The organism is Spongiactinospora rosea (assembly GCF_003315795.1).
Lineage (GTDB): Bacteria > Actinomycetota > Actinomycetes > Streptosporangiales > Streptosporangiaceae > Spongiactinospora > Spongiactinospora rosea.
The window spans coordinates 1-115,343 of sequence record NZ_QMEY01000004.1; the positions used below are offsets into that span (position 1 = coordinate 1).

Consider the following 115,343-nt stretch of genomic DNA (forward strand, 5'->3'; position numbering starts at 1 on the left):
TCCGCCACGCCCTGGCGGCTCGCGGCCAGGCCAAGATGGACGGCTTGTACGCCGGACGGCCCGCCGTGCCCACCGGCAAGCTCATCCTCGACGCGCTGGCCGGTATCCGGCTGATCCCGGGCACCGGCCAATCACCCCCGATCATCCCGCACCCCACCGATCTCCAACTCGATCTCCTGGACCTCCTCGACATCGATCCACGAGACCTCCGCTGAAGATCACTCACGTGCGGAAAACGGGGCTAGCCGGTCAGCCGGGCAGCGCGGAGCGGATCTTCTCCGCGTAGGAGGCCGCCTCCGCCTCGTCGGCGTACTTCATCCTGGGCCAGAAGAACCCGCGCAGGCCGTCCTTGCGGTTGCGGGGCACCACGTGGACGTGCAGGTGGGCGACGCTCTGGCTGATCCGGTTGTTCATCGCCACGAACGTGCCCGCGGCCGACAGGCCCTCCTCCACGGCGGCGGCCACGGTCTGTACCCGCTGGAAGAACGGCCCCACGGCCGGGACCGGCAGGTCGGTCAGGGTCTCGGCGTGCTCGCGCGGGACGACCAGCACATGACCCTTGAACACCGGCCTGGTGTCCAGGAAGGCCACCGCGACCTCGTCGTCCAGCACGATCTGCGCGGGCTGCGCGCCCGCGGCGATGGCACAGAAAAGGCACTCCACGCCCCTCAGTCTGTCAGCTCGGTCTGTCGGCCCGGCGGCACTCGCCGGCCCTCAGCGGCGGCGGAGCAGGCGGCGGGCGATCAGGGCGACCGCGGTGCCCGCCGCGATCAGCATGAACTTCGTCGGCCTGCGCCGCCGCCGGAACTCGTCGCGGATGTCGGCCGCGGCCTCGCGGACCCGGTCGGTGTCGCCGGTGGAGCGGGTGCGGTCCAGGCCCGCGGGGGCCGATGTCCCCGCGATCGGTTCGCCGCTCCCCCGGCCCGAGGCGGGGGTGGGCACGCCGGTGTCCTCGCCGGTGCCGCGGTGGGCCTCTCTGGCGGCCTCTGTGCCCTCGTCGCGCTGGGTGGGCGGGACGTTCAGCGAACCGCTCTCATCGGCCCGTACGGCCTCGCCCACGGGGTGCCTGCGGGCCCCCACCTCACCCGCGGTGTGCCGTGAGGGCGGCCCGCCCGGATCGGTCTCGCTCATCTCGAACCTCCACATGACTCGACCCGTCGAATCTCGAAAAGTCGGGGAATGTGGGGATCCGTCTACCCAGGACAGAGCGGGCAAACCAGACGCCCGCTCGGCGGTGCTCCCAGCGGTCCGCTCAGCGGTCGTCGAAGCTCTCGGGGACCATCACCCGCAGGCCGTTCGGCACCGTGCGCAGGGTCAGCGGGGTGCTCAGCCGTACCTCGCCGTCCACGTCGGCGGCCATCGGCGGGTCGGTCTCCAGCAGCATCTCCCCGCCGACGACGAACGGCCCGCCCGCCAGGCTGCGCCAGCGCCCGCTGACCGCCCTGACCATGGTCTCCAGCAGCAGCCGCAGCCGCTTGCCCGAACCGAGCTGGTAGGCCACCAGCGTGCCGTTGTCGATGCTCATGTCCCTGGCCACCTGCCAGCCGCCGTGGAACCGGCCGTTGGCCACGTTGAGCTGATGGGTCAGCAGTTCGTGGCGGCGGCCGTCCACCGTGATGTAGGCGCGGAAGGGCCGGTGGCGCGGGAGTACGGCGAGGGCGGTCAGCGGATAGGCCGCGCGCCCGATCAGCCGCTTGACCCACGGACGTACCGTGCCCGCGACCTCGACCGACACCCCGAAGCTCGCCAGGTTGGCGAAGGGCCGGTCGCCCGCCATGCCGACGTCCACGTCGGCGACCTTGCCGGTGCGGAACACCTCGGCCGCGCCCGCCAGGTCGAGCGGCAGGCCCAGGCTGCGGGCGAAGTTGTTGGTGGTGCCCAGCGGCAGCACGCCGAGCGCGACGTCACGCTGGGCCAGGTGCCTGACCGCGCTGCTCAGGGTGCCGTCGCCACCGCCGACGATCAGCAGGTCGGGGCCGAGGGCCAGGGCGCTCTCCAGCGTCTGGCGCAGCCGCTTGGGGTTGACCACCGCGTGGACCGCCATGGGGTTCAGGCCCTTGGCATCCAGCAGGCGCAGCACCTCGGGAAAGCGGCGGCGACCACGGCGCGAGTGGGTGTTGACCACCACGGCGATCTTGCGGTCGGTTTTGATGGCCGCGGTGTGCTCGTCCTTGCTGCGCTGCTCGCTCACGCTTCCCCTCACCCGGTACGGCCGGGCGACCTGCCCGTTTTCCGAGCACATCGTACGGCTCTCACGCGAACGCGTCGCCGCGGCCGGGGAGACCGGCCACGGCGACGCGTCTTCGATCAGCGAAATCGATCCGCGCGACCCACTACTTCTTGGGCGGGGTCACCTGGATCAGGGCGGCGAGGTTGCCGGGCAGCGGCGTGAGCAGCCGGAGCTGGACGCCGAGCGCCTTCTTCTCGTCGCCGGGGTTGCCGGAGCCGAGCACGTGGTTGCCGGAGATGACCTGGCCGTACAGCTCCTTGGCGGGAGTGCCGTCCACGTTCACGACGCGCGTGGAGTAGGCCTCGTCGTTCTTGGAGGGCACGACCACCGAGGCGTCGCCGTCACGGTAGTACAGGCCGTCCTCGCGCACCTCGATGCCCGGGTACCAGGTCTTGGCGTCGGTGAAGTGCGGCACGGCCGGGAGCGCCGCGAACTTGGTGCAGTACTCGCTGAACGGCTCGTCGGCCGCCTCCAGGCACTCGGTGAACGGGTAGGTCTTCTTGAAGGAGAAGGCCGCGTTGGAGGTCTGGACCCGGCCCTGGAGGTTCTTGCTCAGGTTGGGGTCCTTCTCGGCGGCCACGCCGGTGCGCCGCAGCGGCTCGTAGTGCGAGTCGACCAGCAGCAGGCTGCCCTTGGGGCCGATGCTCGGCGGGGCGCCGATGGTGTCGGCGATGTTGTTGGTGGTGTGCGTGGAGTCGCGGTACCAGACCAGCATGCCGGGGGCGTTGTACTTGACCTTCTCCACCTTCCACGCGCCGTCACGCAGGTAGGAGGTGTCGTAGGCGTACTGCAGGCCCTTGTCGAAGCCGTCCAGGTTGCGCCACTCGGCGAGGTAGAACCGGTCGATGGTGCGAAGGCCGTCGTTCTGGTTCCAGCCGGCGCCGTGGGTGTTGGTGTGCGTGCCGCCCATGGTCAGCCAGCCGTTGGCGCCGTTCTCGACGTCGTCGCTCCAGACGGTCTCGGTGCCGTTGGTGAGCGCGAAGTCGTCCGCGTGCCAGCCGCGCGGGGTGAAGGCCGCGTCGCTGTTGTAGGTCAGCCTGAGCTTGATCGTCTTACCGGCGAACGGGGTCAGGTTGACGTAGTCGTGCCGCCAGCCGTCGGTGTTGCCGGTCAGGCCGTACTTCTTGTTGCCGAAGGTGGCGAGGTTCTTGTTCGGGTCGGGGTAACCGTCGGGGGTGGTCACCTCGGTGCCGGCCTCGTCGTAAACCTTCTGCTGGGTCCAGGTGGCGCCGTCGTCGGTGGACACCTCGATGAAGCCGTAGTCCCAGTCGGCCTCGATCTCGTAGTTGTTCCACAGCCAGAACTTCACGTCGGTGCCGTTCGGCACTTGGACGTCGCGGGCCAGCTTGACGTCGGCCCACTCCTGGTCCAGGTTGGACCACCAGGTCTTGGTCCCGCTGTGCGGCTTGACCATCGCCAGCGGCTCGCTCGCAAGGTTCACCCGCACACCGTCTTCGGTGTACTTCGGCGTGCGCGAGGTCTGGCCGACGGGCACGACCCGCGACTTGTCACCGGGGTCGAACGTCTTCGGGTTCGCCCAGCCGAGCACCCACTTGTCCCACAGGCCCATGTGGGTCGGCATGGACTGGAAGATCGGGCCCGAGTGGGAGCCGCTGGACATCAGGTCCCAGAAGTCGACCGCGCTCTCGGCGTTGCCGGAGGTGTCGTACAGGTCGGGCAGGCCCAGGTCGTGACCGTACTCGTGGGCGAACACGCCGACGCCGGAGTCCTCCGGCTGCACGATGTAGTTGGAGATCTTCTTGCTGGTGCCGGGGATGACGTGGCCGCCCGCCACCGCGCTGGAGTGCGCCCAGATGGCGTACGTGCCCTGGTCGCCGCCGTCACCGGACTTGTCCGCGCCGGCGTGGACCAGCACGAGGTGGTCGATCACGCCGTCGGGCTCGACGTAGTTGCCGTCGCCGTCGGCGTCGGAGATGTCCTCAAGGTCGTAGTCGGCCCAGGGGAAGTTCGGCTGCTGGGCCGCCAGGACGTTCACCGCGTCGATCGCGAGCTGGGCCGCGCCGACCTTGTTGTCCGGGTGGCCGGACATGTCCTGGGAGGCTCCGCCACAGGCGGCGGCGCCGTACCACGCCTCGGAGTGCGGGGCCTTGATCCAGCCGACGGCCTCGCCGGTGACCGAGTAGGCGCCCTTGGACATCTCCTCGTACATGTTCTTCATGGTGTAGCCGGAGATGTCGATGCCCGGCTTGCCGTCGGGGCCCTTGAGGTCCTTGCGGACCCGCTCGGTGATGCCCGACTTGGTGTACAGCATCTTGTTGAAGTGCGCGGGGCTGAAGTCCGGCACCCAGAAGCTGTTGTTGTCCTTCTTGGGCAGCGTGGCGGGGTCGGGCAGATTGTTGTGGAGCGGGCCATTGAGCAGCGTGCCGGGCGGCTCGGTGACGCAGTCGCTGGCGGGGCTGCCGATCACGCGCGGACGCTTGAAGCCGGAGAAGTCGTCATTGGCGTTCTCGTTGAACTCCACGAGCAGCGTGAGCAGCTTGGCCGTCCGCGTCTGCTTGGACTTCTTGAAGATCCACTCCGCGGGGTTCTTCCCGGTCCTGAACGCCTCGCGCTCCCGCTGCGCGAGGATCCGGCCGGTGACCGGGTTACCGCTGGAGAATTTCCGGTCCACCTTCTCGGCCGGAGACAGCGAACGGGCCCGATCGTCGAGCGAGCGCTCGTCGTGCTCCTGCTGCACGCGGGGAGCGGCGTAGTTGATGTAATGGTCGGCGGCGCTCGGCTGGTAGCGGGCGACCGACGCGTCCGAAGGAGCGGCGGCTCCCACCACCGTCAATCCGGCGGCGGTTAAGCCGATCGCTGGAACGAGCGCGAGTAGGCGCCGCCCGGCGCCCCTGCCTCTGCTGGACAACAGACTGTTCCTCCCTCGCCCGGGTTTACCGGGCACAAGTCCTGGCATACCGGGTGTCAGCATGCCGTCGCCGGATCTCTGCGACGCCTGTGACGCGGCACCTAGAAATCCGCAATCGGGACGTTAGAGGAGAAGGTAAACCAGGAGTAAACCGGATTCTGTATGTTGCGGAATTGTGATCAATATGCAGTACAAAAGGGGCAAATATGGATAATTCCGGCGGCTATTCGCCTAGCTGAGGGATTTCCATAGCACAGCCCTGGTGGTGCCCTGTTCGGTCGCTCGGCCGGCCGGTTGCCGGAGCCACCTGCCCGATGGGAAACGGAACGCCGTACCGCCACACGGAAGGCCGGGTGCGGGTCGCGAAAGGGCGCCGCGTAGAGTCGCAGACGTGACCGGCTCCACCATTGATCTCCTTGCCAAGGCCCTCCCCGATGGGCGAGTGCTCACCGACCCCGACGTGACCGACTCCTACTCCCGCGACCGGACCTTCCTCACGCCCGGCGCGGCGCTCGGCGTGGTCCTCGCGCAGAGCCGCGACGACGTGATCGAGACGATGCGGTGGGCGACCGCGCACCGGGTGCCCGTCGTACCGCGCGGCGCGGGCACCGGCCTGGCCGGTGGAGCCACGGCGAGCGAGGGCTGCGTGGTCCTCTCCGTGGCGAAGATGGCGCAGATCAAAGAACTCTCCCCCGCCGACGAGATCGCGGTCGTCGAGCCCGGCGTGATCACCGCCGACCTCGACGCCGCCGCCAGGGAGCACGGGCTGATGTACGCGCCCGACCCCTCCTCCTACGAGATCTCCACGGTCGGCGGCAACCTCGCCACCAACGCGGGGGGCCTGCGCTGCGTCAAGTACGGCGTGACCCGCGACTCGGCCCTCGGCCTGGAAGTGGTGCTCGCCGACGGCCAGGTGCTCAACACCGGCCGCCGCACCGTCAAGGGCGTCACCGGTTACGACCTGACCGGGCTGTTCGTTGGGTCGGAGGGCACGCTGGGCGTGATCACCTCGGCCACGGTACGGCTGCGCCGCGCCCCGCTCGTCCCGCCCGCCACGATCGCCGCGGAGTTCACCTCGCTGCGCGACGCCGCCTCGGCGGTTTCGGCGATCATCGCCGCGGGCTGCCAGCCCTCGCTGCTCGAACTGCTCGACCGGGCCACGCTCAAGGCCATCGACGACTGGCGCAACATCGGCCTGGAGGCGGGCGTGGCGGCCATGCTGATCGCCCAGTCCGACGCCACGGACGGCCAGACCGCGGCCCGGCGGATGCACGACCTCTGCATGGAGAACGGCGCGTCGTTCGTCGCCGTGTCGGACAGCCCGGCCGAGACCGAGGAACTGATCGGCATCCGCCGGATGGCCTACTCGGCCAAGGAGCGCCTGGGCAACTGCCTGGTCGAGGACGTCTGCGTGCCGCGTTCCGCGCTGCCGGACATGATGACCGCCATCGAGGCCGCCGCGGCCAAGCACGACGTGCTGATCTGCACGGTCGCGCACGCGGGCGACGGCAACCTGCACCCGGTGTTCGTCTTCGACCACGGCGTCCCCGAGCCGCCGCAGAACGTCTGGGACGCGGCCGACGAGGTCTTCCGGACCGCTTTGGACCTCGGCGGCACGCTCACCGGGGAGCACGGCGTGGGCCTGCTCAAGCGGCGCTGGCTGGAACTGGAGACCGGCCCGCTGGCGAGCGGCATCAACGCGGGCATCAAGAAGGTGTTCGATCCGCTGGGCATCCTCAACCCCGGCAAGGCCATCTGAACACCGGCCCGGCCCATCCCCCGCGCTGTCGCCGTTCGCACCCGCCCCACGGCGCACACTGGTAGCGTGACATGCCAAACTTAGGCATTTTCAGGTGATTTGTCGGGGGTGGAGCAACCGGTGCAGGCCTGGCCGCTGAGCACAGAAGATCCGCGCCGCCTGGGCTCCTTCGAGCTGGTCGGCAGGCTCGGTGAAGGCGGCCAAGGGGTCGTCTACCTGGGCCGCGGCCCGGCGGGCGAGCAGGTCGCGGTCAAGCTCCTGCACAGCGGCCTGACCGCCGACGAGGAGGCGCGGACGCGGTTCCTGCGCGAGGTGGCGCTGGCCCAGCGGGTGGCCCGCTTCTGCACCGCCCCGGTACTGCACGCCGACCTCGCGGGCAACCGCCCTTACATCGTCAGCGAGTACGTCCCCGGCCCCTCGCTCCGCGAACTCGTGGACCGCGAGGGGCCGCGCCGGGGCGGGGCGCTGGAACGGCTGGCCATCGCCACCGCCACCGCGCTGGCCGCCATCCACCGGGCCGGGATCCTGCACCGCGACCTGAAGCCCGCCAACGTGCTGATGGGCCCGGAAGGGCCGGTGGTCATCGACTTCGGCATCGCCAGGGCCCTGGACGCGCCGGGCACCACCGCGACCGGCATGGCCATCGGCACGCCGTCGTACCTGGCCCCGGAACAGCTCGCGGGCGAGCCGGTCTCCCCCGCCTCCGACGTGTTCGCCTGGGGCGTCACGATGGTGTTCGCCGCGACCGGGCGACCGGCGTTCGGCCAGGACTCCATCCCGGTGGTGATGAACCGGATTCTGCACAGCGATCCGGACATGGGCGACCTCACCGGGCCGATCCGCGACGTCGTGGCGGCCTGCCTGTCCAAGGACCCGTCCCTGCGGCCGATGGCCGAGAATCTGGTCGGGCACCTGACCGGGCAGACGGCGGGGCCGCTGCGCACGATCGTGCCGGGCGCCGAGGTGCCCACCGGGCCGCTGAAGACGCCTCGGCGCGGCGGCCGGGGCAAGCGGCCCGCGGTACTGGTCGCGGCCCTGGCGGCGGGCGTGGTGGTCCTGGGCGGCGGGTCGGTGGTGCTCGCCAAGACCGGGACGCTCACCCTGATGGCCGACAGCCTCACCCCGGGCACGCCGCAGGCCGCCAGTACCGTGCGGGAGCGGGCCGTCCCGCCGAGCAAGGCCGAACCGCCGCCGCCGACCCCCGAGACCGGCGACTGGGAGTCGGCCGCGCCGCCGCGTAAGACCCGCGCGCCGCACGACCCGCCGGGCGACCACCCGGCCAGCCGTGCCGCGGAGCGGGCGAACGAGCCCGCGTCCCGGCGTACCAAGACCCCCAAGCCCGAGCCGACGCGCACGCCCGCCAAGCCCACGCCGAGCGCGACGGCCGGGCCGCCCGAGCCCAGCGCCAAGCCCACGATCAAGCCGACCACCAAACCCACCAGCAGGCCCACCAGCAGGCCGTCCCCGACGAGGACCACCGCGTCGCCCAAGCCACAGCCCAAGCCGAATCCGCACACCCCCGCGGGCGTCTGCGGCTCCGGCTACAAGGTGATCAACTCCCACGGGCTCGGCGGCGGCGCCACCGTGTACCTGCTCTACAGTGCCGCGGCGGGCCGCAACTGCGTGGTGACGATGTCGAAGTACGTCGTGCCGGCCAAGGCCGCGATGAGCGCCACGCTCCAGGTGAAGGGCGGCGGCTCGGCCGGCGACAGCGGCAGGTTCACCGCCTACGCGGGCCCGGTGCGGCTGGCCGCCGCCAAGAGGTGCGTCATGTGGGGCGGCTCCTTCGGGTCGGCCCGCTGGACCAGCGGCTGGAGCCACTGCGGCTGACCCCGGCGATCCGGGAGGCCCATGATCGGGCACGCGCCGCCGCATGCGAGAGTTGAAGCCCCCGAGGCAGCGCACGATCGGATGGTGGGTTGACGTGGAAGAACTGGTGCACGCGCAGGCGGCCGACGGCGTGGCGACGATCACGATGGACTCGCCGCGCAACCGGAACGCCCTGTCCACGCGGTTGCTCGACGAGCTGGACGGCCGGCTGCGCCGGGCACTGGACGACGACGGCGTGCGGGTCGTCGTGCTCACCGCGACCGGAACGGTCTTCTGCTCGGGGGCCGACCTGAAGGAGCAGCGGGCCCCGGAGCCCGGCCTGCCCGCGTCCGCGCCGGTGACCGGGGCGCTCCCGGAGATCATGACCCTGCTGTGGAACAGCCCCAAACCGGCCATCTGCCGGCTCAACGGCACGGCCCGCGCCGGGGGGCTCGGCCTGGTCGCGGCCTGCGACTTCGCCATCGCGCCGCGGTCGGCGTCGTTCGCGTTCAGCGAGGTACGGCTGGGCGTGGTGCCGGCGATGATCTCGGTCACCGTGCTGCGCCGGGTGGAGCCGCGCGCCGCGGCGGAGTACTTCCTGACCGGCGAGGTCTTCGATGCCGACCGGGCCGCGGAGATCGGGCTGCTCACCAGGGCCGTGCCGGACGACGAGCTGGACACCACGGTCGAGCACTACGCCCGGATGCTGCGCCTCGGCGGCCCGGAGGCGCTGGCGATCACCAAGCGCCTGGTCCGCGAGGTGCCCGCGCTGCCGATCGAGGAGGGCCTGCGCCGGATGGCCGCGCTCTCCGCCGAACGCTTCACCTCCGCCGAGGGCCAGGAGGGCATCGGCGCCTTCGCCGAGAAGCGCCCGCCGTCCTGGGTCCGCTGACGCTCGCACGGCTGCGCAGATGTGCATAGGTGGCGTGGCGTGCGCGGCGTTGCAGTTTTGTGACCGTAATTTATACCTTCTGGGTAGCTATAAAGATCCCATCCTCATAGATCGCTACAATTGCGCGCAATTGCAATGCGAGGTCCGCTCGGGGAAGGATCGATCATGCGTCTGCGATTCCTCGGTTCCACGTCCGAGGCGGGAGCCTGCCCGTCGCTCTACGAGACCGATCGGGGCACCATCGTCGTCCAGGGCATGCGGGTCACCGACGGCGAGGCCCTGGGTGACCTGCGTGACGTGCTCGAAGGCGAGACCGTCGTCGAGATCCCCCGGGAACTGCTCACGGAGGTGGCCAAGCGGGTCCTCGGCCGCTGAACGCGCGATGGGGCGCGGGAGTGCCAGGGGCGCGTGAATGCGCGTTGATCACGATTCGGGCGCGCCCTCTGGATAGAACGGCGGGCGCGGTCTACTGTCTTCCGCATTCGTGACTCCTCGGACCGGAGCGACAGGGTCCTGGCGTCGCCGGCCGTCCGGCGCCCCACCCGGAGGTAGGTTTGAGCAGCTTCCAGCAGGCCCGGATCGACTTGGGCATGCACCTCCGGCAACTACGCGAGGCCGCCCACCTGTCGGGCAAGGAGCTCGCCGAACGCCTCGCCTGGCAGCCGTCGAAGGTCTCCCGGCTGGAGAACGCCCGGCAGACGGCCTCCGAGGACGACGTGGTGGTGTGGGCGCAGGCGGTGGACGCCCCGCCCGAGGTCGTGGACAAGCTGATCGCCCAGGTGATCAGCCTGGTCGAGCGGCACGACTCCTGGCGGCAGCGGCATCGCAGCGGGCTGGCCGCCATCCAGGAGGACATGCGCGACCTTGAGGCCCGGACGCAGCTATTCCGGGTGTTCGAGCCGGGCCTGGTCATCGGGCTGCTGCAGACGGCCGAGTACGCGCGCAACGTCTTCGCGAAGGTCAAGCGCCTCTACAGTGCGGCCGAGGAGATCGACGCGGCGATCCGGGTGCGGATGCAGCGGCAGGAGATCCTGTACGACGGCAGGCGGCGGTTCCGGTTTCTGATGCCGGAGGCCGCGCTGCGCTACCGGCTCGCGCCGCTCAACGTGATGCGCGGCCAGTTGGATCGGCTGCTCGCGGTGAGCACGCTGCCGAACGTGGAGTTCGGGGTGGTGCCGTTCGAGGCGCCGCTCCCCTCGGCCGTGCTGAACGGATTCTGGATCTACAACGAGACGCTCGTCGGCGTCGCCACCCGGACCAAGGAGCTGATGCTCCGCGATCCGGAGGACATCGCCTTCTATGGACGTGTGTTCGAAGAGTTCTGCGAGATCGCGGCGTTCGACGACGAAGCCCGCGCGGTGATCGTTCGTGTGCTGGACGACTTCGACCGCCAGACCGAAACTGCCACGGACTAAATGCCGCAATTGCTTGCCTGGCCCCATTGATCGTGCAATCCTGTCGCGAGAAAAAGTTGCGGAGGTGACTCACGATGATGGACACACTGTCCTGTCTTGAGCGCTTCGCCGGTGCCACCCGGCGGCATGCCGATCTTTCGGTGCAGAGCATCGCCCTGAACAGCGACCCGGCTTACGTGTGCGTCCGCAACCGGTTCAGCTCGACGCTGTTCGAGACGGTCACCTGCTCCGACGGCGCGTTCGTGACCTCATGGGGCTACCGCCTGGGCGACATGGACGACGTCGACGCCGCCGCCGACCGGCTGGCCTTCCTGCTGGCCGCGCTCCCCGCCTGAATCACCCCCCGCAGCGATAGACCCGCGTGCCATCGCCCCGCCGCCCCTTGGGGGTCGGCTCCAGCTTGGGCCAGCCGGGTGGACGCCGCTCGCCGTACTCGACGGGATCGACCGGCGCGCAGGTGGCCTCCACCCACTGGGTGAGCCCGCGGTCACCACGGTTCGCGGCCCGCACCCCACCACCGGGGACCACATAGCGCAACCGCCCGGCCGCGACCAGATCGCGCAACCGTTCCACGGTCATCGCCGGATCGGACCCGAGGAACCCGCCCATCGCCAGCGCCGGCCGCCCGGTGTCCAGAATCACCTGCGCGGCGGGCTGCGCGTTCCCGAACGCGGCCAGCCACGTCGCCCCGCCCTGATTGTGCTTCAGATACGCGATCAGCCCTTCGCTCACCCGCCCCTCAAAGCCCCCGGGCCGACCCCCGAACCCGACGGCCTTCGAAACCCGCGACGCCCCCAGCACCCCCGGCGGCAGCCCCGGAATCGGCCCCACCTCAGGCCCTGCCGTGGGATTCCCCCCACTCACCGCCGCCCCGAGCGGCATCACCGCAAACGCCGCAGGCCCCCCAAGCCCCACCACCACCGCCGCGCCCGGGACCAATACCCGGAGCCATGCCGGCCCCACCCGGGCGAGCGTGCGCAGGGTCAGGGCGGCTGTGATGGCTGTTGAGGTGGCTGCCAGGGTCCAGGGGAGCCAGGGGGCGAACTCTGGGGTGCGGCGGAGGACGGTGAACGCCCAGGCGGTGGTCAGGGCGATGCAGGCCGGGGGGAGGCAGGCCCAGGCCCTGGAATGGGTGCGGGCGCGCCAGAGCAGGACCGCGCCGATGCCGCTGAGGGCGGCGATGGCCGGAGCCATCACGGCCGTGTAGTAGGGGTGGAAGACCCCGCTGGTGAAGCTGAAGACCAGCAGGTGGGCCACCAGCCAGCCACCCCACAGGGACAGTGCCGCGCGGACCGGCTCGGTGCGGCGCCCGCCCTCGTGCGGGAAGCCCGCGGTGGGCACCCGCGACAGGATGAGGGGGCCCGCGACGAGCGCGATGAGGGCGAAGGGCAGCAGCCAGGAGATCTGGCCGGCGACCAGGTCGTTGAACATCCGCCCCGGACCGGGGTCTCCGCCGAAGGCGGGCGGGTGGTGGGTGCCCGCCTGTGCGCCGAGGAAGCGGCCCAGGCCGTTGTAGCCGATCACCAGGTCCCACATGCTGTTGTGGGTGCTGCCGCCCACGAAGGGGCGGTCGGCGGCGGGCCACAGGTCGACGATGGTCATCCACCAGGCGCTGGAGACCAGCAGTGCCGCCCCGGCCGCCGCCAGCGCGCGCAGCCTGCGGGCCAGGGAGCCAGGGGCCGCGTAGAGGTAGACCCCGGCGAAGGCGGGCAGCACCAGGTACGCCTGGAGCATCTTGGTGTTGAAGGCCAGGCCGACGAGCACGGCGCAGAGCAGCAGCGGGCGGATCCGCCCGTCGCGCAGCGCGGCCAGGCAGGCGCAGGCGGCCCCGGTGAGCAGCAGCACCAGGATCGGGTCGGGGTTGTTGTCGCGGTTGATCGCCACGGTGATCGGCGTCAGCGCCAGCACCAGCGCGGCCAGGTGGGCCGCGACGCGCCCGGGGCGGCCGGGGACGCTGCGGCGCACCGCCGTGTGCAGCAGCCAGACGGTGGCCACGCCCGCCGCCGCCTGCGGGAGCAGCAGGCTCCAGCTCGACAGGCCGAAGACCCGCACGGACAGGCCCGTCACCCACAGCGCGAGCGGCGGCTTGTCGACCGTGATGAACGACCCGGCGTCCAGCGCGCCGAAGAAGAACGCCTTCCAGCTCTGCGTGCCGGACAGCGCCGCCGCGGAGTAGTAGGTGTTGGCGTGCCCGTTGCGGCCGAGGCCCCAGGTGTAGAGCACGGTGGCCAGCGCCAGAACGGCGGCCGGCGGAAGCCGGGACAGCAGCGCCCGGGCGCGGGACGTGGGGCCCGGGGCGAGGCCGGGCCCGGTGGTCGTGGCGGCGCTCAACGCAACCCCCGGTTGATCGGGCGGCGCAGGTTGAACACCCAGGTGCGCAGCAGCAGGAAGCGGACCAGAGTGGCCAGCCCGTTGGCGGCGACCACCGCGCCGACCTCGGCCAGGGTGGTGGCGTGCGGCGCGACGAAGTCGAGCAGGGCCAGGCCGCCGGTGCTCAGCCCGAGCCCGATGACGAACGCCACACCGCCTTCGAGCTGGTGCCGCACCGCCCCGGCCCGCCCGGTGACACCGAAGGTGAACCGCCGGTTGGCGGCGGTGTTGGCCATGGCGGTGAGGAACAGCGCGAGCGCGTTGGCGGCGACCGCGGGCACCAACTGGCGCAGCGCCACGAACAGCCCGAGGTGCGCCAGGGTGCTGATCCCGCCGATCAACGCGAAGATCGGGAGCTGCCTGGTCGCGCCGGTCATCGCCACGCGGACCACGCCGCGCAGGTCGTCGAGCGCGGTCTTGAGGATGTCGACCCGGCTGTCGGGGTCGTCGACCCAGTCGACGGGGATCTCGTGGATGCGCAGGCCGTGCCGCTCGGCGAGCAGCAGCAGCTCGGTGTCGAAGAACCACTCCTCGTCGCGCACCGAGGGCAGCAGCGCCTGGGCGACCTCGGCGCGCACGGCCTTGAACCCGCACTGGGCGTCGGAGAACCGCGCGCCCAGGACCGACCGCAGCAGCAGGTTGTAGCCCCTGGAGATCACCTCGCGCTTGGGGCCGCGCACGACATTGGCCGAGGCGTCGAGCCTGGTGCCGATCGCCAGGTCGCTGTGCCCGGACAGCAGCGGGGCCACCAGCGGCAGGAAGGCGTCCAGGTCGGTGGACAGATCGACGTCCATGTAGGCGACGACGTCGGCGTCGCTCTGGCTCCACACCCGGCGCAGCGCCCTGCCCCGGCCCTTCTCCGCGATGCGGACCGCCCGCACGTCGCCGAGATCGCGCGCGACGCGGGTGGCCACCTCCCAGGTGGCGTCGGTGCTGGCGTTGTCGGCGATCGTGATCCGGAAGGCGAAGGGGAACGCGGCCGACAGATATCCGTGCAACCGGCGGACGCTGTCCTCCAGCACCCGCTGTTCGTTGTGCACGGGAATGACGATCTCGACCAGCCGCGTCCGCGGTGGCGCACCCGTCAACTCGTTCATGCTCATGGCCCCCACGCTGGGGACCAGATATTTGACAGGGGTGAGTCAATTGTTAACGGGAGATGAGAAAACCACGCCGGGGAGGGACATCCATGCCTCCGCGCCGCCTCCCTGGGCGTTGGCCATGCCCGCCTCGCCGCCCACGTCGCGGGCCGCCTGCGCGACGATGGCCAGGCCGAGCCCGGAACCGGGCAGGCTGCGGGCCGTGGGCGAGCGCCAGAAGCGGTCGAAGACGTGTTCGAGGTCTTCGGCGGGCACGCCGGGCCCGTGGTCGCGCACGGTGAGCCTGCCCTCGCGCAGCCGCACCTCCACCGTGCCGCCCGGCGGACTGAACTTCACGGCGTTGTCCAGAAGGTTCATCACCGCTCTGGACAGGGTGGGGGCGTGCCCGGTGACGTGCCAGGGCGACAGGTCGATCGTCACATGGACGGCGGGCGCGCGCAGCCGAGCCCGGGCCACCGCGACGCCCACCAGGTCGTGGAAGGCGATCGGCTCGCCCGGCTTGTGGTCGCCTTCGGGCCTGGCGAGCTGGAGCAGGTCGCCGACCAGCGTGGACAGCTCCTCGAACTGCGCCTTCAGGCTGCCGAGCAGCCGCCGTTTGGCCGCGGGGTCGATCGCCCGCCCGGTGTGCTCGCTGCGCAGCAGCAGGTCGATGTTGGCGCGCAGGCTGGTGAGCGGGGTGCGCAGCTCGTGCCCGGCGTCGGTGATCAGCCGCCGCTGCCGGTCGCGGGAACGGGCCAGGGCGCTGGTCATCGAGTTGAACGCGGCCCCGAGGCGGGCGATCTCGTCGGTGCCCTCGACGGGGATGCGGGTGGCGAGGTCGCCGGTCCGGCCGACGTGCTCGACCGCGCCGGTCAGCTTGCCGACCGGGCGCAGGGCGGTGCGGGAGATCAGCAGCCCGACGGAGGCCGCGCCCAAAGCCCCGAGCGCCGCCACGGTCGCCAGGAGCCCGGCCAGGCGGGCCAGGGTGGAGTGCAGCTCGGCGAGCGAGCGCGACTCCATGACGGCCACCCCGGGGGCGATCTGCTGGGTCTTGACGCGCACGGCCATGCCGGAGTCGGTCGTGGCGTCCTTGATCACCTTACCGCCGTGCGCGGCGATGGCGCGGTCGGCGGCGGTGACCGGCAGGCCGCCGGGGCTGAGGACGCAGCGCCGGCCGTCGGCCGCGTAGATGAACTGCAGCGGCGGGACATAGGCGCGCAGCGGGTCGCCCCTGGCCGCCCTGGGGTCGGCGCAGTGCTTGAGGATCATGGCGATGTCCTGGGCGCGCTTGCGGGCGCCCTCCGGGCCGGGCGGGCCCTGGAGGCCGCGGTCCAGGTGCTTGACCATCTCGCCGCGCACGATGATCCAGCACGCCACCGCGCAGACCGCGATCGCCACCGCGACCGCCGCGGCCACCAGCACGGTGAGCCGGGAGCGCAGGGTGCGACCGATCACTGCGCGGCCCGCAGGACGTAGCCCACGCCGCGCACGGTGTGGATCAGCCGCGGCAGCCCGCCCGCCTCGGTCTTGCGCCGGAGGTACATCACGTAGACGTCGAGGGAGTTGGAGGCGGGCTCGAAGTCGAACCCCCACACCTCGCTGAGGATCTGCTCGCGGGTGAGCACCTGCCTGGGGTGCAGCAGGAAGAACTCCAGCAGCAGGTATTCGGTGCGGGTCAGCTCCAGCGGACGCCCCGCACGGCTGACCTCGCGGCCCGCGGTGTCCATCGTGAGGTCGCCGAAGGCCAGCAGGACCTCGTCCGCGTCGTCGTCGCGCGCCCCGGGCGGCTCGCCGCGGCGCAGCAGGGCGCGCACCCGGGCCAGCAGCTCGTCCAGCTCGAACGGCTTGACCAGGTAGTCGTCGGCCCCGGCGTCCAGCCCGCTGACACGGTCGCCGACCGTCTCCCTGGCGGTGAGCATCAGCACCGGCACCCGGTTGCCCGCGGCGCGCAGCCTGCGGCACGCGGTCAGCCCGTCGATCCGCGGCATCATCACATCCAGCAGCACCGCGTCGTAGCGCTCGCGGGCGAGCGCGTCGAGGGCGGCCATGCCGTCGGCGGCCACCCCGACGGTGTAGCCCTCGAACTCCAGCGTCGCCGAAAGCGCCTCACGCAGCGCGGGCTCATCGTCTACGACCAGTAGTCGCGCGGTCACGAAGCAAAACCTAACCGCGCCTGATGAGAAACGCGTTAAAGCCGGCGGCCCATATGGACGGGCAGGTCAGGAGGCCGGAGTGACCACCAGCGTGCCGTGGGGGTGGCGTGGCGGGAAGGCGGGATGTACCGCGTGGGGCCGGGCGGGGGGCATGCGGCGCACCTTAACATCCATTGGGACAGGGAGCGGCAGATTGCAATAGAAGCCGCTAGATACGCGATTCCACCGATTCCACCGCCAACGAGCTTTACCCTATTGACACCAATTGATAGCTTGCGGCGTAGGCTGCACCATTAGCCACACGCGTCACTCTGGGGAGGTTGCGGTCTGCCGATGGACGCCGAGTCATCGATCTGCCTGAGCGATCTGGTTCCGGCTCTGCGCTGGAGCCGGCCCAAGCAGGTCGCCGAAGTTCTGGCCGACCCCCGACTGCCTTCCGGCTGGTGGGCCTCCGTGACACTGCCTCGCGCGATCGCCGTGATGGGGCTGGACTGGCTCTGCGACCGGCTCGCGCGCCTGTCCGCGTCCCGGTGGGATCATCTCCCGCTGACCGACGTGCTGCCCGCCCTGCAGACGCTCACCATGCCCGAGCCGGTCCACTGGCCGGCCCAGGCGCGCGCGGTGGTGGACCGGCTCGGCGGGTGGGCGACCGTGTGCAGGCTCACGCCGGGCGACCTCGTGACACCGGCCGCGGCGGCCTCCACCGCACTGGAGGTCATCATCGGCGCGGTCTTCCGTGAGGTGCTGACGCGGATACCGGCGCACCCCTCGGCGGACCGCCCGGCCGCACAGGCCCCAGCGCATCCCGTACCGGCGCAGCCTGTACCGGCACAAGCGGCCACGACCGGCGAGCCAGCCGCCGCGCTGCCGCGCCGCCCGGCCGCGCAGGCCCCCGCGCCTCAGCAACAGGCCCCCGCCCCGGCGCCACAGCCGCAGCAGGCCCGTCAGGCCCCGCCCGGGCAGCCCGCACCGCCCGTGCAGCAGCCTGCACCGCCCGCACAGCCCTACCCCGCGCCCGCGTCCGAGGGCGCGGCGGCGACCGCGGAGTTCCCGCTCATCGGCCTGCTGGACGGCATGTTCAGAAGCTGGGAGCCGCTGGAACAGGCCGTCGCGGTGGAACGGCTGTTCGCCGCCGACCCGATCAGCCTGCGCGCGCTGGCGCACCGGCTGGGCGTGGACCGCGAAGTGCTCTCCCAGGCCCAGCGCCGGGCCGAGGAGCAGGTGCTGCACTGGCTGCGCTCGCCGGAGTCCTCGCCGCTGACCGGGCACCTGTTCCGGCTCACCGAGTGGCTGGGCGCGGCGGCCACCGAGGAGCAACTGATCGGGGCCGACCCCGCGCACCCCATCGAGGTGCCCGTGCTGCGCACCCAGCTCTGGCGGGTGCTGGTCACGCTGATGCCCGACCGGCGGCTGCAGGACGGCTGGCTGGTCGTCGGCGACCTCGGCGGGCTGCGCGAACGCACCCGGCAGATGCTCGCGGGCAAACCGGCGGACGCCGACGTGGTGGAGATGCTCACCCAGCTCGGCATCCGCGCGCATTCGGCCAGGGCGTGGCTGGAGGCGCTGCAGACCGACGCCCCCGCGCACGACCCCGCCCGGCACGACCAGGAGGCGATGGGCGGCGGCGCGCCGCCGAACCAGCCGCTGCCCCGCCGTACACCGGGGGCCAACGGGCACAACCGGGAGGGCCGCCCGGTCCCCCAGGTCAACCCCGCGTCGATCGATCCGAGCGCGGCACTGGCGACGCTCTCCGCACTGTCCGGCAGCGGACGCCCGCACCTGACCCCCGGCCAGCGGGCGGGCGCGCCGTCCGCTCCCCCGCCCCCGCCGCCGAGCCCCACGTCGGACCCGCGGCGCTGGCAGCGGATCGAGGTCACCAGCGAGCATCTGCGCGGCGAGCCGGTGGCCGTGCCCGAGGGCTACGCGGCCCAGCTCGGCATGCGCCCGGGCACGCTGCTGTCGGTCACCGGGCCGGGCGACAACGCCGTGGTGCTGGTCTGGCGAGATCGCCAGCCGGTCTTCGACTCGCTGCAGCCGGTGCTGATGCGGCTGAACGCGCGGCCGGGCGACCAGGTCTACGTCACGGTGGACGGCTACCGCCTGGACGCCCAGCTCACCTGACGAGGCGCGCGCAGGGCCTGTGCGCTCACAGAGCGGACAGGCCCAGCTCCCTGGCGATCAGCATGCGCTGCACCTCGCTGGTCCCCTCGCCGATCTCCAGGATCTTGGCGTCGCGGTAGAAGCGGCCGACCGGGAACTCGTTCATGAAGCCGTAGCCGCCGAAGATCTGGGTGGCCTCCCTGGCGTTGTCCATCGCGGCGTTGCTGGAGACCAGCTTGGCGATGGCCGCCTCCTTCTTGAACGGCTCGCCGGCCAGCATCTTCTCGGCCGCGTGGTAGTAGGCCAGCCGGGCGGTGTGCGCGCGGGCCTCCATGTCGGCGATCTTGAACTGGATGGCCTGGTAGTGGCCGATGGGGTGGCCGAACGCCCGGCGTTCGCGGACGTAGCGCAGCGACTCGTCCACGCAGCCCTGGGCCAGGCCCACCGACAGGGCGGCGATGGCGATCCGGCCCTCGTCCAGGGTCTGGAGGAACTGCGCGTACCCCCGCCCCCGCTGGCCCAGCAGGTTGCCCGCCGGGACCCGGCAGTCGGCGAAGGACAGCTCCCTGGTGTCGGAGGCCGACCAGCCGACCTTGGAGTACTTCTTCGACACCGTGAAGCCCGGAGTGCCCGACGGCACCAGGATCGTGGAGATCTCCGGACGCCCGCCCTCGGTGGTGCCGGTGATGGCCGCGACCGCCACGACGCCGGTGATGTCGGTGCCGGAGTTGGTGATGAACGCCTTGGTCCCGTTGATCACCCACTCGTCGCCGTCCAGGTGGGCCTTGGTGCGCATGCCGCCCGGTACGTCGGACCCGCCGCCCGGCTCGGTCAGCCCGAACGCGCCCAGCATCTCCCCCGCCGCCAGCCCGGGCAGCCAGCGGGCGCGCTGCTCGTCGTCGCCGAAGCGGTAGATCGGCATCGCGCCCAGCGACACCGCCGCCTCAAGGGTGATCGACACGCTGGAGTCGACCCTGGCCAGTTCCTCCAGGGCCAGGCAGAGCGCGAAGTAGTCGCCGCCCATGCCGCCGTGCTCCTCGGGGATGGGCAGCCCGAACAGGCCCATCGCGCCCATCTGGCGGACGATGTCGTAGGGGAACTCCTCCCGCTCGTAGTAGTCGCCGATCACGGGGGCGACCACGTCACGGGCGAAGCCCTCCACGGTCTTGCGCAGGTCCTCGTATTCGTCGCTGAGCTTCATGAGAGCTGCCTCACTTCCCGGATAGGGCCTGGACGACGCGTGACGGGCTGGGACGGCCGAGCCTGGCGGCCATCCAGGCGCCGGTCTCGACGAGGGCGGCCAGATCGACGCCGGTCTGCACGCCCAGCCCGTGGAGCATCCAGACGAGGTCTTCGGTGGCCAGGTTGCCGGTGGCGGACTCGGCGAACGGGCAGCCGCCGAGGCCGCCCGTGGACGCGTCCACGACGGTGATGCCGCGCTGGAGCGCGGCCAGGGTGTTGGCCAGGGCCTGGCCGTAGGTGTCGTGGAAGTGGACGGCGAGCCTCCCGGGGCCGACGTCGCAGGCGGCGAACGCGTCCAGCAGCGCCGCGACGTGGCCGGGGGTGGCGACGCCGGTGGTGTCGCCCAGGGAGAGTTCGTCGCAGCCGAGGGCGAGCAGGTCGCGGCCCACGGCGACCGTGCGTTCGATCGGCGTCGGCCCCTCCCAGGGGTCGCCATAGCACATCGACAGGTAGCCGCGCACCCGCATGCCCTCCTGGCGGGCTCGCGCGACGACCGGGGCGAACATCTCCATCTGCCCGGCCACGCTGCGGTTCAGGTTGCGCTGGGCGAAGGTCTCCGTGGCGCTGCCGAAGATCGCGATGTCGGTCACCCCGAGCGCGAGGGCCCGGTCGAGCCCGCGTTCGTTGGGCACCAGGACGGGGTAGCGCACGCCGGCCCGGCGGGGCATCGCGCCGAGCAGCTGCTCGGCGTCGGCGAGCTGGGGCACCCACTTGGGGTGGACCAGGCTGGTCGCCTCGATCGTGGTCAGCCCGGCGGCGGCCAGCCTGCCGATCAGCTCGGCCTTGACCTCCACCGGCACGATGGCGGCCTCGTTCTGCAGGCCGTCCCTCGGGCCGACCTCGTAGACGGTCACCCGTTCCGGCAGTCCGGGCGTCGGCACGGTGTACGGCTCGCGCATCATGCCTGCTCCCCCTCCTTGACGACGGCCAGCACCGCGTCCATCTCGACCTGCGCGCCTGCGCGGACCGGCAGCTCGGTGACCACGCCGCCGACCGGGGCGGTGACGGTGTGCTCCATCTTCATGGCCTCCACGATCAGCAGCGGCTGTCCTTCGGCGACCGTGTCGCCGGGTGCGGCCTTGACCACCAGGACCGTGCCGGGCATCGGGCTGCGCACCACGCCGTCGCCCGCGCCGCCCTGGCGCTCGCGGTCGCCGGGGTCGCCGAGCAGGTGGCGGGCCACGTTCCAGGCCGCGCCGCCGGCGCCGAGCCACACCGAGTCGCCGTCCGCGGCCAGGGAGTACCGTCTGGCGACCCCGTCGAGGGTGACCAGCGCCTCGCGGTCGCCCCGCGTGTCGAGCCGGGCGGCGGCCGTCCAGTCGCCGATGCGTACGGCGGCGCCCGAGCGGGGCACCCCGCGGACCTCGACGCGCGTGGTGTCGCCGCCCCTGGGCGCGAGCCGCCAGGTGGTCCAGGCGTGCTCGCCGACCCGCCAGCCGTCCGGGACCTGCCAGGGGTCGGCGGGCCCGGCGGGGGCCAGGCCGTCGTGGAAGGCCAGCGCGGCGGCGGCCAGTACGTCGCGGGGCGGTACGGCGGGCGGCACCAGGTCCGCAAGCCGCCGTTCGACCAGGCCGGTGTCGAGCGTCCCCGCTCGGACCTCGGGATGGGTCAGCAACGCCCGCAGGAACGGGATGTTGGTGGTCAGCCCGAGGATCACCGTCTCGGCGAGCGCGTCGGAAAGCGCCCGCAGCGCGCCCGCGCGGTCCGGCGCCCAGGCGATGACCTTGGACAGCATGGGGTCGAAGCCGCCGCCCACCACGCCGCCCTCGGCGATCCCGGAGTCGACCCGCACGGTGGCGTGGTCGCCGCGCGCCCCGGAGTCCGGCTCGCGCAGGACCAGCAGCGGGCCTCCGGTGGGCAGGAACGAGCGGGCCGGGTCCTCGGCGTAGACGCGGGCCTCGACGGCGTGGCCGGTCAGGCGTACCTCGTCCTGGCCGAACGGCAGCGGCTCCCCGGCGGCCACCCGCAGTTGCAGCTCCACCAGGTCCAGGCCGGTGACCAGCTCGGTCACCGGGTGCTCGACCTGCAGCCGGGTGTTCATCTCCATGAAGTGGTACTCGCCGGTGGTGCCGTCCACGATGAACTCGACCGTGCCCGCACCGGCGTAGCCCACCGCGCGCGCGGCCTCGACGGCAGCGCCGCCCATCCGCTCCCTGACCTGCGGCGTCAGGAACGGCGAAGGGGCCTCCTCGATGATCTTCTGGTGCCGGCGTTGCAGGCTGCACTCGCGTTCGCCGAGATGCACGGCCCCGCCGTGCCCGTCGGCGAGGATCTGGATCTCGATGTGCCGCGGGTTCTCCACGAAGCGCTCGATCAGCAGCGTGCCGTCGCCGAACGCGGCGCGGGCGGTACGGCGGGCCGACTCGACCGCGCCGGGCAGCTCGGCCGCCTCGCGGACCACGACCATGCCCTTGCCGCCGCCGCCCGCCGACGGCTTGACCAGCACCGGGAACCCGACCCGCGCGGCGGCCTCGGCGAGGTCGTCGGCGGGCTCGGCGCCGCCGGGCACCACGGGCACCCCCGCCGCCGCGACCGTGGCCTTGGCCCGGATCTTGTCGCCCATGGCCTCGATCGCCTCCGGCGGCGGACCGGCGAAGGCCAGCCCGGCCTCGGCGCAGCGGCGGGCGAAGGCGGGGTTCTCGGCCAGGAAGCCGTAGCCGGGGTGGACCGCCTGCGCCCCGGTGGCCAGCGCGGCGGCGACGATCGCCTCGATGTCGAGGTAACCGGGCACCTCCACCGACACGTCGGCGTCGGTGGTGTGACGCGCGCCCGCGTCGGCGGCGGTGTGCACCGCGACCGCACGTACGCCGAGCCGGCGCAGGGTGCGGATGACGCGTACCGCGATCTCGCCGCGGTTGGCGATGAGGACCGTCTCGAACATCGAACCTCACATCCGGAAGACGCCGTAGCCGACGTCGTCGAGGGGGGCGTTGGCCGCCGCGCCGAGGGCCAGGCCGAGCACGGTCCGGGTGTCGAGCGGGTCGATCACCCCGTCGTCCCACAGCCGGGCGGTGGAGTAGTAGGGGTTGCCCTGGCGCTCGTACTGTTCCCGGATGGGGAGCTTGAACGCCTCCTCCTCCTGCGGGGTCATCCCGGGGCGTACCGTGGCCAGCACGTTCGCCGCCTGCTCGCCGCCCATCACCGAGATCCGGGCGTTGGGCCACATCCACAGGAAGCGCGGGGAGTAGGCGCGGCCGGCCATCGCGTAGTTGCCCGCGCCGAAGGAGCCGCCGATCACGACGGTGAACTTGGGGACCCGCGCGCAGGCCACGGCGGTGACCATCTTGGCGCCGTGCTTGGCGATGCCGCCCGCCTCGTACGCCTTGCCGACCATGAAGCCGCTGATGTTCTGGAGGAAGACCAGGGGGATGGACCGCCGGTCGCACAGCTCGATGAAGTGCGCGCCCTTCAGGGCCGACTCGCTGAACAGGATGCCGTTGTTGGCGATGATCCCGACCGGGTGGCCGTGCAGCCGGGCGAAGCCGGTGACCAGCGTCGGGCCGTACTCGGCCTTGAACTCCCGCATCCGGCCGCCGTCCACCAGGCGGGCGATCACCTCGCGCACGTCGTAGGGCACGCGCGGGTCGGGCGGGACGATGCCGTACAGGTCGCGCGGGTCGTGGGCGGGCTCCTCCGCGGGGGCGACCTCCCACGGGGACGGCGGTCGCGGACCGAGGGTGCTCACGATGTCGCGGACGATGGCCAGCGCGTGCGCGTCGTCCTCGGCCAGGTGGTCGGTGACGCCGCTGGTACGGGCGTGCAGGTCGCCGCCGCCCAGCTCCTCCGCGCTCACCTCCTCGCCGGTGGCCGCCTTGACCAGCGGCGGGCCGCCCAGGAAGATCGTGCCCTGGGCGCGGACGATGACGGCCTCGTCGCTCATCGCCGGGACGTAGGCCCCGCCCGCGGTGCACGAGCCGAGCACGGCGGCGATCTGCGGGATGCCCCTGGCGGACATGGTGGCCTGGTTGTAGAAGATCCGGCCGAAGTGCTCGCGGTCGGGGAAGACCTCGTCCTGGGCGGGCAGGAACGCGCCGCCGGAGTCGACCAGGTACACGCACGGCAGGCGGTTGTGAAGAGCGACCTCCTGGGCGCGCAGGTGCTTCTTGACGGTCATCGGGTAGTAGGTGCCGCCCTTGACGGTGGCGTCGTTGGCCACCACGACGACCTCGCGGCCGCTCACCCGGCCCACTCCGGTGATGATCCCGGCGGCGGGGGCGGCGTCGTCGTACATGCCGGTCGCGGCGAGCGGCGACAGCTCAAGGAAGCGCGAGCCCGGGTCGAGCAGGGCGTCGACGCGATCTCTGGGGAGCAGCTTGCCGCGCTCGACGTGCCTGGCCCGGGAGCGTTCGGGGCCGCCCGCCGCGGCGACGGCCAGTTTCTCGCGCAGTTCGGCGGCCAGCCGCTCGTTGGCCGCCGCGTTCTGCTTGTACGCCTCGCCGCCGGGATCGACCGCCGACCGGAGTACGGGCCACGCGTCCCCACCGCCTCGTTCGCGCACGGGCACACCACCTCCTGGCTTCTGAATACGGATGTTAGTGACCATTAACGTAACCGTCTACCATGCCAAGGGTGACACCGCCTTCGGAATCGCCCCGTTCGACCCCTACCCCGCACGGCACCGCCACGGCCAGACCGCCTGGGGGCGGCCGGGCGCGGGGGTCGCGGCGCGCGGAGATCCTGCGGGCCGCGGCGGCGCTGTTCGCCGCGCGCGGGTTCCACGGCGTCTCGATCGAGGACATCGGGGCGGCGGTGGGCACGTCGGGGCCCGCCCTCTACCGGCACTTCACCGGCAAGGACGCGCTGCTGGCGGAGATGCTGCTGGACATCAGCGAACGGCTGCGCGCGGCGGGCGCGGCCGTGGTGACCTCGGCGGACGGTCCACAGGAGGCGCTGGACGCGCTGCTCGCCGGGCATGTGGCCTTCGCCCTCGGCGACCCGGCCCTGATCACCGTGCACGACCGGGAGCTGGACAACGTCCCCGAGTCCGCCCGGCGGGCCATCCGGCGGCTGCAGCGCCTGTACGTCGAGGAGTGGGTGACCGTCCTCAGCGAGCTGCACCCGGCCTGCCCGCAGGCGCGGTTGCGGGCGGCCACGCACGCGGTGCTGGGGTTGCTGAACTCCACGCCGCACAGCGCGGGCGAGCTGCCCGCAGAAGCGATGGCGGGCCTGCTGCACACCATGGCCCGCGCGGCGCTCTCGTCGGCCGGAAGTTAGCGGACACTAACACTTGCGCTTTGCCCTGATATGGGCTTGTCGTCTCAACTATCTAGATATATCGTTAATGTATCTCGATAGTTGAGGAGTACTCATGAACAACGGTGGCGATCGGCACTGGGCGGCCGGCGGAGCGGGACATGGTCATCGGGGCTTCCCGGGCCACGGCCCATCGTCCTGGCACGGCCCGGCCGGCGGACCGCCCGCCCACCGGCCCGGCGCGCCTCCGGGCCACGGCGAGCCGTCGTGGCGCGGGGATCCTGGGAGCGGGCCGCCATGGTGGGCGGTGGCCGCGGCACGCGGGGTGGAGGACGACCCCTGGGAGGCAGAGGAGGTCACGGAGGCGCTGACGCGCGGACCCTACGCCCCGGCGATACCGCCGCACCCGCCCGGGGCGGTGATCCCGCCGCACGTTCCGCCCCCCGGCCCGGAGTTCGCGCCGAGGGTACGGCGGGGCGACGTACGCGCGGGCACGCTGGCCCTGCTGCGCGAAGGCCCGCGCAACGGCTACCAGATCATCGAGGAGATCGCCCGCCGCAGTCTCGGCGTGTGGCGGCCGAGCCCCGGTTCGGTCTACCCGGCCCTGCAGCAACTGGAGGACGAGGGCCTGGTCCAGGGCCGCGAATCGGGCGGCAGCCGGGTCTACGACCTCACCGAAGAGGGCAGACGCCATGTTGAGGCGCGCGCCGCCGAGCTGGCCGAGCCATGGGCCGCGGTGATCAGGAGCGTCCCGGAGGACCGGCACGAACTGCGGCTGCTGTGGGGACAGGTCGGCGAGGCGTTCCTGCACCTCACGCGGACCGCCGACGACAAGCAGGTGGCCGCCGCCAAGCGGCTGCTGAAGGAGACCAGGCGGGGATTCTTCAAGATCCTCGCCGACGACTACGACAGCGCGGACGAGATCGATCCACGACCGACGGAGGAAGCCGAATGAGTCAGGCTGCGGTCGCCGTACAGGGCCTGCGCAAGAGTTACGGCAAGGTCGAGGCCGTCAAGGGCGTGGAGTTCACGGTCGCGCCCGGCGAGGTGTTCGGCTTCCTCGGGCCCAACGGCGCGGGCAAGACCACGACCATCAGCATGCTGTGCACGCTGGTCAACCCGACCGGCGGCACCGCCCTGGTCGCCGGGCACGACGTCGTCAGCGAGCGCGACGAGGTACGGCGCAACATCGGCCTGGTCTTCCAGGACCCGACGCTCGACGGCTACCTCAGCGCCGAGCAGAACCTGATGTTCCACGCCGAGCTGTACGGCCTGCCCAAGAGCGCGGCAGGCCCGCGGATCAGGCAGGTCATGGAGATGGTCAGGCTCTGGGACCGCAAGGACGCCAAGGTGAGCACGTTCTCCGGCGGCATGAAGCGCCGCCTGGAGATCGCCCGCGGCCTGCTGCACTCGCCGCGGGTGCTGTTCCTGGACGAGCCGACGGTCGGCCTGGACCCCCAGACCCGCGCCGCCATCTGGGGATACATCAATGACCTGCGCCGCAGTGAGGACATCACGATCTTCATGACGACGCACTACATGGACGAGGCGGAGTACTGCGACAGGATCGCGATCATCGACCACGGCGAGATCGTGGTGATCGACTCCCCCGAGGCGCTCAAGGCCAGCGTCGGCGAGGACCGGGTGCAGATCCAGACCGGCGACGACGAGGCCGCCATCGCCGCGCTGCGGGACCGGTTCGGCCTGGAGGCCGCCGTGCGCGAGGGACAGGTGACCTTCGCCGTGGCCTCCGGCGAGCAGTTCGTCCCGCGCCTGTTCGCCGAGCTGGGCATGCCCATCAAGGCGGTGAGCGTGGCCAGGCCCTCCCTCGACGACGTGTTCATGTCCTACACCGGCTCCACCATCCGCGACGCCGAGTCCGGCTCGGACAACGCGTGGGTGCGCGCGATGGTCCGCCGCTGACCCCCCGAAAGGTGATCGAAGACGATGACGAGCGACGCGATTGCCGTGCGCGTGCCGCGCCGCAGCGCCGCGCACGACCTGCGCGCGGTGAAGGTGGTCCTGCACCGTGAGATGCTGCGCTTCCTCAACGACCGCACGCGCATGATCTCGATGCTCATCCAGCCGGTGCTCTGGCTGTTCGTGATGGGCACGGGCCTCGGCACCCTGGTGTCCGGGGCGATCCCCGGCCTCGACTTCCGGACGTTCATGTACCCGGGCATGATCTCGATGACGGTGATCATGACGGCGATGTTCTCCGCGGGGTCGATCGTGTGGGACCGCGAGTTCGGCTTCCTGCGCGAGATGCTGGTGGCCCCGGTGAGCCGTACCTCGATCGTGGTCGGCAAGTGCCTGGGCGGGGCCGTCGTGGCCACCGCCCAGGGGATCGTGATCCTGGCGCTGGCGGGGGCGGTGGGCGTGCCGTACGACCCGGTGCTGATGCTCACGCTGCTCGGCGAGATGTTCCTGGCGGCGTTCACCATCACCGCGTTCGGGGTGATGATGGCCGCCCGGATGAAGAACATGCAGTCCTTCTTCGGGCTCATGCAGGTGGCCATCATGCCGATGATGTTCCTGTCCGGCGCGATGTTCCCGCTGGCCAACCTGCCGTCCTGGCTGCACGTGCTGACCACGGTCAACCCGCTCACGTACGCGGTCGATCCGATGCGCCAGGCGGTGTTCGGCTCGCTCCACGTCGCGCCGCAGGTCGACGCGATGCTCAACCCGGGGGTGAGCTGGTTCGGCGCCAAGCTGTCGATCGGCCTGGAGCTGGGGCTGGTCACGGCCATCGGCGCGGTGCTGCTGGGCGTGGCCGTCGCGCAGTTCCGCAGGGCCGACTAGCGCGGGCGGCGGGACGGGAAGGGCCCGGGACCATGAGGTCCCGGGCCCGTTGTGCGTGTCACGAGCCGGTACGGCTACCGCCGGACCCGCACGTGGTCGCGCTTGCTGGTGGAGCCGTACGCGTCGGAGTCACCGGCGAAGACGACCTTCCACTGACCCGACTTCCACGCCTTGGCCTTGGTGTAGAACTTGCCGCTCCAGATGGACCACGTCGACTTGACGTACTGCCACCTGTGCGAGCCGTCGGCCTTGAAGTACAGCCGCACCTTGGACCTGTAGCCGTCCCAGCTCCAGCCGTCCCGCACCTGCAGGACGCCCGCGAACCTGAGGTACCTGCCGCGCTTGACGGGCTCGTTGTAGGCGTCGAACTTGACGATCCTGCTGTCCGCCTTCTCCGGGGGCGGAGGAGGCGTGGGGCGGACGACGCGGACGTACTCGGGCCGGCTGACCGACCCTTCCGAGTCGGAGCCGCCCGCGTACTCGGCACGCCACAGACCCGAGGTCCTGGCCGTGACGCGCGCCCAGAAGCGGCCGTGCCGGTCGGTCGTGTCACTGGTCACGTCCACCCAGCGGTGCCACCTGTGGCCCTTGAACTGGATCGTGACCCGCTGGCCGGCGTAGCCGTCCCAGCCCCTCGGGCCGTCGGCCAGCAGCTTGCCGTCCACCGAGACGGTGTCGCCCCTGCGGACCTCGCGCGGATCGGCGTCGAAGCCGACGATCCGCGTGTCCCGCACCTGCCGGACGGCGAACGTCGCGCTCTTGGAGTCGTTGCCGTCCTTGTTGGAGGCGATGGCGAGCAGGGTCCAGGACCCGCCGGCGCTCGCCCGGTCGAAGGTCTTGCTCGCCGTCCAGGCCTTCTTGCCGTCGCCCAGGTCCCGGGACTGCAGCGTGAGCTGCGTGCCCACGCTGATGCCCGGCGGCTTGAGCTGGAGTTCCACGTTCTCGGGACCGTTGGCGGTGATGAAGCCGAACTCGGCGGTGACCGGCGCGCCCTTCACCACCACCGCGGAGGGGGAGACCGTCAGAGCGGAGACGGTGGGGGCCGTCGCCGCCGTCGCGGAGGCCGCGGGGGCCAGAGCCAGTGCCCCGGCGCCCATGACCGCCGCCACGATGGCGGTCTGGATGCGTTTCAACATACGGGTGACCATCCTTCCCCGTCGACTCAAGGTCGGGTCGGAACGCGGCATGAGGGTGCCACGTCTGCTCTCTTCTAGAAGACGGCTTTACCTTCCGATTGGTTGTAAATATTGACAAACTGTCATTTTTAGTGGTCAGCCGGGACCGTTCCACCCAGATGCACCGGATGTCGGCGGGCGGCAAGACGGGACCGGCCCGCCGCGCCATAATCGGAACGTGGCGCGCGACATTGTTGAGACCCATTTCACCGACGCGGTTGCCGCCCTGCGAGCAGGGACGACCCGTGACCCCGACCTTCCGATCACCGGCGGCACGACGCTGACCGGACGCCGATGCCAGGAGTTGTTCGACCACCAGGTCGGCAGCCGCCTGCTCGACATCGCCGCCCGCGTCCTGCGCCAGGAGGACAAGGGCTTCTACACGATCGGCTCGGCGGGGCACGAGGGCAACGCGGCGGTCGCCGCCGCCGTCCGGCTCGACGACCCCGCGCTGCTGCACTACAGGTCGGGCGCGTTCTACCTGACCCGCTCGGCCGCCGCCGGACGGCTGCCCGAGGAGGGCATGCGCGACGTGCTGCTCGGCCTGACCGCCTCGGCGGAGGAGCCCGTGGCCGGCGGCCGGCACAAGGTCTTCGGCCACCCCGAGCTGGCGATCATCCCGCAGACCTCCACGATCGCGAGCCACCTGCCCCGCGCGGTGGGCGTCGCCTTCGCCATCGACCGGGCCCGCGCGCTGCGCCTGGCCTCGGGGCGGCGCGACGACGCCATCGCCGTGTGCAGCTTCGGCGACGCCTCGATCAACCACGCGTCGGCCCTGTCGGGGCTCAACACCGCCGCCTACGGCGCCTTCCAGTCCATGCCCATGCCGATTTTGTTCGTCTGCGAGGACAACGGCATCGGCATCAGCGTCCGCACCCCGGCGGGCTGGGTCGAGCGGTCCGTGCCGCGCGGCATCGAATACTTCACCGCCGACGGAGGCGACCTGGTGGCGGCCTACGAGGCGGCCCGCGCGGCGGCCGATCACGTCCGCGAGCGGCGTACGCCCGCGCTGCTGCACCTGAAGACGGTCCGGCTGATGGGGCACGCCGGGTCCGACGTGGAGTCCTCCTACCGCACCGGCCGCGAGATCACCGCCGACCTGGACCGCGACCCGCTGGTGGCGACCGCCCGGCTGCTGGTCCAGTCGGGCCTGACCACGCCCGAGGCGCTGCTGAACCGCTACGAGGCCGCCCGCGAGCACGTGCTGCGGATGGCGATGGAGAGCGCCAGGCGGCCGAAGCTGACCTCCGCCGCCGAGATCGTCGCCCCGCTCGCGCCCCGCCGCCCCGAGCGGGTCGCCGCCGCGGTGACCGCGGTCGCCGAGCCCGCCGCGCGCGACCGCGCCTTCGGCAGGGCGCTGCCGGAGGATGAGGGGCCGCTGACGCTGTCCCAGGCGATCAACCGCACGCTGGCCGACGCGCTGGCCGCCGGCCAGGGGGTGCTGGTGTTCGGCGAGGACGTCGCGCGCAAGGGCGGCGTCTACGGCGTGACCCGCGGCCTGCAGAAGCGCTTCGGGGCGGGCCAGGTGTTCGACACGCTGCTCGACGAGCAGGCGATCCTGGGCCTCGCGCTCGGCACCGGGCTGTCGGGCATGCTGCCCGTGCCGGAGATCCAGTACCTGGCCTACCTGCACAACGCGCTCGACCAGATCCGCGGCGAGGCGGCCACGCTGTCGTACTTCTCCAGGGGCCACTTCCGCAACCCGATGGTGGTCAGGGTGGCCTCCTACGCCTACCAGAAGGGGTTCGGCGGCCACTTCCACAACGACAACTCGATCGCCGCGCTGCGCGACATCCCGGGCGTGGTGATCGCCTCCCCCGCCCGGCCCGACGACGCGGCGGCCATGCTGCGCACCTGCCTGACGGCGGCCAGGACCGACGGGTCGGTGTGCGTGTTCCTGGAGCCGATCGCCCTGTACACCACGCGCGACCTGTTCGACGAGGGCGACCGGGGCTGGGCGGCTCCGTACACGCCGCCGTCCCGCTGGGCCGAGACGCACGTCCCGATCGGGCGGGCGCGCAGCTACGGCGACGGCCGTGACCTGACCATCGTCACGTTCGGCAACGGCCTGCGGATGAGCCTGCGCGCCGCCGTCCGGCTGACCTCGGAGGGGTACAGCTGCCGGGTGCTCGACCTGCGCTGGCTGTCCCCGCTGCCGACCGCCGACCTGCTGGAGGCCGCCCAGCTCACCGGCAAGGTGCTGATCGCCGACGAGACCCGGCGCACCGGCGGGGTGTCCGAAGGCGTCGTCGCCGAGCTGCTGGACGCCGGGTTCACCGGCCAGATCGCCAGGGTCACCTCGCACGACTCCTTCATCCCGCTCGGCGAGGCGGCGAACCACGTGCTGCTGTCGGAGGCCGAGATCGAGGAGGCCGCGCGCAAGATGCTCGGCTGAGGGGCCCGCGTCCATCGACCGGAACGCGTTACAACCGCCCTCGTGCCAAGCACTGTCCGCGGCCCAGATCAGGCGGTCACGGCGGGCGGGCGAGAACCGGTTGCAGCCGCAACGATTTTTACCGAACCGGTTGCGGGCCGCCTGCCGCCGACATACGTTTTCGCAGGTGACGACACGTCAAGCGGCCACACCGGCCGCCCCGGCAGCCGTTGGCGTGCCCGCGATCGCCTGGCGGCCGGTGCTCGTTCTCACCGCCTTCTACTGGGCGGTCCTGGTGGCCGTGTCCGCCCGGTACGGCTTCCACCGCGACGAGCTGTACTTCATCGAGGCCGGGCGGCATCCCGCCTGGGGCTACCCCGACCAGCCGCCGCTGCTGCCGCTGCTGATGCGGGCGATCACCGAGGTGTCCGGCGAGTCGATGGTGGCCGTCCGGGTGGTCGCGGCGTCGATCGTGGCGGCGGGCGTGGTGGTCGCCGCGCTGACCGCCAGGGAGCTGAACGGCGGGCGCACGGCCCAGCTCATGACCGCCGCCGCCTACGCGGTCTCCCCGTTCATCCTCAACATCGGGCACAGCCTCTACACCGTCACCGTGGACCTGCTGGCGACCACGGCGCTGATCTGGCTGCTGCTGCGCTGGGTCCGGACCGGCCAGGCGGTGTGGGCGCTGACGGCGGGGGCCGCGGCGGCGGTGGCGCTACAGGCGAAGTACCTGGTGGCGTTCGTCCTGGCCGCGATACTCGCGGGCATGCTGATCGCCGGGCCGCGCGACCTGCTGCGCCGGGCCGCGCCGTGGGCGGCGGCGGTGGTGGCGATGATCCCGTCGATCCCCTCGCTGCTGTGGCAGCACGCGCACGGCTGGCCGCAGCTCGGCATGGCCGAGGCCATCGGCGCGAACGACGACTTCCTCGGACGGCCCGGCTTCCTGCCCTACCTGGTGATCCTGACCGGGCTGCTCACCTCGCCGCTGTGGGCGTACGGCTGGGTGCGGCTGTTCCGCTCGCCCCGGCTGCACCGCTACCGGTTCCTCGGCTGGGCCTATCTCATCCTGGTGGTGAGCTTCCTGGCGGCCGGAGGCAAGCCCAACTACCTGGCGGGCCTGTGGGCGGCGCTGTGGGCGGCGGGCGCGGTCGAGCTGGAGTCCCGGCTGGCCGCCGCGCGCTGGCCGCGGCCGGTCCTGCCGGGGGTGTACGCCGTGGCCGGTGCGCTGGCCGCGGTGATGTCACTGCCGATCTACCCACTGGCCTGGCTGGCCCGCAGCCCGCAGGCCACCAACAGCGCGACCACCGAGACCGTCGGCTGGCCCGCGCTGGTCGCCGAGGTGGCCCGGGTTCGTGACACGCTGCCCCCCGCCGAGCGCCCGCTGGTGACGATCATGGCGGACAACTACGGCGAGGCCGGGGCCATCGACCTGTACGGCGGGCGCTACGGCCTGCCTCCCGCGCACAGCGGCCACAACGGCTACTGGCACTTCCGCGTCCCCGCCAGGGACGGCGGCCCCACGATCTTCGTCGGCCCGCGCGGAGCGGCGGGCCGGGCGTACCTCGCCCGCTTCTGGCACGAGGTCACCCCCGCCGGGCGGATCGACAACGGCGTGGGCCTGGCGAGCAAGGAACAGGGCCGGACGATCTGGATCTGCCGCGGCCAGCGCGCCCCGTGGCGCGAGCTGTGGCCGAGCTTCGCCCACCTGGGGATGACCGGCCGCGCCTAGAGCCAGTCGCGGCGCTTGAACACCACGTAGAGCGTCACGCACACGGCCGCCATGAGCATCACCGCGAAGGGATAGCCGAGCGACCAGTGCGTCTCGGGCATGAAGTCGAAGTTCATTCCGTAGATCGTGCCGACGAGCGTCGGGGCGAACAGGATGGCCGCCCAGGCGGAGATCTTTTTGACCTCCTCGCTCTGCGCGTAGCTGGCCTCGGTGAGCTTGGTCATCTCCAGGCTCTGCGCCTGGCTCACCAGGGTGGAGTTGACCACCAGGATGTCCTGGAGCAACTGCCGGAAGCCGGCGATCCGCTCCACGACGGTGATCGCGTGGTCGGCGACGTCGCGCAGGTAGCTCTGCAGCTCCTCGTCCACCCCGTACTTGGCGGACCCGGCGACGAACCCGTCGAGCATGTCGAGCAGCGGCAGGGTGGCCCGCTGGAACTCGATCACCTCGCGGGACAGCTCGTAGATGCGCCGGGACACCGCCGGGTCGCCGCCGAAGACCTGCACCTCGATCTCGTCGATGTCGTTCTGCAGGCCGCCGACCACCGGGGCGTAGCCGTCCACCACCGCGTCCAGGATCGCGTACAGCACGGCCTGGGGGCCCTGGCGGAGCAGGGCGGGCTCCGACTCCATCCGGCGGCGTACGGCCGACAGGTCGGGGGCCTCGCTGTGCCGTACGGTGATCACGTAGTTGGGGCCGACGAAGACGTGCAGCTCGCCGAAGTCGACCTCCTCGACCTCGTCGTGGTAGCGGGCGGCGCGCAGCACCACGAAGAGCGTGTCGCCGTACCGGTCGGCCTTGGGGCGCTGGTGGGCGACGATCGCGTCCTCGACGGCCAGTTCGTGCAGGCCGAACTCCTCGGCGACCTTGACCAGCTCCCAGTCCTTGGGGCGGTACAGGCCGATCCAGGCCATGCTGTCGGGGGTGTTCTTCAGGCTGTCGAAGGCGTCGGCCAGCGACGAGGGCGTGTCCACCCGCCTGCCGCCGACGTAGAGGGCGTTGTCGATCACGCTGGGCCGGGAGTGCGGGGCCCCGTCGCCGCGCGGGTCCATGGACCGCTCGGGGGCGGGCTCGTCGGCCCTGCGGCCGGAAGGTCGCAGAAAGGCACGCATCCCACGCGGTCGCCGATCGCTCAAGATCCGCCTCCCCTCTTCCGCCGCCGTTAGGCGTTCTGCCCGGATTCCGAAGTTTAGTCGGGCTCGCTGAACGAATTCCGGAGCCCGGATCTCCACACGGTTGCCACGGAGGGTCGCGGGAGGGTCGTTCTTGGTGCAGGCTTTACACCGATGGAATCTCTGAACGAGGTGTGGGTCCATCTGACCACGACGCGCGACGCTCCCCCCACCTGGGCGATCCTGGTGGCGGCGCTGGTGGCGCTGGTGGCGGTGGGATCGGCGGTGTCCTGGCGGGTCTCGCGCGGCCTGATCACGATCGCGCACGAGGGCGGTCATGCGCTGGTCGCGGTGCTCACGAGGCGCAAGCTGCAGGGCATCCGGCTGCACTCCGACACCTCGGGGGTGACCCTGACCCGGGGCAGGCCGACCGGGCCGGGCATGATCCTGACGGCTCTGGCGGGCTATGTCGCGCCGTCGCTGCTCGGGCTGGGCGGGGCGTGGCTGATCTCGCAGGGCCGTGTGACGCTGCTGCTGTGGGCGGTGCTGGTGCTGCTCGCGTGCATGTTGCTGCTGATCCGCAACCTGTTCGGCGTGCTGTCGCTGGTGGTCACCGGGGGCGCGGTGTTCGCGCTGTCGTGGTTCGCGGCCGATGAGGTGCAGGGCATCTGCGCCTACCTGGCGGTGTGGTTCCTGCTGTTCGGCGGGGTGCGTCCGATCATGGAGCTGCAGCGCAAGCGGCGCAGGGGGCGCGCGCCCGACAGCGACGCCGACCAGCTGGCCCGGCTGACCGTGCTGCCGGGCGGCTTCTACATCCTGTTCTTCCTGCTCGTGGCGGTCGCCTCGCTGGCCGGCGGGGTGGCGCTGCTGGTCCCGCTGCCGCTGACGTTCGCCTGATCAGCGGTGCGCTTTCGCCCCACTAAGACGTGGTTTGCCGACTAAGATCTGCCCAACGGGGACACAGGGGGAGATACAAGCGGTGCAACCGATGGAGGAGGCTCCGGGTTACCGCGTTCTTGAGCAGGTCGGGCAGGGCGGCTTCGCCGTCGTGTACCGCGCCTACCAGGAGCGCCTGGACCGCCAGGTAGCGCTCAAGCTGCTGTCGGTGGACCGGGTGGACCAGCGCACGCTGCGCAGGTTCCAGCGGGAGTTGCAGCTCACCGGGCGGCTGACCGGGCACCCGAACGTGGTGACCGTCTTCGACACGGGGGCCACCCGGTCGGGGCGGCCGTACATCGCGATGGAGCTGTTCGAGGGCGGCTCGCTGCGCGACCGGCTGACCCGTGAGGGACCGCTGCCGGTGCCCGACGTGCTGCGCACCGGGGTGAAGCTGGCCGCCGCGCTCGCCGCCGTGCACGAGGCGGGCGTGCTGCACGGCGACATCAAGCCCCAGAACATCCTGATCTCCAAGTACGGCGAGCCCGCCATCGCCGACTTCGGCGTGGCCAGGGTCGTGGACATGGCGGAGGTGTCGGCGAGCGCGCACGCGTTCACCCCGCTGCACGCCGCGCCCGAGGTGCTGCGCGGCCAGCCGCACAGCGTGCCCTCCGACATCTACTCCCTGGGGTCCACCCTCTACCACCTGCTCGCCGGGCAGCCCGCCTTCCACAGCCCGACCGACTCCTCGATCGCGCCGCTGATGCTGCGGGTGCTGAGCCGTCCGCCGCCGCCGATCCCGCGCGGCGACGTCCCGCCGCAGGTGATCGAGGCGATCAACCGGGCGATGGCCAAGGAGCCGCAGGAGCGATACCCGTCCGCCCGGGCCATGGCCGGACGGCTCCAGCGGCTGCAGATGGAGCTGGGACTGCCGGTCACCGACATCATCGGCGGCGATCCGGTGACCGCCGAGCCCGGCGACCCGGCTCCGGCCCCTTCTGCCCGTTCGGCCACGCTCGCCATCGCGCCCAAGTCCAGGGTGCGCACGCACCTGGCGGTGGGCATGGTGGCGGCGGCGCTGGCCGGGGCGGGGGTCGGCGTGGCGGTGTTCGTGGCGGGGAAGGACGGCACGCCCGGCAAGGGCCCGTCCACCCCGGCGACCTCGTCGGCCGCCGCGACTCAGGCGCCCGAGCAGGCGATCGATCCGGGGGCGGTCAGGGCGCTCGCGCCCCGGCGGCTGAAGGTCGTCTCCGACGGCGGGGCCACGGTCACGCTGCGCTGGACGCTGCCCGGCGCGGCCAGGGACTATCCGCTGGTGCTCCAGCGCGAGCCCGCCCACGGCCAGCAGACGACCGTGCTCGAACGCGGCGCGACCTCCACGCGGGTGCTGGGGCTGCGGCCCCGCTCGGGATACTGCTTCGTGGTCGGCGTCCCGCTCAGCATCGGCCAGGAGTCGACGACCGCATGGTCGCGGCCCGCCTGCATCCGCGGCGCGCGCCCCCAGTCCTCATCCGGCTGAACGGGGACGCCCTTTTCGGACACAGGGCGGCCGGCAGGACGTGCTTGACGCGCTTCTTTTTGTTTAAGAAAGTTTCCTAAAGGAAAGCTCGACCCCCCTCGCAGCCGAAGGAAGCGCACATGGCAAGAAACCGGCTCGTGGCCGCGTCCGCCACCGCCATGCTCACCGCGTCACTACTGATGGTCTCCACGTCCCCCGCACAGGCCGCCCCCACAAACTGCAGTAGATGGCAGAGCGGATACTGGGCCTACAGCAAGTGCACGAGCGGCACCGGCACGCACTCGGTCACCGCGTACGGTCAGCACGTGAACCCGTGGAACGGACCGTGGGCCGTGGAGGGCCCACGGGTGGGAGTGGGCGAGACGTCGGCGGTCAACTTCCCGGGCACCATCCAGCAGGTCTACGTCAACCTGTACGACTGACCGACGCCACACCCCACTCGTCACCTGCGCCCGCCGAACGCCCAGTCGTGGACCTCCACGCCGGTGTATCGGCCGGCCGTCAGGACGTCGCGCGCCGCGTCCGGGCCCGGCGCCCGGAGCAGCGCCGCTGAGCCGGGCCGGTCGCGGTGGTGACAGAAGAACTCCACGCCGGACGCCTCTCACGGAGTGGGGGCGAAGAGGCCGAGGCGGTGGGCGGTGGCGGCGGCCTCGCCACGGGTGGCGGCCCCGAGCTTGGCCAAGATGTTGGAGACGTGGACGCTGACGGTCTTGACCGAGATGAACAGCTCCTCGCCGATCTCGCGGTTGCTGAGGCCGTCGGCGACCAGGCGGAGCACCCCGGTCTCGCGGGCGGTGAGGCCGAGCGGCGGGCCATCGGCCGCCGGCTCGCCGCCCAGGGCGATCCGCGCCCGGCGGGCCAGCGTGTCGATCCGGGTGGTCAGCGGCGCGGCGGCCAGCCGCAGGGCCGCCTCCGACGCCTTGGTCAGCCGCTCGGCCGCCGCGTCGCGCTCGCCGCAGGCGACGGCGGCCGACGCGGCCTCGAACAGGGCGCGGGCCCGGGGGTAGGGCTGGCCGAGCGCCGCCCAGGCCGCGGCGGCCGTGTCCCAGGCGGCCAGGGCCGCCTGGCCGCGCTCCCCCGCGGTGAGCGCGGCGAAGGCCAGGCCGTGGGCGTGCTGGACGTCTCCGGAGGTGCCGATCGTGCCGGCGTACTCGTGCAGGCCGGGCACCGGCGGCCCGCCGAGACCGGCCACCGCGACCAGCAGCGGCCAGGAGTAGCGGGGGCTGACCGTGAGGTCTTCTTCGCGCAGCGCGCGCGCCGCGATCTCGCGGGCCTCCTCGACCCGGCCCCGCGCGGCCAGCAGGTCGATCTCGCGCCGGAGGTTGGGCAGCACGGTCTGGGCCCGGTAGGTGCCACGCCGCAGCAGGTCACGGATCTCGGCGAGCTGCCGCGCCGCGGTGTCGAGGCGCCCCCGGGCCAGGGACACGTCGGCGGCGTAGCCGATCAGGCTGGCCCGGAACGGCGGCGGCGGAACCAGCTCCAGGGCATGCTCGATCACCTCCAGCGCCTCGTCCCACCGGCCCAGCGACACCAGCGGCTCGGCGAGGTTGATGGACAGGAACGCGCCCTGGGTGCGGGCCAGCCCGACGCTCGCGGCGTGCGCGATGCCGCGGCGCGCGACCTGCGCGGCCTCCTCGTGACGGCCCGCGCCCTCCAGCGCGTCGGACTTGGAGATGTCGTTGCGGTTGACCGCGGACACGGCCGAGGACCGCACGGCCAGCTCCCTCGCGGTGTCGAACAGCGGCATGTGCGGCGCCAGGTCGTAGTCCAGGCAGCGGACCCAGGCGACGGTGGTCATCGCCTCGGCCTCGGTGGCGGCGTCGCCGACCAGGTGGGCCGCCTCGATCGCCTCCAGCGCCTGGGCCTCCTTCTCCGCCCAGTCGCTCGGCTCGTACATCATCCGGCTGAGGTTCTCCATCAACTGGCCGCGCAGCTTGGTCGGCGGGTCGGCGGGCACCAGCAGCATGGCGGAGCGCAGGTCGTCGATGTAGCCGGGCCGCCCCAGGTCGTACTTGACCAGGCCGCGGGACCGCAGCAGGCGGGCGGCGCGCAGCGGCTCGGCCGCAGGGTCGGTCTCGCCGAGCGCCGTGGTGGCCATGGCCAGCGCCCGCTCGAACTCACCGGCCAGGTGCGCCACGGTGGCGCCGTGGCGGAGCACCTCGACGTGGTCGGCGCCGATCCGGCCGGCCGCGCCGGGCACCCGGTCCCACAGCTCCAGCACCCTGGTCAGCATCCGGAACTGCTCGATGTAGGCGGCCGACCGGCGCGCGGCGGCGGCCGCGTGCCAGGCGCTGACCAGCGCCTGGGTGGTGTCGTGCGCCTCGTGCCAGTGGTAGGCCAGCTCGATCTCGCCGCGCGGGGTGGGCAGCAGCCCGGGGTGGGCGGCCAGGGCCTCGGCGAACCGGGTGTGCAGCCGGGCGCGCTCGCCGGGCAGCAGGTCCTCGTGGACGGCCTCGTGGATCAGCGCGTGGCGGAAGGCGTAACCCTCGGCGTCGGCGGTGAGGACGTTGCCCGCCACGGCGGGCCGCAGCGCCTGGGACAGCTCGTGATCGCCCAGCCCGGCGACGGCGGCGAGCAGGGCGTGCTCGATCCTGGCCCCACCGGCGCTGGCCACCCGCAGCAGCTCCTGGGTCTCCTCCGGCAGCCGCTCCACGCTGGCCAGCAGCAGGTCGCGCAGCGAGTCGGGGACGGCGTCGCGCTCGCCGCCGAGCAGGGCCTCGACGAACAGCGGGTTGCCCTCGCTGCGGGCATAGATCAGGTCGATGTCCGCCATCGCGGGCGCGCCGTCGAGGATGCCTGTGGCCTGCTGGATCACCTCGCGGCGGCTGAGCCTGGGCAGCTCCATGCGGGTCACCCGCTCCATCCGGCCCAGCTCGGCGAGCATCGGGCGCAGCGGGTGCTTGCGGTGGATCTCGTCGGCCCGGTAGGTCACCACGATCAGCATGCGGGCGTCGGAGGGCTGGTAGCGAACCAGGAAGGTGAGCAGGTCGCGGGTGGAGCCGTCGGCCCAGTGCGCGTCTTCGATGACCAGCACGGTCGGCTCGCGCTCGGCGAGCCGGTCGAGCAGGCCGAGGACGTGCTCGACAGCCGGGCGCGGGCCTGCGGGCCGTCGTCGTCGGGCTCGCCGAACTCCGGCAGCAGCCGGGCCAGCCCCCTGGCCGAGCCGCCCGGCAGCAGCGCGGCGATCGCCTCGCGGCCGAGGTCGCGGGTCAGCGTGCGCAGCACCGCCGCGAAGGGCGCGAACGGCAGGCCGTCGTGGCCCAGCTCAAGGCAGCCGCCGACCAGCACCCGGACATCGCCGCCCGCGCGGGCCGCGAACTCGCGGATCAGGCGGGTCTTGCCGACCCCCGCCTCACCGCCGACCAGCATGGTGGAGGCGCTGCCCTCGCGCGCGAGGCCGAGGGCACGCGTCAGGCCCGCCAGCTCGCCGGACCTGCCGACGAACCTCGGGCTCACCACTCGCGTGCTCACGCCCAAAAGCATGCCATCCGGCACCGACGTTTCCCGCCCCCGCTCATCGCCGCAGGCTGCGCGGGTGCAGCCGGCGGGCGGCGGGGGTGCGCCTGACGATCAGGCACGCCATCCGGCACCGACGTTCTCCGCCTGCGGCTCATCGCCGCAGGCTGCGTGGGTGCAGCCGGCGGCGCAACCTGCGGGCGGCAGGGGTGCGCCTGACGATCAGGCGATGTACGGCGTCGCTGCGCCGCCACGCCTCCTCCGCGTCTTCGTGGGCGACCTGCTCCGGGGCGAATCGCACATAGTTCGAGATGTGCGCCAATGGCGTGAGATGCGACACCAGATCATCGCCGTGCGCGTCACCGCCGCGCGCGGTCACCTCCTGGGCGGTCAGCGCGCTCTCCGCCGACAGCCCCAGGTCGTCGCACGCCTGCCGCCAGGCGCCCGCGACCCGTGCGCCGGGGTCGCCCGTCGTACGCCTGCGGCGACGCCGCCACCAGGGCAGCGCGGCGGCCAGCAGGACGTAACAGACGGCGAGCGCGCCCGCTGCGAGTACGGCGATCAGCCACCAGGCGGGGCCGCCGCCGGGGGTGGCGCGCCCGTCGCCGTCGCCGGGGCCGGTCTTGGGGCGCGGCTTGTTCTCGGTGGCCTTGCCCAGCTGTTCCTTGAGCCGCTGGCGGTCCTTCTCCACGGCGGACACGACGTCGTGGCGGTCCTTGGAACCGCTGCGCGGAGGAGTCGGGTCGAAGGCCAGCCAGCCCACGCCGTCGAACTTCACCTCCGCCCAGGCGAGGACATCGCCGGTGCGGACGTGGAAGGTCCCGTCCGTGCGCTCGCCGGGGCGGAAGCCGACCACGACCCTGCTGGGCAGGCCGATGGTCCGCGCCAGCAGCGCGTACGTGGACGCGAACTGCTCGGAAGTGCCCCGGCGCGACTGGCGCAGGAAGTAGTCCAGGCCGGGCAGCGAGTGGCCGGGCGGCGCGGTGATGTCGTACTTGGCGGCCGAGCGCATGAACGCCTCCAGGGCCTCGGCCTGCTGGTAGGGCAGTTCGGCGCCGCCGGTCGCCTGCCGGGCCAGCCTGGCGAACGCGGCGCGCTGCGGTCCCTTGGGGAAGTCGAGCAGGGCGGGGTCGGCGGTGGCGGCCGAATTGTCCAGGTCCGCCGCTTCGGGGCGGGCGATGCGCGAGGTCACCTGGTAGGTGAGGCCCTTCCTCGGGTCCGCGGTCGCCACGAGCGTGCCGCTTTCGGGGTCGGCGGCGACCTTGGGGGCACCGGCGACCCACGTCGGGCGCTGCGCGGCGGGCAGCCAGCGGTCCCGCAGCCCGGCCAGGGTGAACGTCTGCTGGACGGTGTAGAACCGGCCCTGCCGCTCCTCGTCGGGCACGCGCCCCCCGGTCGGGCGGAACTTCGCCGATGACGTCCAGCGGACCCCGTCGTAGCGGTCGAGCACGGCGAGCCGCCAGTTCAGCGGCGTCTGGGAGCGGACGGTGAACAGGTCGGTCTCCGGCCGCCGCAGCCAGGCGGAGACCCGGTCCAGCGGGCTGACGCTGTCGAAGCGGACGGGTTGCGGCGGTACGGCGTCGGCGCGCGGGTTGTACGGCTCGGCCGCCACCGGCAGCAGCGGGCCGAGCAGCATCGCCACGGCGGCGAGCGCGGCCAGCGCGGGCACCCCGGCCGCCGCCCACAGCGGCGGGCGGGCGTCGGCGAGCAGGGACAGCGCCGCCACCAGCGCCGCCACGGCGGCGGCGACCGGGAGGTTGGAGCCGGGCCCGTCCACGCCGAGCAGCAGCGCGGCCACGAACACGGCGATGGCGGGCAGGCCGGGCGCGGCGCGGGTCCTGGTGCGCGTCACCAGTTCGGCGCCGATCAGCGCGGCGGCCCACACGAGGGTGTAGACGAGGATGATCAGTGCGGGCTCGCCCGGGGCGGGCAGCAGCGTCGTGAGCAGGGCGTGCCAGGAGTTCGCCAGGTCGGTGACGGCGCGGGCGGCCACGGCGGGCTGCGCCTCGCCGTACACGAACACCGCCGCGCCCACCGGCCACAGGAGCAGGTCGGCCAGCAGGGCGAGCCACAGCGGCCGTCCCGCGCACAGCAACGCGACCAGCACCGGCCCCGCCGCCGCCACGGGCACGGCGGGCAGCAGGTCCCCCGGGTCGAAGACCCGCGCGAACCCCCACCCCGCGACCCCGGCCACCACCCCGGCCACCGCGAGCCTGACGACACCCACCCAGCCCAAGCCGGTCATCGCACCCCCTCCCCCCACAAGGCGGACACCAACTCCCCCGGCCGCGCCACGGGCCTCCCCACCGAACCAAGGACCACCCGGCCCATACCGCCCGCGCCAGACCGATCAAGCCCCCGCCGCACTACGAGCCTCCCCTGCGAGCCGTGGGCCGCCCCGGGCCGGGTGTGGGCCGGGCGGGTCATCGGGTGGCTCCTCGCCAGGTGGCGGGGAGTTCGTCCAGGGTGGTGAGGTCGAGGACGGTGACGCCGGGGGGTGTGGCCGGGCGGGGCGCGGGGCCGGCGGTGCAGCGCAGCAGTACGACGCGGTCGAAGCGGCGTCGGGCGGCCGACGCCTGGGGCACGCCGTCCGCGGCCAGGGCGGTGTCGCCGGACACCAGCACGAGCGCGCCGCCGCCGCGCGCCAGGCGTACCGCCTCGGTCACCCCGGAGTCTCCCGGGGTCACGGTGGCCAGCCGGTCCAAGATGGTCTCCGCGTCCTGCGGCCCGCCCTTGACCTCGGCCAGCAGGCCCCGCCCGGTGACGACCTTGACGGGGAAGCCCGCGCCCGCCGCCGCGACCGCCACCGAGGCCGCCGCGTCCACCGCGGTCTCGAACAGCTCCGCCGACGCGTACGCGCCCTCGCGGGTGTCGAGCACGACCGTAGTGCCGGGCAGGCTGGCGTCCACGAGCCGGCGGACCATCAGCGTGCCGGTGCGGGCGCTGGACCGCCAGTGGACGTGGCGCAGGTCGTCGCCGACGACGTACTCCCGCAAGGTGTGGAAGGTCGCGGTCCCGGCGGGCGCGTTGTCGCTGGTCGGCCCTTCCAGGTTGGGCGCGCGCCCGGAGGGCAGCACGGGGACGACCACCGTGCGCGGCCGGACCAGGAGCGTGGCCGCCTCGCCGTACCGGCGGACCCGGCGGGTGAGCCCCAGCGGATCGGCGCGGACCAGGTGCAGCGGCCCGACCGGGATCTCGCCCCTAGCCTGCGTGGGCAGCGGATAGCTCACCGAACGGGTGGTCGCCCTGGCGATGCCGGGAACGTCCACGCCGCGTTCGGTACCGCCGAAGCGGTCGCGGGCGCGCAGGCCGCGCAGGGTCCATCGGCCCTGGTTGTGGATGTGCAGCACGGCGACGGCCGCCTCGCCCCTCGGCACCTTCAGCGGCGTGATCTCCCTGTGCACGCCGAGCCTGGTACGCGGCGCGGTCCACAGCAGCGCCGCGCCGAGCGCCAGCACCGCCCCGCAGGCCAGCACGGCCAGCTCCGGGTAGCCGAGCGGGAACGCGGCGGCGTACAGGACCACGGCCCCCGCCGCGGCGCCCCGGCCCAGCGGGGTGAGCATGCGCCTACACCCCGGCGAGCGCCTGCGGCACCGGCGTCCCGGCCAGGATCTCCCCCACCAGGGCGCCCGCCGTGCGCTCGCGCAGCTCCGCCTCCGGGGTGAGCACCAGGCGGTGCGCGAGCACCGGCGCGGCCAGCGCCTTGACGTCCTCGGGCACCACGTAGTGCCGCCCGGCCGCGGCGGCCCGCACCCTCGCCGCGCGCAGCAGCGCCAGGCTGGCGCGCGGGCTCGCGCCCAGCCGGATCTCCGGCGAGGTACGCGTCGCGGCGACCACGCCGACCACGTAGTCGTAGATCGGGTCGGCCACGTGGATGCGCGTCGCGAAGTCGATCATTCCGGCCACGTCCGAGGCCCGGGCCACCACCGGCAGCCGCTCCACCTGGGGCCCGGTCGGCATCCCCTTGAGCATCTGGACCTCGGCCGCGGGGTCGGGGTAGCCCACGGAGATCCGCATCAGGAACCGGTCGAGCTGCGCCTCCGGCAGCGGGTAGGTGCCGTCCATGTCCACCGGGTTCTGGGTGGCGACGACCAGGAACGGGCGGGGCACCGGATGGGGTTCGGAGTCGACGGTCACCCGGCGCTCCTCCATGACCTCCAGCAGCGCCGACTGGGTCTTGGGCGAGGCGCGGTTGATCTCGTCGCCGAGCACGATGTTGGCGAACACCGGGCCCTGGTGGAACTCGAACGTCCTGGACGCCTGGTTGAAGATCGACACGCCGGTGATGTCGGAGGGCAGCAGGTCCGGGGTGAACTGGATGCGCCGCCAGGTGGCTTCCACGCTGGCCGCGATGGCGCGGGCGAGGGTGGTCTTGCCGGTGCCCGGTACGTCCTCGATCAGCAGGTGGCCTTCGGAGAAGAGGCAGATCAGGGCCAGTTCGACGGCTTCGCGCTTGCCGCGGATGATGCGCTCGATGTTCTCGGCGAGCAGGTTGAAGCGCTGCGCGAACTGCCCGGCCAGCGCGGCCGCCTCGTTCTGGGGTCCACTCTGTTCGAGTTGTCCTGTTTGCCCGGGGTACCCGGTCCCGTTGTGCGCCGGGGCGGCCCGGTGACCGCCGTGGGAGGCGGTGTGGCCGGGGGCCGGGTCCTGGCCGCCGTACGACCCGTACCCGGCCCCGTAGCCCGCCTGGCCGTTGGCGTGCCGCGGGTAGGACTGCTGCTCGCCGAGGTGGTCCTGGTGGCCCGCCGCTCCCCCGTGGTACGGCGGGCCGGGCGTGTGGCCCGGCAGGTCGTACGTCCCGTAGGACGTCTCCTGCTCCCGGTGACCGCCCTCCCCGTGAACCGGCGGCCGTCCGTACTGCTGATCGCTCACTGAGTCGCCCCCTTCTCAGTCATCGCACTGGAACAGCGGAGCGGCAGGGAACCCGCCCTTGGGCGTGGCCATCAGTGTGTCGCTGATGTAGGCGACGCCGCCGTTCCATTCGATGCGGTCCCAGACGTCACTGGTGCCGCCCTGCTCGTTGTCGGTGATCGTCTTGCCCTTGACCTGGCAGATCACGGTGAGCGACCGGTACTCGCCCTTCGGGATCCTGCCCACCTCGCAGCCGCCCTGGGGGCCGCACTGGATGAGGGAGTCGGTCGTCCCGTTGTTGGCGTTCTTGTAGGACTGCGTCGGATAGGCGAGGTCCACCGAGGTGGACACCGAGCCCTCGCCCTCCCCCGCCGCGTTGCGCGCCTTGAGGGTGAACTCGTGCTTGGCCGCGTTCTTCAGCCCGTCCACGCTGAACGAGGTGCCCTCGATCCCGTTCTTCTCCGCCGCCCCCGACAGCGTGTAGGTGGTGTCGCTTCCGGCGTTCTCCGGGGCGCTCCAGCTCAGGTCGGCGCCCTTGTTCTTGGGCTTCGCGGTGAACCCGCCGGGCTTGCCCGGCGCGACGCAGGGCTTGGCCCCGGCGCTGGGCTGCGAGCGGACCTCGCCGCCCTCCCAGTGGGCGACCACGGTGAAGCTGTAGTCCTTGTCGCAGTCGCCGCCCCTGAACTCGAACTGGTAGGGGCCGTTCCCGTCCACCCGCTGCGGGCTGATCTCGCCGCCGGACGGGGAGACCTCCACCGTGTAATGACGTACCTCGCCACCGTCGGACGGCGAGAACGTCACATCGACCTTGCCGGGACCGGGCCGGGCGCTGACCGTGCCCGGAGCGCCGGGGGCCTTGGGCGACGGGGTGGGCGTCGGTGTCGGCGCCTCGCTCTGTTCGGGGGTGGGGGTGGGGGTCCGCTTCCTGGTGGGCTCGGGGTCCGGCTCTTCCGGCTCCTCCTCGATGGGGGCCTGGGTCGGCGGCGTGGTCGGGTCGGGCTCACCGGTCGGGCGTGGCTTGATCGTGGGCATCGGTTTGGCGGTACGCGTCGGGCCGGGCACGTCCTGGTCGTTCTTGTCGATCTCGTGCCTGCGTCCGTCCACGTCGATCACGACCGCGCGGTCGCCGTGCTCGTCGTTCGCCCAGAGCTGGCCGTCCTTGACGAACACGTCCACGTCGCCGGGGCGACCGGCCACCGCGACCTCGCCCGGCGCGCCGCCGGTCGCGCTGTCCCACACGACCAGGCCGCCGGTCTCCTTGTTCGGGATGTAGATCCGGGTGCCGAGCACCTGGGGGACGCCCAGGGCCTCGGGGGCGGCGACGGTGGACAGCTTGACGCTCTGCGGGGCCCTGGAGTCGGTGTCGATGACGATCAGCAGCCCGTCCGGGCCGGGCACGAGGATGGGCGCGAGCGGGCCGTCGGTGGAGTTGGGGCCGAGTACCGGCTCCTCCTGCGCGGCGACCTCCCTGGGCAGCCCGATCCGGCCGGTGCCGCCGTCCTCGCCGATCACGACGGCGCTCGCGGAGCGGGTGTTGGTGACCACGGGCAGGCCGCCCGCGATGGTCAGGGACAGCGGGTCGCCCGCCTCGCCGACCTTCACCGGGACGCCCTTGACGCCGCCCTGCACGGGCACGACCTCGCCGGTGGCCGGGACGGGGACCCACAGTTTGCCGCCCCCGTCGATCCCCGCCGCGCCGAGCGGGCGGGGCAGCGCGATCGGAGAACCCACCGCGTTGAGCGTGGCCGGGTCGATGCGGCGCACGGTGCCCTCCGGATCGACCGCGTACGCCGACGTGCCGGACACGACGAACTGGAGCCCGGCGGTCTCGAAGTCGCGGGTCTGGGTCACCTTCAGCAGGCTCGGCTCGATCCGGCTGACCACGCCGGTCTCCTGGTCCACCAGCAGCACCGTGGAGCCGTCCTGGACGACGTCGAGCCGCCTGCCCTGCGAACCGGACGGGGTGATCCGGCCGTCCACCTCGCCGGACAGGCCGTTGGCGTGGACGACGGTGCCCCTGGCCTTGCTCCACAGCCACGCGCCCACGTCGGCGAGCCGGGGGTTGGCGCTGGACACCCCCACGCCGAAGACGGCCGCCGCCACGACCAGCGCGCCGACGATAGCCGCTGCGACGACCGCGGTGGCGCGGTCACCACGCGGCCTGGCGATCTTCACCCTGTTCACCCCGTGCGCCAGATAACCCGTGCTTTGCCCCCGATTTACCGAACGTCACCCTAGCGCAGCGTCACCGGCCGACCTCGACGTTCCAACCATTGCTGATGTTTTCCGCCCGGTTCCCCGAGGGCGGCGATTCGCGCGGTCCAGGTTTGTCGGCCGCAAGCCGTACCGTAGTGCGCGTGCCCGAGACCGACCACGAGATCACGCTGGACGCCGCCCTCAGCGAGGAGGCCGTCCTCGCGACCTACCGCCGCATGTTCGCGGCGCTCGCCAGGGACAGCGGCGCGGTCGTGGACGATCCGGCGCTCGTCGACATCGCCGAGACGCTGTTCGCGGCCTTCGCCGAGGCGGGCGAGGACTGGCTGACCCACGAGCAGATGCGTTACGCCTGCCGCGCGCATCCCCCCGACCTGCTGGACAACCGGCTGCGGGTGCTGAAGGGGCTCGGCGCGATCCGCGAGGTCTTCCCCAAGCCCAACCAGCTCCGCTACCGCGCGTCGTTCACCAGCGTGGTGGGGCTGATGTTCATCCGCCGGATGATGGACGACGGCGGCCAGTCCGAGATGCACCGGCTGCTGGCGCTGGAAGACCTCAACGTCGCCGACCCGCGCACGACCATGGAGCAGGCGGCCGAGAGCGCGGGCAACCTGGCGCGGGCGTTCCGGCTGTGGGCGCTTGAGCTGATCACGCTCAGCGCGGGCACCATCGAGGAGCTGCGCGAGCAGGCCCCCAAGCTGTGGGGCACCGAGGAGATCGCGCGGCGCGCGCAGGGGCTGCACGGCACGATCCTCACCCGCTGGCCGCAGCTCGACCGCACCTGCACCGAGCTGCGCGCGGCGATCTACGCCTACAGCGACGCCTCCCGCCGCGCGGCGGGGCGGCTCGCCGACTCGGCGGGCACCACCCGCAACCTCACCCTGCTGCCGTCGGAGACGTGGCGGACCTTCACCCAGACCGCGTCCAAGGAGCGGCTGGCCGCGGTGCTCGACGGGTTCGTCTTCGACGCGCCCGCGCCCTGGCACGATCCCGCCGAGATCGTCCACGCGGTCGACGAGGCCCCGCGCCCGGCGCCGGTCGCGCCCACGCCGCCCCGCTCCGCGCTGCCCGACGACGGGCCCGCCGACTCCCTCGACGGCGGCACCGCCGGGGCGCTGCGCCGGCTGGCCGAGGTCGCCGAGGAGGCGCTGGCCGGGCGCGACTCGGTCCCCGTCCAAGACCTGCTCGCCCACTCCGGCGAGTGGGTCTCGGCCCGCCGCCTGCTCGCCGACCTCGCCGCCGCCGACCTCAACCCCGAGCTCCCCTACCGCCTGCACTGGTCCGGCGCCCTGACCGCGGCTCCAGGCGCGGAGCCCGCCTGGCTCTCCCACGGCCACCTGGAAAGGACCGGCCATGACGACGCCTGACCCGCGATCCCGGGCGGCCGGGGCGCGCATCGGGAGGACCGGCCGTGCCGACCACTGACCCGCGCGACCCCGTGACCAGGCCGTACGCCGCACGGAGCGCCACCCCGCCCACAAGACCGCTCGGGCTGCCCCGGGAAAGGACCGGCCGTGCCGACCACTGACCCGCATCCCCCGGTGGCCGATGGCTTTGCCAGGGATGCCGCGGCGCATGCCAGGGCGCGGGCCACCGGGCCGCTGGTTTTGGCTCCTGGGGAGGGTGCGGCGGCCGGGATGGCGCGGCTGGCGCGGGGGGAGGGCACCGAGGTGGCGGTGCCGGTGTGGCCGGATGGGGCGAGTCCGTCGCTGTTGCTCGAATACCAGGTCGCCCCGATCTCGGCGGAGCGGTCCGGGGAGGCCAGGCGGGTGCTGGCGGCCTGCCTGAAGTGCTGCTGGACCGACCTCGCCGCCGACCCGTGGCCCGGCGAGCCCGCGCCGGTGGAGACCGTCCTTTCCGCCTACCGGGCGCTGATCGGGCGTACCGACGACCTGATGCGCAACTGGGCCATCGGGGCGCTGCGCCGGTTGCACGACTCGGCGTGGATCGTGCTCGCCGACGGCGAGGTACACCTGGGCCCGCGCTGCGCCACCTGGGCCGCCGAGTCGCACGCCCAGCTCCGCGAGCTGATGGGCCGCCTCCCCGATCCCGCCGACACCGTGACGGCCCTGCCGCTGGCCGAGCCGCCGCCGGGCGAGCGATCGGCCGTGGTCGCGGGCGAGCCGCTGGACGATGACCTGCTCGGCGCGTTCGACGAGCGGCGGCGGGCCGAGCTGGTGGCCGCCTTCATGGCGGTCGAGCACGCCGCCGAGCCGGTCCAGGAGGTACGCTTCGCCGCGCTGCGCGACCCCGCGCTGCGGCGCACGCTGGCGGAGATGCTCGCGCGGCGCGGCCGGGTGCTGATCCAGGCCCGCGAACGCTGGACCTCCGGCTACGACGAGGCCGCCGCCGCCACGGCGGGCACCACGCTGGGCGAGGCCGAGCGCGCGGTGCTCGTCCTGGTGCTCGTCCACTCGGTCGCGATCCCCCGCGCCGAGGGCCTGCTCGGCGAGGACACCTGGATGTCTCCGCACCCGGCCCCCGCAGAGGAGCTGCGCCGCCACACCCAGCTGCCGATCGGCGAGCTGGACACGGCCCTGCGCACGCTGCGCCAGGCCGGGCTGCTGACCCAGGTCAAGGCGGGCGAGGAGGCCGGAGGCTACGTACCGGGGCCGCAGTTCCACCGGCTCACACCGGCCGCCAGGAAGCGCCTGCAGGAGGAGCTGATCCTGGCCGCCGGGCCCAACACCCCGCTGGCGGCGGCCGTCCGCGCCAAGCGCAGGCCCGCCGGCGGCCCATCAGCGCCCCAAGACCACGCCGACCATGCGCGGAAGAGAGACGAGCGGTGACACGGGTAGAAAACCTCGTCGGCGACAGGGTGCTGATCGCCGTGCAGGCGGTCAACATCTCGCGGCTTTCCACGCACCCGGTGCCGACCGTGCCCGGCACGCTCATCGTCGTCGCCGGCGCCGGGCCGAAGGACTCCAACGGCGCGGGCAAGTCGTCCTTCATCGCCGCGATCACCGCGCTGCTCGGCGACGAGCAGTGGCGTTTCGCGTCCGGCGCCAAGGCGGTCTCCGAGCTGCTGTTCAACGCCGAGCTGGCCACCGGTGGCGGCGGCAGGCAGTGGGCCAGCGCCGACCACGGCTACATCGTCGGCGTTTTCGACACGCCCTCGGGCGGGCAGGAGGGCCCGGTCACGGTGTGGCTGCGGGTCAACCAGGAGGCCCCGCACCTGGAGATCCGCTGGACCGGCGGGGTCTACCTGGCCGCCGCGGCCTCCGAGGCCGAGCGGGTGGCCAGGGCCGACGAGATGTGGCTGACCCTGCCCCGCTCGGCGGGCCGCCGCGACGTGGTGGCCCGCGACCTCACCAAGGTCCTCTACGGCGACCGGGTGCGCTGCGTGTCGTTCCTGTCCACGTCCGTGCGCAGCAAGGTCGCCACCAACCTGCTGTCCCAGCCGCTCAACGAGATCTCCCCCGAGCGCATCTTCGAGGCCGTGGCCGCGCTGACCGGCCTGGACGCCGAGCTGGACCAGGAGCGCGAGGCCAGGCGCGACGAGCACGCCAGACGCGTGCGCGCCGCCCAGGCCGCCGCGCGGCTGCAGGAGTTCCAGGCCGAGTCGCGCACCCTGATCGACACCTTCGACCGGCGTGACGAGGCGCGCGTCCGCCTGGCCGACGCGCTGCGCTCCTGGAAGGGCAGACTCGCCCGCCGGGTCGCCGACACCGCCGCCCGTGACACCGCGCTCGCCGCCGAGCTGTCCCGGCACGAGGCGGCGGAGCAGGCCGCGGCCTCGGCCATGGCCGAGGTGAAGGCCGAGATCGCCACCCTGAAGGACGACACCCTGGACCGGCGGCTCGCCGAGGCGCGCAGGGAGCTGGCGGAGGCGCAGGCCAGGGCGGCGTCCCTCACCGCCGACCGCGCCGTCGCGGAGAACTCCGCGGACGAGCTGCGCGGGCAGATCCCGGCGCTGGAGGAGTTGCGCAGGCTCGCCGACGGACGCGCGGTGGCCGCCGCCGAGGCGGAGGTCGCGGCGGCCAGGCAGCGGCTCAACCTGGCGCTGAAGGCGCTCGGTGTGGCCGACCAGGAGGTCTCCGGCGCGTCCGCGGCGCTCGACGACGCCGAGGGCGGCCCGGCGGCGGCGCAGTTGCGCGCGCTGGCCGAGCGCGGGGTCGCGGCCAGCGGCCTGCTCGACGCGATCGACGTGGCCGAGCAGGCCCGCGACCACGCCGAGACCCGCGCCCTGCGCGGCTGGCCGCACGAGCACGCCGTGCTGGTCGACGCGGCCGATCTCGACTCCGCCGCCGCGGCGCTGGCCGGGCTGCCCGGTTCGGTGCTGGTGAGCGCGGCGGGCGTGACCGTCGTCGGGGCCTTCGAGGCGGTGGCGACCGGCAGGGAGGCGCGGATCAAGGCCGCCGAGCAGCGCCTGAACCGCGCCCGCGACGCGCAGGAGGAGGCCGCCGCGCTGGTCCGCGCCTGCGAGGACGGCGTGGCCGAGGCGGCGCGCCGGCTGGAGGGCGCGCGGGCGGCCGACCGGCTGGCCGAGATCGAACGCCGGCTCGCCGAGCGCCGCGAGCGCCTGACCGAGCTGACCGCCGCGCTCGCCGAGCTGGCCCCCAAGGTCGCCGCGGCCGACCGCGAGGTCGGCGCGCTCGACTTCCGGGCCCGCACCCGCGACATGGAGATCGAACGCCTGGAGGGCCGCCGCGCCCGGCACGACGGCGAGCTGGCCCAGGCCCGCGCCGAGCAGCAGCGGGTCGGCGCGGAGCGGGCCGCGCTCGGCCTGGCCGAGCTGGTCAGGGCGTTCGGGGGTGAGGCGGAGAGCGCCACCGAATGGCTCGCCGCGCTCGGCGAGGAGGAACGCCCGCTCACCGCGGAGGAGTGGTGGCGGGCCGCGGAGCGGCACCTGGACCGCGCGCTGCGCGACACCTTCCCCGGCGAGGACGAGGAGATGCCGGAGGAGCTGCGGTTCCTCATCCGCGAACGCACCGAGCCGGGCGCCGGGCGAACGACGCGCGAGCAGGCCACCTTCCCCGGCGTGTGCACGGCCCTGTCGTCCTATCTGCGCGGCCAGGAGGAGTACGAACGCCACCAGCGCCGGCAGATCGAGTCCCAACTCGCCACCCGGCAGCGCGACCTGGCCGCCGCCGACACCGGCGCGGAGGAGGCGGCCCGCTCCACCGCCGTGCACCGGGCGGCGCTGACCGCGGCGATCAAGGCGCGGCTGACCCGGGTGGCGGAGGAGTTCGAGCGGCTCGACCTGGCCTACGGCGGCTACGGGGCGACCATCGAGTTCCCGGTGCCGCCCGCGCCCGCCGATCCCGAGCAGCGGTGGGCCTGGAAGGTCGTGCCGAAGTGGCGGCGCGGCGAGGGTCAGGGGTTCGTCCCGTACAACCGCAGGGCCAACACCGCGCTGATGGACGAGAAGGCCGTCAAGCTGGTCTGCGCGGCGGCCATCGCCTCCTCCGGCGGCGGGCACCTGTGCCTGGTCCTCGACGAGCTGGGGCGCAACCTGGGCAAGGAGCACCGCAGGGAGGCCGTGGCGCTGTTCCGGCGGATCGGCGAGACGTACGGCATCACCGTCATCGGCGCACTCCAGGACGACATGGAGCCGTACGCCATCGACGCCTGCGGCCAGTACATCAAGCTGCGCCGCTCCTCCGACGCCATGCCGTACAACGAGCCCCCGGTGATCGTGGGCCACGACCAGCACGCCGAGCGCGTCCGCGAACTCGCCGCCTACGTCACCGAGTCCCGCCACCCCGCCCCTGCCCCCTCCTGATGGCGGATCAGGTGGTGATGGGGGTCAGTCTGGAGCCGGTGCGGGACTTGGTGACCACCAGTTGGGTGGGGATGCGGGTGCGGAGTTCGGCCACGTGGCTGACGAGACCGACCGCCCGGCCGCCGTCGCGCAGGCCGTCGAGGATGTCCAGGACACCGTCCAGGGTGTCGTCGTCGAGGGTGCCGAAGCCCTCGTCCACGAAGAGGGTGCCGATCTCCGCGCCGCCCGCCTCGGCGCTGACCACGTCGGCGAGGCCGAGGGCCAGGGCGAGGGAGGTCACGAAGCTCTCGCCGCCGGACAGGGTGGCGGGGTCGCGGTCCACGCCGGTCCAGCCGTCCAGGATGCGCAGGCCCAGCCCACCGCCGGAGCGCTTGCGGCTGCCCGCGGTCTTGCGCACGTCGTACTGCAGCAGGTAGCGCCCGCCCGACATGTGGTCCAGGCGCTCGTTGGCGGCGTCCACGACCTGACGCAGCCGCTCACCGAGCACGTACGACGACAGGCGCATGTCGAGCGTGTTGTCGGCGGACGTGCCGCCGGTCAGCTCCGCCAGCCGCCGGGCGAGCCGGTGGCGTTCGCGGGCGGGCCGCCAGAGGGCCAGGCTCCCGGTCAGCTCGGCGGCCATGGCGGTGAGCCGGTCGTGCCGGTCGCGGGCCTGGTCGCGGCGTGAGGAGCAGGCGGCGTGGACGCGTTCGGCGGCGTCGTGGCGTTCGGTCAGGGCGGGCAGGTCGGGGTCGGGCGCCTCGGCCGCCGCGCGCAGCTCCGGGTCGGCCAGCAGCGCCGCCACCGCGGCCGATTCGGCGTCCAGCGCGCGCAGCCGCTCGGTGAGTTCTTCCAGCTCGGCGGCCGGGCGTACGGCGGCGCGTACCTCCTCAAGGCCGCCGAACCCCGCCTCCGCCGCCGCCTCCCCCGCCTCGGCGCGCGCGGCGGCGGCCTCGGTCGCGGCGGTGCGGGCGAGCCCGGCCGCCTCGGCGGCGTCGCGCAGCAGCGCGGCCTCGGCGGCCAGCCGGTCCAGCCGGGCGGCCAGGCTGGGGTCCTCGCCCCTGGCCTCGTCGATCAGCGCGCCGAGCCGGTCGGCCTCGGCGGTGGACCGGTCGCGGCGGGCGCGGGCGGCGGCCAGCTCTCCGGCGGTCCGCCTGCCCTCCTCTTCGGCCGCGGTACGCTGCGCGGCCAGTCGCTCCGCGAGCGCGCCCGCCTCGGCGGCGTCGGCGGCCAGCGCCCGCAGCCGGGAGGGTTCGGCCTCGGCGGCGCGTACCGCCTCCTCTGCGGCCTCGGCGGTCAGCTCCGGGTCCGGTACGGCGGCGCGGGCCTCCGCGAGCGTCACGATCAGCTCGGCGACCCGTCCGGCGGCTTCGGCGGCATCGGACAGCAGCGCGGCCTCGGCGGTCAGCCGGTCGCGGCGCTCGGGCAGCGAGACGTCCTCGCCACGGGCGGACTCCAGGCGGGCGGTGAGCCGTTCCAGCTCGGACCGCGCCCCGGCGAGGGCGGCGGCGGCCTCGGCGATGGCGCCGGCCGACTCGGCGGCGCGCTCCCGGGCCTCTTCGAGATCGGCCTGCGCGCGGGCGGCCTCCTCTGCCAGGGCGGACTCGTGCTCGGCGGCCCCGGCCAGCTCGGCGAGCCGTAGTTCGGCATCGGCCAGGGTGGCGGCGGCCTCTGCCGCGGTGGCGTCGGCCGCGCGGTCGGTGGCCTCCCTGAGGCGGTCGGCGAGCACGGCGGCGTGGCTCTCGGCGGCCTGCCTGGCCTCTTGGGCATCCTGGTGGCGGAGTTCGGCCTCGGCCTCCTCCTCGGGGGCGAACGCCTGCTCTTCGGCGGGCCGGGGGTGGTCCGTGGAGCCGCACACCGCGCACGGCTCGCCGGGGACGAGCGTGCGGGCGAGTTCGGCGGCCATGCCGTCGATCCTGGCCTGGCGGGCGGTGAGCAGGTGTTCGCGGAGGTCCTGGGCGGTGTCGGTGGCCGCCAGCCGGGCGTGTTCGGCGGCCTCGGCCTCGGGGACGAGAGAGTCGCGCAGCTCCGCCGCCTCCAGCAGGTGGCGGGCCGCGTCACGGGCGGCCTCGGCGGCGGGGACTGCGGCGGTACGCGCGCGCAGGTCGTCGAGGCGGGCGGTGGCCTCGGCCAGCCGTACGGGGAGGTCGGCGAGCGCGGCGCGGGCCGCGGCCTCGCGCTGCGTCAGCTCCTCGTACCCGGCGGCCAGCGCGCCGATCTCCTCGCCCAGCTCACGGACGCGCGCCTCGTCGCCGCGCAGCGCCTCAAGCCCGGCCAGCTCATCGCGTACGGCCCGCTCCCACCCCAGCAACCGCTCGCGCAACGCCCTGGGCGCCTCCCCATCCTGCGGGGTGCGGGAGGCACCGGCCGGCAGGCCGCCGTACGGCGCGGACAGGGTGGCCTCGGGAGGGAGGGGTGGGCGGGGAAGGGTGGTCAGGGACGAGTGGAGGGTGGTGGTGGCGGTTAGGAGGGCGGTCGTGAGGGTGTCGCGGCGGTGGACGGCGGCGCGGGTGCGGGTGGCGGCCTCGTGGGCCTGTTCGGCGGCGGGCAGGGCGGCCTCGGCCTGGCGGGCGGCGGTGTGCCGCCGCTCGGCCTCGCGGAGCCTGTCCGGCAGTGCGGCCAGCAGCTCCGTCGTCGCCGCCTCGCGGCCGGCGAGCCGGATCAGGTCCGCGTCGATCTCCCCGATCTCGCCCAGCAGCGCGGCCCTGCGCTCCTCCTCGGCGCGCAGGCCGCCGAGCCGGGCGATCTCGTCCCGCCGCTCGCGTTCCAGCGCGGCGAGGTCGTCGTCGCCCGCCGGGCACAGCGGCAGCACCCGCGACATCGACTCGGCGGCCAGCAGCGCGGCCTTGGTCTCGGCCTCGGCGCGCTGCTCGGCGCGCTGGAGCAGCGGCAGCACCCGCCCGGCGCGGGCCGCGTCGGCGAGCAGGACGTCGAGGTCGGCGCGCTCTTCGGCGGCGGCGTCCAGGTGCGCCTGCCGGGCCAGCGCCTCGGCGTGGCGGCGCTTGCGGTCGGCCAGGGCCCGCCCGGCGTCGAGTTCGTCGCGGGCCGCGCGCAGGGCGGACCCGCTCATCGCCGCCGCCGTCTCCTCCTGGGCGGCCCGCCGTCCGGCGGCGTCCAGCAGGGACCGCGCCCACGCCTCCTGATCGTCATCGTCGTCGGGCACCTCTTCGAGCAGCCCGTCACCGGCCGCGCCGCGCATCCGGTCGGCCACCGAGGCCACGCCCTTGGCCAGCTCCTCCTGGTCACGCCAGGTCCGCGTACGGTGGTCGGCCAGCCACTTCTCCACCTGGCCGAAGACCTTGACCGAGAACAGCCGCTCCAGCAGCGCGTGCCGCAGCTCACCGTCGGCGCGCAGGAACTTCGCGAACTCCCCCTGGGGCAGCATCGCCACCTGCTGGAACTGCGCCGCGTTCATCCCCAGCAGGCCGCCGACCAGGTCGCCCGCCTCGTCGATGCGGCCGGACAGGAAAGTCCACTCCCCCTGCGGGGAAAGCTCCTCAAGCAGGACCTTGGCCTTCTCCTCCACCATGCCCTCGCCGCGCTGCTTGGGGCGCTGCCAGGACGGTGAGCGGGTCAGCCGCAGCCGGCGTCCGCGTACGGTGGCCTCCAGCTCGACCTTCGGCCCCCGGCCGGGCGGCGCGTGGTCGCAGCGCAGGCTCCGCGCGTCGTTGCGCTGACCCGGTACCTGTCCGTAAAGGGCGTAGCACACCGCGTCGAGCACGGTGGTCTTGCCCGCGCCGGTCGGCCCGTGGATCAGGAACAGCCCGGCTTCGCCGAGGGCGTCGAAGTCGACGGTCTCGGTGCCGGGGAACGAGCCGAAGGCGGTGATGGTGAGGCGGTGCAGCCGCATCTACGCCGCCGCCTCCTTGATCCGGCACGCCTCGACGGCCTGCCGGAGCAGGTCGCGTTCGGCGTCGTCGGCCGGTTCGCCGCGCACCTCGCGGACGAAGTCGAGGGCCACGTCGATCTCCGGCCGCCCGGCCGCCGTACGCCGCGCGACCGGGCGCTCGCCGCCGCCCTCCGGCTGGAAGGCCAGGGTGAGGGTGTGCGGGAAGCGCTGCCGCAGGCGTTCCATCGCGCCCTTGGGGCGTACCGGGTCGGTGAGCACCACGGCCAGCCAGTGGTCTTCGAGACCGGAGTGGCGCGGGGAGGTCAGCAGGTCGTCCAGGCGGCCGCTCACCCGGGCGATCGGCCGCGGCACCGGGGCGGGCACGAACTCCGCCGTCTCCATCCCGCCCTCCCCCAGGGTGACCAGCCACGAGCCCTTGGTGTGGCGCTCCTCGGAGAAGGAGTAGGCGATCGGGGAGCCGGAGTAGCGGACCGTCTCGCTCATCCGCTGGCGGCCGTGCAGGTGGCCGAGCGCGACGTATCCGACGCCGTCGAAGGCGTCCAGCGGGACGTTGGCGACGCCGCCGACCCTGATGTCCCGTTCGCTCTCGCTGGCCTCGCCGCCGGTCACGAAGGCGTGCGCGAGGACCACCGAGGGCCCGGCGCGGCCCGCGGCGTCGGCCTTGATCAGTGACATGGCGTGCCGGATGGCCGCGTCGTGGCTGCGGGCGGCCAGGTCCCATGGCCCGCGTACCATCTCCGGCTCCAGGTAGGGGATGCCGTAGAAGGCCACGCCGTCCACCAGCACGGGGGTGCCCACCGCGGCCGGGTCGGTGCGCAGGTGGACGCCGCCCGCGTCGATCAGCCCGGCCCCGAAGCCCAGCCGCCGCGGCGAGTCGTGGTTGCCGCTGATCATGATCACCCGCGCGCCCGCGCCCGCCAGCCGGTGCAGCGCCTCGTTGCACAGCGCCACCGCGTCCACGGGCGGCAGCGCGCGGTCGTAGATGTCACCGGCCACCGCCACGACGTCGATCCGCTCGCTGCGAACGGTCTCGACCAGGTGATCCACGAACGCGGCCTGTGCGGCGAGCAGGCTCTCGCGGTGGAAGGAGCGGCCGAGGTGCCAGTCGGAGGTGTGCAGCACGCGCATGTCGCAGGACGCTAACAGTTTCCTGCGACGAATCAGGCCGAACACGCACCGGCGACGGGCGGTTTCTTTGCCGAGTACGCTGAAAGATCGGAGGGAACATTAACGACATTGGGCCGTCTCTGGCCCCGATTCGGGGAGCGGTACAGGTGCGCGTCGGTCGAGGCACGCTGAGCGTGGCCGCCGGTCTGGTACTGGTCGTGCTCGCCACGGTCGGTTACGCGCTGCCGCCGTCCTTCGACCCGCCTCCGCTCAAGGCCGACGCCGCGTTCAGCTCACTGCCCCCGCAGCCTGCGAGCGAGCGGGCCCCGGTGGCGAGCAAGGGCCCGATCACCACCGAGCAGGTCACGATCCCGCTGCAGGGCACGACGGCCCAGGCGATCATCTGGGCGCCGATGACGCCCGGGCCGCATCCGGCCGTCGTCTTCGTGCACGGGTCGGGCTCGGCCGACCGGCGTGAGTTCGCCGCCCAGGCCGAGTGGCTGGCCAAGGCGGGCGTCATCGCGCTCGGCTATGACAAGCGGTCGGTGGGCTACTCCTTCGGCACCCGTGACTTCGGGCTGCTCGCCGACGACATCCTGCGCATGGTGCGCCACCTGCGCCAGCGTCCGGACGTGGACCGCACCCGGATCGGGCTGTGGGGCGTCAGCGAGGGCACCTGGGCCACCCCGATCGCCGCCGCGCGCAGCGCCGACGTCGGCTTCCTGGTCATGGTGTCGGCGCCCAACGTCTCGCCGCTGCGGCAGGTCGCCTGGGCGCTCAACGAGCAGTTGCTGAGGCTGTACGCCCCGGTGGGCGTGCGCGACCTGCTGTCGCGGGCGATGGGCGTGGTCGGCCTGGAGTTCCTGCGCCACGATCCGATGCCCTGGCTGTCCCGGGTCCATCAGCCGGTGCTGGCGCTCTACGGCACGATGGACCCCTCGATCCCGTTCGTGGAGAGCACCCAGGCGCTGACCGAGGGGCTGGCCGCGGCGGGCAACGACCGCTACACGATCAGGTTCCTCGGCGGCGCCGACCACGCGATGCGGATCGGCGCGGGCCCGTTCGCGCCCGGCTACCTGGAGACGCTGGCCAACTGGATCGACCGCCTGCCGGAGAAGAGCCCGCCGGCCGTGCGGATGGCCGGGGCCACCCCGGTCCAGCGGTACCAGGCCAGCGACGTGCCCGCCGCCCCCTGGTACGCGGGCGGCACGGTGCTCGGGCTGGCGCTGTGCCTGGCCGTCGTCGGCTACGTGGCCGGCCCGGTCGCGCAGTTCGTCGTACGACTGCGCGGGCGCGACACCCGCGCGCAGACCAACGCCCTGCTGTGGCCGCCGATCCGGCGGCGGCTGCGGCGGATGGCGCTGACCGGCCTCGGCCTGCTGGTGTCGGTGCTCGGCTTCATCACGCTGCTGGTGCTGTTCTCGATCAACCAGGCGGGCGCGTGGCCCGCCGTGCTGTCCGGCTGGATCGTGGTCCGGGTGCTGGCGGTGCTGATGCTGCTCCAGGAGGTCACGGCGGTGGCCGCGGTGGTGTCGGCGCTGCGCGAGGGGTGGCAGCCGAGCCGGTGGCAGCACGTGGCCATCGCCGGGGTGCTCGGCGGCACCGGCGTGCTGCTGGCGGTGGCCGCCTACTACGGGCTGTTCGCGTTCCCCTGGTAGGCGTCGCCGGCCAGGTAGCCGCGCGTCCAGCGGTCCATCTCACCGAACACCTGCTTGCGCACCGGCTCGGCGGACAGCACGAGGTCGTGGATGCCGCCGGGCACCCGGACACACGTGACGTTCCCGCCGATCCTGGTCGCCCAGCGGGCCATGTGGTCGGGGTCCAGCACCACGTCCGCGCTGTGCGCCTCGGGGGCGAAGTCGCGCAGCCGCAGGCCCTTGTCCGCGCACAGCACCAGGACCGGCACATCGACGTTCAGCCCGCCGTGCAGGCGGCGCTGGGCCCTGCGGACGGCGGAGAGCCACACCGCGTGGACGGGGAACCCGGTGAGCGGCTTCCAGGCCAGGTCGTAGTCCCATTCGCCGTGGAAGGTGTGGTGCAGGCTCCTGCCGTACGCGGTGGCCAGGGCCAGCGGGAGCACCGTGCGGGCGGGCACCCGGGCCAGCGGCCAGACCAGCAGGTCGGCCATGGAACGCAGGTACGCCGAGACGTTGAGGTCGAGGAAGGGGCTGTTGAGGATCAGGCCCTGCACCCGGCCCGTGCCGCGGACCCGGTCGGCCCACAGCGCGGAGATCAGCCCGCCGGTGGAGTGGGCGTTGATCACCACGACCTCGTTGCCGTCGTCCTCGCGGATGATCCGCACGGCCTCGTCGATCTCCGGGAAGTAGTGCGTCATGCTGCGGACCAGCGCGGGGGTCTGGTGCGGCAGCAGCGATCTGCCGTACTTGCGCAGGTCGAGGGCGTAGAAGTGGAAGCCCTGCGCGACGAAGTGGTCGGCCAGGTGGGTCTGGAAGAAGTAGTCGGTGAAGCCGTGGATGTAGAGCACGGCGCGCCGCGAAGGCCCGGCCGCCCGCCGCCGCACCAGGGTGGCGACGACCTCGCCCTCCTCGTCGTGTCCCAGGGGCAGGACGGTGGCCTCGTAGTCGGGTCCGAGCACATCGAGCATGCCTCACGTTAACCCGTGGGCGGGCCGCCCGCACCGGCCGGGCAGGGGCCGGGAAAGTTTGTGGATCGACTCGGCGTACCCCGGCCTGGACACGCGTTCTCGGGATATTCACGCGCCGGTACCCTGTCAGCCACGCTATCCCGTTTAGTATCCCTCCACGACGCCGGGTGGGACACTTGGGACATATCGCGAGGGGAACAGGCGCGAGTGCGGGAACGATCGAGAACGCTCGGCATCGGTGCGGTGATCGGATGGACGCTGCTGTCCGTGATCGCGCCGGGTGCCGCGCACCTCAGGACGGGCCGGCGGCGGACGGGGTTCGCGCTGCTCGGCGTCTACGCCGCGCTGCTGCTCGTGGCGGGCGTACGGGCCCTCACCGCCGACGCCGGCTTCATCGGGCGGCTGACCTCGCCGGAGTGGCTGACCGGGATCACCGTGGGCGCGGTCGTGCTGGGGCTGGGCTGGTTCGCCGTGATCGTGCACTCGTTCATCGTGCTGCGGCCCGGGGTGCTCGCGCCGCGCGCCCAGGTGATCACCGGCGTGGTGGCCGGGCTCACCGCGGTGGCGGTGCTGGTGCCGTTCGCCTGGGCGGTCAACTTCGTCACGGTCAGCCAGCGGACGCTCGACGAGGTGTTCAACGCCCCGCCCGACTCCACCGAGGCGGTCAAGCCGGAGGACCCGTGGAACGGCCGCGACCGACTCAACGTCCTGCTGCTCGGCGGTGACGCCGACGACCACCGCGTCGGGGTGCGCACCGACAGCATCAACGTGGCCAGCGTGGACATCAAGACCGGCAGCACCGTGCTGCTCAGTCTGCCGCGCAACCTGGAGAACGTCCGGTTCCCCCCGGGCAGCCCGATGCACGCCCGCTTCCCCGACGGGTTCCGGCTGCCGACGGGGCCCGGCGGCGGGCGCGAGGACCTGCTGTTCGCGGTGTGGGAGTACGCCGACACGCACCCAGAGGTGTTCGGCGGGCGCAAGAACCAGGGCGCGCGCACGCTGAAGGAGACGATCGGCTACACCCTCGGGCTGAAGGTGGACTGGTACGCCCTGGTCAACATGTGGGGCTTCGCCCGGCTCATCGACGCCATCGGCGGGGTCACCCTGACGGTGGACCGCGACGTGGTGTTCGGCAAGTACAACGAGGGCCTGGTCAAGGCGGGCACCCGCAAGCTCGGCGGCGCGGACGCGATGTGGTTCGCCCGCTCCAGGACCAACAGCGATGACTTCACCCGGATGCGCCGCCAGCGCTGCGTGCTCGGCGCGCTGCTGGAGCAGGCCGACCCCGCCACCGTGCTGGCCCGCTTCAACAGGGTCGCGCTGGCCACCAAGGAACTACTGCGCACCGACATCCCCCGGCCCATGCTGGAACACCTCGTCCCGATCGCGCTGAAGGTGAAGAACGCCAAGGTCAACAGCGTGCAGTTCGTGCCGCCGCTGATCAACACCGGCTACCCGGACTGGACGAAGATCCGCACTGTGACCGCGAAGGCGATCCGCGACTCGGTGCGGCCCAAGCCCGCGCGGGCCGCCAAGGCCTCGCCGGAGACCTCGGCGAACTCCACTCCCAAGGCGGCCAAGAAGCGCACCCCCACGCCGGCCACGACCGGCGGCCTGGAAGGCGTGACCGGCCTGACGGACGGCTGCGGCGCCTGATACCCCGCGCTAGGCGGTTGATCTGGCCTCAGGCGGTGAAGGACATCGTGGCGAGCCTGCGCAGCCGCGCCTCGTCCACGGTGTGACCGAGGCCGGGCTGGGTCAGCGGGACGGCGATGACGCCGCCCGCCGCCCCGACCGGCGGGTTCACGATCTGCGCGCTGCGCGGCGGCTGGGTGACGTCGCAGGGCAGGGTGCAGCCCGGCATCGCGGCCACCGCCACGGCGGCCGCCCTGGCCAGGCCGGTGCCCTGGCCGCCCGCGCAGAGGATCTCCCACCCGGCGGCCATGGCCCGGTCGTGGACCCGGCGTACGTCGCTGAGCGAGGGGAAGCGGGCCGGTCGCAGCAGCAGCGCCCTGGCCGAGCCCGCCGAGACGTGCGCGACCAGCTCGGTGTCGGAGCCCGCGTCGACGGCGACCGCCGCCGAGACCCGGTCCTGGAGGACGGCGTGGGTGACCGGGTCGGTCGTCCCGAACGGCCGCTCGATCACCGCGATGTCGTAGGAGTCGAGCGCGACCAGGGCCTCGATCTCGGTGTAGGCGGCCTGGGCGTCCACGGACATGGGCAGGCCCGGGAACGCCTGGCGTACGGCGCGCACCGGCTCGACGTCCCAGCCGGGCTGGACGTCCAGCGTGACGTGCGCGTATCCGCCGCAGACCTGCTGGTTGACCCGGGCCACCAGGCTCTCCAGCGACCGGTCACCGCCGATCCGGACCGTCGCCATCAGCGAGGTGCGGCTGCCGCCGAGCGCGTGCGCGAGCGGGACCCCGCGCATCCGGGCCCAGAGGTCCCAGCAGGCCATGTCGGCGGCGCTGCCGCCGCGCGAGATCGTGTCGAGCTCGTCTGGATGCTCCCAGTCGACCCCGATCAGCGCGGGCGCCAGGCTCTCCTCAAGCGTGGCCCACGCCTTGTCCAGGCCGGGCTCGACGACCTCGCCCCACCCGGTCATCCCGCCATGGTCGGTCAGCCGGACGAGAATGCTCTCCGGTCGCCTGCCGTACGGCAGGGTGAGCCGGAAGACCTCGATTTCGCGGACGCGCGGCAATGGACCCCCTGGTGTGCTGGCTTGGTGACGAGCGACCCGCCCATGCCCCCTCTCGCGCGCCTCTCCCTTCCATGGTGCCCGCTCCGCGGCCCCGTGCAAAACCGGGCTACAGCCCGCGGATCCGGTCGATGATCGTAAGTGCCGCGAAGAACGCGAAGAACAGGAAGATCAGCCCCATCACCACCAGGCGGTAGCCGCGCAGCCCGATCTCGCGGGGCAGCGCCCTGCGGTTGAGGATCACCAGCAGCCCTGAATAGAGGAACATCATGAAGCCGCCGACCACCGCCGAGACGATCAGCAGCGCCAGCGGCTGGTCGAACCCGGCCAGCAGCACCACGCCGCCGATCGCGATGAGCGCCCAGACCACGGCCACGTACAGCGCGGACTCGCTCCAGCGGGTGCTCGCGGCCAGGTAGGTGACCTTCAGCGAGTCGGAGACCAGGCGGCCCATGTAGTCCAGGATGCCGAGGGCGGCGGCGAACAGGGAGTAGGCGCCGATGATCCAGAAGAAGGTGCCGAACCAGCCGGTGCGCCGGTTCAGCACCTCGCCCTCCACATGCAGGAAGGTCACGTCGTTGGCGACCTCCCGGCCGAAGACGGTGGCGTGGGCGAGCATCGACATGACGGTGATGGTCACCACCGTGATGAGCACGAACGACACGAGCTGTTCGGTGTTGGCCACCCGCCACCAGCCGCGCCACCTGGCGAGGTTGGGCTCGTCGGGCGGGAAGCGGTAGCCGGTTGCGGGGGCGGCCTCCGGGCGGCCGGTCACCGGGGAGACCAGCTTGGGCATCCTGGCGCCCATCCCGAGGCCCTTGTCGCGGATCCAGTTGCTCTGCACGAGATTCTGGGCCCCGCCCGCCCCGGCGAAGGCCAGCGCGCCGAGGATCTGCGCGGCCCCCAGTTCCAGCGGTACGGCGGGCGCGGTGACGGCCTGGGCGGGGCCGCCGCGCGCCCCGGCGGTGAGCGCGACCGCCAGCGCGCCGGCCAGCAGCACCAGCACCGCGCCGATCTTGACGAACTCGATGCGCTCCACCCACTGTTGACGTGCTCTCCGCCATGAATGACGGAGATTCCTGTGCTGCCTAGGCAGCAGCTCGCGGCGCGGGTGCGGGCGAGTCTGTGGGACAGGATGCTTGACGCTTCACAGACCTGCCCACCGGCGGGTCTCCACGTCCTGTGACCGCCCGTCCGGCGGCAGAGGTGTACCGATGGAGCTGGTTTCTGGCGGCGTTGGTATCGGCGTTGCCGATCCATCCGCAGGCCGGGTTCTTACACGCGAACCGGGCTTGAGTTTCCCGCGAGCCAGGGGTGGTGGTGTGGCAGCGGTGGCACTCCTGGCTGGTGCCGTGGGGTGTGACCTTGGCCACCAGGCCGCCACGGTCGAGACTCTTGTAGGTGAGCAAGTCCACGGTGCGGCCCCACGCCTCGATGGCGATGGCCCGGTTCAGGCCCCGCTTTTGAGCGATGCGTGTGCCCGGTTCGGCCACGGTGCCCGACGCGGAGGCCATCATGTTCGTGATCTTCAGGTTTTCCACCACGATCACGCTGAACCGCTGTGCGAGATCGGTGGTGATCTGGTGCTGCCAGTCGAGGGCTCGGCGCTTGGCTGTCGCGCGAAGCCGGGCGATCTGGTCGTAGGTGCGGCGTTCCCGGTTGGAGGCCGGGCTGCGTTTGACACGGCCGGCGCGTTGGCGGGCGGAGGTGCGTTCCAGCCGCAGCAGCCGGATGGCTTCGCCATCGGTGAGCCACGGCCGGTGGGTGATGTGCTCGCCGGTCGATAGCGCGAGCGGGACCGTGATACCCCGGTCCAGGCCGGCCTTGGGCCCTTGGTGTGGGTGGAGGGAGGAAGCCGGCAGTTCGGTACGGAAGATGATGTGCCAGCCGAGGGCGTCCTTGACCAGGCGAGCCCCCATGATCCGTCCCGCGGGGCCGCCGGTGGACAGGCCGGGCAGGTCTTTGGTCCACCGGAACTTCACCCGGCCCACTTTGGGGAGGGTGACCGCGCCCCACCGGCGGTTGATCCTGCTGATCTGCAGGTCGCGAGCCTGCGGGACGTCTACAACCATGCGCGAGCGCAGGCGGCTTTTGAAGGCGGGCCGCCGGGCTGGATGGCCGGGGTTGAAAAAGTTCGCCCACGCTTGGCGGTAGGTCTTCAACACCGCCTGGGCGGCCTGGGCGGGGAGGTGCCCCAGTCAGTCGATCTCACGGCGAGCTGTCCGGATCGCGTCGTCGCAGTCCTTCAGCGAGGCGAATCGGCCCTGACGGAACGTGAAGTACTCGTGCAGGAGATTCCACAGCGCTCGCGCGGCGTGTGCCTGCCCGTCCAGGGTCGCGATCTGCGCCCGGTTCACCTCCAGCCGGGCCACGTGGCCTCGAAGCCGTTTCTCTCCTTCCACTCTCTGATCGTATCATTTGGTTTATGTCACCGAGGTGGGAACCGAACCCGGATGTGCGAACGGGACGACATGTCGTCTATGCCCTCCATGCGCATTTGGTGTTCGTCACCAAGTACCGGCGGGGTGTGTTCACCGACGTGATGCTCGCCCGGTGTGAGGAGATCATGGGTGACGTCTGCGCGGACTTCGAGGTCGAACTCCGCGAGTTCAACGGGGAGCACGACCATGTGCACCTGCTGGTCCACTACCCGCCCAAGGTCGCTCTGTCCAAACTGGTCAACTCACTCAAGGGTGTCTCGGCCCGGTACCTGCGCCAGGAATACGACACACACGTACGAAAGTATCTGTGGGGCGGTCACTTCTGGTCGGGCTCCTATTTCGCCGGGAGTGTCGGCGGTGCCCCGATCTCGGTCCTGCGTCAGTACATCGAGCAGCAGAGCCGGCCCGTCTGAGCAGGGGACGCCGGTTCGCCTGGCGGCGAATCGGCTGTTCCTGCCCCGCTACGCGGGACGGTCGGCTTCACCCCCGGCCTGAAGGCCGGAGCACTGCCGACGAACCAGGTAGACGACCGGCGCGACGGTGAGGATCACGCCGATCAGCACCAGCTCGCCGATCGCGACCAGCGCGGGATCGCCCGCGCCGACCGCGTAGGTGAGCACCGTGGCCGAACTCGTCGCCCAGCCCGGCCACATGTTGGCGAGCACCGCCATCGCGATGAAGACCAGGCCCCAGGGCCGCCACAGCCGGCTGAAGCCGGTCAGCGCGGTCTCGCCGGTGGCCAGCGTGTAGCGCTCGATCTCCATGTTGATGAAGAACTGGACGATGACCCCGGCGAACGCGCCCCACAGGAAGACCAGGCCGACGTTGGCGGAGATGTAGGGCCACAGCACGAACTCGCCGGAGGCCAGCCCGATGGCCGCGGCCACGACTCCGGGGCCGATCACGCGCCGCAGCGGGCGGGGGTCGGGGAGGTCGGCCACGGCGACGTCGGGGATCTTGCCGCGGGCCGTCGGGAACGTCGGCATGCTGCGTCACTGCACCCGTGCGGGCGCGGTCAAACCCGCTGTAACGGCTCCCTCACCACGGCGTCACCGGCCGCCCGGCTCTCCATATCAGGCCGGGCCGCCGGGCAGCAGGTCCTGGCCGGACTCGCGCTGCTCGCGATCCTCGGCGCGGAGGCCGGGGCCGGTCACTGAACCGGCGGGACGCCGTGGCGCGCCCCGCCGGTGGGCGTCACCCCACGGCCCCGGCCGGAAGGTGGCGCTCGGCCCATGCCCGGATGTCGCGCCGCTGCACCGCCGCCGCCATCAGGGACGGGAAGGCGTCGGGGGTGCAGGCGAAGGCGGGCACGCCCATCGCGGCCAGGGCGGCGGCGTTGTCGTGGTCGTAGGACGGCGCTCCCTCGTCCGACAGCGCGAGCAGGACGATCACCTGGATCCCCGCCGCCAGCATCGCCGCCACCCGGCGCAGCATCTCCTGCCGGACCCCGCCCTCGTAAAGGTCGCTGATCAGCACGAACGTGGTGTCGGCCGGACGGGTGACCAGGCCCTGGCAGTAGGCGATGGCCCGGTTGATGTCGGTGCCGCCGCCGAGCTGGGTGCCGAACAGCAGCTCGACCGGGTCGGCGAGGCGGTCGGTGAGATCGACCACGGCGGTGTCGAAGACGACCAGTGAGGTCGAAAGGGAGCGCATCGAGGCGAGCACCGCGCCGAACACGCCCGAGTAGACCACCGAGGCGGCCATCGACCCGCTCTGGTCGACGCACAGCACCACCTCGCGTTTCACCGCCTGCTGCCTGCGGGCGTAGCCGACCAGCCGGGAGGGCACGACGGTCCGCCGCTCGGGCAGGTAGTGCTTGAGGTTGGCCCGGATGGTGCGGTCCCAGTCGATGTCGGCGGGGCGGCGCGGCCGGTGGGTGCGGGCCGAGCGGTCCAGCGCGCCGGTGATCGCGGTGCGGGTGCGCTGGGCCAGCCTGCGTTCGAGGTCTTCCACGACCTTGCGGACCACCGCCCTGGCCGACTCCCTGGCCTCGTCGGGCATCACCCGGTTGAGCGACAGCAGCGTGCCGACCAGGTGGACGTCGGGCTCGACGGCCTCCAGCATCTCCGGCTCCAGCAGCAGGGCGGTGAGGTTCAGCCGCTCGATGGCGTCCTGTTGCATGACCTGGACGACCGTGCTGGGGAAGTAGCCCCTGATGTCGCCGAGCCAGCGGGCCACGGTGGGCGCGGAGGCGCCCAGGCCCGCCGAACGGGAGGAGCCCGTCCGGCCTCCCTCGCCGGGCCTGCCGTACAGGGCGGCCAGGGCGCCGTCCATCTTCGCGTCGGCGCCGCCGAGCGCGCAGCCGGTGCCGTCGGCGTCGCCGCCGAGAACCAGCCGCCAGCGCCGCAGCCGCTCATCGGCCGTGCCGGTCACGTCGTTCATCCGGACCTCCCCAAGATCGTCAGTACCGTCGCGACGGCTCCGGCCGCCCGCTCCTCATCGATCTCCACCGTGGCCTCGCCCCGGCCGCCGCCTGCCCCGGACCGGCCAGAGTTGCGCACCCGCTCGCCGATGGCCCGCCGCTCGGGCGCGTCGAAGCTCGCGAACGTGCGGCGCAGCAGCGGCAGCACATCGACGAACGCCGTGCCGGAAAGGCCGCTCAGCCAGCGGTCCACCAGCCCGAGCAACTGCGCGTCGTGGACCAGCAGCAGCCCGCCACCCGCCAGGAAGCCCTCCACCCAGGAGGCGACCCGCGCGGGCGGGTGGCCCGCCGAGGTGGCGAGCCCCATCCGCCGGGCGGTCTCCGCCCCGTCGAAGGAACCCGCGTCCAGCAGCATCCGGGTCAGCCTGCCGTCGATCCGTCCGTGCAGGTCGGCGCGCCCGGCGACGCCGTGCAGGGCGGCCAGCCAGGCGGCCCGCTCGGACTCCGGCAGCAGGGCCGTGGCCGCGTGCACGGAGTCCAGGTGGCCGATCATCTCCTTGGCGGCGTCGTCGTCCAGGCCGGTCAGCGCCGGGGAGAGCCCGGCGCGGATGCGGGCCAGCATCGAGGCGACCACCTTGCCCAGGCCCTCGGCCGGGGTGCCGCGCACGTCGCCGTAGCGCAGCGCGCGGGCCGTCGCGGGCACCGCCGCCATCAGGTGGGTCACGTCGGGGTCGAGGGCCGCCCGCTGGGTGAGCGCGTCGAGGGCGTACGGCAGGGCCTCGCCGAGATCGGCCAGCAGGCACGCCTCCAGGGTCTCGGTGAGGTCGGCCAGCGTCACCCCGTCCCTGGTCATGAGGTCGCGGGCCTTGGCCGCGGCGGCGGCCCCCACGGTCGTGCCCCACGCGCTCGCCTCGATCAGCTCGACGTCGAACTCCGGCCGCCACACGAGGGTCCACGACTCGCGGAAGGTGCCCTTGCCACGCGACTCGCGGGCGGTGCCCCAGGGGACGCCGAGCAGCCGCAGCCGGTGCAGCAGCACGCTGCGCCCGAGGTCGAGCGGCTTGCGCAGGTCGAGATCGAGGTCGCGGTCCAGCGCCTCGGGCTTGAGCTTGAGCCTGCGCTGCTCCTCGCGCAGGTGCCGTTGCAGCGGGACCATCGGGGTGTCGTCGGGGACCGCGCCGAGGCGTTCGCCGACGACCATGTGCCGCTGGATCAACTCGACCGGCAGGTCGTCGCCCTCGCAGAGCACGGCCCTGGCCGCCTCGGTGACCTCACCGAGGCCCGCCAGCGGACGCCCGCGCAGCGCGGCGAGCCCTTCGGCCAGCCGTACCGACTCGATGACGTGCGCGGAGGAGACGGCCAGGCCCTCCTCGCGCAGCACGCCGGCCGCGCCGGTCAGCCAGCGTTCGACCGGGCGGTCCGGGGCCGCGAACAGGTGGTCGTACCAGCCGGGGGACGTGACGCCCGCGCCGTAGCCGCTGTGGGCGCTGAGCCTGCCGTACGTCCACGGCACCCAGGTGATCTCGACCTTGGCCTTGGGCAGCCCGCGCAGCGTCGCGTCGTCGGCCTTCGCGGTGATGGGCGCGGCCAGCGCGGGAACGTGCCAGGCTCCGCAGACCACCGCGATCCGCTCGAAGCCGTCCTTACGGGCGCGGCGGACGGCCCGCCGCATGTGGGCCTCGCGCAGCGCCTCGCGCGGGCCGGGTACGTGCCCGTCGCGCACGGCCGCCATCGCCTCGGCGATCACCTCGAACGGCGTCGCCCCGGCGCGGTGCTCGACCACGTCCTCCCACCAGCGCTCGGGGTCGTCGTATCCGGCGGCGGAGGCCAGCGAGCCGATCGGATCGGCCAGTGCGGTGTCGTCGTCTTCCGTGACGGTGGTGGCGAACATCGCGGAGGCGGGCAGGTCGCAGAAGCGGACGGGCACACCGGCGCCGAGCGCGTGCCGGATCGCCTGCCACTCAGGGGAGAACCGGGCGAAGGGCCAGAAGGCGGACTTGGCCGGCTCGCCGGGAACGTGCGCGAGCAGCGCCACCGGCGGCTCCATCGCGGGGTCGCCCGCCAGCGCGACCAGCGGATCGGCCTCCGGCGGCCCCTCGATCAGCACGATGTCGGGCCGCAGCCGGGCCAGCTCCGCACGGACCGCGCGGGCCGACCCAGGGCCGTGGTGGCGGACCCCCAGCAGGGCGGGTTCAGCCGGCATCGCGGCACGCACGGTAGAAGTCGCTCCAGCCGTCGCGCTCGCGCACGACGGTCTCCAGGTACTCGCGCCACACCACCTGGTCCGAGACCGGGTCCTGGACCACCGCGCCCCGGATGCCGCCCGCGACGTCGGCGGCCCGCAGCACGCCGTCGCCGAAGTGGGCGGCCAGCGCGACACCGCTGGTCAGCACCGAGATGGCCTCGGCGGTGGACAGCGTGCCGCTGGGCGACTTGACCTTGGTGCGGCCGTCTTCGGTGACGCCCGAGCGCAGTTCGCGGAACACGGTCACCACCCGGCGGATCTCCTCCAGCCCGGCCGGGATCTCCGGCAGCGCGAGCGACCGGCCGAGTTGTTCCACCCGGCGCGAGACGATGTCGATCTCCTCCTCGGCGGTCGCGGGCACCGGCAGCACCACGGTGTTGAAGCGCCTGCGCAGCGCGCTGGACAGCTCGTTCACGCCCCGGTCGCGGTCGTTGGCGGTGGCGATCACGTTGAACCCGCGCCGCGCCTGGACCTCCTCGTTCAGCTCCGGGATCGGCAGGGTCTTCTCCGACAGCACGGTGATCAGCGCGTCCTGGACGTCGGACGGCATGCGGGTCAGCTCCTCCACCCGCACGATGCCGCCGTCGGTCATGGCCCGCATCACCGGGCTCGGCGTCAGCGCCTCCCGGGAGGGGCCTTCGGCGAGCAGGCGGGCGTAGTTCCAGCCGTAGCGGACGGCCTCCTCGGCGGTGCCCGCGGTGCCCTGCACCAGCAGGGTGGAGTCACCGCTGACCGCGGCGGCCAGGTGCTCCGACAGCCAGGTCTTGGCGGTGCCGGGCACGCCGAGCAGCAGCAGCGCCCGGTCGGTGGCGAGCGTGGCCACGGCCACCTCGACCACGCGGCGGGGACCGATGTACTTGGGGGTGATCTGGTCGCCGTCGCCCAGGATGTACGTCGTCACGGCCCACGGGGACAGCCGCCAGCCGGGCGGCCGTGGCCGGTCGTCTGACTTCGCGAGCACGGCCAGCTCCTCGGCATAGAGGTCTTCGGCGTGCGGACGCAGGACGTCGGTCACGACAACTCCTTCAACATGTCGCTTCGGTAGCGGAGGACGGCGGCGACCTCCTGGACTGGTGGCTCGGGTGACAACCCGGCCGCCGCCTGGTGCTGCGCGGGGTCGGCCCGCTCACCGGCGAGCCTGATCAGCTCGCCGAGGTTCCATGGCTGGGTGCCGGCCACGTCGAGGATCTTGTGCAGCACGGCGCGGGTCAGGGCGGGACCCCAGGGGGCCGCCGCGCCGCCCAGCACCATGATCAACTGTCCGTCCACGGGGTGCCGGGCGACGAAGTCGGCGGCCAGCGCCTCCTGCTCGGCGGGACGGAGCACGGCGAGCAGTTCGGCCAGCGGATCGACGGCGAACAGTGCCCGCGCCCAGGCGGGGTCGCGCTGCAGCACGGCGGCGCGCACCCAGCCCGCCCGCACCTCGCGTCCCCAGTCGACGATCTTCATTCCGACGAGGATGTCGGGCGGGACGCCGAACACCTCGGCCCACACCCGAAGCGGGGTCCGCGCCACCACCTGCTGGAGCCACCAGCTCCGCTCGCCGGTGCCGCGCGGCGGAGCCGCCCGTACGCCGTCACGGGCCATGCCCGCGTCGCAGCTCTCCGGCGGCACGACCGCGATCCGGCCGCCCGACGGACGCAGACACCGCCGGCCGCGCTCGGCCATCCGCTCCCCGAGCCGGGAACCGGGCAGCCGGGTCAGCAGATCGGCCGCGGCCTGTCGTACCTCACGACGCCGGTCGTCCAGCGCGGCCTCCAGGAACGGCTCATCACCCGCGGACAGCCCGTCTTCGAGCACCCCGAGCAACACGGCCCGATCATCGGGCCCCTCCCGCTCCCACCCCCGCGCGAGCAGCCTCAACGCACCCTCGGGATCGACCATCCTCAACCCCGCCAGATACGCGACCCGATCCCCCTGAGTCCCCAACCGCCAGACCTCGGCCTCCCCAGCCCCGATGGCTCCATCCGTTCCGGCATCGCCGGAGTCCCCGCCCCCATCGGAATCACCAGGACGCCGACCAGAACCCGCCTCCCCCGGCATACTCGGCCCGACAAGACCGTCCCGCCCAGGACCCCCGGGTTCAGCGGAACCGGGCACCACCACCGCACCGGGCCCGACGTGGTCGGCCCGCCCCGGCGTACCGGAACCCGGCACCTCGCGATCAGCGGGGGCCGGTGGTGGGGTGGTGGGTTCTTTGTCGAGGAAGGGCCAGGGGTGGTCGTGGATGGTGGCCAGCCAGCGGCCGCGGCGGCCGGCGAGGGCGGTCACGTGGGGGCGGATCGAGCGGTCCTTGGCGGCGTGGTCGAGGAGTTCGGGCAGCAGGTGCGGGGGGACGCGCAGGCCCCGCCGGGCCGCCTCGGCCAGCCACTCCGGCAGCAGCCGGGCATGCTCGCCGCCGAGAATGCGCGCCAGCCGGTCGGCGGCGGCCCTGGGAACCGCCGGGCGGTCTTCGGCCGGTGCGGGCGGCAGCGGCTCGCCCGTGCCGGGCCGCTGACCCGCCCGCCTGCGCACGGTCTCCACCGCCGCGCGTTCGAGCAGCTCCACGGCGGGATCCCCGCCGCCCGCCGGGTCGGACGGCGGCCTGCGGTCGGTACCGACCAGGGCCGCCGAGACGATCTCCGGCCACTCCGCTCCCGATTGCTCACGCACCCCGCTCACAGCACGATCACCTGGCCTTCCTCGTCATGGGTCGAAAGCGGGACCAGCCCGCGCGGCGTCCACTCCGCGGCGACCGTGAGCGGGTGACCGCCGGAGGCCGCGATGAGCCGCCACGGCGGTCTCTGGGCGGCCAGTGACCAGCCCTCCGCCTGCCCAGGGTGGCCGAGCAGCCAGCGCTCACCGCCGCGCAGCGGGACCACCCCGGCCAGGACCACCGGCCAGGAGTCCAGCCATGGGTCGGCGGCCAGCGCCCCGGCCACCTCCGACAGCGCCGCCGAGATCGAGACCCCGGGCGGCTCACCCCCGTTGCGCATCGAGTGGCGCTCGGCGACCTGGGCGCGCAGCGGCCCGGACCCGGGGTAGAAGGCCAGGTCGGCATCGACCGCACTGCCGGTGAGCAGCGAGGCGTCCAGCGGCTGCCCGATCGGCGCGAACGACAGCACCAGGGCCGAACGCCCGGTGGCGCGCCCGCGCAGCCAGACCCGGCGGGCGATCAGCCGGTCCTGTTCGGTGTCGCGCCTGCCGAGAACATGCCATTCGTCGCGGACCGCGGGCCCGGCCAGCACCTCCTCGCGCGAGACCGGGAAACCCACCCGGGACCTGACCGTCTGCCCGAGGTCGCCGCCCTGCTCACGCCGGTGCGCCACGGCCAGCAGGTGCAGCAGCGCGTACTCCTCCAGCAGGCGCCCCGGCCAGTCGTCGCCGGAAAGGACCGGCCCCAGTCGTCCGACCGCGCTCGCGACCCCGGGGGCCTGGGCGTCCACAAGGCGCTTGGCCAGGTCGTCCCAGTGGCCGAAGCCGGAGGTGCGGGTGCCCGCCATGCCCTGCCGGATCTGGTCGGTCAGCCATCGCTCCAGCTCCGACAGACCTGCGGTGACCCGCCGCTCGCGCTGCGCCGCCCGCGCGTCGGCCTGCTCGCGCCCGCGCGCATGGTCCTCCGCATCGCTCGCCTCGGCCGTCGGCTTGGCCGCGACGGCGGCGGCCCGCCGGTCGGCGCGGTCTTGGCGCTGGGCCATCCACTCCGCCGCCCACGGCGGCAGGCCCGCCGCCTCCGGCACACCACCGGCCGACCACAGCAGCAGCAGGCCGACCGCGTGCTTGCAGGGGAACTTCCTGCTGGGGCAACTGCACTTGAAGGCGGGCTCGGACAGGTCGACGCAGGCGCGGTACGGGGTCGCGCCGCTCCCCTTGCACTCGCCCCACACCACCTCGGACGCCACCCCGGACGCCGGCCACTTCCCGGGCGCGGCCACGCCTTGTGCGGCCTTGCGCGAGGGGGCGTCGGGGGCGAGCTCCAGCACTTGATCACGGCTCCACCGATCGATCACGCTGCGCAGATTAGCGGTCCTCACCGACAGAATCGCCCCGCCCGAACACCCCCGCCCCCACCTGCCACAACGACCGGCCAAGGTCGCCGATCCACCCCGGCATGCGGCCCGCCTCCGCTGCGGGGGCGGACCGGGCGGGCACGGGCCGCGTGAAGTGCGCGGGCGGATCTCACCCGCGGCCATGGATGCATGTCAGTGGCGACCGCGACAGGGCGGGCGTAGCGCTCCAGAGAGCCTACGGAGGGTTCGGCGGCGCGCCGGCGGGACGGCCGGGCCCGCCCGGTGGGCGGCGGACATCGCCGCTCGGGGTACGGCGGCGGCCGGGGCGTAACACGGGGAGGCGGCTGGGCGGTGCAGGGCTGCCGGTGCCCCCGGTCAGCCCCGCAGGTCAGGGCGCGAAGGCGTGTTCGACGGCCCGGGCGAGCGCCCTGCGGCGCCGGTCGTGGTCGGCCGGGGGGTCGTCCTTGCTCGCGGCGTACATGGCGCTGGCCGGTGACCAGGTCAGCGACATGGCGGTGACGATGGCGAGCACCTCGGCCGGGGCGATGGACGCGTCGACCATGCCCGCGGCCTGCGCGTCGGCGATCGCCTGGAGCTTGCCGGCGTCGTGCCCTGGCATGAACCCGAGCAGGTCGCCGGTCGGGGTGCGTTCCAGACGGGACCAGGCGGCGAGCCGGACGAGTTCAGGATGGACGAGATAGGCGTCATAGAGGCGTACGGCATAGCCGGCCAGGTCGTCGCCGGTGGTGGGGACCGTCTCGACGATCATGTCGAGGTGCTCGGCGAAGACGGCGTCGAAGAGCTCGTCCTTGCTGCGGTGGTACTTGTAGATCTGCGCCTTGTTGACCTGGGCGTTGGCGGAGATGCGGTCGATCCTCGCGCCGGCGATGCCGAAGGCGGCGAACTCGGCCGTGGCCGCATCGAGCAGGCGGCGCCGTGACGCCTGGCCCGCGCGAGTGATCTGTCCCATTTTCGCGACTCTATACGAAAAACAAACCGGTTCGTTTCACGGCGCGCGTGTGATCAGAGCTGGACCATGACGGTCTTGGTCTCGGTGAACGCGTCCAGGACGTCGGTGCCGTGCTCGCGGCCGATGCCGGACTGCTTGAAGCCGCCGAAGGGGACGGTGCCGGCGGTCATCTGCCCGTAGGTGTTGATCCATACGGTGCCGGCCTGGAGGCGCGCGGCGACCCGGTGGGCGCGGGCGAGGTCCGTGGTCCACACGGCGGAGGCGAGGCCATAGTCGGAGTCGTTGGCCAGTCGCAAGACCTCGGCCTCGTCGGTGAAGGACATCAGCGCGGCGACCGGGCCGAAGATCTCCTCCTGAGCGATGCGCATGTCGTTGGTGACGTTGTCGATGACGGTCGGCGGGACGAACAGGCCCGGGTCTCCGGTCAGTTCACCGCCGTGGCGCAGGCGTGCTCCCTCCTCACGGGCGATGCCGAAGTAGGAGGTGACGCGGTTGTAGTGCTCCCGGGAGGCGAGCGGGCCCATGCGGGTGCCAGGGTGGAAGGGATCGCCCATGGTGTAGGAGTCCAGTTCGCCGGCGAGCAGGCGGCCGAACTCCTCGCGTACCGATTCCTCGACGAAGATCCGGGTGCCCGCCACGCAGCCCTGCCCGGTGCCGGCCAGGAAGCCGAGCGCGGCACCCGCGGCGGCCGCCTTGAGGTCGGCGTCGGCGAAGACGATGTTCGGGGACTTGCCGCCGAGTTCCAGGGTGACGCGCTTCAGGGTGCCGGTGGAGGCTTGAAGGACGTGCTTGCCGACCGCGGTGGATCCGGTGAAGGAGACCTTGTCGACACCGGGGTGGGTGATGATCGCCTCGCCTGCGGTGGGGCCGTCGCCCGTGATGACGTTGACGACACCGGGGGGCAGGTCGGTGGCCTGCAGGAGCTCTCCCAGCCGCAGGGCGGTCAGCGGGGACTGCGGGGCGGGCTTGAGAATGAGGGTGTTGCCGGTGGCCAGTGCCGGGCCGAGCTTCCAGACGGCCTGGAGCAGCGGGCCGTTCCAGCCGGTGATACCGGCGACCACCCCCAGTGCCTGACGCACGGTGTAGTGGAACTGCCCCGGCCCCGAAGGGGCGGTCTGACCGTAGATCTTGGTGGGCCAGCCCGCGTAGTGGCGGACGACCTCCACCGAGTGCGAGACGAACCAGCGGCTCAGGGAGAGTGGCGCGCCCATGTCGAGGGACTCCAGAGTGGCGAGTTCCTCGGCGTTGTCCTCGATCACATCGGCGATCTGCAGAAGTATCCGGCTGCGCCGGTAAGGAGTGATGGCCGACCACGACGGGTCCTCGAACGCACGGCGGGCAGCGGCCACGGCCGCCTCGACATCCTCAGGACCGGCCACGGCGACACGGGTCAGCGCCTGCTCGGTCGTCGGGTCGATCGTCTCGATGGTCTCGCCGGAGCGGGCGGAGATCCACTCGCCGCCGATCAGCAGCTTCTTGGGGCCGCCCTTCAGGAAGTCCGGTGAGGGGCGGTCGGCTGGGGCGAGCATGAGCGGTGCGGGCACGGGATGCCTCCGTGGCAGAAATAAACAAACTGGTCTGTTTCACTTGAGACCGTAGCCTCCTCCCTGGACGCAAGTCAAACAAACTAGTTTGTTACCCGCCCCGGCCGGATCTCGGGCCGGGGCGGCCGGTCGGGCAGGGGCGGGCGAGGGGCTTGACGAGGACCTGGAATATCTCGCCCGGCATCCGGACCGGGGGGTGGGCCCATTCCACGTAGTTCAGGCGGGCGTAGAGGCGGCGGGCGTCGGGGTTGGTGAGGGAGACGCCGAGGGCGACGTGGCGGTGGCCGCGTTGGGCGAGGACGCGTTCGGCCTCGGCGAGGAGGGCGGTGCCGACGCCCTGGTTGCGTTGGTCGGCGCGTACCTCCAGGTGGGTGATCACCGGGACGCCGGGGAGCCACTCGCGCAGTTCGGGCTCCTCGGCCGGCTCCCACCACAGGTAGACGTTCCCGACGACATCACCTCCGCGTACGGCGATGAGCAGCACGCCTCGGCCGCGACGCTGGCGGTGGAACCGTTCGAAGAAGAAATCGGCCTGCCCGAAATAGCGAATCAGCGGGGTTAAATCAGTGTAGATGGCGGGCCGTATACGCGGGTGGGGCACGAAGCACTCCGTCCTCGGTCGCCGGCTGCCTCATTTCTTAAGAATGCCCGAGAGATCCACTCGTCGTCCATTCATCCCTTACGCCCAGATAGCTACTAGATTGGTATAATTTGTGGTAACCGTGGCCTCCTGCCCCCATCCGGCGGACCACGATCTCCCGCGACTCCAGCCCCGCCAGCGTGAGGGCCTGCTCCAGGCGTACCGGCGTCGGGAGCCGGCGTGCGAAGCGCCGCCAGCGGGTCCGGTCGGCCAGCCAGGCGTGCAGGTAGTCGGCGCACAGGTCGGGCGTGATGAACTGGAGCCGCCCGTACGCCGCCTTCAGCGACAGGGTCATCCGGTGCCGCTCAGGCGTGTCGGGACACCGCTCCACCCTGCGGGTCACGTCGTCGATGAAACGCCGCCGCCTGCCCAGGAAGCCCACCCAGAAGGCCCGGTCGGCCTGGCGTACCGTGCCACCCACATCGAGCAGCGAGTAGACGCCCTCGGCGAGCACGTCGCCCAGTTCCTCTGCCCGGGCGCGGTCGGGGTGGGCGAACGGGTCGTAGGGCGCCTGGAAGGCCCTGCCGGTGACGGCGACCCGCCGCAGCCGTTTGTCGTCGAGCAGGTAGAACCAGTCGTCGTTGTAGATGTCGGGGAAGAACGACGTCGTGCGCACCGGATCGACCGCCAGCGCCCCTCCCCCGATGAACGTCTCCTGATATCCGCCCGTCCGCCGGTGCGCGTGACAGACCACCGAATTGTCGGGGAATCCGCCGATGGACAGGCCGACACCGTCGTACACGTCCAGAAGCCGCGCCGCGCGCAGCAGGTCACCGCGGTCGGCGACGGTTATGTCGTCATCGAGGAAGACGATCCGCCGCCAGCCCACCATGCGGGCGATGAGCAGGCCGAGATTGCGTTTCGCGCTGACGTCCGTCCTGCGCTCGAACTTTGTGTCGGCGAGCAGGTCCGTGGTCGCCAGCGCGGGCAGTGCCATGCTCCGCGCCTCCGGTACGTCGATGGCGAGCAGCGCGGCCCCCGCCGCGTCCGCGGCCCTGGCCGCCGCCTCCGCGTTCGCCCATCGGCTGCACAGCGCCACCAGCGGCACCGCGAGCGCGCGGGCCAGCCCCGCCACGTGCCGTAGCGCCGCCGACCGCCGCGCGGTGGGCACGACCAGCGCGTCGACGCGTCCGAGCGGCGCCGATGTCCGCCCCGCGGCCAGGAGATGCCGGTGCGAGCCGTGGTGGAAAGGGCTGCCACCCGACCCCGGCCTCCCGGACGGCGGTGGCGGACGGCTCATTCAGCGCAGCTCATTCGGTGCAGCCCGTCCACTCATGCAACAGGTTGTCGGGGATGGTCCAGTCGGGGGTGAGCACGACGCCGCCCTCGATGGTCACGCGGGTCACGATGCTGTACGACTCCGCCCCACCGAACCGCTCGGCGATGTGCTCGGCGTTGCGGTCGCGGAAGCGGGCGTCGGTGAGCGCGCGCACCACGCCGAGCACGCCCCGGCCGTACATGCCGTTGCAGATGCTGATGGTCCGTTTCCTGTTGTAGGGGTTGCGCCCGCGGAAGAAGTGGCCCACGTCCTCCACCAGGCGCTTGGCATCGCCCGAGCGGTCCAGGACCGGGTGGAAGGCACGCCGTTCCGCGCCGTCGGTCACCACGAAGGACGGCCCGGCGGGATCGTTCCAGTCGGCCACCTGCTCGACCGGCAGCCGCAGCCGGTTGAGCGCGTTCTGGGTGGCCAGGTTCCAGTCCACACCGCCCAGGAGTACCAGGTGGGTGGTGTAGTCGTCGGGATGCAGCCGCTGCGCCACGCGGAGGTTCACCTGGCTGCCGGGGTTGAGCGCGCGTACGTGCCCGTGCAGCTCGAACAGCGCGTCGAGGTCGGCGTAGGTGTACAGCTCGATGAAGTCGGGGTCGTCGCGGTCGGCGTACGGCATGCGCGCCAGCATGTCGGGGGGCAGTTGGGCGCACACGAGCGTGACCGCCTCGCCCTCCTCGAACAGCCACGGCCCCTCGCCCGGGGCGCCCGCCGTGTCGCACAGGCCGCCGAGGCCGCTGATGCCGCCAGGGGCGGGCCGGGCGGGCTCGTTGAGCCTGCGCAGGGCGGCGGCCCGCAGGGCAGAAAGCTCGCGGTACAGCTCGCCGCGCCGGGCGCGTTCCTCGGGGGTCAGCGCGGCCGGGTCGGGCATGCGCGGCCGGCCGCCCTCGATCGAGCGGCTGGTCGCGAAGAACGTAGCGTACGCCTCAAGGCGGCTGAGCGGCGGGATCTTCGGCTTGGACAGGGACTCCCAGGAGGAGATGAGCGGCACGCTCAGCGGCCGGTCGCCGCCCAGCGCCCGGGCGAGCTGCAACTGCGTGATCCTGGCCTGCGGCCACTCGTCCTCGCGCAGCGAGCGAAGACGGCGCGCGAGAGCGACCCCCGCGTCTTCTGCCGGCACTCTGCCCGCCTCCTTCAGCCGAAGTTCAACTATCTTGGTGAACTTCACTGTAATTGTGAAGCGCAACCCACATCATGGCATACCCGGGAGGGCCGATAGGCCGCAAAACATTCCGGGGAACAAAATGAATACACGGTCAGAGGCGACTTAACTGAAGTCCACTGAAAGGGCTCGCGACCGCACCCGCCGCTACCGCCGCGCCGGGGCCGCGCGACAAGTACGGCCGGATGGCGGCACAATCGTCCCCGGACCCAAGGGGGAAGGCGGAGGACGTGACCACGTCTATCGATCAGCGGATCGCCGAGGAGCTCGGCGTACGCGAGCGGCAGGTTCAGGCGGCAGTCGAGCTGCTCGACGGCGGGGCGACCGTGCCGTTCATCGCCCGCTACCGCAAGGAGGCGACCGGCGCGCTCGACGACACCCAGCTGCGCACGCTGGAGGAGCGGCTGCGTTACCTGCGCGAGCTGGAGGAGCGGCGCGCGGTGATCCTGGAGTCGATCCGCTCCCAGGGCAAGCTGGACGAGGCGCTGGAAGCCCAGATCATGGCCGCCGACTCCAAGGCCCGCCTGGAGGACATCTACCTGCCCTACAAGCCCAAGCGGCGGACCAAGGCGCAGATCGCCAAGGAGGCCGGTCTGGAGCCGCTGGCCGACAAGCTGCTCGGCGACCCCACCCTCGACCCCGCCGAGACCGCGGCCGGGTTCGTGACCGAGGAGGTCGCGGACGCGGCGGCGGCGCTGGAGGGCGCGCGGGCGATCCTGGTCGAGCGTTTCGGGGAGGACGCCGACCTCATCGGCACCCTGCGCGAGCGTATGTGGTCGCGCGGCAGGCTGGTCTCGGCCGTACGCGAGGGCAAGGAGGAGGACGGCGCCAAGTTCTCCGACTACTTCGGGTTCGACGAGCCGTTCGCCAAGCTGCCCTCGCACCGCATCCTGGCCATGTTCCGCGGGGAGAAGGAAGAGATCCTGACCCTCAACATGGACCCGCAGGAGGACGACGAGGGCGGCTATGAGGAGCGGATCGCCGACCATGTGGGCATCGCCGACCACGGCCGTCCCGCCGACCGCTGGCTGACCGAGACCGTGCGCTGGGCCTGGCGCACCCGCATCTTGGTGCATCTCGGCATCGACCTGCGGATGCGGCTGTGGCAGGCGGCCGAGGAGGAGGCGGTCCGGGTGTTCGCCGCCAACCTGCGCGACCTGCTGCTCGCCGCGCCGGCCGGTTCGCGTACGACGATGGGCCTGGACCCGGGCTTCCGCACCGGCGTCAAGGTCGCCGTGGTGGACGCCACCGGCAAGGTCGTCGAGACCGCCACGATCTACCCGCACCAGCCGCAGCAGCGCTGGGACGAGGCGCTGGCCACGCTCGGGGCGCTGGTGAACAAGCACGGCGTCGAGCTGATCGCGATCGGCAACGGCACCGCCTCCAGGGAGACCGACAAGCTGGCGGGCGAGCTGGTCAAGCTGGTCCAGGGGCTCACGAAGATCGTCGTCTCGGAGGCGGGCGCGTCGGTCTACTCCGCCTCGGCGTACGCGGCCCAGGAGCTGCCCGGGATGGACGTCTCGCTGCGCGGGGCCGTCTCGATCGCGCGCCGCCTGCAGGACCCGCTCGCCGAGCTGGTGAAGATCGACCCCAAGTCCATCGGCGTCGGCCAGTACCAGCACGACGTGTCGGAGTCCAAGCTGTCGCGGTCGCTGGACGCCGTGGTGGAGGACGCCGTGAACGCGGTCGGCGTGGACGTCAACACCGCCTCCGCGCCGCTGCTCACCCGAGTCTCCGGGATCGGCTCCGGGCTGGCCGAGAACATCGTGCAGCACCGCGAGTCGCACGGCCCGTTCGGTTCGCGGGCGGCGCTGAAGGACGTGCCGAGGCTCGGCCCCAAGGCGTTCGAGCAGTGCGCGGGCTTCCTGCGCATCCGCGGCGGCGATGACCCGCTGGACACCTCCAGCGTCCACCCGGAGGCCTACCCCGTGGTCCGGCGCATCCTGACCGCCACCGGGAGCGAGCTGCCGGCGCTGATCGGCAACGGCTCGGTGCTGCGCTCGCTGGACCCGCGTTCCTTCGTGGACGACACCTTCGGCCTGCCGACCGTCACCGACATCCTGAAGGAGCTGGAGAAGCCCGGCCGCGACCCGCGCCCGGCGTTCAAGACGGCCACCTTCGCCGACGGGGTCGAGAAGCTGTCCGACCTCAAGCCCGGCATGCTGCTCGAAGGCGTGGTCACCAACGTCGCCGCCTTCGGCGCGTTCGTGGACGTGGGCGTCCACCAGGACGGCCTGGTGCACGTCTCGGCCATGTCCAAGACCTTCGTCAAGGACCCGCGTGACGTGGTGAAGCCGGGTGACATCGTCCGGGTGAAGGTCTTGGAGGTGGACATCCCGCGCAAGCGGATCTCGCTCACCCTGCGCCTGGACGACGAGGCCGCGCCCGCCGAGGGGCGGCGCGACCGGCAGTCCGCGCCGCGCAACGGGCAGGGCGGCCGGGGCCGGCGCGGCGACCAGCCCCGCGACCGCCGCCGCGAGCAGCCGCCCGCCACGGGCGCGATGGCCGAGGCCCTGCGCCGCGCCGGGCTCGACAAGAAGCTCGGCGGCAGGTGACCCGCACCCGTCCGGCCCGGTCCGTGCGGCCGGGCCGGGCGGGTAGACTTCGGCGTTTCCGCAGGGTCACCGACGACGACAGGAGGGCCGGACGTGCCGACGCCGCCCGATGAGATCCACGCGCGCGCGGCAGCGCCGGCGGAGCTGCGGGCCGATTGCGGACGGTGTTTCGGGCTGTGCTGCGTCGCGCCCGCGTTCGCGAGGTCGGCGGACTTCGCGATCGACAAGCCCGCCGGGCGGCCCTGCCCCAACCTGCGGAAGGACTTCCGCTGCGGCGTCCACGCCACCTTGCGGGAGCGCGGCTTCACCGGGTGCACGGTGTTCGACTGCTTCGGCGCGGGCCAGAAGATCTCCCAGGTCACCTTCGGCGGCCGGGACTGGCGGGCGCATCCTGAGACGGCCGGGACGATGTTCGGCGCGTTCGCCACCATGCGGCACCTGCACGAGCTGTTGTGGTACATCGGCGAGGCGCTCACGTTCCCCGCCGCGCACGGGCTGCGGGACGACCTCGCCGCCGTGTACGCCGAGACCGAGCGGCTGACCGGCGGCACCCCCGACGCCCTGGCCGCGCTCGACGTCCGCGAGCATCGCGAGAAGGTCAACGCGCTGCTGCTCAAGGCCAGTGAGCTGGCCCGCGCGGGCCTGGCGAAGCGGCGCGGCGGCGGCCGGGCGCGCGGCAAGCGGTTCAGGGGCGCCGACCTGGCCGGGGCGGACCTGCGCCGCGCCGACCTGCGGGGCGCGAGCCTGCGCGGCGCGTTCCTGATCGGGGCCGACCTGCGCGGGGCCGATCTCCGGTCCGCCGACCTGATCGGGGCCGACCTGCGCGGCGCGAACCTCGGCGGCGCCGACCTCACCGGGAGCCTCTTTCTCATCCAGTCCCAGCTCGACGCCGCCCAGGGCGATCAGGCGACCCGGCTGCCCCCGGCGCTCACCCGCCCCGCCCACTGGTGACACCCGCTTACCACTCCGCGCGGCGTCGAGCGCCGGACGCCCGGCCTGCCGGGGGCGGCCATCGCCGTGCCGGCGTGGTCCGTTCGAGGGTGTCTTCATGCCCCCTGACTCTGTCAGGAGTGGCGGCAGGCTTCGTTCCGCGTTTCGGGAGGAGAATCCCGCAGGACGCGCCTGGCCGCCTCGGGGTCCAGCACGGACGTGAGGAACCACGCACGGGAGGCGGCGCGGGTCCTGGCCCGCTCGGCGTGTGCGCGCCGGGCCCGCCCGCGCTGCACGACCTGTACGGTCAGCGTCGCCCCGGCCACCGCGATCACGAAGGCGGCCAGCAGCACCACCACCGGGCCCGGCGGGTCGCCCACGATGACGAAGGTCTCCAGTACGGCGAGCACCGCGAGCCCGGTCACGCTTCCCAATGCCACCCATAACGCCCGCGACCGGCCACGCCGGAACGGCCAGAGCCGGGGGGCCGATCGCGGGGTGCGGGGGTCTTCGGCTCCGGGAGATCCTTCCATCGGGCGATATACCTCCGCTTCAAAGGATATTGAGGTAGTTATGCCCTTTTTCTGGCTATATCCCCCTGGTCGGTGATCCAGCGCGTACACGTACGGACCGTTACGCTGCACTCATGCCAACCGCTCTGATCACCGGCGCGACCGCCGGCATCGGCGCCGCGTTCGCCCGCCGTCTGGCCGCGGACGGGTTCTCCCTGGTCCTGGTGTCGCGCGACGCCGCGCGGCTGGAGGAGACCGCGGCCGCCCTCACCCTCCGGTACGGCGTACCGGTCGGCGTGCTGCCCGCCGACCTGGCCCGCGAACAGGACCTCGCCCGGGTCGCGGACCGGCTGCGCGAGGGGGTCGACCTGCTGGTGAACAACGCGGGCTTCGCCCTCCCCGGCGCGTTCACCGAGGTCTCCGCCGATGAGGAGGCCCGGATGCTGCGGGTGCACTGCGAGGCGGTGCTGCGCCTGACGCTCGCCGCCGTGCCGTGGATGCGCTCCCGCGGGCGGGGCGGCGTGATCAACGTCGGGTCGGTGGCCGGGTTCTTCCCGAACGGCACCTACAGCGCGACCAAGGCGTGGGTGGCGACCTTCAGCGCGTCGGCCGGGGCCGAACTGGCCGCCTCGGGGGTGCGGGTCATGGCGCTCTGCCCTGGTTTCGTACGCACGGAGTTCCATCAGCGGGTCGGGATGGACACCTCCGGCATCCCGGACCATCTATGGCTGGACGCGGACCGCGTGGCGCGTACGGCGATGCGCGACCTGGCCCTCGGCAAGCTGATCAGCATCCCGACCCTGCGCTACAAGGCGATCGCCGCCTGCGCCCGGCTGGTCCCGCCCGCGCTGGCCGCCCGTCTGGCCGCCCGCGTCGAGCACTGACCCGCCAAGGGCCGTTCCCAGGAATGCGAGAGGCCCTCACCGTGGGAGGGGGTCACAGCGAGGGCCTCTCGGTCGTGCGCCCAGGGGCGTCTGTCGGGCCGGCGTCCGGGCTTTGCGCCCGGACGACGGCCGGTGGCGGTCACCGGGCCCCGCCAGGCAGCCCGGTGACCTGGTGGGTCAGCGTCCGACGTTGGCCGGGTGGCCGATCGCCAGACCCGAACCCTGGTCGAAGAAGTGCAGGTTGTGGGTGTCCACGACCAGCTCGGTCTGCTGGCCGGGGCGTACGTGGCTGCGGGCGTTGACCCGGGCGGTCCACAGGGACTTGTCGCCCGCCAGCGGGATCGCCTCGCCTTCCTCGTCGGCGTCCTTGGCGGCCACGGTGTCCTTGTGCTCGACCGGCGGGGCGTCGATCAGGAACAGGACGTTGATCTCGCTGCCCAGCTCCTCGGTGACCTCCGCGCGGACCGGAAGCCGCGCCCACCCGGCGCCGGTGTGCCCGTTGGCGGCGGCGGCGTCCTCGAAGTCGGAGGGGCGGATGCCCAGGATGACCTTGCGGCCGAGGTACTGGTCCAGGCCGGGCTTCTCGGCGAACGTCGAGGCGGGCACCGGCAGCCGGAACCCGGCGAACGCGACGGCCGCGCCGCCGTCCGTCTGGACCAGCTCGGCGGTCACGAAGTTCATCGACGGCGAGCCCATGAACCCGGCCACGAACAGGTTGACCGGGTTGTCGAAGAGGTTCTGCGGGGTGTCGACCTGCTGCAGGATGCCGTCGCGCAGCACGCAGACCCGGTCGCCGAGGGTCATGGCCTCGACCTGGTCGTGGGTGACGTAGACGGTGGTGACGCCCAGGCGCTCGTGCATCTGGTTGAGCGAGGCGCGCATCGAGACGCGCAGCTTGGCGTCGAGGTTGGACAGCGGCTCGTCCATCAGGAACGCCTGCGGCTCACGGACGATGGCCCGGCCCATCGCGACACGCTGGCGCTGACCACCGGACAGCGCGGCCGGCTTGCGCTTGAGGTACTGCTCCAGGCCGAGCATCTTGGCGGCCTCGTTGACCCGCTTCTGGATCTCCGGCTTGGGCATCTTGCGGAGCTTGAGGCCGAACGCGAGGTTCTCGGCGACCGTCATGTGCGGGTACAGCGCGTAGTTCTGGAAGACCATCGCGATGTCGCGGTCCTTGGGGGGCAGGTGGTTGACCACCTTCTCGCCGATCGCGATCTCGCCCCCGCTGATGTCCTCAAGACCGGCGATCATCCGCAGCGCGGTCGACTTGCCGCACCCGGAGGGGCCGACGAGGACCATGAACTCGCCGTCCCTGATCTCCAGATTGAGACCGTTCACGGCCTTGACGCCGCCGGCGTAGATCTTGTCGACGTTGCTCAGAACGATGGATGCCATGACAGTCCTTCACGCGCGCGGGGTGCGGCCCGGTTTCCGTAGGGTCACCACGGATGTGGATACGTTTTCATGCATCTCACCTGAAACGGACATCGCTGTCAAGACCCGCTAGGTCACCCGCCATTTCGTTATCAAAGCGACTGGCCCGGCAGTGGAATACATGATGGAATCGTTTCCATGAAGGCGCGGACGACCATCAAGGACGTGGCGGAGGCGGCGGGCGTCGGGGTGGCCACCGTCTCCCGGGTGCTGTCCGGCGGATCGGCGAGCCAGCCGACCAGGGAGCGGGTGCTGGCCGCCGCGGCGGAGCTGGACTACCGGCCCAGCGCGCTCGGCCGCAACCTGCGCCAGCGCCGCACGGGAGGGATCGGCCTGCTGGTCCCCGACATCACCGACTCCTTCCACGGCCGGGTCGCCGACGGCGTGCTGGCCTGCGCCAGGGCCGCGGGCGAGCCGGTCATCCTGGGCGCGACGGGCGATGACGCGGAGAGCGAGGCGGAGCTGATCGGCGTCCTGCTCGAACAGGGCGTGGAACGCGTCATCGCGGTGCCGTCCGGCGATCCGGAGCCCTGGGGACCGGCGATCCGGGCGGGGATGACGGTGGTCTTCGCCGACCGGCGGGTCATCGGCCGCGACAACGCGCTGAGCGCGGTGCCCGCGGTCCTCGCGGACGAGCGCGCGGGCGTGCGCAACGCGGTGGAGTACCTGGTGGGGCTGGGCCACCGGCGGATCGCCTATCTCGGCGGCGTCGGGCAGCCGCAGCGCGCGGCGGCGTTCCGCGACACGCTGGCGGCGCTGGGGATCGCGATCGACGAGGAGCTGATCGTCTTCGGCCGGGGGACGCGCGACTCGGCCTACGCCGCCGCGTCCGGGCTGTTCCAGCACCGGCCCGACCTGACAGGGGTCATCGCGGGCGGCAACGTGCTCGGCGAGGCGGCGGTGCTCGCCGCGCGGGAGCTGGATCTACGGGTGCCGCGCGACGTGTCGCTGATCATGTTCGATGATGTGCCGTGGGCCGAGCTGTGCGCGCCGCCGCTGACCGTGATCGCCTCGCCCGCGCAGGACATCGGCTATCGCGCGGCCGAGCTGGTCCTGCGTACGGCGGGCCGCCGGACGCGCGGCGTCCGGCTGCCCACCGAGCTGATCATCCGCGGGAGCTGCGGCCCCCGCAGGTGAGGCCGGGCGGGAGGGGCCGCGCCGTACGGCACGGCGGCCTCAGCCGACGGCCTTCTCGATGGCCTCGGTGATCGCCGGGTCCGCGGGCTCGGTACGCGGGCGGAAGCGGCCGACCACGTTGCCCTCCCGGTCGAGCAGGAACTTCTCGAAGTTCCACTGGATGTCGCCGGCCTGCCCCTCGGCGTCGGGCACGGCGGTCAGCTCGGTGTAGAGGGGGTGCCGGCCGTCGCCGTTCACCTCGGACTTGGCCAGCAGCGGAAAGTCGACCCCGTAGGTGGCCGAGCAGAACTCCTGGATCTCCTCGGCGCTGCCCGGCTCCTGGCCCATGAACTGGTTGCACGGCACGCCGACGACGGTGAACCCGCGCTCGCCGTAGCGCTGCTGGAGCTCGACCAGGCCGGAGTACTGGGGGGTGAGGCCGCACTTGGAGGCGACGTTGACGACGAGCACGGCCTTGTCGCCCGCCAGCTCGGCGAGCGTGGTGGGGGCGTCCGACAGGGTGCGGACGGGGATGTCACGAACGTTCATGATCTCCAGCCTACAACGGCGCGGCGGCGCGCGGCGGTACTGATAATGCCCGCCAATCCCCATCAACTTCGCCGTCGCCCACAAAGGCCAATGAATCAACCATTAAGCGGTTCTAACTCTAATCTTTCCAAATATCGTCGGCGGGCTTTCCGGGAACGCGTACCGCCGTGCGTGGCACGCGGCCCTGTACCACCGGCGACCCGCCTCACCAGTGCCCGGTCCCGGCGCGGCGGCGCGCGTCCCACTCCCCTGCCCGTGCCGGGCAATGCCCCGCCCATCGAAATCGCGGTCCGGTAAAACGCGCAGAACCGCCGCGCATGACGTCGGCGGTTCCTCGGCAAACTCCTGTCCTTTACGTGTCGCGGGAAACGCCCTACTGCGCGGGCCGCGTATTTCAATCCGCTTGAGAGGAATCCGTCGCGGCGCCTTCCGGAACACCTTCGCGAGAGGTGTCAAGGTCCGGCCGGCCACGCGGGCCCGCCTCGCCCGAAACCACGGGCGCGGACGGGTGGCGCACGCGGGTGCACGGGAACGTCCGGGCGCCCGCGTGCCCCCGCACGCGACCCGACGACAAGGACCCAAGTGGACAGCTACCGAGCACTGAGAAACGCCGCGGCGACCCTGCTCGCCGCGGTGACCATCACCGGAGGCCACGCCACCCCCGCCCAGGCCGACAGAGACCTCGACAGGACCGACGCCGAATCCAACCGGCAGGAACCGCCCACGCTCGACCCGGCCGCCTACGAGGACGACACCTACCAGGAGACCGTCTACGAGCCGGAGGTGCCGCACGTGCCGCAGGTCACCCCGGAGCAGGTCTACAAGCGAAGATGGACCACCTCGGCCAGGCCGAGGGCGAGGGTCCAGGTACCGGCGATCAAGAACAAGGCCATCGCCTTCCGCATCGTCGTGCAGCGCGCCTGGACCGTACGGCAGTTCCGCTGCCTGGACAGCCTGTGGACCAGGGAGAGCAACTGGAACCACCGCGCCACCAACAGCTCCTCGGGGGCGTACGGCATCCCGCAGGCCCTGCCCGCCACCAAGATGGCGGGCGCCGGCTGGGACTGGCGGTCCAACCCCGTCACCCAGATTCGCTGGGGCCTCACCTACATCAAGGGCCGGTACGGCTCGCCGTGCGGCGCGTGGGGCCACTTCCGCGCCCACAACTGGTACTGACGCCGGGAGCGCCCAGGGGAAGGGCGCGCTCCCGCGGCGGTGCCCCGCGGGGCCGGCCGGAGTCGGCCCGCCCTCGCCCTAACGGGTCAGCAGGGCGGCCGACTCGGCCACCACGAACACGGCCGCGCCCGCGGCCACGGCGAGCACGCCGTACCAGGCCAGCAGGGCGTCCGACCGGTGGCCGAGCGGGTGTCCTTCGTGCAGCGCGCGCTGGACGCGCCGGTAGCGCACGCCCGTACGGGCGAGCAGCACGCCCCCGAACAGCGTGGCCAGCACGAACGCGGCGGCGGACAGCGGGCTCGCGCCGGTTCGCAGGACCATCCCGGCGGCCCCGAGCCCGCCCGCGGCCAGCACGGTCGCGGTACGCACCCAGGCCAGCCTGGTCCGCTCGCTCTGCAGCCCCTCGTCCCACAGCGGTCGCGGCATGTCAGAGCGCGAGCAGGATGAGGACCAGGGCCAGTACGGCGACCGCCGCCACGCCGTACCCGAACACGGCCGCGAGGGCGGGCGGCGGCAGCGGCCTGGCGGTGCGCAGCGCGTGCTGCACGCGCCGCCAGCGCGGATAGGCCATGCCCGCCGCCACCGCCGCCAGCATGACCAGGACGATCGCCATGACCATGCGCAGCCAGGGCGTGAACGACGCGGCCGGGACCGCGGCCATCGCCACGCCTCCCGCGCTGAGCGCCAGCGAGGTGCTGAGCCAGGTCAGGAACGTGCGCTCGTTGGCCAGGGTGAACCGCGGGTCCGGCTCCCTGTCCGGCGTGGTTTGCGCGGTATGCGTGGTATGCACTGTTTGCGCAGTGTGCGCGGGATCGGGGTGAGGCCCCCGGGTCCCCCGCGATCCTTGAGCGTTCATACCAGAAAGGCTATTTCCGCCACATTTCCCCTAGAAAACCCGGGATAGCGTCAGTCCATCACGCAGGCGGCGGCGATCACCTGCAGGTACTTCGCGGTGGTGGCGGCCACCTCGCGGCCGGCCCGCGCCGAATCGGCGACCTCCTGCCCGCGGTAGGCGGTGGCCAGCCCCTCCAGCGCCTCGCGCAGCGTCTTCTCCCCCGCCTTCTCGGCGACGTCGTCGAGCCGGCCGGCCGCCTGCTCCAGGCGCTTCTCCACCTCCGCTGGGGCGCGGCCCTGGATCTCCTCCGGAGTCTGCTTGGCGATGGCGACCGCCTCGTCGCACGCCTGGACGCGGGCCAGCGCCCCGCCGACCTCCCCCACCTCACCGCACCCGGCCACGCTCAGCACCAGCAGAACGGCGGCGGGGACGAACGCGCGGGTCACGAACCGCCGCACGCGCGGGTGATGTCGCCGAGGTACTTGGCGGTGTCGGCGGCGGCCCGCTGCGCGGCGTCGATCGCCGAGTTGACGTCGCTGATGTCGAGGCTCTGGTAGGACTTGGCCAGCCCCTCCATCGCCTCTCGCAGGGTCGTGTCACCCGCCTTGGCCGCGCTGTCCTCCAGCTTGGTGGCCGCGTCGTTGAGGGCCTTCTCCAGCTCCTGGGGGTTGTTGGCCAGGCTCACCGCCTTGGACGCGATCTCACCGGCGACCTTGGTCGCCTCCAGACACGCCTGGGCCTTGTCGACCGTGCCGCTGACCTCCTGTAGCTCACCGCACCCGGTCAGTAAGACGGCCACGGCGGAGAGGGGAAGGACCACGCGGGGAATGAGTCGCATGACTGAGACCCTACCCAAGCCGCTTCCCGCGTGTGGTGACGAAGAGACTCCCGGTATCACATACGGCTCTAGAAACTAGGATCGATTTGAAGTGAGAGAACGGGCAGCCATGAGGGGGGATCATGTCCACGTGTGAGCACATGGTGGTGGCAGACGATCCGGCGGCGCGCACGCCGGAGGGGTGCGAGGAGTGCCTGAAGGTCGGTGCTCGCTGGGTCCACCTGCGGCGCTGCCTGGAATGCGGCCATATCGGGTGTTGTGACTCCTCGCCTCTGCGGCACGCCACGGCGCATTTCAACGAGACGGGCCATCCGGTCATCCGGTCGTTCGAGCCGGGCGAGGAATGGCGCTGGTGCTTCGTCGACCAGTCGATCGGCTGACCTGGGCCCGGCCAGGTCGTGTCACAGGTCGTGTCACAGGTCAGTCGCGTTCCAGGATGGCCTCCTCGAAGTCCAGTTCCTGCATCACGCGGCGGAGTACCTCATCGTCGATGCGCCGCTCGTCGCGCAGCCGGACGAACACCTCGCGCTCGGCGGTGAGCATCTCGCGGCGCATGCGCCGGTAGGCCGCGCCCGGGGTCTCCTCGCCCTCCTGGCCGGTGCCGCCGCCGAGCCGCTCCCAGGCGTTCAGTGTGCGGCGCTCCTCCTTGGCCCGGAGCTGGCCGATCACCTCCGCGTGGACGGGACTGGCGGTGGCCTCGTCGGGCAGGGTGGCCAGCGCGGCCGTGGCGGCGGCCTGCTGCGCGGCGGCCTCGGCGAGGTTGTCGTCGTACACCTCGCGATCACTGGTGATCTTGAGCCACCGGATCAGCGCGGGGAACGTGAGCCCCTGTACCAGCAGCGTGCCGATCACCACCGCGAACGTGAGGAAGAGCAGCAGCGCGCGTCCCTCCATGTCCTCCGGCAGCGCGAACGCGGCGGCCAGCGACACCACGCCGCGCATCCCCGCCCAGGACACCGCCACGGTCCGGGAGAGGGACATCGGCCCTTCGCGTTCGCGGACCTTCTTCGACAGGACGGGCGGCAGCGCCGCGGCGGGCACCATCCAGACGAACCGGGTCGCCACCGCCGTCCCGAAGATCGCCAGGGCGTAACCGGCGAGCGTCCACGGGTCGTGGACCTTGAGCGCGTCGCTGACGATGCTGTGCAGTTGCAGCCCGATCAGCGCGAACACGATCGTCTCCAGGAAGAAGTCGATCACCCGCCACAGCGCGTCGGACAGCAGCCGCGTGCCGAACCCGGCGCGGTGCATCCGATGGCCGATGTACAGGCCGACGATCACGACGGAGATCACCCCGGACGCGTGCACCGCCTCGGCCGCCAGGTAGGCGCCGAACGGGATGAGCAGTATGATCGTGTTCTCGACCAGGGGATCTCTGATGCGTTCCAGGACCCAGCCCAGCGCCCAGGCGACGGCCAGGCCGATCAGCACGCCACCGACGGCCGCGATCAGGAAATCGAGCATCCCGCCGAGCAGGGTGATGCCCTGGCCCATCGCGGCGGCGACGGCCACCCGGTAGACCGTCAGGGCGGTGGCGTCGTTGAACAGGCTCTCGCCGACCAGGATGGTGATCATGCGCCGGGGCAGCCCGAGCCGTCTGGCCACCGCCACGGCGGCCACGGCGTCGGGCGGCGCGACGATCGCGCCCAGCGCGAAGGCGGCGGCCAGGTCGAGCTGCGGGATCAGCAGGTGCATGACCAGGCCGATCGCCAGCGTGGTGAACAGCACCAGGCCCACCGACAGCAGGCCCACCGCGCGCTTGAAGTCGCGCAGCCGCAGGAAGGAGCTGTCCAGGGCGGCGGAGTAGAGCAGCGGGGGCAGGAACACCAGCAGCACGATCTCCGGGTCCAGCCGGTACACCGGCACGCCGGGCACGAACGACACCAGCAACCCCGCCGCCACCAGCACCAGCGGCGCGGGCCAGCCCCGCCGCCTGGCAATGGCGGCCAGCGCTATCGCCCCGGCGGCGAGAGCGAGCAGGCGCAACCCCGTCGCAGCGTCCACATGACCTCCAACGCCTCGTCGGAGATCAGATTACGACCCGCCCGCCCGGCAGGCCCCCGGCGCGCCCGCTACCAGTCGCGTCGCTCGTCGCGGGGGTCGTGGCCCTGTTCGGGGCGCAGCCGCTCGCCGGTGGCGTAGAGGGAGTCGTAGGGACGTGGGGGCTGGGCGTCGGGCTGGTAGTAGTCGTCGCCCTCGGGACGGGCCTGGGCGCCGATGCCGAGCGGGTCGTCCGGGTCGACTCCTGAATAACCCTGGGGGTCGTCGTCGTGGTAGCGCCGGCCGCGCTCACCACCGCCGCCGCCGTAGCCGGGGTCGTCGTCGGCGTAGCCGGACGTGCCGTACGGGTCGGGGTGCGGGATCTGCCTGCCGTGCTGGTCGGGCGACGTGGAGTACTGCTCGGCGGCGTAGGCGTCGGGCTGGGTGCCGTAGCGGTCGACGTAGTCGCCCTGTCCCGGGGGCGGCTGGGCCGGCTCGGCGTAGGCCGCGTGGTCGTCCACCTCGGAGGCGGAGAAGCCGTAAGGGTCGGTCGCGGGGCCGCCCGAGCCCCGGCCGCGCCGGGTGCCGCCCGGCGGGGCGGTCGGGTAGCCGGTCTCCCGGCCCTCCGCGTATCCGGGATCGGGCAGGGGCTGGTAGCCCGTGTCGCCGCCACCGGCATAGCCCGTGTCAGGCGCGGTCTGATATCCGGTGTCGCCGCCGGCCGTGTAGCCCGCGTCGGGAGCGGTCTGGTAGCCGGTGTCGGACTGGTAGGCCAGGTCGGGCCCGCCGCCGTATCCCAGATCGGGAGCGGTCTGGTAGCCGGTGTCTCCGTGGTAGCCCGTGTCCTGATAGCCAGGTTCCTGGTACGCCGGGTCCTGGTAGCCAGGGTCTTGGTACGCCGGGTCGGGCTGGCGGCCGTATGGGAGGGAGTCGCCGACGATCAGGTTTTCCCTGGGCACGGCATCGGAGGTGGTGTTGTAGCTCGCCACCAGCTTGTCCGGACCGGGCGTGCCGCGCGCGACGAGCACGTCGCTCGGGCCGCCGCCGCGCTGCGGGCGCTCCTCGGCCATGGGCGGGGACGCGACCTGCGTCTCCTGCTCCGGATAGTGGCCGCCCTGGTAGTCGTCCTCGCCACCGTGGTACTCGGCGGCCTGGTACTCGCCGCCCTGGTATTCGGCGGGATAGTCGTCCTGCCGGGGGCGGGCGTAGTGGCCCGTCTCGGGATAGTCGCCGGAGTAGTGCTCGCCCTCCTGGGGCTGTACGGCATGCTGACCGGACTCGACCAACTGGTCGCCCCCGGCCTCGACGTAGCCGTCGTCAAGGGTGTCGATCAGACGGCCGACGTCTTCCAGCGGCATGCGGAAACTGGCGGTGCACATCTCTCCCCGCCAGAGGCTCAGTACAAGGGTTCCGTCGTGCCACGTGACCCGGAGCACCCGCTCCTGACCACGCGAATCAAAGAAAACCTCACCGAACGACGGCAACGGGACAACTTCCGACATGGAGGACATAGTGCTTTAACCAGCCTTTATTCGTCCACTCGACCCCGGAAAACCCTACCGAACCGGCGTTCTCGCCATCCCCGCTGACCCCACCAGGATACAGAACGAAGATCAGACATACCTTCCCCTTCCCGGTGGAGACGCCGTACGGGACTTGCCGCAAGTGTGCCACGCCGCCTCCCGTCCACGTCCGGTGAACGCCGCAAAGGCACCCCCATCCGTACGTCGCGGCGGGGCTCTTGGCGGTTGTCCACAGGCTTGCGGCGGCGGCCGGGCTTCATCCACAGAGCGGCACGGGCGGCCCGGCGAGCAGGTAGCGTTGACTGCCGTGCCCGACCAGATCGCACCCGACCAGACCTCAGGTGACGCCCTCGCAACGGTAGCGACCGACGAGGCCGGAGCCGTGCCCGCCATGCCCGTTGACGCCGATGCGCCGGACAAGCCAGCGAAGCCCGGCAAGTCCGGTAACGCCGGTAAGCCGGGCAAGTCCGCCAAGGGCAGGTCGGGCGAGGGCGACGGCCCCGCGCTGCCGTCCACCACCGATCTGCTCAGCGTGGCCGTGCGCGCGCTCGGCGGCAGTGAGCGCCCCGGCCAGGTGCGGATGGCGCAGTCGGTCCAGCGGGCCATCGACGCGGGCGACCACGTCGCGGTACAGGCGGGCACCGGCACCGGCAAGTCGCTGGCCTACCTCGTGCCCGCGATCCGGCAGGCGATGATCTCCGGTTCGGCCGTCGTGGTCTCCACCGCGACCATCGCGCTGCAGCGCCAGCTCGTCGATCGCGACCTGCCCCGGCTGGCCGACGCGCTGGCCCCCGAGCTGCCGCACAAGCCCGACTTCGCGATCCTCAAGGGCCGCCGTAACTACCTGTGCCGCTACAAGGTCACCGCGGGCTGGCCCGAAGACGAGCCCGACCAGCTCTTCGACCCCCGCGAGGTGAGCGCCACCGGCCGCATGGTGCAGCGCATCCAGGAGTGGGCCGAGACCACCGAGACCGGCGACCGCGACGAGCTGGTGCCCGGGGTCAACGAGCAGGCGTGGCGGCAGTTCTCGGTGAGCGCCAGGGAGTGCCTGGGCGCGCAGCGCTGCCCGAGCGGGGCCGAGTGCTTCGCCGAGCTGGCCAGGGAGCGCGCGGGCAAGGTCGACGTCGTGGTCACCAACCACGCGCTGCTGGCCATCGACGCCATGGAGGAGTTCGAGGTGCTCCCCGAGCACGACGTGGTGGTCGTGGACGAGGCGCACGAGCTGGTCGACCGGGTCACCTCGGTGGTGACCGACGAGTTGTCCGGCGCGGCGGTCGGCCTGGCCGTGCGCCGGGTGGCCAAGCTCATCGAGCAGGCCACCGCCGACCGCCTGCAGGAGGCCGGTGAGACGCTGGAGGCGCTGCTCGGCGCCGCGCCCGCCGGCCGGGTGGACGACCTGCCGCCGGTGCTGGGCACGACGCTCGCGCTGGTACGCGACTCCGCCGCCGCCTGCATCACCGCCCTCGGCCCGCGCGGCGGCGACCGGTCCGGGGGCGCGGCCCGCGACGCGGGCAAGGACGCCGAGGAGATGGGCCTGCGCAAGGCCGCGTTCAACGCGCTCGACGAGGTCCACGACACCGCGCAGCGGATGCTCGACGCCTACGGCCACGAGCGGGAGATCGACCGGGCCGAGGTGGTCTGGCTGCTTGAGGCCACCGACCGCCGCCCGGCCACGCTGCGCGTCGCCCCGCTGTCGGTCGCCGGGATGCTGCGGGACAACCTGTTCGGCGACCGCACGGTGGTGCTGACCTCCGCGACGCTCGCCCTCGGCGGCTCCTTCGACGGGCTGGCCCGCCAGTGGGGGCTCGGTGAGCCCGCCGCCGCGGACGGCGGGGCCGAGACCAAGGGCGCGGGCTGGACCGGCCTCGACGTCGGCTCGCCGTTCGACCATCCCCGCAGCGGCATCCTCTACGTCGCCAAGCACCTGCCCCAGCCGGGCCGGGACGGCCTGCCGCAGCCCTACCTGGACGAGATCGCCGAGTTGATCGAGGCGGCGGGCGGGCGCACCCTCGGGCTGTTCTCCTCGATGCGCGCCGCCAAGGCCGCCACCGAGGCACTGCGCGACCGGCTCGACTTCCCGCTGCTGTGCCAGGGCGACGACTCCACGATGCTGCTGGTCAAGCAGTTCGCCGAGGACGAGCCGACCTGCCTGTTCGGCACGCTGTCACTGTGGCAGGGGGTGGACGTACCGGGGCCGTCCCTCCGCCTGGTGATCATCGACCGGATCCCCTTCCCCCGGCCCGACGACCCGCTCACCTCCGCCAGGCAGCGCCACGTTGCGGCCAAGGGCGGCAACGGGTTCATGTCGGTGGCGGCCACCCACGCGGCTCTACTGCTCGCCCAGGGCGCGGGCCGGCTGCTGCGGTCACAGACCGACAAGGGCGTGGTCGCCATCCTCGACCCACGCCTGGAAACGGCCCGCTACGGCAGCTTCCTGCGCGCCTCCCTCCCCCCGTTCTGGAGCACCAACGACCCGGCACTGGTCCGCGGCGCACTCAAGCGCCTCGCCACCGGCTGATCCCGCCCGAATCTCAGGCGTGGAAGGCGAGGCCCGGGCGCATGGCGGCAATGCCGTCACCAGAGGGCGTCCCCGACCGACGCCGGCCGATCCAAGGCAACAGGCGCCGACACAGCCACCCGGCGTCCTCACAACGCCGCACCCGCGACCGGTCAGACGTAAGGGGTCAGATCCGGGCGCTTGGCGGCGATGCCGTCGCCGGAGGAGGTGCCGGACAGGCGGCGGCCGATCCAGGGGAGGAGGTGGCGGCGCAGCCATTCGGCGTCCTCGCGGCGTCGGACTCGCGGGTCGGTCAGCTCGCGGGGCGGCCAGTGTTCGCGCCAGGAGTCCTCGCCGGGGACGCCGAGGACGTCCAGTACGCGGGCGGCGACCAGGCGGTGGCCATCCGCGTTCATGTGCAGCCGGTCCTCGTGCCAGGCCCGCCAGTCGCGCAGGCCCTGCATCGACCAGGTGTCCACCAGGTGGCAGCCGTACAGGTCGGCGATGGAACGCACGTGCAGGTAGAAGATCGCGAACCGGCCGCGCATCCGCCGCATCACCGGCGTGTCGCGCGGATCGACGCCGGTGAACAGGACCACCTCGGCCCCGCTCTCCCGAAGGTCGCGTACGGCCCGGGCAAACGTCTTGGCCATCGCGTCGGGGTCGCACCCCGGCCGCAGCAGGTCGTTGCCGCCCGCGCAGAAGGAGATCAGCTCCGGGCGCATCGCGATGGCCTTCGGCACCTGCTCGTTCACCACCTGGTCGAGCAGCCTGCCGCGCACCGCGAGGTTGGCGTAGCGGAAGCCGGGGTCCAGCCGGGCCAGGTGCTCGGCCACCCGGTCGGCCCAGCCGCGGAAACCGCCGCCGGGCCCCGGGTCGCTCAGCCCTTCGGTGAAACTGTCGCCGATCGCGACGAACGAACCGTAAGACCCCACGGTCAGGCCGGTTCGGACTCGGACTCGGACTCGGCATCGGCGAGTGCGTGCAGGGCCAGCACGTAAGAGGTGAGCCCGAAACCGGCGATCGTGCCGCTGGCCACCCCCGAGACCACCGAGGTGTGCCGGAACTCCTCGCGGGCCGCCGGGTTGGAGATGTGCACCTCGATCAGCGGCGCGGTGCGCTGGGACACGGCGTCGCGCACGGCGTAGGAGTAGTGGGTGAAGGCGGCCGGATTGAGCACCACCGGGACCTGGCCGTCGGCGGCCTCGTGCAGCCAGCCGATCAGCTCAGCCTCGCTGTCGGTCTGCCTGACCTCGACGTCCAGGCCGAGCCGCTGCCCGGTCTTCTGGCACAGCACCACGAGGTCGTCGTACGTCTGCGCGCCGTAGACCTCGGGTTCGCGGCGGCCGAGGCGGCCGAGGTTGGGGCCATTGAGCACGAACACGGTGGTCATCGTGCCACCTCCTGGTACGCGGCGGTCAGCAGCTCGGGTGAGGGGTCTTCCAGCCTGCCGACCTCGGCCAGGCCGTCAAGGACGACGAAACGCCGCTTGGCGCCGCGGTTCTTCTTGTCCAGCCGCATGTGGTCGCTTAGCTCGGGCCAGGCGTCGCGGCGGTAGGAGGTGGGCAGGCCGACCGAGGTGAGGATGGCGCGGGTGCGCTCGACGAGGTCGGCGCCGATGCGCCCGTCCAGGCGGGACAGCTCGGCCGCGTAGACCATGCCGATCGCGACGGCCTCGCCGTGCCTGATCCGGTAGTCTTCGGCGCGCTCGATCGCGTGGGCCAGGGTGTGGCCGTAGTTGAGGATCTCGCGCAGCCCCGACTCCCGCAGGTCGGCGCCCACCACGTCGGCCTTGACCTGGACCTTGCGCTCGATCAGCGCGCGGGTGTGCGGGCCCTCCGGAGTGGCGGCCCCGGCCGGGTCCTCTTCGATCAGCGAAAGGATCTCGGGGTCGGCGATGAAGCCGCCCTTGATCACTTCGGCGAGCCCGGCGACGTAGTCGTCGCGCGGCACCGACGCCAGCGTGGCGAGGTCGCACAGCACCCCGGCGGGCGGGTAGAAGGCGCCCACGAGGTTCTTGCCCTCGGGGGTGTTGATGCCGGTCTTGCCGCCCACCGCGGCGTCGACCATGGCCAGCAGCGTGGTCGGCACGAGGACGACCTTGACGCCGCGCAGCCAGGTGGCCGCCGCGAACCCGGCGAGGTCGGTGCAGGCGCCGCCGCCCACGCCCACCACCGCGTCGGAGCGTGTCATGCCGTGCCGGCCGAAGGCCGACCACAGCTCGGCGGCCACCTGCGGGGTCTTGGCCCGCTCGCCGTCCGGGACGGGCAGCGGCACGACCTCGTAGCCCGCCGCGGCAAGGGCCTCGGCGACCGGCCCGGCCAGCTCGGAGAGCGTACCGGGGTGGACCACGGCGACCGTGCGCACGCCGTCGCCGAGCAGCCCGGCCGCCTCGCCGAGCACCCCGGTGCCGATCACCACGTCATAGGGGTTGTCGCCCTTGACGGTGATGCGGGTGGCGCTCACCGCGCCACCGCCTTCGCGATCTCTTCCACGATGTCGTCGGGCTCCCGCTCGTCGGTCGTCACGGTGATCGTGGCCAGCCGCTCGTAGATCGGCCGCCGTTCTTCCATCAGCTTCTTGAGCCGGCTGCGCGGGTTGAGCACGAGCAGCGGCCGGGCCGACGCCAGCCCGACCCGCTGGACCGCCTGGGTCAGGCCGACCGCCAGATAGACCACGGTGTGGCCGTCCAGCAGCCGCTGGACCTCCTCGGCGAGCACCGCCCCGCCGCCCAGCGAGAGCACCCCGTCGTGCTCGGCCAGCGCCTGGCGTACGGCGATGGCCTCCAGCTCGCGGAACCGCTCCTCGCCGTCCTCGACGAAGACGTCGCTGACCGACTTGCCGGTGGTCTGCTCGATGTCGGCGTCGGTGTCGCGGAAGGCGACGCCCAGACGTTCGGCGAGCAGCCGCCCCACGGTGGTCTTGCCCGAACCCGGCGGGCCGATGAGCACGGTGACCGTCATTCGGCGGCCTCCTGTGCGCCCGCGTGGTAGGGCGGCTTCAGCATGGCCGACAGGTAGCCGGCGCAGTTGCGGGCGACCTCCTCGACGGAGTCTCCGCCGAACTTCTCCAGCGCCACATCGGCCAGCACCAGGGCGACCATGGCCTCCGCGACGACCCCCGCGGCCGGGACGGAGCACACGTCGGAACGCTGGTTGATGGCCTTGGCGGGCTCTCCGGTGCGCACGTCGACGGTGGCGAGCGCCCGGGGGACGGTGGAGATCGGCTTCATCGCGGCGCGGACGCGCAGCGGCTCGCCGTTCGTCATGCCGCCCTCGATGCCGCCCGCGCGGTTGGTGATGCGGCGCACGCCGTCGGTCTCGCCCACGATCTCGTCGTGGGCGTGCGAGCCCCTGCGCCTGGCCGTCTCGAAGCCGTCGCCGACCGCGACGCCCTTGATGGCCTGGATGCCCATCAACGCACCGGCCAGCCGGGAGTCGAGCCTGCGGTCCCAGTGGACGTAGCTGCCGAGGCCCGGCGGCAGGCCGTACGCGACGACCTCGACCACGCCGCCCAGCGTGTCGCCCTCCCTGCGGGCCGTCTCGATCTCCTCGATCATGGCCGCGCTGGTCTCCGGGTCGAAGCAGCGCACCGGGTCGTCATCGACGGCGGCGAGGTCGCCCGGGCCGGGGATCACTCCGTCGGGGGCGGCGACCGTGCCGATGCCGACGACGTGGCTGACGATCTCCACGCCCAGCGCCTGGCGCAGGAAGTTGACCGCGACCTGGCCGAGCGCGACCCTGGCCGCGGTCTCGCGGGCGCTGGCCCGGTCGAGAACGGGGCGGGCGTCGTCGAAGCCGTACTTCTGCATGCCGGACAGATCGGCGTGGCCGGGCCGGGGCCGCGACAGCGGCGCGTTGCGCGCCTGCCCCGCCAGCACGTCCGGGTCGACGGGGTCCGCGGCCATCACGGTCTCCCACTTCGGCCACTCACTGTTGCCCACGCGGACGGCCACCGGGCTGCCGAGCGTGCGGCCGTGCCGCACGCCGCCGACGATGGTGGCGACGTCCTGCTCGAACTTCATCCGCGCACCGCGGCCATGGCCGAGCCGGCGGCGGCGCAGCGCCTCGGCGATCTCGGGGGTGGTCACCTCGACCCCGGCGGGCAAACCTTCCAGAATCGCGACGAGTTCGGGCCCATGCGACTCGCCTGCGGTCAACCAGCGCAACATGGGGACAAGTCTTCCATGCGCCGCCACGTTATGGTGTCACACCCCGCTCACCACGCGTGCAGAACGGCCAGCGCGCCGAAGATCATGAAGGGGCCGAACGGGATTTCGGTCCCGCGATGGGCGCGGCGGGCGGCGATCAGCGCCACGCCGTACACGGCGGCGGACAGGTGGGTGAGCACGACGGCGGCGATGACCGCGTCCCAGCCGGTCCAGCCGAGCGCGGTGCCGAGGGCGAGGGCGAGCTTGACATCGCCCAGGCCGAGCGCGGCGGGGCGGATGATGAAGAGCACCGCGTAGAAGCCCGCCAGGGCGAACGCGCCCGCGCCCGCACGCTGCAGGTCCCCGGGACGCCCGGCCGTCAGGGCCTCGACGGCCAGCAGCACGGTCACCCCGGCGTACGCGGTGATGGTCAGTTCGTCGGGGAGCCGGAGGTCGGCGATGTCGATCACGGCGAGCGGCACTGCGACGACCATGAGGACGCCGTACGCGGCCAACTCCCAGGGCGGCACGAACCGTATCGCCGGCCCGGCTAACGCCACCGCAGTTACGACCGCATACGCCCCGACGGAGGGCCGACCATTCGGCCCATCCTCGACGTGCCGCCGTACCGACGCCCGCTGCCAAAGGCCGGCCACCACCGCCACAAGAGCGCCCAGACCGATGATCAGACCACCCGGCACCCGCCAGACCCTAGCCCACCTCCCAGGGCACGGGGACCAGATCGGGATGATCGGCCTGAGGCGGGTTCGGCGGCCAGCGAGCGACGGGCCCGAGAGGCGGCAACGAGGTGGAATCCATGGCGGCCGTTCGCGACGCGGAGCAATCGGGAGCGGCGAAAGCTGGAGACAGCCCACGGTCGCAGCGGGAACGCCGAGCGAGGCGCACCGCTTCGTGGCGGCGGCTGGGGATCTACTCCGCTGTGGCGGTGGAGGTACCGGGCACCACGATGTGATCAGCAGCGGCGAGGTAGGGAGAGCACAGCGGCTGTACGCGAGGAGAAGCGATCAGGAGCGGCGAAGTGTGGAGGCAAATCCACGGTCGCAGTGGAAACGTCGCGATGTGATCAGCGGCGGCAGGGTGGGGATCCATGGCAGCCGTAGGCGACGCGGATCAGTCGGAGCGGCGAAATGTGGAGGTGGTCCACGGGCGTACTAGGGACGCCGAGCGCGGCGAATCCTTACGGCCACGGAGAAGGGATGTACGCCGACATGGTGATGGAGAGGCTGAGCGCCCAGGAGGCTGATCAGCGGCGGGACCAGGGGAAACGGCGGCGGCGGGGTGGCGAGGGGGCGGGGGCTGCGGTCGTGGTGGTGACGCCGTGGGCGGCGAGGCGGCCGGCGATTTGGTCGGCCGGGCCGTGGAGAGCGGCGAGGGTGTGCAGGAGGGTGCCCTCGATGACGAAGCTCGCCGGACCGGCCACGTCGATGATCACGGCGGCGGCCTGCTCCTGGAGGGCCGCCTGGCAGACCTGGGGCCCGGTGGCCTGGATGGGGCGGGCGTCGGGCCGCCACAGGGCCAGCGTCTCGGCCCCGGTGAAGGCGAGTACCGCCTCTCTGCCGTCCTGCCCGACCAGCTTGGGCAGCGCGATCTCGCTCTCCTTCTCCTGCTTCAGGCCGTGCTCGCCCACCTCGGCCTCGGTGAGCAGGGCGACCACCGGCACCAGCAGCCGCGCGGTGCTCAGCGGCGCGATGACCGCCCGCGCGTCGACATGGCCCTCGGCGTGCGCCTGAAGGGCGGCGGTGAGCGCGACGTCGGTCCCGCCGTCGTCGTCGGGCAGCAGTGGGCGCGGAATGCTCGGCACGTTCCGCGAGCCTACCGGCTCCCACCGGTACTCCGATGAGAGGCAGGCTCCAGAACAGGGCGGCAGATGGAACCAAAGCGATTGCCGGACAAAGCCAAGCAATGCAGGGCACGGCCACGACCGAGACGCACCCGAGCGGCCCCTCGATGAACAGGAGCGGGAAAAGCGGGTGACGCCGCGACCCAAAGCTGCCCGCAAGGACCCCGCTGAGCGACGGGGACAGGAGGAGCCGGAAGACGGCCACGACCGAAGCTCCCGCAGAGCCCGTTGACGGATGGGCCAGGAAAGACGCCAGACGACCATGACCGAAGCTCTCGCAGAGCCCCGTTGAGGGGTGAGGTCAGGAGGGGCGGGAGACGGCCACGACCGAAGCTCTCGCAGAGCCCCGGCGAGGGGTGAGGTCAGGAAGCCCGGGAGACGAGCGAGGCTCCCGCAGGACGCGCTGACAGATGGGTCAGGAAGGGCGGGGAGACCGCCACGGCCGAGGCTTACCCGAGCTGCCCCTCGATGGACAGGAGCAGGAAAAGCGGGTGACACCGCGACCCAAAGCTGCCCGCAAGGACCCCGCTGAGCGACGGGGACAGGAAGAGCCGGAAGACGGCCACGACCGAAGCTCCCGCAGGGCCCGTTGACGGATGGGGCCAGGAAGGACGCCGGACGACCCTGACCGAAGCTCTCGCAGAGCCCCGTTGAGGGGTGAGGTCAGGAGGGGCGGGAGACGGCCACGACCGAAGCTCCGGCGAACACCCCGCTGAGGGGCGGAGTCAGGAAGAACGCGAGACGCCCACGACCAAGATCCCGCAGAGCCCGCAGAGCCCGCAGAGCCCGCAGGAGACGATTGAAGCCCCTGCGGGGTGTGTTGATGGAGGGGGGTCAGGAGGGGCGGGAGATGGCGGCGACCGGGGCTCCGCCGGGTGGGCCCTGGTGGACGGCGGCTACGGAGACGAAGATGGCGGGGTCGCCGGTGATGGCGGCGGCGATGCCGCCGACGGCGGCCTTGATCTGGCGGTGCCAGTGGACGTCGGAGTCGTCGAGCAGGACGGTACGGCGGCCGCGTACCCGTCCCGACGGGTCGGCCTCGCATTTGAGGAACACGTTGACCAGGCGGTCGCCGAGGTCGCTCGGGTGGGGTCGGGCCGGCAGGTCGAGGCCGCTCGCGCGGATGGCGGCCCAGATGCCGTCGGTGTCGAGGGCGTCGCGCATCAGGGCGTGGCCGATGCGGTAGTGACCGCCGATGCCGCGTACGTTGCCCACCACCACGATCTGGGCACGGTCGAGTTCAACGCCGCTGGAGCAGGAGGCCACGCTGGAGTAGAGGGACAGGTCGCGGTGGATCTGACCGGCCTCGGGCATCTGGATCTCGCCGAGCGCCACCGCGACGCCGAGGGCGGCCGTGGAGTTGGAGATGTCCATCGAGAGCGCGGTGTCGTCGGTCACCGTCTCCTGGCCCCGCGCCTTGGCGTCGTTGATCGCGGCCTGGGTCAGCAGCGGGGTCTTGGTCTGTACGTAGTGGACGTCGGCCGGGTCGTCGATGCCCGCGCCCTTCGTCGCCGCGACCACCCCGGCGGCGACCTTGATGACCATGGCGGGGCGGCCGATGTCCTCGGGAAGTAAGGGCTCGCTCATCGCCACGCCCACCGACACCCGGGGCTCGTCCGTGGGCGGCGCGTTCGCCGGATCGGTGGTGGCGAAGATCGTGGCGTGCGGGCTCAGTACGCCGTCGGTGCCGCCGGACCACACCAGCGGGACCTGCGCGACCTCGGCCGCCGTACGCCTCCCGCGCGACACCAGCACCTCGCGGAAGGCCCGGTCGGCCAGGATGCGGGTGTGGTCGTTGACGCCGCCGTTGCCCTCGGTCTTGCCGATGACGGCGAGCACCCGGTCGGCCTCGATCACGCCCCCGTCGATCAGGTCCGCGAGCCCGGAGGCGTCGGTCACGCTCTCGATGGCGACCTTGCGCACCTCGATGGGTTCCGGCATGCCCTCACACCCTCCGCTCGCCCGCGACCTCTCCCCCCGGCGGAAATTACCCATGGTCGGGCGGCGATTCACCGGCCCGTCCATAACGTGCGGACACTACTCTTTTGCACACCGTGACAAAGACTCTTGACGCGGGCCGGGGCGGGAAAGACGATGGCACCGCGAGAGGGAGCGAGCGTCCTGTCTGGGGGGCGCGGCCCCTCGCATGGTGGCGATCAGGGGCGCATCGTCGCTACACGCGTCGTAGTAGCCCGTTTCGATCAGGTCGATGACCTCGGACGGCCGCCCGGCCACGTCACGCCTTCCCCAAGGCGGGGCGGCCTTTCGCGGTGCAGCGCACGGACATCTCCGTCGATGCGGGCCAAGGAAGGGAGAGGCATGCCCGCGCTCCAGCCTGCGCCCCTGTTCTTAGCCACCGGCTCCGCCCGGCAGCACGACCGTTCCGGTCCGGCCGGTGAGCGCCGAGCCGAGGTCGCGCAGCGAGACGATCATCGCGCGGGCCCCGCCGTTCTCGACGAACCGCAGCGCCGCCTCCACCTTGGGGCCCATGCTGCCCGGGGGGAAGTGCCCGGCCTTTTGCAGGTCGCGCAGCTCGGCCGCGGTGATGCGGCCGATGGTCCGCGCCCGCGAGGTACCGAACCCGGCGACCGCGCCCGGCACATTGGTGGCGATCACGAGCACCGTGGCGCGTACGGCACGCGCCAGCAGCCCAGCCGCGAGGTCCTTGTCCACGACGGCCTCGACGCCGCTCAGCCCGCCGTCCGGCGCGCGGATCACCGGTACTCCCCCGCCGCCCGCGGCGACCACCACGAAGCCCCGGTCCATCAGCGCCGACACCGCCTCGGCGTCCAGGATCTCGCGCGGCTCCGGGGAGGGGACCACGCGCCGCCACCCCCGGTCGAACGCCCGCCACTTCTCCCCCGCCTGCCGGAAACGCCCGGCCTCGGCCTCGGTGAGGTACCGGCCGATCGGCTTGACCGGGTCGGCGAAGGCGGGGTCGGCGGCGTCGACCAGCGTACGGGTGAGGACCACCGCGGCGCGGCGGCCGAGCGCGTTGAGGATGAGCGTGCCTATGGTGGCCTGGGTCTGCGCGCCGCACCAGTCCAGCGGGACGGGCGGCACGACGCCGGCCGCGAGCTGGTTCTTCAGCAGCAGGTTGCCGACCTGGGGGCCGTTGCCGTGGGTGAGCGCCACCCGGTGGCCGGCGTCGATCAGCGTGGCGACCTGGCGCATGGCCGACTCGACCGCCCGGCGCTGGTCGCCGGGGGCGGCGTTGCCGTCCGGCGTGGTCAGCGCGTTGCCGCCGAGCGCGATCAGGACCCGTTCCCCCACAGCGTGAGGCTAGCCAGAGAAGGGGCGGTGGGCGTGGGCGATTCTCGCCGACGGCGGGCGTGTCCTTCGGCCGGTGGCCGATCCGACACCGCCTTGTCATGAAATGCCGGACTTGATCTCTGAACCCCTGTTCAGACGTGAGGAGCGACAGAGATGAACGTGGTCACCGCACTGGACGCCCGCACCACCAGACCTCCGGAAGGAGCCGGGGCGCAGGCGCGCAGTGACCGGCAGGTGACCGCCGAGGAGGCGAACCGGCTGGCGGAGATGTTCCGGCTGCTCGGCGACCCGACCCGGGCCCAGTTGCTGTACGCGCTGCTCGCCGCCGGGGAGTTGTGCGTGTGCGACCTGACCGAGGCGGTCCAGGTCACCGACACGGCCGTGTCGCACGCGCTGCGCCTGCTCCGCACGGCCGGGGTGGTGGCGAGCCGCCGGGAGGGGCGGACCATCTACTACCGCCTGTCCGACGCCCATGTCCGCATGCTGCTCGACCTGAGCCGCGAGCATCTGAGGGAGGCACGTTGACGTCGAAACCCCCCGCACACCGCCCCACGCACGGTCACGGTCATGGGCACGGTCATGGGCACGGTCATGGGCACGGCCACAGCGCCACGTCCGACCGGCGCTACCTGGTCGCCGCGCTCGTCCTGCTGGTGGTGTTCATGGCCGCGGAGGCGGTGGTCGGCGCGCTGGCCAACTCGATCGCGCTGATCTCCGACGCCGGTCACATGCTGAGCGACGCGGGCTCGATCGCGCTGGCGCTGCTGGCCATCAGGCTGGCCGCCCGGCCCGCCCGCGGCGCCTACACCTTCGGCTGGAAGCGCGCGGAGATCCTGTCCGCCGCGCTCAACGGCCTGACGTTCGTCCTGCTGGTCGGGTTGTTCGCCGTCGAGGCGGTGCACCGCCTGATCCACCCGCCGCAGGTGATGGGACCGCTGGTGGTCGGTACCGCCCTGGCGGGCGTCGTGGTCAACGCCGGGGCCACCTGGCTGCTCTCCCGCGCCGACCGCGGCAGCCTCAACGTCGAGGGGGCCTTCCAGCACATCCTCAACGACATGTACGCCTTCATGGCCACCGCCGCGGCCGGGGTGATCGTGTGGATCACCCACTGGGGCCGTGCCGACGCCGTGGCCGCGCTGGTGGTCGCGGCGCTGATGGCCAAGGCGGCGTACGGCCTGCTGCGCGACGCGGGCCGGGTGCTGTTCGAGGCGGCCCCCGCGGGGATCGTCCCGGCCGAGCTGGTCGAGGCGCTGACCGCCCACCCGGACGTGACCGGCGTCCAGGACCTGCACGTGTGGGAGGTGACCAGCGGGTTCCCCGCACTGTCGGCGCACGTCACGGTACGTCCGGGTGGCAACTGCCACGATGTCCGCCGCGACCTCGCGGACCTGCTGCACGAGCGGTTCCGCATCGAGCACTCCACCCTCCAGGTGGACCACGTCCCCGGCCGGAGCTGCCTGATGGTCAGCGCCCTCAAGCCGGAGGCGGTCTCGACGGAGGGCATCCGGACGTAGTACGTCCGTTCACTACGCCGCCAGGACGGCGCGGAAGACGAGGGTGAGCCGGTCGGCGAGCGCGTCCCGGTCCGGCCCGCCCGCCGCGTCGGGGCCGAAGAGCCGGCGCAGGATGCCCGCGCCCATGATGAGCGCGGTGGCGATGCTCGCGCGGGCGCGCGCGTCCGGCCCGGGCAACCGGGCCCGCAGCGGTTCGAGCATGGCCGACTCCACCCGGTCGCGGATCAGGTCGTGGATCTCCGGAGCCTCGGACGACCTGGACAGCACGGTCAGGACCGGGCTCCCCGCGCCGGAGCACAGCCGGTCGGCGACGTACTCGGCGAGCCTGCGGGGCAGCTCGTCCGGCGGCCCGTCGAGCACGCCGGGGAACCGCCCCTGCTGGGCGAGCACCTGGGCGAACAGCTTTCGCTTGGCGCCGAAGTAGCGGTTGATGAGCGCGATGTTGACCTCGGCCGCCGCGGCGATCATCCGCATGGTGACCTGCTCGTAGCCGAACTCGGCGAACAGCGGCCCGGCGGCGTCGAGGATCCGGCGCCGGGTGCGCTCCTTGTCACGTCGCGGTGGCTCTGGCCGGTCATAAAGGGCTACTTCCGGCACTGCACCATCCTTCCGGAATTTGACGAGTAAACAGGCGTCTACTACTTTTTATATGCATACTACAGCTAATAAGGGGAAGGGTTCGGTCCTTGCTGACACAGGAGCAAGCCGCGGTCGCGCCGCGCTTCACGCACAGACAGGTGCTGGAGATCCTCGTCGGGCTGGTGCTCGCCATGCTCACCTCGATGATCTCCACATCGGTGGTGGGGACCGCGCTGCCGACCATCGTCGGCACGCTCGGCGGGCAGGAGCAGCTGGCCTGGGTGGCCAGCGCGACGCTGCTCACCATGACCGCCTCCACCCCGCTGTGGGGCAAACTGTCCGACCTGTACGGCAGAAAGCGGATGTTCCAGGTCTCCCTGGTCATCTTCACGCTGGCAGCGGTCGGCGCCGGGTTCGCCCAGGACATGCCGCAGCTCATCGCGGCCCGGGTGGTGCAGGGCATCGGCGCGGGCGGCCTTCAGGCGCTGCCCCAGATCATCCTGGGCGACGTGGTCGAGCCGCGCGAGCGCGGCCGGTACACCGGCTTCATCGGCGCGGTCTTCGGCGTGGCCACCGTCGCCGGGCCGCTGCTCGGCGGGTTCATCGTGGACAACATGTCCTGGCGCTGGTGCTTCTGGATCAGCGTGCCGCTCGCGGTGGTCGCCTTCATCGTGATCCAGAAGGTGCTCAAGCTGCCGCTGAACCGCCGTGACGCGCGGGTCGACTGGTGGGGGGCCACGTTCATCACCGGCGGCACGACCGCGCTGATGCTGATGCTCTCCCTCGGCGGCCACGAGTTCGCCTGGAACTCGCCGTGGACGTACGGCCTGGCCGCGTTCAGCCTGCTGATGTTCGCCGGGGCGGTGGTGGCCGAGCGCCGGGCCCCCGAGCCGATCCTGCCGCCCCGCCTGTTCGCCGACCGGACCTTCGTGCTGACCAGCCTGGCCTCGCTGTTCGTGGGCGCGGCGATGTTCGGGGCGCTGATGTTCATGCCGCAGTACCTGCAGATCGTCAAGGGCATGACCCCGACCGCCTCGGGGCTGATGACGCTGCCGATGGTGCTCGGCATGCTGACCTCCTCCATCACCTCCGGACGGGTGGTCACCCGCACCGGGCGCTGGAAGATCTTCCCCGTGGTGGGCATGCTGCTGGTGGCCGGTGGGCTCTTCCTGCTGTCCGGTCTGCACGTCGGCACGCCACTGCCGATCATCGGTGTGGAGATGGCGGTGCTCGGCATCGGGCTCGGCATGTGCCTGCAGATCCTGGTGCTCGCCGCCCAGAACGCGGTGACCCGCGCCGACATGGCCTCCGCCACCTCCGGCGTGTCGTTCTTCCGCTCACTGGGCGGCGCGGTGGGCGTCGCGGCGTTCGGCGCGATCCTGTCCAACCGGCTCAGCGGCGAGCTGACCGCACGGCTGGCCGCCGCGCACATCCCGCTGACCGGCGGTCAGGCCACACCGAACCTCGGCGCGCCCGACGCCATCCGTAGCCTGCCCGGCCCGGTGCTGAACATCGTGCTGGAGGCGTTCACCCGCGCGATGGACACGGTCTTCCTGGTCGGCGCCCCGGTGGCGCTGCTCGGCGCGGCCGCCGCCCTCATGCTCAAGGAACTGCCGCTGCGGTCCTCATCCCGCTGACCCACGGGCCGCGGCCCCGGCGAGGGCGGCGAGGCGGGCCGCCGCCTCGTCGATCACCTCGTCCCGCTTGCAGAACGCGAAGCGAACGAAATGCCTGCCGTACTCCGGGCGGTCGTAGAACACCTGGGTCGGAATGGCCACCACCCCGGCCAGGCCGGGCAGCTCACGGGTGAGCGCGAGGCCGTCGGTGAAGCCGAGCGGGCGGATGTCGGTCTGCACGAAGTAGGTGCCGGCCGGGCGGAGCACCTCGAACCCGGCCGCGGCCAGGCCGTCCATCAGCCGGTCGCGCTTGGTCTGCAGGTCATCGCGCAGCGCGGCCACCCAGCCCAGCTCGTGCCGCAGCGCGTGGGCCACCGCCACCTGCCAGGGCGCGCTCGCGGTGAACGTGAGGAACTGCTTGACCGCCTGCACGGCGGTGGTGAGCGGGCGCGGCGCGCACACCCATCCGGTCTTCCAGCCGGTCGCCGAGAACGTCTTGCCGGCCGAGGAGATCATCACCGTCCGCTCGCGCATGCCGGGGAACGTCGCCAGCGGCACGTGCTCGACGCCGTCGAAGGTCAGGTGCTCGTAGACCTCGTCGGTGATCGCGATCAGGTCGCGCTCCAGGCAGACCTCGGCGATGGCGGCCAGCTCGTCCCGGGTGAAGACGGTGCCCGTCGGGTTGTGCGGGGAGTTGACCAGGATCGCCCGGGTACGCGGGCCGATCGCGGCGCGAAGCTCGTCGGGGTCGAAGGTGAACCGGCCCGCCACCGGCCGCAGCGTGACGGGTTTGCGCACCGCGCCGGACAGCGCGACGGCCGCGGCGTAGGAGTCGTAGTAGGGCTCGAAGACCACGACCTCGTCGCCCGCCTCGCACAGCGCCAGCACCGTCGCCGCGACCGCCTCGGTCGCGCCCACCGTGACCAGGATCTCGCCGTCGGGGTCGTAGTCGAGCCCGTAGTGCTCCTTGCGGTGGGCGGAGACGGCCTGGCGCAGCTCCGGCACGCCCGGCCCGGGAGGGTACTGGTTGAGGCCGCCGTGGATCGCCCGCACCGCCGCCTCCAGCATCGCGGGCGGGCCGTCGGTGTCGGGGAAGCCCTGGCCGAGGTTGATCGCCCCGGTGCGCACGGCGAGCGCCGTCATCTCCGCGAAGACCGTCGTGCCGAACTCTCGCATCCGCGCGATCAAAGGCTCATCCACACCGGCCAGATTAGCGGGCCGGTGCCTTCGCGCGCCGCTCAGCCGAACAGGCACACCTCCAGCAGCGGCAGCCGTACGTCCACCCCGTCGCAGCCCTTCTCGGGCGGTGGCGCGGTGGGGCCGGGGCTCGCGGTCGGCTGCCGTGTGGGCCTGGGCTCGGGTTCGCGCGGCGGGTCGGTCACCTGGTCACGGGTCGGCTCCGGTCGCGGGCCGCGCGTCGGCGGGCGCGGGCGTTCGGTGGTCGGGCGAGTGGTCGGGCGAGTGGTCGGCCGGGTGCTCGGGCGGGTGCTCGGGCGGGCCGAGGAAGAGGGCGCGGGCCCGGTCGTACGCCGGGGCGGCTCGGCGACGCGCTCCCGCCGGACCGGATCGGGGCCCCTTTCCGGCTCGGCGGGCGGGGAGGACGGCGGGTGTACGGGTTTCAGCGAGGCCATCGGACCGCGCGGCGGCGCGGACGCGGCCGGCGATGAGGCGGCCGGCCCGGCCTGGAAGGCGGGCGGCGACGTCTCCTCCCGCCCGAAGACCTGGAAGATCACCAGCACGGACAGGACCACGAGCGCCCCCGCCACGACGCTCAGCACGGCACGCGACCGGGCGGACCTGGCCATGTCCCCCATCAGAACGTGGTCGCGCCCGGCCTTGAGCAGCACGACGGAATCCTTGAGGAACGCAAGAAGGTCGCGCATGGGTAGGACCGTCTCCTCGCCTCAGCAAAGCACCGAACCCGGCCATCCTCCCGCAAACCATCTCAGTTCCACTGGGAAATCTGACCGGGAGACCACTCCGAGTCAGGAAAGTCCTGGACACCGGGCCGGTCCACTAGCCTGCTGAGTGTGATCACCCCGCACCGCCCAGGTGAGCGCGGACCGCGGACGCCCCGCATCCACGAGCTCGACGCGGTCCGCGGTCTCGCGCTGTGCGGGATCATGGTGGTCAACACCTGGCAGCACACCCGGGGCGAGCTCGCCGACAAGGCCAGGCTCCCGATCGACCTGGCCGTGGAGAACCTGCTGCAGAGCAGGTTCTATCCGATCTTCTCCTTCCTGTTCGGCATCAGCCTGGTGCTGTTCCTGCGCTCGTCCGGCGGCGACCGGAAGGCGCTGCTGCGGCGGCTGATCGTGCTCGCCGCCTTCGGGTTCCTGCACACGATGGTCAACCCCGGCGAGGTGCTGCTGCCGTACGCGCTGTTCGGGCTGGTGGTGCTGCTCCCCGCCTCGTTCATGCCGCGCTTCGCGGTGCTGCTGCTCGGGCTCGGCATGACCGGGTGGGCGGTCATGCTGGGCGGCGGTGTGATCTTGGTGCCCGGCCTGTTCCTGCTGGGCATGGCGGCGATGGAGTACCGCCCGAGTCCACGCCTCGTCCTGCCGGTCTTCCTGGTCAGCGCCCCGCTGGCCGTCGTGCTCGGCTATCTGTGGGCGTTCACCGCCGCGGGCGGGCGCATGGCGGCGCTGTACCCGCTGAGCGGGCTGGCCGCCGCGCTCGCGTACGGCACCGGGCTGCTCCTGCTGCTGCGCACCCCGCTGCGCGGCCCGCTCACCTGGGCGCTCAACCCGCTCGGCCGGATGGCCCTGACCAACTACGTGCTCAGCACGCCGGTCATCCTGCTGAGCCTGCCGCTGCTGGCCGCCGACCCGACCCGGCTGGCCGGGTTCGGGCTGAGCGCCGTGACCATCGCCGCGCAGATCGCCTTCTCCCGCTGGTGGCTGGCCCGATACCGGTACGGCCCGCTGGAATGGGTCTGGCGATGCTTGACGTGGGGCGAGTTCGTGCGCAATAAGCTGGACAGGTGAAGAAGGTCGCGCTGTGCCAGATCCCGGTCGCCTACGACCCCGACACCAATCTGAAACGCGCGGTCGAGGCGATCGACGAGGCCGCGGCGAAGGGCGCCGACCTCGCGGTCTTCCCCGAGGCCACGCTCACCCGGTTCGGCTCGCGGGTCGCCGAGTCCGCCCAGCCGCTCGACGGGCCGTTCGTCAGCGGCCTGGCCGCCGCCGCGCGCACGCACGGGCTGCCGGTCATCGCCGGGGTCTTCGAGCCGGGCGAGGGCCGGGTCCACAACACCACGGTCGCGATCGACGGCGCGGGCGTGACCAAGGCGGCGTACCGGAAGATCCACCTGTTCGACGCGTTCACCGCGCGCGAGTCCGACCTGGTCGCCCCCGGCCGCACGCCGGTCGTGGTGGAGCTGGCCGGGCTGCGGATCGGCCTGATCACCTGCTACGACGTGCGCTTCCCCGAGCTGGCCAGGGCGCTGGTGGACGCCGGGGCCGAGGTCTTCGCCATCATCGCCGCCTGGGGGTCCGGCCCGATGAAGGAGGACCACTGGGTCACCCTGGTGCGGGCGCGGGCGATCGAGAACACCATATGGACCATCGCGGTCGGCCAGGCCCCCAACCCGGAGACCAAGGACGGCTTCGGCGTGGGCCGCAGCATGCTGGTCGACCCGCTCGGCGTGGTGCGCGGCGATCTCGGGCCGCGGGCGGAGGTGCGGGTCCTGGAGCTGGATCCGGCGATCACGGCGGAGGTCCGGGCGACTCTTCCATGCCTGGAACATCGTGTCATTTGAGTGGTGAGGGTCAACAGATCGTAAACTTGTCGCCGTGAACGAGCCGGGTAAGAGGACGCTGATGCTGAAGGTGATCCCGCCCCGGCTGCTGGTGCCCTATCTGTCCGGTAAACGCACGGTCATCTCCGGCTACGTCTACCGCGCCCAGGACTGCGCGCGGCTGACCACGCCCGAGCAGCTCTTCCACGCGCTCGACCTGGGGTTCGAGGGCTCGGAGCTGACGGCCGGCGTGCCCGAGCTCTACATGATGCGCTGGCTGGCCAGGGACGTGGACGCCTATGTCGTGCCGTACGGTCCGCACATGGGAGGCGATTGGAGCGATTCAGCTCCGTTCGCCGGCAACGGTTTCACCACCTCGCGGGAGTACGTGGTCCCGCAGTTCCACACCATCCCGATGCCGATCCCGGCGGGTGCGGAGATCACGCACATCACCGCGCGGGGCGGCGAGCGGCCGTTCGGCCGCTATGACGGGCTCACCTGGCGGCCCGCCGAAGGAGCCTCGTGAGCGCCGAGATCGAGCCGATCGCCTCCGGGTTCGTCGCCCGGCTGGGCGACAAGAGCTACGCCGCCGCGCTGGGCGGCGACAACGACGACGCGGTGCTGTTCAGCGAGGAGCCGGAGGAGGGCTTCACCGAGGCCGTCGGCTACTGGCGGCGGCCGGTCCCGCGCGGCGAGCTGGACTCGCTGGTGATGGTCCGCACGGTGGGGGCGTTCGGCGGCGAGCCGTGCGTCGTCCTGGACGAAGACGACGACGGGCTGCACATCGCCTATACCGGGCACAGCGGCATGAAGGCCGAGGCGCTGGGCTACTGGATGGTCGATCACGGGGCCTATGAGGTCGTGGTGCCCCGCGAGGAGGTCTTCTCCATCCGCATCGAGCGGATCCCCGTCCCGCTCACGTAAGGGTCACCCGAGGTCGCGGTAGCGGGCCAGGCGGGCGGCCGGACGCCCGCCGGCGGGCCGGGCCAGCAGGCCCGCGATCTCGTACTCCAGCGTGCCCGCCACCCGCTCGCAGAAGGCGGCCGGTTCGTAGGCGGCGTCGGGGAGTTCGGGGATCACCCGGTCCACGATCCCGTCGGCGGCGAGCTGGGCGGCCCCGACCCGCTGGGCGGCGGCGATCTCGGGGGCGAAGTCCACGGTGCGGTACAGGATGGCCGACGCGCCCTCGGGCGGCAGCGGGGACAGCCAGGCGTGCTGGGCCGCCACCACCCGGTCGGCGGGGAGCAGCGCCAGCGCCGCGCCGCCCGCCCCCTCGCCGAGGATCAGGCACACGGTGGGCGCGTCGAGCATCACCAGTTCGGCCATCGACCGGGCGATCTCCCCGGCCAGACCGCCCTCCTCGGCGGTCTTGGACAGCGCGGCCCCGGCCGTGTCGATCACGGTGACCAGCGGCAGGCCGAGTTCGGCGGCCAGCCGCATGCCGCGCCTGGCCACCCGCAACCCCGCGGGGCCGAGCCCGGGGACCGCGCGCTGCCTGCCGCGGTCCTGGCCGAGCACGACCGCGGGCGCGGCGCCGAACCTGGCCAGGGCGAGCAGCAGCCCCGGGTCCTCCTCCCCCGCGCCGGTGCCGTGCAGCGGGGTCACCTCGCAGGCGCCCAGTTTGAGCAGCGCGCGTACGCCCGGCCGGTCATCGCGCCTGGACCTGGTGATCGCCTCCCACGCCTGGACCGGCCGTACCGGGCCGACCGGCTCGGGCCCGGTGACGGGGATCGCGCGGCGCCCGGCGGTCAGCACCGACAGCGCGCGGGCGGCGACCCGCCGGGCGTCCTCCGCGGCCACCACGGCGTCCACCAGGCCGTGCGCGTACAGGTTCTCGGCGACCTGCACGCCCTCGGGGAACGGGTAGCCGTGCAGCGACTCGAACACGCGCGGCCCGAGGAACCCGATCAGCGCGCCCGGCTCGGCCGCCGTCACATGCCCGAGCGACCCCCAGGAGGCGAACACGCCGCCGG

Annotated in this window: 98 protein-coding genes (1 of these 98 running past the window's edge); 37 read left to right on the top strand and 61 right to left on the bottom strand. The window is 72.6% G+C overall.

From position 1 onward, the window contains the following. The coding region (locus DP939_RS46140) for a hypothetical protein (protein WP_199565114.1) at positions 1-215 on the top strand (215 nt) is incomplete at its 5' end. A 34-nt stretch (positions 216-249) separates the two neighbouring features. Here the strand turns inward: DP939_RS46140 and DP939_RS12015 are convergent. From DP939_RS12015 to DP939_RS12030, 4 genes are all read right to left on the bottom strand, one after another. Then, positions 250-663, bottom strand: a complete 414-nt coding sequence (locus DP939_RS12015) for an HIT family protein (RefSeq protein WP_318656279.1) — start codon at positions 661-663, stop codon at positions 250-252. Positions 664-714: 51 nt separating this feature from the next. Beyond that, the gene (locus DP939_RS12020) at positions 715-1,131 is read right to left on the bottom strand and encodes a hypothetical protein (RefSeq protein ID WP_147267961.1); all 417 of its coding nucleotides are present in this window, start codon (positions 1,129-1,131) and stop codon (positions 715-717) included. A gap of 121 nt (positions 1,132-1,252) precedes the next feature. Beyond that, positions 1,253-2,191 carry a diacylglycerol/lipid kinase family protein gene (locus tag DP939_RS12025; protein WP_113980763.1) on the bottom strand — a complete coding sequence of 313 codons (939 nt, stop codon included), beginning with the start codon at positions 2,189-2,191 and terminating at the stop codon, positions 1,253-1,255. Positions 2,192-2,333: 142 nt separating this feature from the next. After that, on the bottom strand, positions 2,334-5,018 hold the full coding sequence (locus DP939_RS12030) for an immune inhibitor A domain-containing protein (RefSeq protein ID WP_225878237.1): 2,685 nt from the start codon (positions 5,016-5,018) through the stop codon (positions 2,334-2,336). Between the two features lie 472 nt (positions 5,019-5,490). On the opposite strand from DP939_RS12030, the gene DP939_RS12035 reads away from it, so the two are divergent. From DP939_RS12035 to DP939_RS12060, 6 genes are all read left to right on the top strand, one after another. Then, positions 5,491-6,858 (top strand): FAD-binding oxidoreductase, encoded by a 1,368-nt coding sequence (locus DP939_RS12035; protein WP_225878188.1) that lies wholly within the window; start codon positions 5,491-5,493, stop codon positions 6,856-6,858. A 120-nt stretch (positions 6,859-6,978) separates the two neighbouring features. Further along, the gene (locus tag DP939_RS12040; protein WP_113981130.1) at positions 6,979-8,688 is read left to right on the top strand and encodes a serine/threonine-protein kinase; all 1,710 of its coding nucleotides are present in this window, start codon (positions 6,979-6,981) and stop codon (positions 8,686-8,688) included. A 94-nt stretch (positions 8,689-8,782) separates the two neighbouring features. Then, positions 8,783-9,559, top strand: a complete 777-nt coding sequence (locus DP939_RS12045; protein WP_113980765.1) for an enoyl-CoA hydratase-related protein — start codon at positions 8,783-8,785, stop codon at positions 9,557-9,559. Between the two features lie 165 nt (positions 9,560-9,724). After that, positions 9,725-9,934, top strand: coding sequence for a hypothetical protein (locus DP939_RS12050; RefSeq protein WP_113980766.1), 210 nt, complete (start codon positions 9,725-9,727; stop codon positions 9,932-9,934). A gap of 179 nt (positions 9,935-10,113) precedes the next feature. Further along, positions 10,114-10,974, top strand: coding sequence for a helix-turn-helix domain-containing protein (locus tag DP939_RS12055; protein ID WP_113980767.1), 861 nt, complete (start codon positions 10,114-10,116; stop codon positions 10,972-10,974). 74 nt (positions 10,975-11,048) lie between these two features. Beyond that, on the top strand, positions 11,049-11,309 hold the full coding sequence (locus tag DP939_RS12060; RefSeq protein WP_113980768.1) for a hypothetical protein: 261 nt from the start codon (positions 11,049-11,051) through the stop codon (positions 11,307-11,309). A 1-nt stretch (position 11,310) separates the two neighbouring features. Here the strand turns inward: DP939_RS12060 and DP939_RS12065 are convergent, their stop codons facing one another. From DP939_RS12065 to DP939_RS12080, 4 genes are read right to left on the bottom strand one after another with little or no spacing between them, the layout of a single operon-like run. Then, entirely contained in the window at positions 11,311-13,305 is a 1,995-nt protein-coding gene (locus tag DP939_RS12065) for an ArnT family glycosyltransferase (protein ID WP_225878189.1), read from the bottom strand. Next, on the bottom strand, positions 13,302-14,447 hold the full coding sequence (locus tag DP939_RS12070; protein WP_113980769.1) for a bifunctional glycosyltransferase family 2/GtrA family protein: 1,146 nt from the start codon (positions 14,445-14,447) through the stop codon (positions 13,302-13,304). The genes DP939_RS12065 and DP939_RS12070 overlap by 4 nt, the downstream gene beginning before the upstream one ends. A 39-nt stretch (positions 14,448-14,486) precedes the next feature. Further along, positions 14,487-15,878, bottom strand: a complete 1,392-nt coding sequence (locus DP939_RS12075; RefSeq protein WP_225878190.1) for a sensor histidine kinase — start codon at positions 15,876-15,878, stop codon at positions 14,487-14,489. Next, entirely contained in the window at positions 15,875-16,576 is a 702-nt protein-coding gene (locus DP939_RS12080) for a response regulator transcription factor (protein ID WP_113980770.1), read from the bottom strand. Before DP939_RS12080 ends, DP939_RS12075 begins: the two co-directional genes overlap by 4 nt. A 333-nt stretch (positions 16,577-16,909) precedes the next feature. On the opposite strand from DP939_RS12080, the gene DP939_RS12085 reads away from it, so the two are divergent. Next, entirely contained in the window at positions 16,910-18,697 is a 1,788-nt protein-coding gene (locus DP939_RS12085; protein ID WP_113980771.1) for a hypothetical protein, read from the top strand. Between the two features lie 25 nt (positions 18,698-18,722). On the opposite strand, the gene DP939_RS12090 is transcribed toward DP939_RS12085, so the two are convergent. The 4 genes from DP939_RS12090 to DP939_RS12105 are packed head-to-tail and all read right to left on the bottom strand — an operon-like array spanning position 18,723 to position 24,416. Continuing rightward, the gene (locus tag DP939_RS12090; protein ID WP_113980772.1) at positions 18,723-19,877 is read right to left on the bottom strand and encodes an acyl-CoA dehydrogenase family protein; all 1,155 of its coding nucleotides are present in this window, start codon (positions 19,875-19,877) and stop codon (positions 18,723-18,725) included. A 10-nt stretch (positions 19,878-19,887) separates the two neighbouring features. After that, a complete protein-coding gene (locus tag DP939_RS12095; RefSeq protein ID WP_113980773.1) occupies positions 19,888-20,820 on the bottom strand; it encodes a hydroxymethylglutaryl-CoA lyase in 933 nt (310 codons plus the stop codon). Further along, entirely contained in the window at positions 20,817-22,799 is a 1,983-nt protein-coding gene (locus tag DP939_RS12100) for an acetyl/propionyl/methylcrotonyl-CoA carboxylase subunit alpha (RefSeq protein WP_113980774.1), read from the bottom strand. Before DP939_RS12100 ends, DP939_RS12095 begins: the two co-directional genes overlap by 4 nt. Positions 22,800-22,805: 6 nt before the next feature. After that, positions 22,806-24,416, bottom strand: coding sequence for a carboxyl transferase domain-containing protein (locus DP939_RS12105; protein ID WP_225878191.1), 1,611 nt, complete (start codon positions 24,414-24,416; stop codon positions 22,806-22,808). Between the two features lie 71 nt (positions 24,417-24,487). Here DP939_RS12105 and DP939_RS12110 point away from each other — a divergent pair, with 71 nt between their 5' ends. The 4 genes from DP939_RS12110 (at position 24,488) to DP939_RS12125 (ending at position 27,913) form a co-directional block, all read left to right on the top strand. Further along, positions 24,488-25,132, top strand: coding sequence for an SACE_7040 family transcriptional regulator (locus DP939_RS12110; protein WP_450097539.1), 645 nt, complete (start codon positions 24,488-24,490; stop codon positions 25,130-25,132). A 94-nt stretch (positions 25,133-25,226) separates the two neighbouring features. Further along, positions 25,227-26,066, top strand: a complete 840-nt coding sequence (locus DP939_RS12115; RefSeq protein WP_147267962.1) for a PadR family transcriptional regulator — start codon at positions 25,227-25,229, stop codon at positions 26,064-26,066. Further along, a complete protein-coding gene (locus DP939_RS12120; RefSeq protein ID WP_113980778.1) occupies positions 26,063-27,034 on the top strand; it encodes an ATP-binding cassette domain-containing protein in 972 nt (323 codons plus the stop codon). The genes DP939_RS12115 and DP939_RS12120 overlap by 4 nt, the downstream gene beginning before the upstream one ends. Positions 27,035-27,058: 24 nt before the next feature. Then, on the top strand, positions 27,059-27,913 hold the full coding sequence (locus DP939_RS12125) for an ABC transporter permease (protein ID WP_113980779.1): 855 nt from the start codon (positions 27,059-27,061) through the stop codon (positions 27,911-27,913). 74 nt (positions 27,914-27,987) lie between these two features. On the opposite strand, the gene DP939_RS12130 is transcribed toward DP939_RS12125, so the two are convergent. Next, entirely contained in the window at positions 27,988-29,049 is a 1,062-nt protein-coding gene (locus DP939_RS12130; RefSeq protein ID WP_113980780.1) for a hypothetical protein, read from the bottom strand. 217 nt (positions 29,050-29,266) lie between these two features. Here DP939_RS12130 and DP939_RS12135 point away from each other — a divergent pair, with 217 nt between their 5' ends. Beyond that, entirely contained in the window at positions 29,267-31,483 is a 2,217-nt protein-coding gene (locus DP939_RS12135) for a thiamine pyrophosphate-dependent enzyme (RefSeq protein WP_113980781.1), read from the top strand. Positions 31,484-31,649: 166 nt separating this feature from the next. Then, the gene (locus DP939_RS12140; RefSeq protein ID WP_147267963.1) at positions 31,650-33,191 is read left to right on the top strand and encodes a glycosyltransferase family 39 protein; all 1,542 of its coding nucleotides are present in this window, start codon (positions 31,650-31,652) and stop codon (positions 33,189-33,191) included. On the opposite strand, the gene DP939_RS12145 is transcribed toward DP939_RS12140, so the two are convergent. Then, the gene (locus DP939_RS12145) at positions 33,188-34,327 is read right to left on the bottom strand and encodes a magnesium and cobalt transport protein CorA (protein WP_225878192.1); all 1,140 of its coding nucleotides are present in this window, start codon (positions 34,325-34,327) and stop codon (positions 33,188-33,190) included. The two genes, DP939_RS12140 and DP939_RS12145, sit on opposite strands and share 4 nt — an antisense overlap. A 150-nt stretch (positions 34,328-34,477) precedes the next feature. On the opposite strand from DP939_RS12145, the gene DP939_RS12150 reads away from it, so the two are divergent. The 3 genes from DP939_RS12150 (at position 34,478) to DP939_RS12160 (ending at position 37,120) form a co-directional block, all read left to right on the top strand. Then, positions 34,478-35,200, top strand: coding sequence for a M50 family metallopeptidase (locus DP939_RS12150; protein WP_113980784.1), 723 nt, complete (start codon positions 34,478-34,480; stop codon positions 35,198-35,200). A 91-nt stretch (positions 35,201-35,291) separates the two neighbouring features. Further along, positions 35,292-36,698 (top strand): serine/threonine-protein kinase, encoded by a 1,407-nt coding sequence (locus tag DP939_RS12155; RefSeq protein ID WP_113980785.1) that lies wholly within the window; start codon positions 35,292-35,294, stop codon positions 36,696-36,698. A 119-nt stretch (positions 36,699-36,817) separates the two neighbouring features. Beyond that, the gene (locus DP939_RS12160; protein WP_147267964.1) at positions 36,818-37,120 is read left to right on the top strand and encodes a hypothetical protein; all 303 of its coding nucleotides are present in this window, start codon (positions 36,818-36,820) and stop codon (positions 37,118-37,120) included. Positions 37,121-37,140: 20 nt separating this feature from the next. Here DP939_RS12160 and DP939_RS46145 read toward each other — a convergent pair whose 3' ends face one another. The 7 genes from DP939_RS46145 to DP939_RS12185 form a co-directional block, all read right to left on the bottom strand. Beyond that, a complete protein-coding gene (locus tag DP939_RS46145; RefSeq protein WP_158578549.1) occupies positions 37,141-37,287 on the bottom strand; it encodes a hypothetical protein in 147 nt (48 codons plus the stop codon). A gap of 12 nt (positions 37,288-37,299) precedes the next feature. Beyond that, on the bottom strand, positions 37,300-39,732 hold the full coding sequence (locus DP939_RS49100; RefSeq protein ID WP_318656280.1) for a helix-turn-helix transcriptional regulator: 2,433 nt from the start codon (positions 39,730-39,732) through the stop codon (positions 37,300-37,302). Further along, positions 39,636-40,169 carry an AAA family ATPase gene (locus tag DP939_RS46155; protein ID WP_158578550.1) on the bottom strand — a complete coding sequence of 178 codons (534 nt, stop codon included), beginning with the start codon at positions 40,167-40,169 and terminating at the stop codon, positions 39,636-39,638. Before DP939_RS46155 ends, DP939_RS49100 begins: the two co-directional genes overlap by 97 nt. Positions 40,170-40,308: 139 nt before the next feature. Beyond that, complete coding sequence (locus tag DP939_RS12170) at positions 40,309-42,399, bottom strand: transglutaminase family protein (RefSeq protein WP_113980787.1); 2,091 nt, start codon at positions 42,397-42,399, stop codon at positions 40,309-40,311. A 178-nt stretch (positions 42,400-42,577) separates the two neighbouring features. Continuing rightward, positions 42,578-43,717: a DUF58 domain-containing protein gene (locus tag DP939_RS12175; protein WP_113980788.1), complete on the bottom strand. Its 1,140-nt coding sequence runs from the start codon at positions 43,715-43,717 to the stop codon at positions 42,578-42,580. A gap of 4 nt (positions 43,718-43,721) precedes the next feature. Further along, entirely contained in the window at positions 43,722-44,675 is a 954-nt protein-coding gene (locus tag DP939_RS12180) for an AAA family ATPase (protein ID WP_113981133.1), read from the bottom strand. 366 nt (positions 44,676-45,041) lie between these two features. Next, the gene (locus DP939_RS12185; RefSeq protein WP_113980789.1) at positions 45,042-47,180 is read right to left on the bottom strand and encodes a hypothetical protein; all 2,139 of its coding nucleotides are present in this window, start codon (positions 47,178-47,180) and stop codon (positions 45,042-45,044) included. A 182-nt stretch (positions 47,181-47,362) separates the two neighbouring features. Here DP939_RS12185 and DP939_RS12190 point away from each other — a divergent pair, with 182 nt between their 5' ends. The 3 genes from DP939_RS12190 (at position 47,363) to DP939_RS12205 (ending at position 52,944) form a co-directional block, all read left to right on the top strand. After that, complete coding sequence (locus tag DP939_RS12190) at positions 47,363-48,586, top strand: hypothetical protein (protein ID WP_113981134.1); 1,224 nt, start codon at positions 47,363-47,365, stop codon at positions 48,584-48,586. Between the two features lie 147 nt (positions 48,587-48,733). Beyond that, positions 48,734-50,008, top strand: a complete 1,275-nt coding sequence (locus DP939_RS47770; RefSeq protein ID WP_225878194.1) for a hypothetical protein — start codon at positions 48,734-48,736, stop codon at positions 50,006-50,008. Next, positions 50,005-52,944, top strand: a complete 2,940-nt coding sequence (locus DP939_RS12205) for a coiled-coil domain-containing protein (RefSeq protein WP_113980790.1) — start codon at positions 50,005-50,007, stop codon at positions 52,942-52,944. Before DP939_RS47770 ends, DP939_RS12205 begins: the two co-directional genes overlap by 4 nt. Positions 52,945-52,951: 7 nt before the next feature. On the opposite strand, the gene DP939_RS48660 is transcribed toward DP939_RS12205, so the two are convergent. Beyond that, positions 52,952-56,773: an AAA family ATPase gene (locus DP939_RS48660; protein ID WP_113980791.1), complete on the bottom strand. Its 3,822-nt coding sequence runs from the start codon at positions 56,771-56,773 to the stop codon at positions 52,952-52,954. Then, positions 56,774-57,901, bottom strand: a complete 1,128-nt coding sequence (locus tag DP939_RS12215) for an exonuclease SbcCD subunit D (RefSeq protein WP_113980792.1) — start codon at positions 57,899-57,901, stop codon at positions 56,774-56,776. Between the two features lie 146 nt (positions 57,902-58,047). Between DP939_RS12215 and DP939_RS12220 the strand changes: the two genes are divergently transcribed. Next, entirely contained in the window at positions 58,048-59,538 is a 1,491-nt protein-coding gene (locus DP939_RS12220; protein ID WP_113980793.1) for an alpha/beta hydrolase family protein, read from the top strand. Here the strand turns inward: DP939_RS12220 and DP939_RS12225 are convergent. After that, positions 59,511-60,485: an alpha/beta hydrolase gene (locus tag DP939_RS12225; RefSeq protein ID WP_113980794.1), complete on the bottom strand. Its 975-nt coding sequence runs from the start codon at positions 60,483-60,485 to the stop codon at positions 59,511-59,513. The two genes, DP939_RS12220 and DP939_RS12225, sit on opposite strands and share 28 nt — an antisense overlap. A gap of 207 nt (positions 60,486-60,692) precedes the next feature. Here DP939_RS12225 and DP939_RS12230 point away from each other — a divergent pair, with 207 nt between their 5' ends. After that, on the top strand, positions 60,693-62,141 hold the full coding sequence (locus tag DP939_RS12230) for an LCP family glycopolymer transferase (protein ID WP_225878195.1): 1,449 nt from the start codon (positions 60,693-60,695) through the stop codon (positions 62,139-62,141). 28 nt (positions 62,142-62,169) lie between these two features. Here DP939_RS12230 and DP939_RS12235 read toward each other — a convergent pair whose 3' ends face one another. From DP939_RS12235 to DP939_RS47790, 4 genes are all read right to left on the bottom strand, one after another. Next, a complete protein-coding gene (locus tag DP939_RS12235) occupies positions 62,170-63,186 on the bottom strand; it encodes an enolase C-terminal domain-like protein (protein WP_113980795.1) in 1,017 nt (338 codons plus the stop codon). Between the two features lie 106 nt (positions 63,187-63,292). Next, positions 63,293-64,282, bottom strand: coding sequence for an Nramp family divalent metal transporter (locus tag DP939_RS12240; protein WP_318656286.1), 990 nt, complete (start codon positions 64,280-64,282; stop codon positions 63,293-63,295). Then, positions 64,272-65,381 carry an RNA-guided endonuclease InsQ/TnpB family protein gene (locus DP939_RS12245; protein ID WP_263972315.1) on the bottom strand — a complete coding sequence of 370 codons (1,110 nt, stop codon included), beginning with the start codon at positions 65,379-65,381 and terminating at the stop codon, positions 64,272-64,274. The genes DP939_RS12240 and DP939_RS12245 overlap by 11 nt, the downstream gene beginning before the upstream one ends. Beyond that, the gene (locus tag DP939_RS47790; protein ID WP_225878197.1) at positions 65,382-65,585 is read right to left on the bottom strand and encodes a hypothetical protein; all 204 of its coding nucleotides are present in this window, start codon (positions 65,583-65,585) and stop codon (positions 65,382-65,384) included. Between the two features lie 23 nt (positions 65,586-65,608). Between DP939_RS47790 and tnpA the strand changes: the two genes are divergently transcribed. Next, positions 65,609-66,037 (top strand): IS200/IS605 family transposase, encoded by a 429-nt coding sequence (gene tnpA, locus DP939_RS12250; protein ID WP_113980797.1) that lies wholly within the window; start codon positions 65,609-65,611, stop codon positions 66,035-66,037. Positions 66,038-66,085: 48 nt separating this feature from the next. Here tnpA and DP939_RS12255 read toward each other — a convergent pair whose 3' ends face one another. The 11 genes from DP939_RS12255 to DP939_RS12305 form a co-directional block, all read right to left on the bottom strand. Continuing rightward, positions 66,086-66,610, bottom strand: a complete 525-nt coding sequence (locus DP939_RS12255) for an Nramp family divalent metal transporter (protein WP_113980798.1) — start codon at positions 66,608-66,610, stop codon at positions 66,086-66,088. 208 nt (positions 66,611-66,818) lie between these two features. Next, the gene (locus tag DP939_RS12260) at positions 66,819-68,006 is read right to left on the bottom strand and encodes a VWA domain-containing protein (RefSeq protein WP_113980799.1); all 1,188 of its coding nucleotides are present in this window, start codon (positions 68,004-68,006) and stop codon (positions 66,819-66,821) included. Then, complete coding sequence (locus DP939_RS12265) at positions 68,003-70,189, bottom strand: DUF5682 family protein (protein ID WP_113981137.1); 2,187 nt, start codon at positions 70,187-70,189, stop codon at positions 68,003-68,005. Before DP939_RS12265 ends, DP939_RS12260 begins: the two co-directional genes overlap by 4 nt. Beyond that, on the bottom strand, positions 70,179-71,246 hold the full coding sequence (locus DP939_RS12270; protein ID WP_113980800.1) for an ATP-binding protein: 1,068 nt from the start codon (positions 71,244-71,246) through the stop codon (positions 70,179-70,181). The genes DP939_RS12265 and DP939_RS12270 overlap by 11 nt, the downstream gene beginning before the upstream one ends. Next, positions 71,243-72,883: a DUF5691 domain-containing protein gene (locus DP939_RS46925; protein ID WP_199565118.1), complete on the bottom strand. Its 1,641-nt coding sequence runs from the start codon at positions 72,881-72,883 to the stop codon at positions 71,243-71,245. The genes DP939_RS12270 and DP939_RS46925 overlap by 4 nt, the downstream gene beginning before the upstream one ends. 5 nt (positions 72,884-72,888) lie before the next feature. Continuing rightward, entirely contained in the window at positions 72,889-74,220 is a 1,332-nt protein-coding gene (locus DP939_RS12280) for an SWIM zinc finger family protein (protein ID WP_113980801.1), read from the bottom strand. A 388-nt stretch (positions 74,221-74,608) separates the two neighbouring features. Next, positions 74,609-75,190, bottom strand: coding sequence for a TetR family transcriptional regulator (locus DP939_RS12285; protein ID WP_113980802.1), 582 nt, complete (start codon positions 75,188-75,190; stop codon positions 74,609-74,611). 53 nt (positions 75,191-75,243) lie between these two features. Further along, positions 75,244-76,734, bottom strand: coding sequence for an aldehyde dehydrogenase family protein (locus DP939_RS12290; RefSeq protein ID WP_225878198.1), 1,491 nt, complete (start codon positions 76,732-76,734; stop codon positions 75,244-75,246). 91 nt (positions 76,735-76,825) lie between these two features. Then, positions 76,826-77,335 carry a GNAT family N-acetyltransferase gene (locus DP939_RS12295; RefSeq protein WP_113980804.1) on the bottom strand — a complete coding sequence of 170 codons (510 nt, stop codon included), beginning with the start codon at positions 77,333-77,335 and terminating at the stop codon, positions 76,826-76,828. A 37-nt stretch (positions 77,336-77,372) separates the two neighbouring features. After that, positions 77,373-78,614 (bottom strand): hypothetical protein, encoded by a 1,242-nt coding sequence (locus DP939_RS12300; RefSeq protein ID WP_147267965.1) that lies wholly within the window; start codon positions 78,612-78,614, stop codon positions 77,373-77,375. Between the two features lie 10 nt (positions 78,615-78,624). Continuing rightward, positions 78,625-79,761: a helix-turn-helix domain-containing protein gene (locus DP939_RS12305; protein WP_113980806.1), complete on the bottom strand. Its 1,137-nt coding sequence runs from the start codon at positions 79,759-79,761 to the stop codon at positions 78,625-78,627. 272 nt (positions 79,762-80,033) lie between these two features. On the opposite strand from DP939_RS12305, the gene DP939_RS12310 reads away from it, so the two are divergent. Both DP939_RS12310 and DP939_RS12315 read left to right on the top strand, forming a co-directional pair. Next, a complete protein-coding gene (locus DP939_RS12310; RefSeq protein ID WP_225878199.1) occupies positions 80,034-82,358 on the top strand; it encodes a Tex family protein in 2,325 nt (774 codons plus the stop codon). Positions 82,359-82,451: 93 nt separating this feature from the next. Beyond that, positions 82,452-83,309 carry a pentapeptide repeat-containing protein gene (locus DP939_RS12315; RefSeq protein ID WP_113980808.1) on the top strand — a complete coding sequence of 286 codons (858 nt, stop codon included), beginning with the start codon at positions 82,452-82,454 and terminating at the stop codon, positions 83,307-83,309. Between the two features lie 113 nt (positions 83,310-83,422). On the opposite strand, the gene DP939_RS12320 is transcribed toward DP939_RS12315, so the two are convergent. Further along, positions 83,423-83,713 carry a hypothetical protein gene (locus DP939_RS12320; protein ID WP_113980809.1) on the bottom strand — a complete coding sequence of 97 codons (291 nt, stop codon included), beginning with the start codon at positions 83,711-83,713 and terminating at the stop codon, positions 83,423-83,425. 221 nt (positions 83,714-83,934) lie between these two features. Here DP939_RS12320 and DP939_RS12325 point away from each other — a divergent pair, with 221 nt between their 5' ends. Continuing rightward, complete coding sequence (locus DP939_RS12325; protein ID WP_113980810.1) at positions 83,935-84,684, top strand: SDR family NAD(P)-dependent oxidoreductase; 750 nt, start codon at positions 83,935-83,937, stop codon at positions 84,682-84,684. A 177-nt stretch (positions 84,685-84,861) separates the two neighbouring features. On the opposite strand, the gene DP939_RS12330 is transcribed toward DP939_RS12325, so the two are convergent. After that, positions 84,862-86,082, bottom strand: coding sequence for an ABC transporter ATP-binding protein (locus tag DP939_RS12330; protein ID WP_113980811.1), 1,221 nt, complete (start codon positions 86,080-86,082; stop codon positions 84,862-84,864). A 177-nt stretch (positions 86,083-86,259) separates the two neighbouring features. Here DP939_RS12330 and DP939_RS12335 point away from each other — a divergent pair, with 177 nt between their 5' ends. Continuing rightward, complete coding sequence (locus DP939_RS12335) at positions 86,260-87,258, top strand: LacI family DNA-binding transcriptional regulator (protein ID WP_113980812.1); 999 nt, start codon at positions 86,260-86,262, stop codon at positions 87,256-87,258. 39 nt (positions 87,259-87,297) lie between these two features. On the opposite strand, the gene DP939_RS12340 is transcribed toward DP939_RS12335, so the two are convergent. After that, positions 87,298-87,786: a glutathione peroxidase gene (locus tag DP939_RS12340; RefSeq protein WP_113980813.1), complete on the bottom strand. Its 489-nt coding sequence runs from the start codon at positions 87,784-87,786 to the stop codon at positions 87,298-87,300. A 582-nt stretch (positions 87,787-88,368) separates the two neighbouring features. Between DP939_RS12340 and DP939_RS46930 the strand changes: the two genes are divergently transcribed. Further along, positions 88,369-88,962, top strand: a complete 594-nt coding sequence (locus tag DP939_RS46930) for an aggregation-promoting factor C-terminal-like domain-containing protein (protein ID WP_199565120.1) — start codon at positions 88,369-88,371, stop codon at positions 88,960-88,962. A 78-nt stretch (positions 88,963-89,040) separates the two neighbouring features. Here DP939_RS46930 and DP939_RS12350 read toward each other — a convergent pair whose 3' ends face one another. From DP939_RS12350 to DP939_RS12365, 4 genes are all read right to left on the bottom strand, one after another. Next, a complete protein-coding gene (locus tag DP939_RS12350; RefSeq protein ID WP_113980814.1) occupies positions 89,041-89,388 on the bottom strand; it encodes a DUF202 domain-containing protein in 348 nt (115 codons plus the stop codon). Between the two features lies 1 nt (position 89,389). Continuing rightward, the gene (locus DP939_RS12355; protein ID WP_225878200.1) at positions 89,390-89,752 is read right to left on the bottom strand and encodes a YidH family protein; all 363 of its coding nucleotides are present in this window, start codon (positions 89,750-89,752) and stop codon (positions 89,390-89,392) included. Between the two features lie 116 nt (positions 89,753-89,868). Beyond that, positions 89,869-90,255 carry a hypothetical protein gene (locus DP939_RS12360; RefSeq protein ID WP_113980816.1) on the bottom strand — a complete coding sequence of 129 codons (387 nt, stop codon included), beginning with the start codon at positions 90,253-90,255 and terminating at the stop codon, positions 89,869-89,871. Continuing rightward, positions 90,240-90,635: a hypothetical protein gene (locus DP939_RS12365; RefSeq protein ID WP_147267966.1), complete on the bottom strand. Its 396-nt coding sequence runs from the start codon at positions 90,633-90,635 to the stop codon at positions 90,240-90,242. The genes DP939_RS12360 and DP939_RS12365 overlap by 16 nt, the downstream gene beginning before the upstream one ends. A gap of 122 nt (positions 90,636-90,757) precedes the next feature. On the opposite strand from DP939_RS12365, the gene DP939_RS12370 reads away from it, so the two are divergent. Then, positions 90,758-91,015 carry a ubiquitin carboxyl-terminal hydrolase 14 gene (locus tag DP939_RS12370; RefSeq protein ID WP_113980818.1) on the top strand — a complete coding sequence of 86 codons (258 nt, stop codon included), beginning with the start codon at positions 90,758-90,760 and terminating at the stop codon, positions 91,013-91,015. A 40-nt stretch (positions 91,016-91,055) separates the two neighbouring features. On the opposite strand, the gene DP939_RS12375 is transcribed toward DP939_RS12370, so the two are convergent. Then, complete coding sequence (locus DP939_RS12375) at positions 91,056-92,639, bottom strand: Na+/H+ antiporter (protein ID WP_113980819.1); 1,584 nt, start codon at positions 92,637-92,639, stop codon at positions 91,056-91,058. Positions 92,640-92,707: 68 nt separating this feature from the next. Then, positions 92,708-93,994, bottom strand: a complete 1,287-nt coding sequence (locus DP939_RS46160; RefSeq protein ID WP_158578551.1) for a hypothetical protein — start codon at positions 93,992-93,994, stop codon at positions 92,708-92,710. Positions 93,995-94,529: 535 nt separating this feature from the next. Between DP939_RS46160 and DP939_RS12385 the strand changes: the two genes are divergently transcribed. Continuing rightward, positions 94,530-96,656 (top strand): ATP-dependent DNA helicase, encoded by a 2,127-nt coding sequence (locus tag DP939_RS12385; protein ID WP_113981138.1) that lies wholly within the window; start codon positions 94,530-94,532, stop codon positions 96,654-96,656. 152 nt (positions 96,657-96,808) lie between these two features. Here DP939_RS12385 and DP939_RS12390 read toward each other — a convergent pair whose 3' ends face one another. The 9 genes from DP939_RS12390 to DP939_RS12430 form a co-directional block, all read right to left on the bottom strand. Beyond that, positions 96,809-97,570 carry an SGNH/GDSL hydrolase family protein gene (locus DP939_RS12390; RefSeq protein WP_113980820.1) on the bottom strand — a complete coding sequence of 254 codons (762 nt, stop codon included), beginning with the start codon at positions 97,568-97,570 and terminating at the stop codon, positions 96,809-96,811. A gap of 2 nt (positions 97,571-97,572) precedes the next feature. After that, positions 97,573-98,028: a type II 3-dehydroquinate dehydratase gene (gene aroQ / locus DP939_RS12395; protein ID WP_113980821.1), complete on the bottom strand. Its 456-nt coding sequence runs from the start codon at positions 98,026-98,028 to the stop codon at positions 97,573-97,575. Continuing rightward, the gene (gene aroB, locus DP939_RS12400) at positions 98,025-99,101 is read right to left on the bottom strand and encodes a 3-dehydroquinate synthase (RefSeq protein ID WP_113980822.1); all 1,077 of its coding nucleotides are present in this window, start codon (positions 99,099-99,101) and stop codon (positions 98,025-98,027) included. The genes aroQ and aroB overlap by 4 nt, the downstream gene beginning before the upstream one ends. Then, positions 99,098-99,598: a shikimate kinase gene (locus tag DP939_RS12405; protein WP_113980823.1), complete on the bottom strand. Its 501-nt coding sequence runs from the start codon at positions 99,596-99,598 to the stop codon at positions 99,098-99,100. Before DP939_RS12405 ends, aroB begins: the two co-directional genes overlap by 4 nt. Beyond that, positions 99,595-100,806 (bottom strand): chorismate synthase, encoded by a 1,212-nt coding sequence (gene aroC, locus DP939_RS12410; RefSeq protein ID WP_113980824.1) that lies wholly within the window; start codon positions 100,804-100,806, stop codon positions 99,595-99,597. Before aroC ends, DP939_RS12405 begins: the two co-directional genes overlap by 4 nt. 47 nt (positions 100,807-100,853) lie before the next feature. Further along, positions 100,854-101,486, bottom strand: a complete 633-nt coding sequence (locus DP939_RS12415; RefSeq protein WP_147267967.1) for a prepilin peptidase — start codon at positions 101,484-101,486, stop codon at positions 100,854-100,856. A gap of 563 nt (positions 101,487-102,049) precedes the next feature. Then, positions 102,050-102,607, bottom strand: coding sequence for an SseB family protein (locus DP939_RS12420; protein ID WP_113980826.1), 558 nt, complete (start codon positions 102,605-102,607; stop codon positions 102,050-102,052). 873 nt (positions 102,608-103,480) lie between these two features. Next, entirely contained in the window at positions 103,481-104,587 is a 1,107-nt protein-coding gene (locus DP939_RS12425; protein WP_113980827.1) for a barbiturase, read from the bottom strand. 408 nt (positions 104,588-104,995) lie between these two features. Then, positions 104,996-105,919 (bottom strand): carbamate kinase, encoded by a 924-nt coding sequence (locus tag DP939_RS12430; protein ID WP_113980828.1) that lies wholly within the window; start codon positions 105,917-105,919, stop codon positions 104,996-104,998. Between the two features lie 153 nt (positions 105,920-106,072). Between DP939_RS12430 and DP939_RS12435 the strand changes: the two genes are divergently transcribed. Both DP939_RS12435 and DP939_RS12440 read left to right on the top strand, forming a co-directional pair. Continuing rightward, positions 106,073-106,444 (top strand): ArsR/SmtB family transcription factor, encoded by a 372-nt coding sequence (locus DP939_RS12435; protein WP_113980829.1) that lies wholly within the window; start codon positions 106,073-106,075, stop codon positions 106,442-106,444. Beyond that, positions 106,441-107,433, top strand: coding sequence for a cation diffusion facilitator family transporter (locus DP939_RS12440; RefSeq protein WP_113980830.1), 993 nt, complete (start codon positions 106,441-106,443; stop codon positions 107,431-107,433). The genes DP939_RS12435 and DP939_RS12440 overlap by 4 nt, the downstream gene beginning before the upstream one ends. 12 nt (positions 107,434-107,445) lie before the next feature. On the opposite strand, the gene DP939_RS12445 is transcribed toward DP939_RS12440, so the two are convergent. Continuing rightward, the gene (locus tag DP939_RS12445) at positions 107,446-108,030 is read right to left on the bottom strand and encodes a TetR/AcrR family transcriptional regulator (RefSeq protein WP_113980831.1); all 585 of its coding nucleotides are present in this window, start codon (positions 108,028-108,030) and stop codon (positions 107,446-107,448) included. An 89-nt stretch (positions 108,031-108,119) separates the two neighbouring features. Between DP939_RS12445 and DP939_RS12450 the strand changes: the two genes are divergently transcribed. After that, complete coding sequence (locus DP939_RS12450) at positions 108,120-109,649, top strand: MDR family MFS transporter (RefSeq protein WP_113980832.1); 1,530 nt, start codon at positions 108,120-108,122, stop codon at positions 109,647-109,649. Here DP939_RS12450 and DP939_RS12455 read toward each other — a convergent pair. Both DP939_RS12455 and DP939_RS12460 read right to left on the bottom strand, forming a co-directional pair. Next, on the bottom strand, positions 109,638-110,828 hold the full coding sequence (locus DP939_RS12455; RefSeq protein WP_113980833.1) for a pyridoxal phosphate-dependent aminotransferase: 1,191 nt from the start codon (positions 110,826-110,828) through the stop codon (positions 109,638-109,640). The genes DP939_RS12450 and DP939_RS12455 overlap by 12 nt on opposite strands. Positions 110,829-110,866: 38 nt before the next feature. Next, positions 110,867-111,511 (bottom strand): hypothetical protein, encoded by a 645-nt coding sequence (locus tag DP939_RS12460; protein WP_113980834.1) that lies wholly within the window; start codon positions 111,509-111,511, stop codon positions 110,867-110,869. Positions 111,512-111,658: 147 nt separating this feature from the next. On the opposite strand from DP939_RS12460, the gene DP939_RS12465 reads away from it, so the two are divergent. From DP939_RS12465 to DP939_RS12480, 4 genes are read left to right on the top strand one after another with little or no spacing between them, the layout of a single operon-like run. After that, a complete protein-coding gene (locus tag DP939_RS12465) occupies positions 111,659-112,615 on the top strand; it encodes a DUF418 domain-containing protein (RefSeq protein WP_199565121.1) in 957 nt (318 codons plus the stop codon). Beyond that, complete coding sequence (locus DP939_RS12470; RefSeq protein WP_113980835.1) at positions 112,612-113,391, top strand: carbon-nitrogen hydrolase family protein; 780 nt, start codon at positions 112,612-112,614, stop codon at positions 113,389-113,391. Before DP939_RS12465 ends, DP939_RS12470 begins: the two co-directional genes overlap by 4 nt. Positions 113,392-113,425: 34 nt before the next feature. Continuing rightward, positions 113,426-113,896: a hypothetical protein gene (locus DP939_RS12475; RefSeq protein WP_225878202.1), complete on the top strand. Its 471-nt coding sequence runs from the start codon at positions 113,426-113,428 to the stop codon at positions 113,894-113,896. Then, the gene (locus DP939_RS12480) at positions 113,893-114,294 is read left to right on the top strand and encodes a hypothetical protein (RefSeq protein ID WP_113980836.1); all 402 of its coding nucleotides are present in this window, start codon (positions 113,893-113,895) and stop codon (positions 114,292-114,294) included. Before DP939_RS12475 ends, DP939_RS12480 begins: the two co-directional genes overlap by 4 nt. 3 nt (positions 114,295-114,297) lie before the next feature. Here the strand turns inward: DP939_RS12480 and DP939_RS12485 are convergent, their stop codons facing one another. Continuing rightward, positions 114,298-115,343: the 3' portion of an acetyl-CoA carboxylase carboxyltransferase subunit alpha/beta gene (locus DP939_RS12485; RefSeq protein ID WP_225878203.1), read on the bottom strand. Its footprint extends 454 nt past the window's final position; 1,046 of the gene's 1,500 nt are visible here — the last part of the coding sequence; its start codon lies beyond the right edge, outside the window; its stop codon occupies positions 114,298-114,300.

Coding starts and splice junctions, on each gene's coding strand:
- DP939_RS12060 (WP_113980768.1), top strand. CDS start 11,049: ATGATGGACACACTGTCCTGTCTTGAGCGCTTCGCCGGTGCCACCCGG.
- DP939_RS46160 (WP_158578551.1), bottom strand. CDS start 93,994: ATGTGCACCGCCAGTTTCCGCATGCCGCTGGAAGACGTCGGCCGTCTG.
- DP939_RS12300 (WP_147267965.1), bottom strand. CDS start 78,614: ATGAGCCGTCCGCCACCGCCGTCCGGGAGGCCGGGGTCGGGTGGCAGC.
- DP939_RS12120 (WP_113980778.1), top strand. CDS start 26,063: ATGAGTCAGGCTGCGGTCGCCGTACAGGGCCTGCGCAAGAGTTACGGC.
- DP939_RS48660 (WP_113980791.1), bottom strand. CDS start 56,773: ATGCGGCTGCACCGCCTCACCATCACCGCCTTCGGCTCGTTCCCCGGC.
- DP939_RS12350 (WP_113980814.1), bottom strand. CDS start 89,388: ATGCCGCGACCGCTGTGGGACGAGGGGCTGCAGAGCGAGCGGACCAGG.
- tnpA (WP_113980797.1), top strand. CDS start 65,609: ATGTCACCGAGGTGGGAACCGAACCCGGATGTGCGAACGGGACGACAT.
- DP939_RS12330 (WP_113980811.1), bottom strand. CDS start 86,082: ATGGCATCCATCGTTCTGAGCAACGTCGACAAGATCTACGCCGGCGGC.
- DP939_RS12225 (WP_113980794.1), bottom strand. CDS start 60,485: ATGCTCGATGTGCTCGGACCCGACTACGAGGCCACCGTCCTGCCCCTG.
- DP939_RS12325 (WP_113980810.1), top strand. CDS start 83,935: ATGCCAACCGCTCTGATCACCGGCGCGACCGCCGGCATCGGCGCCGCG.
- DP939_RS12365 (WP_147267966.1), bottom strand. CDS start 90,635: ATGCGACTCATTCCCCGCGTGGTCCTTCCCCTCTCCGCCGTGGCCGTC.
- DP939_RS12370 (WP_113980818.1), top strand. CDS start 90,758: ATGTCCACGTGTGAGCACATGGTGGTGGCAGACGATCCGGCGGCGCGC.
- DP939_RS12255 (WP_113980798.1), bottom strand. CDS start 66,610: ATGCCGACGTTCCCGACGGCCCGCGGCAAGATCCCCGACGTCGCCGTG.
- DP939_RS12285 (WP_113980802.1), bottom strand. CDS start 75,190: ATGGGACAGATCACTCGCGCGGGCCAGGCGTCACGGCGCCGCCTGCTC.
- DP939_RS12050 (WP_113980766.1), top strand. CDS start 9,725: ATGCGTCTGCGATTCCTCGGTTCCACGTCCGAGGCGGGAGCCTGCCCG.
- DP939_RS12385 (WP_113981138.1), top strand. CDS start 94,530: ATGCCCGTTGACGCCGATGCGCCGGACAAGCCAGCGAAGCCCGGCAAG.
- DP939_RS12100 (WP_113980774.1), bottom strand. CDS start 22,799: ATGTTCGAGACGGTCCTCATCGCCAACCGCGGCGAGATCGCGGTACGC.
- DP939_RS12095 (WP_113980773.1), bottom strand. CDS start 20,820: ATGATGCGCGAGCCGTACACCGTGCCGACGCCCGGACTGCCGGAACGG.
- DP939_RS12425 (WP_113980827.1), bottom strand. CDS start 104,587: ATGCCGGAACCCATCGAGGTGCGCAAGGTCGCCATCGAGAGCGTGACC.
- DP939_RS12125 (WP_113980779.1), top strand. CDS start 27,059: ATGACGAGCGACGCGATTGCCGTGCGCGTGCCGCGCCGCAGCGCCGCG.
- DP939_RS12460 (WP_113980834.1), bottom strand. CDS start 111,511: ATGCGCGACCTTCTTGCGTTCCTCAAGGATTCCGTCGTGCTGCTCAAG.
- DP939_RS12335 (WP_113980812.1), top strand. CDS start 86,260: ATGAAGGCGCGGACGACCATCAAGGACGTGGCGGAGGCGGCGGGCGTC.
- DP939_RS12260 (WP_113980799.1), bottom strand. CDS start 68,006: ATGAACGACGTGACCGGCACGGCCGATGAGCGGCTGCGGCGCTGGCGG.
- DP939_RS12215 (WP_113980792.1), bottom strand. CDS start 57,901: ATGCGCGTGCTGCACACCTCCGACTGGCACCTCGGCCGCTCCTTCCAC.
- DP939_RS12405 (WP_113980823.1), bottom strand. CDS start 99,598: ATGACGGTCACCGTGCTCATCGGCCCGCCGGGTTCGGGCAAGACCACC.
- aroQ (WP_113980821.1), bottom strand. CDS start 98,028: ATGACCACCGTGTTCGTGCTCAATGGCCCCAACCTCGGCCGCCTCGGC.
- DP939_RS12340 (WP_113980813.1), bottom strand. CDS start 87,786: ATGAACGTTCGTGACATCCCCGTCCGCACCCTGTCGGACGCCCCCACC.
- DP939_RS12175 (WP_113980788.1), bottom strand. CDS start 43,717: ATGCTCACCCCGCTGGGCCGGGGCGCCGCGGCGGGGGCCGTGGTCCTG.
- DP939_RS12020 (WP_147267961.1), bottom strand. CDS start 1,131: ATGAGCGAGACCGATCCGGGCGGGCCGCCCTCACGGCACACCGCGGGT.
- DP939_RS12085 (WP_113980771.1), top strand. CDS start 16,910: ATGGACGCCGAGTCATCGATCTGCCTGAGCGATCTGGTTCCGGCTCTG.
- DP939_RS12070 (WP_113980769.1), bottom strand. CDS start 14,447: ATGAGCATGAACGAGTTGACGGGTGCGCCACCGCGGACGCGGCTGGTC.
- DP939_RS12150 (WP_113980784.1), top strand. CDS start 34,478: ATGGAATCTCTGAACGAGGTGTGGGTCCATCTGACCACGACGCGCGAC.
- DP939_RS12265 (WP_113981137.1), bottom strand. CDS start 70,189: ATGCCGGCTGAACCCGCCCTGCTGGGGGTCCGCCACCACGGCCCTGGG.
- DP939_RS12130 (WP_113980780.1), bottom strand. CDS start 29,049: ATGTTGAAACGCATCCAGACCGCCATCGTGGCGGCGGTCATGGGCGCC.
- DP939_RS12155 (WP_113980785.1), top strand. CDS start 35,292: ATGGAGGAGGCTCCGGGTTACCGCGTTCTTGAGCAGGTCGGGCAGGGC.
- DP939_RS12160 (WP_147267964.1), top strand. CDS start 36,818: ATGGCAAGAAACCGGCTCGTGGCCGCGTCCGCCACCGCCATGCTCACC.
- DP939_RS12170 (WP_113980787.1), bottom strand. CDS start 42,399: ATGACCGGCTTGGGCTGGGTGGGTGTCGTCAGGCTCGCGGTGGCCGGG.
- aroC (WP_113980824.1), bottom strand. CDS start 100,806: ATGTTGCGCTGGTTGACCGCAGGCGAGTCGCATGGGCCCGAACTCGTC.
- DP939_RS12435 (WP_113980829.1), top strand. CDS start 106,073: ATGAACGTGGTCACCGCACTGGACGCCCGCACCACCAGACCTCCGGAA.
- DP939_RS12090 (WP_113980772.1), bottom strand. CDS start 19,877: ATGAAGCTCAGCGACGAATACGAGGACCTGCGCAAGACCGTGGAGGGC.
- DP939_RS12115 (WP_147267962.1), top strand. CDS start 25,227: ATGAACAACGGTGGCGATCGGCACTGGGCGGCCGGCGGAGCGGGACAT.